This is a genomic window from Franconibacter sp. IITDAS19 (assembly GCF_023079515.1).
Classification (GTDB): Bacteria; Pseudomonadota; Gammaproteobacteria; order Enterobacterales; family Enterobacteriaceae; genus Franconibacter; species Franconibacter pulveris.
This window is the reverse complement of the sequence record NZ_JALJCP010000012.1, coordinates 1-83,460: the sequence shown is the minus strand read 5'-3', so window position 1 is coordinate 83,460 and position 83,460 is coordinate 1. Positions and strand designations below refer to the sequence as shown.

The window sequence follows — 83,460 nt, the reverse complement described above, 5'->3', positions numbered from 1 at the left end:
CCTATTTAGGGGCGTAGTTCAATTGGTAGAGCACCGGTCTCCAAAACCGGGTGTTGGGGGTTCGAGTCCCTCCGCCCCTGCCAGAAATAATCCTTAGCATTTGCTAAGGATTTTTTTTGTCTAAAATTCCTGCCTTATTTACCGCACTATTTACCGCACTATTTACCGCACTCACCCTGTTACTTCCCTGTAACGATAAGTCTCTTTAATGATTTTTAAGAAAGCACTGACATTCTCAGGATCTCTTTAATAGCGTTCTGCTTATCGCTGTTTTGCAGCCAGATAGCATAAAGCGGACGTGACAGAACGGGGCTATCCGTTACGGTATAGAGATTAGTTCTCTCCTTCGCCCATTGCACGGGTAACCAGGTACAACCTTTTAGCTCCGGTAATAATCGCTGTGCAATTTTTGCCGAACTGGTCGTTAGCATCGGTACATCATCGTGAGCGAGAAGCCCCGATTCGTGCTGCTGAAAATCGGGTCCCCATTCCAGGCGCAAATAGTTCAGCCCGACTTTGCTTGTTTCCGGGCTGGAGCAATAAAGCGCCAAAGAAAAACTGCCCAATAACTGGCTGGCGAACTCATCCATCTTGGGCGCTTCAGTAGTGATAAGCAGATCAAGCTGTCGCTCATGCAGTTGTTTTACTAATGATTGGCGCTGGGCTATGCGCGCTTCGAACTGCATACCGTCATGCTGATGATAAAGCCTCGCCAGCCACCCCGACAGCATGCATTCCCATAGCGAGGCGCTGGCCCCTATGGAGAACTCGTTATGCCGTGTCGTATGCGCTACCTCCTTTTTAGCGGCTTGCCATGTGCTCATCAGGCTTTCGGCATAAGGCAGCAATCGCTCGCCTGCGGTAGTTAATCGTATGTTATTGCGATGACGAGTGAAAAGGCTCACCCCTAACTGGTTCTCAAGCTGTCGAATACGAAAACTTACCGCTGACTGCGTCAGATAAAGCGCTTCGGCAGCGCGGCCAAAATGTCTCGTTCTGCTTACTTCAAGAAAGGTTTTCAGCAAGTCGGTATCCACAGCTTTCTCCGCAAAAATATTTATCAATATGATTTAAATGTTTTGTTTTACACTCTGTCAAGCGTAACTAATACTCCGCGCCATAAATAGCTCGGCCAAGAGAATTAGGAGCGTGTAGGATGGCGGAAAGCTTTACGACGACTAATCGATTTTTCGACAACAAATATTATCCGCGCGGGTTCTCTCGCCATGGTGATTTCACAATCAAAGAAGCACAACTGCTGGAACGCTTTGGTTACGCTTTCAACGAACTCGATCTTGGTAAGCGTGAGCCAACCACTGAAGAAGAAAAGCAGTTCGTAGAAGTATGCCGCGGTGAGCGCGAACCAGTAACGGAAGCTGAACGTGTATGGTCCAAATATATGGCGCGTATCAAGCGTCCTAAGCGCTTCCATACCCTCTCCGGCGGTAAGCCGCAGATGGAAGGAGCGGATGATTACGCGGAAAGCGATGATTAATAAAAATGGGGCGTTAGCCCCATTTTTATTGCCTGCGATGTGGCGTCAGTGAGCAGGTTACTGCATTGACAATTCGTTTCCGGCTATTACATAAGGTTATGTAAATAAGCCAGAAGACGATCGATGGCGCGATAATGGAGCGCCTCCTGAAGATGTTCCCGTCTGATCTGTTGGGTTTGCTCACAATCCGCTATCGTCCGCGCCACTTTCAGTAAGCGCTGCCACGCACGGACTGAAAGCCCCAGTTTTATCAACGCTTCCTCCAGCCACTGCGCGTCTGTTTTTGCCAGATGACAATGCTGGCGAATCTCATGGTTATCCAATAATGCATTAAGTTTGCCTTGTCGCTCCAGCTGCCGCTGACGCGTTGCTATTACTCGTTTCCTGACGCAGTCTGTGGTTTCCCCTTCGGTTAACGGCTGGCTGAGTGTGCCGGAAGGAAGAAGAGGAACTTCAAGCGAGATATCGAAACGGTCCAGGAAGGGGCCGGAAAGGCGTCCCAGGTAACGTAACACCTGATCGGGCGAACTGCGGTTATGCGGGCCTTTATAATGCCCCGTAGGGCTGGGATTCATCGCGGCAATAAGCTGGAAGCGGGCAGGGTAGCTAATCTTCGCTCGCGTACGGGAGATATGAATATGGCCCGATTCTATAGGCTCACGCAATGCATCCAGCACCCTCCTTTCAAACTCAGGTAGCTCATCGAGAAATAATACGCCGTTATGCGCGAGCGAAATTTCACCCGGCGCCGGAATAGCGCCGCCGCCTACCATCGCTGTTAGCGAGGCGCTGTGATGAGGCGCCCTGAATGGCCGTTGTCGCCAGTGCTTGTGCAGCGAGGCTGCGCCAACGAGGCTTAATATCGCCGCGCTCTCCAGCGCTTCCTCATCGCTAAGCGGCGGCAGCAAACCGTTAAGGCGGCTCGCCAGCATGGTTTTACCGGTTCCAGGCGGACCGAGAAAGAGTAAGTTATGTCCGCCAGCCGCGGTCAGTTCCAGAGCGCGTTTTGCCTGCTGCTGGCCAATAACCTCGCTGAGGTCGCCCTCAGCCTGGCACGTTTCGACAGGCGTGCTTACAGGCTGCGGTAGCGTTGCTTTACCCTCAAGCCAGGCGCAAACCTCCTGAAGATGCTGAGCGGCCAGACAACCCTGCTGGCTGATAAGCCCGACTTCAGGCGCGTTATCTTGTGCTACGACTATTTGTCGACCGCAGCGTAAGGCTTCCATTGCAGCGGAAATGGCTCCCGGTACGCCGCGCAGAGCGCCTGTCAGCGCCAGTTCGCCAACAAACTCGACGTCCCCCAGCCTGGAGGCATTGAGCTGCTCAGAAGCGGCGAGAAGGGCGATTGCGATAGGCAGATCGTAGCGGCCGCCCTCTTTAGGAAGATCGGCAGGCGCCAAATTGATAGTGATCTTCTTCGCCGGAAAGGTATAACCACTGTTGATGAGTGCGCTACGTACGCGATCCCGGGCCTCTTTCACCGTAGTCTCAGGCAGGCCGACAATGGTCAGGCCGGGTAGCCCCGCACTGATATGTACTTCAACCGTGACCAGCGGCGCGTTAACGCCTAGCGCGGCGCGCGTATGAATAACAGACAGCGACATAACCCCTCCTTTGCATCGCTATCCTGCGCCGCTTAAAGGTTCGCTACGAGGCGCTATTCCGGCTTTTTCGCGTCAGGTTCCAGACATTTTAATAATTTTGCAGTAGCAATTATTTCTGTGCGGCTTGTTTCGCAAAGTGAAAGGTAAAATACCGAGCAAGCTTAAAAAGCATTCATTAATCTTATACTTCGTGAAAAATTGTCATCTTTGGTTTCTCTTTGATAATTAATAGTTTTATTAAGAATAATTAACACGCTTGCTAAAATGGAAATAAAAATTTCTTGTCTTTGCTGTCACCTCTGTGATAACTCTTTAGGCATTCCTTCGAATCCGATGTAAGAACAGACAAAAATGAAAGCCCTTCTACGAGTGATTAGCCTTGTCGTGATTAGCGTGGTGGTGATTATTATCCCACCGTGCGGGGCTGCACTTGGACGAAGAAAGGCTTAAAAATCAAGCCTGAATCAACGAGAACCCCCGCACCGAAAGGTCCGGGGGTTTTTTTATGACCTAAAAATTTAAACGAGGAGCAGAAGATGAGTAGTAGCACAAAATTCTGTTCGCCGAGAAATAAGGCGGGGAACTGACTATGAATGGTGCACAGTGGGTGGTACATGCTTTGCGAGCGCAGGGTGTCGAGACAGTTTTCGGTTATCCGGGCGGGGCAATAATGCCGGTCTATGATGCATTGTACGACGGCGGCGTGGAACACCTACTGTGCCGGCATGAGCAGGGCGCGGCTATGGCGGCCATCGGCTATGCCCGTGCAACGGGCAAAACGGGCGTCTGCATTGCCACTTCTGGCCCTGGTGCGACTAACCTCATCACTGGCCTTGCTGATGCGCTGCTGGATTCTATCCCCGTCGTCGCCATCACCGGCCAGGTCGCTGCGCCGTTCATCGGCACCGATGCTTTTCAGGAGGTGGATGTCTTAGGTTTGTCGTTGGCCTGCACCAAGCACAGCTTCCTGGTTGAATCTCTCGACGAGTTGCCGCGTGTGCTCGCAGAAGCTTTTGCGGTGGCGAACTCGGGTCGCCCGGGGCCAGTACTGGTCGATATTCCAAAAGATATTCAACTGGCGAGCGGGGATTTGGAACCGTGGCTCTCCACCATCGAAAGTGATAATGCGCTGCCTTATGCCGAACTGGAGCAGGCCCGCCAGTTACTGGCTGGCGCGCAAAAACCGATGCTCTACGTTGGCGGCGGCGTCGGTATGGCGCAGGCAGTGCCCGCGCTGCGCGAATTTATGGCGGCGACGCGCATGCCGTCCGTCGTTACTCTCAAAGGCCTCGGCGCGGTAGACGCCGCCGACCCGTATTATCTCGGCATGCTGGGTATGCACGGCACCAAGGCCGCGAACCTGGCGGTGCAGGAGTGCGATTTGTTGATTGCTGTCGGCGCGCGTTTCGACGATCGCGTAACCGGCAAGCTCAATACCTTTGCGCCGCACGCCAGCGTTATTCATATGGATATCGACCCGGCGGAACTCAACAAGTTGCGCCAGGCGCATGTTGCGCTGCAGGGCGAGCTCAACGCGCTGCTTCCTGCTCTGCAGCAGCCGCTGGCTATCGATGATTGGCGTCAGGCGGTAGCGCGGCTGCGTGCGGAGCAGGGCTGGCGTTACGATCATCCGGGCGAAGCTATCTATGCGCCGCTGCTGTTAAAGCAACTCTCTGAGCGTAAGCCGTTCAATAGCGTAGTGACGACTGATGTTGGTCAGCATCAGATGTGGACGGCTCAGCATATGACCTTCAGCCGCCCTGAAAACTTCATCACCTCCAGCGGGCTGGGGACGATGGGCTTCGGCTTGCCCGCTGCGGTAGGCGCGCAGGTCGCGCGTCCGGAAGATACGGTTATCTGCATCAGCGGCGACGGCTCGTTCATGATGAACATCCAGGAATTAGGCACGGTGAAGCGAAAGCAACTGCCGCTGAAGATAGTGCTGCTGGATAACCAGCGTCTGGGCATGGTTCGTCAGTGGCAGCAACTCTTTTTCGCCGAGCGCTACAGCGAAACCACGCTTACCGATAACCCCGATTTTCTCATGCTGGCCAACGCCTTCGGCATTCCAGGCCAGCGTATTACCCGTAAAGACCAGGTGGAAGCAGCGCTGGAGACCATGCTGAACAGCGAAGGGCCATATCTGCTGCACGTCTCGATTGATGAACTCGAGAACGTCTGGCCTCTGGTGCCGCCCGGCGCCAGCAACTCACAAATGCTGGAGAAACTGTCATGATGCAACATCAACTGGCCGTGCAGGCTCGCTTTCGTCCGGAAACGCTGGAACGCGTATTGCGCGTGGTGCGCCACCGTGGTTTTCAGATCTGCGCCATGAATATGGAGACGGGCTCCAACGCCGAAAATATAAATATCGAACTGACCGTTGCCAGCCTTCGGCCTGTCGAATTACTGTTTACTCAATTAAGCAAGCTGGTTGACGTTGCCTGCGTCGAGATCCAGCAACCCACATCACAACAAATCCGCGCCTGAGCGCAAAAGGAAGAAAAATGACGACGAAAAAAGCTGATTACATTTGGTTCAACGGTGAGATGGTTCCGTGGGGCGAAGCAAAAGTTCACGTAATGTCTCATGCGTTGCACTACGGTACATCGGTGTTTGAAGGGATTCGTTGCTACGAGTCGCACAAAGGCCCGGTGGTTTTCCGCCACCGCGAACATATGCAGCGTCTGCGTGATTCCGCCAAAATTTACCGTTTCCCGGTTTCCCAGAGCGTGGATGAGCTGATGGAAGCGTGCCGTCAGGTCATTCGTAAAAACAACCTGACCAGCGCTTACATTCGCCCGCTGGTTTTCGTTGGTGATGTCGGCATGGGCGTCAACCCGCCTGCGGATTACACCACTGATGTGATCATCGCCGCGTTCCCGTGGGGCGCTTACCTGGGTGCAGAAGCGCTGGATCAAGGGATCGACGCGATGGTTTCCTCCTGGAACCGCGTGGCGCCGAACACCATTCCGACAGCCGCAAAAGCGGGCGGCAATTATCTTTCCTCCTTGCTGGTGGGCAGCGAGGCGCGCCGTCACGGTTATCAGGAAGGTATCGCGCTGGATGTGAATGGCTATATCTCTGAAGGCGCGGGCGAAAACCTGTTCGAAGTGAAAGACGGCATTCTGTTCACCCCGCCGTTCACCTCTTCCGCACTGCCGGGCATTACTCGCGACGCCATTATCAAGCTGGCGCAGGATCTCGGCATTGAAGTTCGCGAGCAGGTGCTCTCTCGCGAATCTCTCTATCTGGCGGACGAAGTGTTTATGTCTGGTACCGCGGCGGAAATCACGCCGGTGCGCAGCGTAGACGGCATTCAGGTGGGCGAAGGCCGCTGCGGCCCGGTCACCAAACGCATCCAGCAGGCTTTCTTCGGCCTGTTTACGGGTGAGACTGAAGATAAATGGGGCTGGTTGGATCAGGTTAACCCCTCAGCAAAATAACACACGCACGGGCGGCAGAGAGCCGCCCGGCTTATGTACAGACTGGAGTGAAAAAAGCATGCCTAAGTACCGTTCTGCCACTACGACTCACGGCCGCAACATGGCGGGCGCCCGCGCGCTGTGGCGCGCCACCGGGATGACCGACGCCGATTTCGGCAAACCCATTATCGCGGTGGTGAACTCCTTCACCCAGTTCGTGCCAGGGCACGTGCATCTGCGCGATCTGGGCAAACTGGTCGCGGAGCAAATTGAAGCCGCAGGCGGCGTGGCGAAAGAGTTCAACACCATCGCGGTGGATGACGGCATCGCCATGGGCCACGGCGGCATGCTTTATTCACTGCCGTCTCGCGAACTTATCGCTGATTCCGTGGAGTACATGGTGAACGCCCACTGCGCCGACGCCATGGTCTGTATCTCTAACTGCGATAAAATCACCCCCGGCATGCTGATGGCCTCGCTGCGCCTTAACATTCCGGTGATTTTTGTTTCGGGCGGCCCGATGGAAGCGGGTAAAACCAAGCTTTCCGATCAGATAATCAAGCTCGACCTGGTGGATGCGATGATTCAGGGCGCGAACCCGAACGTCAGCGACGAACAGAGCGATCAGGTAGAGCGTTCCGCCTGCCCGACCTGCGGTTCCTGCTCCGGTATGTTCACTGCCAACTCCATGAACTGCCTGACCGAAGCGCTGGGCCTGTCCCAGCCAGGCAATGGCTCGCTGCTGGCGACCCACGCCGACCGTAAAAAGCTCTTCATCAATGCCGGTAAGCGAATCGTTAGCCTGACCAAACGTTATTACGAGCAGGATGACGCCAGCGTGCTGCCGCGCAACATCGCCAGCAAAGCAGCGTTTGAAAACGCCATGACGCTGGATATCGCTATGGGCGGCTCCACCAATACCGTATTGCACCTGCTGGCCGCCGCGCAGGAAGCGGAAATCGATTTCACCATGAGCGACATCGACCGCCTTTCGCGTAAAGTGCCGCAGCTGTGCAAGGTGGCGCCGAGCACTCAGAAGTATCACATGGAGGATGTGCACCGTGCGGGCGGGGTTATCGGCATTCTCGGCGAACTGGATCGTGCAGGCCTGCTGAACCGCGAGGTCAACAACGTACTGGGGCTGACGCTGCCGCAGACGCTGGAGCAATATGACGTCATGCTGACGAAAGACGATGCAGTGCGCAGCATGTACACCGCCGGCCCGGCGGGTATCCGCACCACTAAAGCGTTTTCGCAATCCTGCCGCTGGGATTCGCTGGATACCGACCGTCAGGATGGCTGTATTCGCTCACTGGAACACGCCTATAGCCAGGACGGCGGTCTCGCCGTGCTTTATGGCAACTTCGCCGAAAACGGCTGCATCGTAAAAACCGCAGGCGTGGACGACAGCATTCTGACATTCCGCGGTCCGGCGAAAGTCTATGAAAGCCAGGACGATGCGGTAGAAGCGATTCTCGGCGGCAAAGTCGTCGAAGGCGACGTTGTGGTGATCCGCTATGAAGGGCCGAAAGGCGGGCCAGGCATGCAAGAGATGCTTTATCCCACCACCTTCCTGAAATCGATGGGCCTTGGCAAAGCGTGCGCCCTTATCACCGACGGCCGTTTCTCCGGCGGCACTTCCGGTCTTTCTATCGGCCACGTCTCTCCGGAAGCGGCGAGCGGCGGTAATATTGCGCTGATTGAAGATGGCGACATGATAACTATCGATATTCCGAACCGCGGCATTGCGCTTGAATTAAGCGAGCGGGAGCTGGCGGCGCGCCGTGAAGCGCAGGAAGCTCGCGGCGCTGATGCCTGGACTCCGCGTAACCGCGAACGTCAGGTTTCCTTCGCGCTGCGCGCTTACGCAAGTCTTGCGACCAGCGCCGATAAAGGCGCGGTGCGCGATAAGTCGAAGCTGGGAGGCTAAGATGGCCGAATCGCAACCGCTATCCGCCGCCCCGTGTGGGGCGGAATACTTGCGAGCCGTGCTGCGCTCGCCCGTGTATGAAGTCGCCCAGGTAACGCCGCTGCAAAAGATGGAGAAGCTCTCCTCGCGGCTTGATAACGTCATCCTGGTGAAGCGCGAAGACCGCCAGCCGGTGCACAGCTTCAAGCTGCGCGGCGCCTACGCCATGATTGCCGGTTTAACCGCCGAGCAAAAAGCGCGTGGCGTGATTACGGCTTCGGCAGGGAATCACGCCCAGGGCGTGGCGTTTTCTTCCGCCCGTCTCGGTATTAAATCGCTGATTGTCATGCCGGTGGCGACAGCGGATATCAAAGTGGATGCGGTGCGCGGCTTTGGCGGCGAAGTACTGCTGCATGGCGCAAACTTCGATGAGGCGAAAGCAAAGGCTATTGAGCTTTCTAAACAGCAGGGCTTTACCTGGGTGCCACCGTTTGACCATCCGGCAGTCATTGCCGGTCAGGGTACGCTGGCGCTGGAGCTGCTGCAGCAGGACGCGCATATCGATCGCGTATTCGTGCCGGTCGGCGGCGGCGGGCTGGCGGCAGGCGTGGCGGTGCTTATCAAACAACTGATGCCGCAGATCAAAGTGATCGCGGTAGAAGCCGAAGATTCCGCCTGCCTGAAGGCGGCGCTGGATGCGGGGCAGCCGGTGGATTTGCCCCGCGTCGGGCTTTTTGCCGAAGGGGTGGCGGTCAAACGCATTGGCGATGAAACCTTCCGCGTCTGTCAGGAATACCTGGACGACATCGTGACGGTGGACAGCGACGCTATCTGTGCGGCGATGAAAGATCTGTTTGAAGATGTAAGGGCCGTGGCGGAGCCTTCCGGCGCGCTGGCGCTGGCGGGCATGAAAAAGTACATCGCCCAGCATAACCTGCGCGGCGAGCGGCTGGCGCATGTGCTTTCCGGTGCGAACGTTAACTTCCACGGCTTGCGCTACGTCTCTGAGCGTTGCGAACTGGGTGAACAGCGCGAAGCGCTGCTGGCGGTGACTATTCCGGAAGAGAAGGGCAGCTTTCTGAAATTCTGTCAGCTGCTGGGAGGACGTGCGGTAACGGAGTTTAACTACCGCTTTGCGGACGCTAAAGACGCCTGCATATTTGTTGGCGTGCGCATCAGCCGCGGGCTGGAAGAGCGGCATGAAATTATCGCGCAACTCACCGAAGGCGGCTACAGCGTAGTGGATCTTTCAGACGACGAAATGGCGAAGCTGCATGTGCGCTATATGGTCGGCGGACGGCCTTCGCGTCCGCTGCATGAGCGGCTCTACAGCTTCGAGTTTCCCGAATCTCCCGGCGCGCTGCTTAAGTTTCTGCATACGCTCGGCACCCACTGGAATATCTCGCTGTTCCACTACCGCAGCCATGGAACGGACTATGGCCGGGTGCTGGCGGCGTTTGAACTGGGCGACAACGAGCCGGACTTCGAAACCCGACTCAATGAGCTTGGCTACGACTGCCATGACGAGAGCCATAACCCGGCGTTTCGTTTCTTCCTGGCGGGTTAACGATATCCCGGCAGTAATTTCCAGAAAGCATCCACGAGCGGCTCATGCAGCCGCTTTTTTTGCGCGCATACGCCCAACTCAAACGGCGTCTTCTCGTCGCTGCGCTCGAGGATCATGACGCGGTTACGCACCGGCTCAGGGCTGTTTTCCAGCACCACTTCCGGTATAAGCGCCACGCCGCAGCCGAGCGCCACCATCGACACCATCGCCTCATGCCCGCCTACTGTTGCGTAGATGGACGGGTTGCTGATTTTTTGGCGGCGGAACCATAGCTCAATGCGCCGGCGCACCGGGCCCTGATCGGGCAGGATAAACGGCACTTGCGTCCAGTCGGGAGCGGGTTGCGTTACCTGCGTGCGAACCGGGCAGGGAAGAGCAGGCGCTATCAGCACGACGGAAAGGTTTTCCAGGGTTGAGAACGCCACGGCGGCGGGCAACGCTTCGGGCTTACCGGCAATCGCCAGATCCGCTTCGCCGGAATTGACTTTTTCCACCGCATCCGCCGCGTCGCCGGTGGTGAGTTTGATCTCAACCGAAGGATGCTCGGCGCGAAAGCGGTCCAGAATCGGCGGCAGATGGCTGTAAGCGGCGGTCACCGAGCAGAACAGGTGCAGTTCGCCGGAAAGCGACGGCCCTTGCTGATCGATGGTATGGCGCAACTGCTGGTACTGCAACAGCGTATGTTGAGCGAACTGGCGCAGCTCTTCGCCCGCTTCTGTCAGCGTGACGGTGCGGTTGTCGCGCACGAAAAGGGGCTGGCCGAGGTCTTCTTCCAGCCGCTGGATCTGACGAGAAAGCGTCGACGGGCTGACATGCATGGCGCGCGCGCTGCGCCCGAAATGCCGGCTATCCGCCAGATGCAAAAAGGTTTTCAGGTCGCGTAAATCCACAGTCCGGGCTCCTCGGGTTTATGTTGCAAATATTGCAATGTGACGTTGTTAATATATCAATTTCAGCAACGCTTTTCCTGTCATATAGTGGGTGCATTCACGTAAGCTATGACACGGCTGACGTACTGAACAGAAAAGCACATCATCACACCGACGGAGTTACACAATGGCTAATTACTTCAATACTTTGAATCTGCGTCAGCAGCTGGCGCAACTGGGTAAATGTCGCTTTATGGCGCGCGACGAGTTCGCCGATGAAGCAAGCTACCTCAAAGGGAAGAAAGTGGTCATTGTCGGTTGCGGCGCGCAGGGCCTGAACCAGGGGCTAAATATGCGTGACTCCGGCCTCGATATCTCCTACGCCCTGCGCCCGGAAGCTATCGCGGAAAAACGCGCCTCCTGGCGTAAAGCCACTGAAAACGGCTTCAAAGTCGGCACCTATGAAGAACTGATCCCGCAGGCGGACCTGGTGGTTAACCTGACGCCGGACAAGCAGCACTCTGACGTCGTGCGCGCCGTACAGCCGCTGATGAAAGATGGCGCGGCGCTGGGCTACTCTCACGGTTTCAATATCGTAGAAGTTGGCGAGCAGATCCGTAAAGACATTACCGTCGTGATGGTGGCGCCAAAATGCCCGGGTACGGAAGTGCGTGAAGAGTATAAGCGCGGCTTCGGTGTGCCGACGCTTATCGCTGTTCACCCGGAGAACGACCCGAAAGGCGAAGGCATGGCGATCGCAAAAGCCTGGGCGGCAGCAACCGGCGGCCACCGTGCAGGCGTGCTGGAGTCCTCCTTCGTTGCAGAAGTAAAATCTGACCTGATGGGCGAGCAGACCATCCTGTGCGGCATGCTGCAGGCGGGTTCGCTGCTCTGCTTCGATAAGCTGGTGGAAGAGGGCACCGACCCGGCCTACGCAGAAAAACTGATCCAGTACGGCTGGGAAACCATTACCGAAGCGCTGAAGCAGGGCGGCATCACGCTGATGATGGACCGTCTCTCTAACCCGGCGAAACTGCGCGCCTACGCGCTTTCCGAACAGCTGAAAACCATCATGGCGCCGCTGTTCCAGAAACATATGGACGACATCATTTCCGGCGAGTTCTCTTCCGGCATGATGGCGGACTGGGCGAACGACGATAAGAAACTGCTGACCTGGCGTGAAGAAACTGGCCAGACCGCCTTTGAAAACGCGCCGCAGTTTGACGGCAAAATCAGCGAGCAAGAGTACTTCGATAAAGGCGTGCTGATGGTTGCAATGGTGAAAGCAGGCGTTGAGCTGGCGTTCGAAACCATGGTGGATTCCGGCATCATTGAAGAATCCGCTTACTACGAATCGCTGCACGAGCTGCCGCTGATTGCCAACACCATTGCCCGTAAGCGCCTGTATGAAATGAACGTGGTTATCTCCGATACGGCAGAATATGGCAACTATCTGTTCGCTAACGCTGCGGTGCCGCTGTTAAAAGAATTTATGACTACGCTGCAGCCGGGCGACCTTGGCAAAGCGGTAGAAGGCACTGCGGTTGATAACGCGCAACTGCGCGACGTAAACGAAGCTATCCGCAACCACGAGATCGAAAAAGTGGGCCAGAAACTGCGCGGTTATATGACCGATATGAAGCGTATTGCCGTCGCAGGCTGATTCCCCGTCGTCTTTTGACCCGCAGCGGCGTTGGCATCGTTCGCCCACCCCAGTCGCATAGTGAGTCTATGCTCCTGGGGATGCGCTCTCTTGCCGCCTTGCTGCAAGCCAAAATCCATAGGGGAATACCTACGCCGTCGTCTTTTGACCCGCAGCGGCGTTGGCATCGTTCGCCCACCCCAGTCGCATAGTGAGTCTATGCTCCTGGGGATGTGCTCTCTTGCCGCCTTGCTGCAAGTCAAAATCCATAGGGGAATACCTACGCCGTCGTCTTTTGACCCGCAGCGGCGTTGGCACCGTTCGCCAACCCCAGTCGCCAGAAAACGCCAGGCGCGCACGAAAGCAAAAAGGCCTTCTCTGAGAGAAGGCCTTTTTATTAGTTTCGGTACAGCACTTTAATGATGTGGTAGCCGAACTGGGTGTGCAGCGGGCCGGTCGGCTCCAGCACCGGGCAGGAGAAGACCACTTTATCGAACGCCGGAACCATCTGACCCTGACGGAATTCGCCCAGGTGTCCGCCCTTTTTACCGGACGGGCAAGTAGAGTGTTTCTTAGCCAGCTTTTCGAAATCGCCGCCGTTTTTGATTTGTTCCAGCAGATCCAGTGCCAATTTTTCTTCTTTAACAAGGATATGCATTGCTGCTGCGGTTTTTGCCATGATCGTGCCTTGAGTGGGATGAATAACGCTCGCTATACTACCACGCTCTTTTTCCCCTTCGTACTGCTGTACCTGCCGTGGGGATCTGCCTTCTCTTCTGACTTTCACTGAGTAACTTATGCGTTTAAACCCAGGCCAACAACAAGCCGTAGAATATGTAACCGGACCCTGCCTGGTGCTGGCGGGCGCGGGCTCGGGTAAAACACGCGTCATTACCAATAAAATCGCCCATCTTATCCGCGGCTGCGGCTATCAGGCGAAACACATCGCGGCGGTGACTTTTACCAACAAAGCGGCGCGAGAAATGAAAGAGCGCGTGGCGCAAACCCTCGGGCGCAAAGAGGCGCGCGGGCTGATGATTTCTACTTTCCACACGCTGGGGCTGGAGATCATCAAGCGGGAATATAACGCGCTGGGGATGAAAGCCAATTTCTCGTTGTTTGACGACACCGACCAGATGGCGCTCATCAAAGAGCTGACGGAAGGGCTGGTGGAGAATGATAAATCGCTGTTGCAACAGCTTATCTCCACCATCTCAAACTGGAAGAACGACCTGCTCAACCCGCTTCAGGCCGCGGCGCAGGCCAAAGGCGAGCGGGACCGTATTTTCGCCCACTGTTACGGCCTGTACGACGCGCATCTGAAAGCCTGTAACGTGCTCGATTTTGACGACCTGATTCTGCTGCCGACGCTGCTGCTTCAGCGCAACGAAGAGGTGCGCGAGCGCTGGCAAAACCGCATTCGCTACCTGCTGGTGGACGAGTACCAGGACACCAATACCAGCCAGTATGAGCTGGTAAAGCTGCTGGTGGGCGCGCGGGCGCGCTTCACCGTGGTGGGCGATGACGATCAGTCTATTTACTCCTGGCGAGGCGCGCGCCCGCAAAACCTGGTGCTGCTGAGTCAGGATTTTCCGGCGCTGCAGGTTATCAAGCTTGAGCAGAACTACCGCTCGTCCGGACGCATTCTGAAAGCGGCAAACATCCTTATCGCCAACAACCCGCACGTCTTCGAGAAAAAGCTCTTTTCCGAACTGGGATATGGTCCGGAACTGAAAGTGCTGACGGCCAATCACGAAGAGCATGAGGCGGAGCGCGTAACCGGCGAGCTTATCGCCCATCACTTTATTAATAAGACGCAGTATAAGGATTACGCCATTCTTTACCGCGGCAACCATCAGTCGCGCGTATTTGAAAAGCTGCTGATGCAGAACCGTATTCCTTACCGGATCTCTGGCGGAACCTCGTTTTTCTCCCGACCAGAAATCAAAGACTTGCTCGCTTACCTGCGCGTGCTGACTAACCCCGACGACGACAGCGCTTTTCTGCGCATTGTAAATACGCCCAAGCGCGAGATTGGCCCGGCGACGTTACAGAAACTGGGCGAATGGGCGATGAGCCGGAACAAAAGCTTGTTCACCGCCAGCTTCGACATGGGGCTGAGCCAGACGCTGACCGGACGCGGCTATGAGTCGTTGACGCGCTTTACCCACTGGCTTGGCGACGTGGCGCGTCTGAGCGAGAGGGAGCCGGTGGCTGCCGTGCGCGATCTTATCCACGGCATCGATTACGAAGCCTGGCTTTATGAAACGTCGCCCAGCCAGAAGGCCGCCGAAATGCGTATGAAAAACGTTAACCAGCTCTTTAGCTGGATGACGGAGATGCTGGAAGGCACGGAACTGGACGAGCCGATGACGCTGACTCAGGTCGTCACCCGTTTTACGCTGCGCGATATGATGGAGCGCGGTGAAAGCGAAGAAGAGCTCGATCAGGTTCAGTTAATGACCCTTCATGCTTCAAAAGGCCTGGAGTTCCCGTATGTTTTTCTGGTCGGCATGGAAGAGGGATTACTGCCGCACCAGAGCAGCATTGATGAAGACAATATCGACGAAGAGCGGCGTCTGGCTTACGTCGGCATCACGCGTGCGCAGAAAGAACTCATTTTTACGTTATGCAAAGAGCGTCGGCAGTATGGCGAACTGGTGCGCCCGGAGCCGAGCCGCTTTTTGCTGGAGCTGCCGCAGGACGACCTGGCCTGGGAAACCGAACGCAAAGTGGTCTCGGCCGAAGAGCGAATGCAAAAAGGGCAGGCGAACGTAGCGAATATTAAAGCGATGCTGGCGAAAGCGCGCGGCGGTTAAAGCGAAAAAGCCTCCCTCGGGAGGCTTTTATTTTATCTCCAGCGACCAGTGAACGTAGCTTTGCCACTGGCTCTCCTGTTCTATTAGCTCCGCGCCCAGCGGATGCGCCGCCAGCCAGCCTTCCGGTAAAGCCAGCGAAAGCGTTTCGCCCTGCGCTTTAACGTTAATCTCAGGCAGTAAATCATCACGACGGCGATTGGCGAAAATAATTGCCAGGCGCAGCAAACGACATAAGCGCTCCGCTACGCGGGGCGGTACGGCGTTTTGCTGATGCAGCGAGGAGAGATCCGCCGGGTTGGTCTGGTTAAGCAGCAGTGTTGACAGCAGTTTCTTTTGCGCGGGGGTAAAGCCGGGCAGATCCAGGTTGCTCACCAGATACGCGGCGTGCTGCGGCGCGCGTTTAAAATCGACGCTCAGGCCAATCTCGTGCAGCAGGCAGGCGCTGCGCAGCAGCTGGCGGCTAAGCGCGTCGAGATCCCATTCCCCGGCCAGCGTTTCGGCGAAACGGTCCGCCAGTTGAGCCACGCGCTCCGCCTGTTCGGTATCCACCATAAAACGGCGCTGAATGTTCTTCAGCGTGCGGCTGCGGATATCCTGATCGACGGCAAGATGCAGCATGCCGTAAACCAGGCCTTCACGCAGCGCGCCGCCCGCAAGCGTCATACATTCAATGTGGAGCTCGTTGAAAATGGCTAACAGAATGGCAAGGCCGCTTGGAAAAACCAGCGCGCGTTCAAGCGTCAGACCTTCAATCTCCAGCTCTTCCAGACGGCCGCAGGCGATAGCGCGCGCTTTTAACTGCTGCAGCTTGGCCAGGGTGATGCGCTCATCCATGCCCTGCGCCATCATAATTTCCTGCAGCGCCTGTACGGTGCCGGAGGCGCCGACGCAGATTTTCCAGCCGTGCTGGCGAAGGTCGTTAATCACAGGCTGTAAAACTTCACTGGCGGCCTGTTCGGCGGCGGCGAAGTTTTCTTTGGTAAGGCTACGGTCGGTAAAAAAGCGTTCAAGCCAGGTGACGCAGCCCATCGACAGACTGAAGAGTGAAGTGGCGTGGGCGCCGGTGCCGGTAACCAGTTCTGTGCTGGCGCCGCCGATGTCCACGACCAGACGCTGATCCGCGCCGCCAGTGGTATGCGCTACGCCCTGATAAATCAGCCGCGCTTCTTCTTCGCCCTTAATGACTTGCACCGGACAGCCCAGGATTTCCTGCGCGCGTGCAATAAATTCCTGGGAGTTACTAGCCAGCCGCAGCGTGGCGGTCGCCACTACGCGCACTTGCTCAGGGGGGATATCCTGCAGCCGCTCGGCAAAAAGGCGCAGACACTGCCAGCCGCGCTCCATCGCTTCAGCAGAAAGAAGATTGTCCGCGCTAAGGCCCGCCGCCAGGCGAACCTTACGCTTGATGCGAGACAGCGTTTGAATGCTTCCTGCCACCTCGCGCACCACCAGCATATGAAAGCTGTTCGAGCCTAAATCAATTGCCGCATAGAGGGAGGTGGAGCTGCGCATAACACGTTACCCTGTGCGACGACGGTTGCGCGGAGCGCCGCCTGTACGGCGCGGGCCGTTGCCGGAACGCGTGCGCGTCAGGCGCTTCGGCGGCGGCAGTTCGCTTAACAGCGCATCCGGGTTGTACTTGCTTACCGGGATGGTGTGGCCGATATAGCTTTCTATCGCCGGCAGGTTCAGCGCGTACTCTTCACAGGCGAGGCTGATTGAGTGGCCGCTGGCGCCTGCACGGCCAGTACGGCCAATACGGTGGACATAATCTTCGCAGTCATCCGGCAGATCGTAGTTAAAGACGTGCGTCACCGCCGGAATATGCAGGCCGCGCGCCGCCACGTCCGTTGCGACCAGAATATCAAGATCGCCGCGGGTAAACTCTTCAAGAATGCGCAGGCGCTTTTTCTGCGCCACGTCGCCTGTCAGCAGACCGACGCGATGACCATCCGCCGCCAGATGTCCCCAGATATCTTCGCAACGGTGTTTCGTGTTGGCGAAAACAATGGCGCGCTCCGGCCACTCTTCTTCAATAATGGTTTGCAGCAAACGCATTTTTTCTTCGTTAGAAGGGTAGAAGAGCTCTTCTTTAATACGGTGGCCTGTTTTTTGTTCCGGCTCCACTTCTACGTATTCCGCATTGTTCATTTGCTCGAAGGCGAGCTCGCGAACGCGGTAAGAGAGCGTAGCGGAAAAGAGCATGTTCAGGCGCTGCGTTGCAGGCGGCATGCGGCGGAACAGCCAACGGATATCTTTAATAAAGCCGAGATCGTACATGCGGTCGGCTTCGTCCAGCACTACGACCTGAATAGCGCCGAGGTTAATGTGGTTCTGTTTGGTGTAGTCGATGAGACGACCAGTGGTGCCGATAAGAATATCGACGCCGCTTTCCAGCACTTTCAGCTGTTTGTCGTAGCCGTCGCCGCCGTAAGCCAGGCCAAGCTTAATACCGGTCGCCTGCGCCAGCGGTTCGGCATCAGAATGAATCTGCACCGCCAGTTCGCGGGTCGGCGCCATAATCAGAGCGCGAGGCTGGTTCACCTGACGGTTTTCAGCGGCCGGATGTGAGAGTAGATAATGAAACGTTGACGTTAAAAACGCCATCGTTTTGCCGGTACCGGTTTGCGCCTGCCCTGCAACGTCACGTCCCGTCAGCGTTAACGGGAGTGCCAGTGCCTGAATAGGGGTGCAATTATGAAAGCCTTTCTTTTCAAGGGCTTCCACCACTTTAGGGTGCAGGGCGAAGTCGGAAAACTTCTGTTCTGTTAAATGTGTTTTGCTCATAGTGTGGTAGAATATCAGCTAACTATTGCTTTACGAAAGCGTATCCGGTGAAATAAAGTCAACCTTATGTTGGTTAATGCTACACCAACATGAAAGGCCTAATCTTCTGGAGTAAAACATGAGCGATAAAATTATTCACCTGACTGACGACAGTTTCGACACGGATGTACTTAAAGCGGACGGGTTGATCCTGGTTGATTTCTGGGCAGAATGGTGTGGTCCTTGCAAAATGATCGCCCCGATCCTTGATGAAATCGCTGATGAATATCAGGGCAAGCTGACGATTGCTAAGCTGAACATCGACCAGAACCCGGGCACTGCGCCGAAATACGGCATCCGTGGCATCCCGACCCTGCTGTTGTTCAAAAATGGTGAAGTAGCGGCGACCAAAGTGGGCGCGCTGTCTAAAGGCCAGTTAAAAGAGTTCCTGGACGCCAACCTGGCGTAAGAACTTTTGCGCCGGTGCGAACAGAATTCCGGAAATTGTCCGGACCGCTGGACGCCCGGCGTGAGTCATGCTAAGTTATTTTTCAGCTTCATTTAAACTTACCTTTTAGTTTGAATCTTGTAATACCCGACACTTCCCGCCATTCAATACCAGCACCAAAGCGGTACGCGAGAAGTGAATTGTTCCGGGGCTATCACTCAATCCGTCTCGTCGTTTCAGTTCTGCGTTCTTTCCTGTGACCAGACAGCGTACAGACATGAGTTGAAAGCCACTAACAGGCATGGATGATCCTGCCATTCCATTCACAAATACGTTCGAGATTTACCCCGAGTTTAAGAACCCACCATTATGAATCTTACCGAATTAAAGAATACGCCGGTTTCTGAGCTGATCACTCTCGGCGAAAATATGGGGCTGGAAAACCTGGCCCGTATGCGCAAACAGGACATTATTTTCGCCATCCTGAAACAGCACGCGAAGAGTGGCGAAGATATTTTTGGCGACGGTGTGCTGGAGATATTGCAGGATGGATTCGGTTTCCTCCGCTCCGCAGACAGCTCCTACCTCGCCGGTCCTGACGACATCTACGTATCTCCCAGCCAAATCCGCCGTTTCAACCTCCGCACAGGGGACACCATCTCCGGTAAGATTCGACCGCCAAAAGAAGGCGAGCGTTACTTTGCACTGCTGAAGGTGAACGAGGTTAACTTCGATAAGCCGGAAAACGCGCGCAACAAGATCCTGTTCGAAAACTTAACGCCGCTGCATGCGAACTCCCGTCTGCGTATGGAGCGCGGCAACGGCTCCACCGAAGATTTAACCGCTCGCGTGTTGGACCTTGCTTCTCCGATTGGCCGCGGTCAGCGTGGTCTGATTGTAGCGCCGCCGAAAGCGGGTAAAACCATGCTGCTGCAGAACATTGCGCAGAGCATCGCTTATAACCATCCGGATTGCGTGCTGATGGTGCTGCTTATCGACGAGCGCCCGGAAGAAGTGACCGAGATGCAGCGTCTGGTTAAAGGCGAAGTGGTTGCTTCCACCTTCGACGAGCCGGCATCCCGCCATGTTCAGGTCGCCGAAATGGTCATCGAGAAGGCCAAGCGTCTGGTAGAGCATAAAAAAGACGTTATCATTCTGCTGGACTCCATTACCCGTCTGGCGCGCGCCTACAACACCGTTGTGCCGGCATCCGGCAAAGTGTTGACCGGTGGTGTTGACGCGAACGCCCTGCATCGTCCGAAGCGTTTCTTCGGTGCCGCGCGTAACGTGGAAGAGGGCGGCAGCCTGACCATTATTGCGACTGCTCTGATTGATACTGGCTCCAAAATGGACGAAGTTATCTACGAAGAGTTTAAAGGCACCGGCAACATGGAATTGCACCTGTCCCGTAAGATTGCGGAAAAACGTGTATTCCCGGCCATTGATTACAACCGCTCCGGCACCCGTAAAGAAGAGTTGCTGACAACTCAAGAAGAGTTGCAGAAGATGTGGATCCTTCGCAAAATTATTCACCCGATGGGTGAAATCGACGCGATGGAATTCCTCATCAATAAGCTGGCGATGACTAAAACGAACGATGAGTTCTTTGATATGATGAAGCGCTCGTAATCGCTAAAAACTCGGGGAACGCCACGTTACGACGTGGCGTTTTCGTTCGTGCCGTGAGAGCATATCCGGCGTGATACGTTATGCATTTGGGCATTTATGCGCCTGTTCTTAGTCAGTCTGGGCTATGTTTATCTTAATGAATAATAAAGTCTGTTCAGGGATGAGTGGTGGTATATGTTTTTGATGATTAACCTCCGCGGTTATACTTCCTCCGGACTTAACGTTTGCAGAGAGCGCATACTGTGAATTTAGTAACCGCTGGTACTGAGCTGCTCAGTATTTTTTTGTTCACCTTTGTTTTTATTTTCTTCGCTCGAAAAGTCGCTAAACGCATCGGTTTGGTCGATAAGCCTAACTTTCGTAAGCGTCATCAGGGGTTAATTCCACTTGTGGGCGGGATTTCTGTCTACGCAGGGATCTGTTTTACATTTGGTATCGCAAATTACTATATTCCCCACGCATCTCTCTACCTTACCTGCGCCGGTATCCTCGTTCTCGTCGGGGCGCTGGACGATCGGTTTGATATCAGCGTAAAAATTCGCGCGACTATTCAGGCGATTATCGGCATTGTTATGATGGTCGTGGGCGGTCTTTACCTCAGCAGTCTTGGCTATATTTTTGGCTCATGGGAGATGGTGCTGGGTCCCTTTGGCTACTTCCTGACGCTGTTTGCTGTCTGGGCCGCCATTAACGCATTTAATATGGTGGACGGCATTGACGGGCTGCTTGGTGGCCTTTCCTGCGTGTCATTCGCCGCTATCGGCATCATTCTCTGGTTTGATGGACAGATAAGTCTCGCTATGTGGTGTTTTGCGATGATTGCCGCCATCCTGCCTTACATTCTGCTTAACCTGGGCGTACTGGGCCGTCGCTATAAAGTGTTTATGGGCGATGCAGGCAGTACGCTGATTGGTTTTACCGTTATCTGGATCCTGCTGGAAACCACCCAAGGTAAAACGCATCCCATTAGCCCGGTTACCGCCCTGTGGATTATCGCCATTCCATTAATGGATATGGTCGCCATTATGTATCGCCGTCTACGCAAAGGCATGAGCCCTTTTTCGCCGGACCGGCAGCATATTCATCATCTTATCATGCGCGCAGGTTTTACTTCCCGCCAGGCGTTCGTCTTGATTACGCTCGCTGCCGCGCTTTTGGCTGGCATTGGCGTAGCGGCAGAATATGCGCACTTCATACCTGAATGGGTAATGCTGTTGCTCTTTTTGCTGGCCTTTTTTCTTTATGGCTACTGTATTAAACGGGCATGGAAAGTGGCGCGCTTTATTAAACGAGTAAAGCGCCGCATGCGTCGGAGTAACAACAAACCCACCATTCAATAAAACAGAGCGGGGAAGCGATGAAACAACCATTGCCGGAGGCACAAGGCAGAGTTGCAGAGAACGAACTGGATATCCGTGGCCTGTTCCGTACGCTTTGGACTGGAAAAGCGTGGATTGTCGGTATTGCGTTGCTGTTTGCAATCGGTGCTTTTGTCTATACCCTCTTCGCCAGGCAAGAGTGGAGCGCGACGGCGATTACAGACAGGCCGACGGTGAATATGTTAGGCGGCTTCTATTCGCAGCAGCAGTTTCTGCGCAACCTGGATATCAAAACCGACAACGGGTCGGTCGCTCAGCCTTCTGTAATGGATGACGCTTACAAGGAGTTCATTATGCAACTCTCTTCGTGGGATACTCGCCGGGATTTCTGGTTGCAGACGGACTACTACAAACAGCGTAAAGTAGGAAACAGTAAAGCGGACGCGGCTCTGCTTGATGAGCTTATCGACAATATTCAGTTCACCGCCGGGGATATCACCCGCAATCTTAGTGACAATGTTCGGCTGACTGCGGAAACCGGACCGGATGCCAACAACCTGCTTCGCCAGTATGTCGCTTTCGCCAGCCAGCGGGCCGCCAGCCATCTTAATGATGAACTGAAAGGCGCCTGGGCTGCGCGGACAATACAGATGAAAGCGCAGGTTAAGCGCCAGGAAGCGGTAGCGAAAGCGATTTACGACCGTAAAGTCCATAACGTTGAGCAGGCGTTGCGGGTCGCGCAGCAGCACAATATTGCTCGCAGTGAAACGGAAGTGCCGCCGGATGAATTGCCCGATTCTGAACTTTTCATGCTCGGACGTCCGCTGTTGCAGGCAAGACTGGAAAACCTTCAGGCGGTCGGAGCGACCTATGATATCGACTACGATCAAAACCGGGCTATGCTGGCGACACTCAATGTTGGCCCCGTCCTCGATCCCCGTTTTCAAACCTATCGTTACCTGCGCACTCCGGAAGAACCCGTCAAGCGCGATAGCCCGCGTCGCGCATTTTTGATGATTATGTGGGGTACTGTGGGTGTGTTGATTGGCGCAGGCGTTGCACTGGCTCGTCGTCGTCCAGAGTAACAACGGCGCTTTAAGTGGAGGCGGTCTCGCCTCCACCGGTAAACTTAAGAGAAACGTTGTGAAAGTACTAACCGTTTTTGGCACGCGTCCGGAAGCAATTAAGATGGCGCCGCTGGTGCACGCGCTGGCAAAAGATCCTTTTTTTGAAGCAAGAGTCTGCGTCACTGCCCAGCATCGTGAAATGCTGGATCAGGTTCTGAATCTGTTTTCCATTGTGCCAGACTATGATTTAAATATTATGAAACCGGGCCAGGGACTTACGGAAATTACCTGCCGTATCCTTGAAGGCATGAAGCCCATTCTGGAATCTTTCCGGCCTGACGTGGTGCTGGTGCATGGCGACACGACGACAACAATGGCGGCGAGCATGGCTGCCTTTTACCAGCGCATTCCGGTGGGGCATGTGGAAGCTGGTTTGCGTACCGGGGATCTCTATTCGCCGTGGCCGGAAGAGGCAAACCGCACCCTGACAGGCCATTTGGCCATGTATCATTTTGCTCCGACACAAGACGCCCGCCAAAACCTGCTGCACGAACGTATACCGGAAAACCATATTTTTGTTACCGGCAATACCGTCGTCGATGCTTTAATTTCCGTACGCGATCGGGTGATGTCGGATGATAGCCTGCGCGTTTCGCTGGCTAAGCAATATTCATTTTTAGACAGTGATAAAAAATTAATTCTGGTAACCGGACACCGTCGAGAAAGCTTTGGCGAAGGATTTGAGCAAATCTGCAAGGCGCTGGCCGAAATCGCCGCGCGAAATCAGAATGTGCAAATTGTATATCCAGTACATATGAATCCAAACGTTCTGGAGCCGGTGAAACGTATCCTGGGCCATGTAGAAAACGTGGTGCTTATTGAACCGCAAGAATATCTCCCCTTTGTCTGGCTGATGAATCACGCCTGGCTGATTTTGACCGACTCCGGCGGCATTCAGGAAGAGGCGCCGTCGCTTGGCAAGCCGGTCCTGGTAATGCGCGATACGACGGAACGACCGGAGGCGGTGAGAGCCGGAACCGTTCGTTTGGTCGGCACTAATGCCGACCATATTGTCCACGAAGTCACAAAATTACTTCACAACGAGGATGAGTATCTGGCCATGAGCCATGCTCATAACCCTTACGGCGACGGGCAGGCCTGTGAGCGGATTCTGCACGCACTGAAAAATAATCGGATATCAGTATGAGTTTTAATACCATCTCGGTGATTGGTCTGGGATATATCGGTTTGCCAACTGCGGCGGCTTTTGCTTCACGACAAAAGCGGGTTATTGGTATTGATATCAACCAGCACGCCGTTAACACCATCAACCGCGGTGAAATTCATATCGTCGAACCTGAGTTAGATCAGGTCGTGAAAGCGGCGGTGCAGGCAGGCTATCTGCGCGCCACCACCCGTCCTGAAGAAGCGGATGCTTTCTTGATTGCCGTACCAACGCCGTTCAAAGGCGAACATGAGCCTGATATGACTTATGTGCAGGCGGCGGCGCAATCTATCGCGCCGGTATTAAAAAAAGGAGCGCTGGTCATTCTGGAATCTACCTCGCCAGTCGGCGCGACAGAACAGATGGCGCAGTGGCTTGCCGCGCTGCGCAGCGATCTGACCTTTCCGCAGCAGGCAGGCGAAAGCGCGGACGTTAATATCGCCTATTGTCCTGAGCGCGTGCTGCCGGGGCAGGTGATGGTCGAGCTGATTAAAAATGACCGCGTGATAGGTGGTATGACGCCAGCCTGTTCAGCGCGCGCCAGTGAACTCTATAAAATTTTCCTTGAAGGCGAGTGCGTACTAACTAACGCCCGCACGGCGGAGATGTGCAAGCTGACTGAAAATAGCTTTCGCGACGTCAATATCGCTTTTGCTAACGAACTTTCGCTCATTTGCGCCGAGCAAGACATTAACGTTTGGGAGCTTATCCGCCTCGCCAATCGTCATCCCCGCGTCAATATTCTGCAACCTGGCCCGGGCGTTGGCGGCCACTGCATTGCAGTGGACCCGTGGTTTATTGTGGCGCAAAACCCACAGCAGGCGCGGCTTATCCGTATCGCTCGCGAAGTGAACGACAGCAAACCGCACTGGGTTATTCATCAGGTGAAGGAACGTGTCGCCGACTGCCTCGCGGTAACCAACAAGCGCGCCTCTGAACTGAAAATCGCCTGCTTTGGCCTGGCGTTCAAGCCAAACATTGACGACTTGCGTGAAAGCCCGGCGATGGAGATAGCCCAGCTGATTGCCGACTGGCACAACGGTGAAACGTTGGTGGTGGAACCGAATATTCATCAACTGCCGAATAAGCTCTGCGGAAAATGCCAGCTGGTGGCGCTTGAAGAAGCGCTGCGCAGCGCGGACGTGCTGGTGATGCTGGTTGATCATAAAGAGTTCAGGGCTATCGCAGGCGAGACCATCACCCAGCAGTGGGTGATAGATACCAAAGGCGTATGGCGCTAATGTCACGCGCTTTTTTGCGGGCTCATTACCCTGAGAGCTTTTGAGGAAAAGTATGACGGTAAAAGCGACGCTGGCCCCACTTGACTGGGAAAGCCATTTTTTTGGTCTGCGTAGCGCGATTATGCGTTTCGCCGATGAAGCGCCGGTGGTGGATATTTCACAGCTGGACGCATGGCAGCGGGTGCAGGCGAAAGTTCCGGCGCAACGCGCGGATTTACTCGATGCGCTGCAACAGCTCGGTTTTCAGCTGGTTGAGGGCGAAGTGGATTTGGTTTTGCCCGTGGCCGCCGCGTCTTCATCAACGGCGTTGTCCGTGGCTCAGGAAGAAGATGTTCCGGCGCTGCGCGCCGCCGCCGCTGCCGTCTTTGCTCAAAGCCGCTTTCGCGCCCCCTGGTATCCGGCGGACGCAAGCGGTCAGTTCTATGCGCAGTGGGTGGAGAACGCCGTAAAAGGCGCTTTCGATCACGCCTGTCTGATAATGCAGGCGCCGGATGGTTCGTTGCGTGGCTTTGTTACGCTACGGCAGTTAAACGAACAGGAGGCGCGCATTGGTCTGCTGGCAGGGCGCAGTATCGGTGAGATATTAATGCAGGCGGCGCAAGAGTGGTGCGCAACGCGAGGGCTTTCCACGCTGCGTGTCGCAACGCAGGTTGGAAATATCGCCGCGCTTCGTCGCTATATTCAAAGCGGTGCGAACGTGGAAAGCACCGCTTACTGGCTCTACAGGTGAACAAATGATCCCATTTAATGCTCCGCCAGTGGTGGGTACGGAAATTGATTACATGCAGTCGGCGATGGGCAGCGGCAAGCTATGCGGCGATGGCGGCTTTACCCGTCGCTGCCAGCAGTGGCTGGAACAGCGCTTCGGCAGCAAAAAGGTGCTGTTGACGCCTTCCTGCACCGCCTCGCTGGAAATGGCCGCTATTTTGCTCGACATTCAGCCGGGCGATGAAGTGATCATGCCAAGCTACACCTTCGTTTCCACCGCCAACGCTTTTGTACTGCGTGGCGCGACCATTGTGTTTGTGGATATCCGTCCGGATACGATGAATATCGACGAGAGCCTGATTGAAGCGGCGATCACGGAAAAAACCCGGGCCATCGTGCCGGTGCATTACGCGGGGGTGGCGTGTGAAATGGACGCTATCATGGCTATCGCCAGGAAGCATAATCTGTATGTGGTGGAAGACGCCGCGCAGGGAGTGATGTCCACTTATAAAGGACGCGCGCTGGGGACCATCGGTCACGTCGGTTGCTTCAGCTTCCATGAGACGAAAAACTACACTGCAGGCGGCGAGGGCGGAGCGACGCTTATCAACGACCCGGCGTTAGTGGAGCGTGCGGAAATCATCCGCGAGAAAGGCACCAACCGCAGCCAGTTCTTCCGTGGACAGGTGGATAAATATACCTGGCGCGATATCGGCTCCAGCTATTTGATGTCCGACCTGCAGGCGGCTTATCTGTGGGCGCAGCTCGAAGCGGCGGACCGCATTAACCAGCAGCGTCTGACGCTGTGGCAAACCTACTATGATGCGCTGGCTCCGCTGGCGAGGGCCGGGCGTATTGAGCTGCCTTCGGTGCCGCAGGAGTGCAGCCATAACGCGCATATGTTTTACATTAAGCTGCGCGATATTGACGACCGCAGCCAGCTTATCGCTTACCTGAAAGAAGCGGAGATTCTGGCCGTATTCCATTACATTCCTCTGCATAGCAGCCCGGCAGGGGAAAAGTTTGGCTACTTCCAGGGTGAAGATCGTTATACCACGCAGGAAAGCGAACGCCTGGTTCGCTTGCCGCTTTTCTACAACCTGTCGCCTGTAAACCAGCGCACGGTTATCTCCTCTCTCCTGAGCTACTTCGGCTGAAATGTCTTTGGCTAAAGCTTCGGTGTGGACCGCCGCGTCCACACTGGTAAAAATCGGCGCAGGTTTACTGGTGGTGAAATTGCTGGCGGTGGCTTTTGGCCCGGCGGGCGTTGGCCAGGCGGGTAACTTCCGCCAGCTGGTAACGGTGCTGGGCGTGTTGGCTGGCGCCGGGATTTTTAATGGCGTCACTAAACTGGTCGCCCAGCATCGCGATGAACCTGCGGAACTACAAAAAGTCACCCGCACCGCCGCGGCGATGGTGCTCGGTTTTTCCACCTTGCTTGCGGTGCTCTTTTTAGCAGGTGCCCGGCCCATCAGCGTCGGCCTGTTCGGCCATGATAACTACCAGAACGTAGTGCGGCTGGTGGCGCTCGTCCAGATGGGGATCGCCTGGGCTAACCTGAGTCTGGCGATTATTAAGGGCTTCCGTGACGCTGCTGGCAATGCGCTGTCGCTGATCGTCGGCAGCCTTATCGGCGTTATCGCCTATTACGCCAGCTTCCGTTTCGGCGGCTATGAAGGCGCGCTGCTTGGCCTGGCGCTGGTGCCTGCGCTGGTGGTCATCCCCGCCGCATTCATGCTCAAGCAGCGCAGCCACCTGCCAGCGGGCTATCTGAAACCCGGCTGGGATAGCGGGCTGGCGGCGCATCTGGGGAAATTCACCCTGATGGCGCTTATCACCTCTGTGACGCTGCCAGTCGCCTACGTAATGATGCGAAACCTGCTGGCGTCCCATTACGGCTGGGAAGCAGTAGGGATCTGGCAAGGGGTAAGCAGTATTTCCGATGCCTATCTGCAGTTCATCACCGCTTCCTTTAGCGTGTACCTGCTGCCGACGCTGTCGCGCCTGACGGCAAAAGAAGAGATTACCCGCGAAATCGTACGATCGCTGAAATTCGTGTTGCCTGCGGTGGCGGCCGCGAGTTTTGCCGTCTGGCTGCTGCGCGATGTGGCGATCTGGTTGCTCTTTTCGCCGAAATTTACCGCCATGCGCGACCTGTTCGCCTGGCAACTGGTAGGTGACGTGTTGAAAGTGGGCGCTTACGTATTTGGCTATCTGGTCATCGCGAAAGCGTCGCTGCGTTTTTATATTTTGACGGAGATTAGCCAGTTTGCTTTATTAACCGGCTTTTCACACTGGCTTATCCCGGCGTACGGCGCAGCGGGTGCGGCTCAGGCCTATATGGCTACCTATATTGTCTATTTCGCCCTCTGTTGTGGCGTATTTTTACTGTGGCGTAGGCAGGCATGACAGCATTGATGCACATTCTGGGGTCCGATATTCCCCATCATAACCAGACGGTACTGCGATTTTTCAATGATGAGCTGGCGCCAGCGCATCCGCAGGCGCGTGACTTTATGGTCGTCTCCTCCGATGCGCAGCTGGCGCAGGCTTTTCCTTCACTCAGGGTCCGTCTGTTTCCTACTAAAAAAGCGCTGGCGAAAGCGGTCGTCGCCATGGCCCGCGCCGACCGGCAGCAACGATTCTTTTTTCACGGACAATTTAATGCCGCGCTTTGGATGGCGTTGCTGACCGGCGGGCTGAAGCCTTCACAGTTCAGCTGGCATATCTGGGGCGCCGATCTCTATGAAGTCTCCCGCAGCCTGAAGTTTCGCCTTTTTTACCGGTTGCGCCGGCTGGCGCAGGGGCGCGTCGGACGGGTGTTCGCCACGCGCGGCGATTTAAGCTGGTTTCAGCAGCGTCACCCGAATGTAGCGGGCGAGCTGCTTTATTTCCCGACGCGCATGGACCCGGCTCTTAACGGTATCGCTCCGCCGGTTCGTGCAGGCAAACTCACGGTGCTGGTCGGTAACTCAGGCGATCGCAGTAATGAACATGCCGCAGCGTTAAAAGCGGTGCACCAGCAGTTTGGCGATACCGTGCGCGTTATTGTCCCGATGGGATACCCGGCAAACAACGAGGCTTATATTGATGAAATAAGCCAGGCGGGCAGGGCGCTGTTTAGCGCTGAAAATCTGCAGGTGCTGCGCGATAAGATGGCGTTCGACGATTACCTCGCGCTGCTGCGTGAGTGCGACCTGGGTTATTTTATTTTTGCCCGCCAGCAGGGTATCGGTACGCTCTGCCTGCTGATCCAGGCAGGCGTTCCCTGCGTGCTCAGCCGGGACAACCCCTTCTGGCAGGATATGGTGGAACAAGATCTGCCAGTGCTCTTCACGGGTGATATGCTTAATGAAGCGGTGGTGCGCGAAGCGCAGCGTCAGTTACAGGCGGTAGATAAATCCCGTATCGCTTTTTTTAAACCTAACTATCTCGCGGGCTGGCATCAGGCGCTGCGTATCGCTTCAGGAGAAGTGGCATGAGCGTGTTGCAATTCAGCGGTCTGTTTATCGTCTGGCTCCTCGCCACGCTGTTTATTGGGACGTTGACCTGGTTTGAATTCCGCCGCGTGCGGTTTAACTTCAACGTTTTCTTTTCACTGCTTTTTCTGCTGACCTTTTTCTTCGGCTTCCCGTTGACCAGTTTACTGGTGTTTCGCTTTAACGTGGCGGTGGTGCCGCCGGAAATCTTGCTGCAGGCGCTGCTGGCGGCGGGATGCTTTTACGGGGTTTACTACGTTACCTATAAAACCCGGCTGCGCCCACGAGGCCAGACGACCACTGGACCCGGCCTCTTTACCATGAACCGGGTAGAAACCCATTTGATGTGGGTAATCCTGATGGCGGTGGCGTTGGTCAGCGTGGGCATTTTCTTCCTGCACAACGGTTTTCTGCTGTTTCGTTTACAGTCCTACAGCCAGATTTTTTCCAGCGAAGTATCGGGCGTGGCGCTTAAGCGCTTCTTCTATTTCTTCATTCCGGCCATGCTGGTGGTCTATTTCCTGCGCCAGGATAGCCGCGCGTGGCTCTTTTTTCTCGTCAGTACCGTCGCCTTTGGCCTGCTGACTTATATGATCGTGGGCGGAACGCGCGCCAATATCATTATCGCTTTCGCCATTTTTCTCTTCATCGGTATTATCCGGGGCTGGATTTCGCTCTGGATGCTGGCGGCGGCGGGCGTGTTTGGCATAGTCGGCATGTTCTGGCTGGCGCTAAAGCGCTATGGCCTGAACGTCAGCGGCGATGAAGCGTTTTACACCTTCCTCTATCTGACTCGCGACACGTTCTCGCCCTGGGAAAACTTCGCGCTATTGCTGCAAAACTACAGCCATATCGACTTTCAGGGGCTTGCTCCGATTGTGCGGGACTTCTATGTTTTTATTCCTTCCTGGCTTTGGCCGGATCGTCCGCATATTGTCCTGAATACGGCGAATTACTTTACCTGGGAAGTCCTCAACAACCATTCGGGGCTGGCCATTTCGCCCACGTTAATCGGCTCGCTGGTCATTATGGGCGGCGTTTGGTTTATTCCGCTTGGCGCGGTGGCCGTCGGGCTTATCATCAAATGGTTTGACTGGCTTTACGAGCGCGGCAATCGCGAGGCGAACCGCTACAAGGCGGCCGTCATCCATAGCTTTTGCTTCGGCGCCATCTTCAACATGATAGTGCTGGCGCGCGAAGGATTAGACGCGTTCGCTTCTCGTGTGGTGTTCTTCCTGGTGGTCTTCTCCGCCTGTTTGTTAATGGCAAAGCTGCTTTACTGGCTGCTTGAGAGCGCCGGGCTGGTTCATGGCCGACTGCGTCGTTCCGCAGGGCCGCTTTCGCCAACCTGAGCGTTAACTAAGGAATGTTATGACGGAAAAGAGTTCTGCTCCCATTTATACCCTGCGCGGTTTGCCCCTGCTGGGGTGGCGCGATATGCCGCACGCCCTCGACTATCTCTATGCTGACGGCGCGCTGAAAAAGGGGACGCTGGTGGCGATTAACGCGGAGAAAATGCTGGCGCTGGAGGCGGATGCGGAAGTACGCAACCTTATTGAGTCGGCGGAGTTTAAATATGCCGATGGCATTAGCGTGGTGCGCTCGGTGCGTAAGAAATATCCCGACGCGCAGGTTTCACGGGTGGCCGGGGCTGACCTCTGGGAAGCGTTAATGGCGCGCGCGGGCGAGGCGGGGACGCCGGTTTTTTTAGTCGGCGGCAAGCCTGACGTGCTGGCGCAGACTGAAACAAAGCTGCGCCAGCTCTGGAAGGTGAACATTGTCGGCAGCCAGGATGGCTATTTTACGCCGCAGGCCCGTCAGGCGCTGTTTGATCGCATCCGCGACAGTGGCGCGCAGATTGTTACTGTCGCCATGGGTTCGCCGCGCCAGGAGATTTTTATGCGAGACTGCCGGGTTGTGCATCCGGACGCCCTTTATATGGGGGTAGGCGGCACCTATGATGTTTTTACAGGCCACGTAAAGCGCGCCCCGAAAGGCTGGCAGAACCTTGGCCTGGAGTGGCTTTATCGTCTGCTTTCCCAGCCAAGCCGTCTTAAACGCCAGCTTCGGCTGCTGCGCTACCTTAGCTGGCACTACACCGGACGTCTTTAATATTTGCGCAGCGCGCCGACCGCGCTGCGTTTCCCTCACAATCCGCTGCTTTATTATCCAGAATCCGCATTTTTCTGAAGCATCGTTTGCCATTTCCTGAAAATTGTTAAAACATGCGCCCGCACGTGGCGTTCATGATTCATTATCGGTTTGATGAATCTGTCGCCAGCAGCGGCAACGGAGATGGCTACATCACAATAACCGGTCAACCCGGAACGGATGCAAACACAACTGAGGATTTATGGCAGAGAAAAAAGCGGAGCTACAGCGTGGGCTGGAAGCTCGACATATTGAACTTATCGCGCTTGGCGGCACGATTGGGGTCGGCCTGTTTATGGGCGCGGCGAGCACCCTGAAATGGGCGGGCCCGTCAGTGCTGCTGGCCTATATCATCGCCGGGCTGTTTGTCTTTTTCATCATGCGCTCGATGGGTGAGATGTTATTCCTTGAGCCGGTGGCGGGGTCGTTCGCGGTTTACGCGCACCGCTACATGAGCCCTTTCTTTGGCTATCTCACCGCCTGGTCTTACTGGTTTATGTGGATGGCGGTGGGAATATCGGAAATCACCGCCATCGGCGTGTATGTTCAGTACTGGTTCCCTGAACTGCCGCAGTGGCTGCCCGCCTTGCTGGCCGTAGGGCTGGTCGCGCTGGCGAACCTTGCCGCCGTTCGGCTGTATGGTGAAATTGAGTTCTGGTTTGCGATGATTAAAGTCACCACCATTATCGTGATGATTGTCGTCGGCCTGGGTGTGATTTTCTTCGGCTTTGGCAATAGCGGCCACGCGACTGGCTTCTCTAACCTCACGGCGCATGGCGGCTTCTTTGCCGGCGGCTGGAAAGGTTTCCTGACCGCGCTGTGTATCGTCGTGGCTTCTTACCAGGGCGTTGAGCTTATCGGTATTACCGCAGGCGAGGCGAAAAACCCGCAGGTCACGCTGCGCAGCGCGGTAGGTAAAGTGCTCTGGCGCATTCTGATTTTCTACGTAGGCGCGATTTTCGTTATCGTGACGATTTTCCCGTGGGATGAAATCGGCAGCAACGGTAGTCCTTTCGTGCTGACTTTCGCGAAGATAGGCATTACCGCGGCGGCGGGCATTATCAATTTTGTGGTGCTGACGGCGGCGCTTTCCGGCTGCAATAGCGGTATGTACAGCTGCGGACGCATGCTTTACGCGCTGGCGAAAAACCGTCAACTGCCGCAGGGGATGGCGAAAGTATCGAAAAGCGGCGTGCCGGTGGCTGGCGTGACGCTGTCTATCGTTATTCTGTTGATCGGTTCCTGCCTGAACTACATCATTCCTAACCCGCAGCGGGTTTTTGTGTACGTCTACAGCGCCAGCGTGCTGCCGGGCATGGTGCCATGGTTCGTTATTCTTATTAGCCAGTTGCGTTTTCGCCACGTGCATCGCCAGGCTATCGCTTCGCATCCGTTCCGCTCCGTGCTTTTCCCATGGGCGAACTACTTAACGATGGCGTTCCTGGCGTGCGTTCTTATCGGCATGGGCTTTAACGAAGATACGCGTATGTCGTTGTTTGTCGGAATGGTCTTTTTGGCGTTAGTTTCGCTGGTATATAAGGTATTCGGACTCAACAGACACGTGTCAGGACCGAAAGCGGACAGATAAGCAGCATGATGCGCAAAGCATAACCAAACGCGCATTTTCTTAAAAAAAGCACTAGACAGCAGGGCGCGAAGACCGTAGTATCCCCACCCGCAACGGCGCTACGCGCCCGTAGCTCAGCTGGATAGAGCGCTGCCCTCCGGAGGCAGAGGTCTCAGGTTCGAATCCTGTCGGGCGCGCCATTTAATAAGGCGCTTGAGCGACGCGAGTAGAACAGGCAGTAAAAGATTTACAGTGGTGGCTATAGCTCAGTTGGTAGAGCCCTGGATTGTGATTCCAGTTGTCGTGGGTTCGAGTCCCATTAGCCACCCCATTATTTTGTGGCATGCGAAGGTGGCGGAATTGGTAGACGCGCTAGCTTCAGGTGTTAGTGTCCTTACGGACGTGGGGGTTCAAGTCCCCCCCCTCGCACCACTCCTTAATTGAACTAAAAATTCAAAAAGCAGTACCTCGGCGAGTAGCGCAGCTTGGTAGCGCAACTGGTTTGGGACCAGTGGGTCGGAGGTTCGAATCCTCTCTCGCCGACCAATTTTGAACCCCGCTTCGGCGGGGTTTTTTGTTTTCTCTTTTCCCTGTACTACGCCTTACTCTCTCCACCACTGTCATTCTACTGTTACAGGCAGACGACACTGCGTCGAGCCTTGTCGCCACAAAGCGACACTCAACTCCATGTTTTGCTTATTATTTGTTTTGTATTGATTTTACCTGTCGTTAAAAAGCGACGGTATAAGCCCCTAAAGGCGCCGGGCGCGCAACAATTCAGGTAAATGAAGTTATATTTAACTTATTGATATAAAAATAATAATAGATATATCTCAACGTTTATAAATAACTGGCACGGCTTGTGCTATATTAACTGCGTAGATGCTCATTCCATCCCTTATGTTTGCCGCTGGCTTCATAAACCCAGGAATGACGCAGAGCCATTACGGTGCTTATCGTCCACAGACAGATGTCGCTCAGGCCTCATCAAACATCCTGGACACAACGTTGAGTGAAGCACCACAATTTGTTGTCAAACAGACCTGTTTTAACACCTGCCCCAGGGCAGGTGTTTTTTTATGGGCGGAAGAAAGAGTGGCGGGCGAATGGCTGTTCGCCCGCAAGGGGAAGGTTATGACGGCGGGTTGTTCTGCAACGTCAGCAGCAGTCCGTCGCGGCGCATGGCGGCGGCCTCTTCCGGTTTATGCAACCTGTCCAGCACATCAGCAAGCCAGGCGTAGTCAAACGCGTCCGGGCGCTGTTTCAGCGCAGCGCGAAAAGCGAGACTCGCCTCCTGCCACTCGCCGTGCTGCATTAGCAACTGGCCGAGCGTGCTCCACAGCAGCGGGCGGTCGCCATGCGTTTTGATCTGCTGGCGCAGCACTTTTTCCAGCTGTTCCGGATTGCCCGCCTTCAGGCGCGGCATCAGCATGACGAGGCGTTCATCATACTGGCGTTTCAGCCCATCCAGGATTATCTCTTGCGCGGTCTGATGGTCGTCGCACTCAATTAAATGTTCCGCCATCGCTACCTGTAATCCGGGCTGTTGACGTGTTTTGCGGCTCTGGTTGCGCCACCACTGTTTCAGCCCCTCGCTGCCCTGCTCGGCGCGCGCCTTGTCCATGAGCCCCATCCAGGCCTGTTGAGACAGCGCTTCGCGATGCGCTTCATCACCCACCTGCGCTTTTTGCATGGAAGGAATGATATCCAGCAGGGAAGCCCATGCTCCGGTGCGAATGTAGGCCTGTTCGGCCAGGCGCAGCACCTCCGGATGTCGCGGCGTGATCTCCAGCAGTTGATCGATGCCATGACGGGCGGCGTGGTTTTCGTTGCGCGCTAGCTGAATACGCGCGCGGGTGATCTCCACTGGCACCTGATCGTTATCGGCAAGCTCGGCGGCACGCTCAAGATGCTGGTTGGCTCGCGCTTCATCCCCGCGCTGCTGCGCGGCCTCGGCGGCCAGCAGGTAGTTCACCACCGGCTGTTCGGCGTGATCGGCATTTTTTGCCATCAGCTTTTCAACCTGCTGATAGTCGCCTTCCGCCAGCTTCAGCAATGCCTGTTTAGTCTGTTTACGGGCACGGCTGCGCTTGCGGCCCAGAAACCAGCCGCGTGTCCGGGCGCCGGTGCGAAAAAGACGGCGCAGCAGCCATTCAACGGCAAACAGCACCAGCAGAGAGAGAACAAGAATAATCACAAGCCCCGTGACGCTGGTTTCAATATTCCAGTTGTCCGTCTGGATCAGCACATAGCCCTGATGACCCGCGATAATGGGGCCAAGCACAATGCCTGCCATTAACAGCAGAAAGAGCAACAACACTTTAAACATTATTGTTCTCCCTGAGTGGCGGCAGGCGCGGCGGCTTGCGGCGCTGGCTGCGCGGCGCTGGCGTCAGCGGCAGGCTGCGCCAGTAAATTACGTACGCGAGTTTGCATCAGCTTTTCCAGAATAGGCTGGCTTTGCAGCGATTCCGGCGCCTCCATGGTGATGTTCTGCTGGCTCAGGTTATCCAGCGTATCGAGGAACGCTTTAGTACCCGCATCTTCGGTATCGTAGTAAGCGCGCACCCAGGTGGAAACGTTATCCAGCGACTGCTTGTACGTCTCTTCCTGATGGCGAGGGACCGCCTGGGAGGCGATCAGCAGGCGCGAACGAATGTTTTCGCGCAGGTAGATGTCCTGATTAGGCGCCAGCAGCGGCACGGCGGTATCATCGCGGCGGCGAACAGTAATAAAGCTGTCCATGAAGTTCTGCCAGCTTTTTACCAGGTTTTGCCGCCACTCGCTGAGCGAGCTGGAAAGCTCGGTGCCGTCGCTGTCCATCGGTGCGTCGTTGTCGTCATTATCCGCCAGGCGCAGGTTATCCACCTGATTCGAGAGCTGGTTCAGTTTGAGGATAATGCCGTCGTAATCGACCTGAGTAATCGCGGAAAGGCTGGCAATATCGGTGGTGATAGCGCGACGAGCGGTAATAAGGCTGGGGTCATTCATGTCCGCAAGGCTTGCATCCGCGCTTTTCAGCAGCGCAGCCGCCGTAGTGACGTCCTGATCGCTCCAGAGCTTACGCCCCGCCAGTTTCACCAGAAAATCCGCTTGCGCCAGCAGCCAGGTTTGCGCTTCGGTGCCGGAAATGGTCGCCACCTTTTGCTGCACTTCATCCAGCTGGCGCGCCATCGCCGCCTGTTGGTTCTTCGCCTCTTCCAGCGCGCCTGCCTGCTGCTTGATGATATTTTGCAGCTCGGCGTTCTGCGTCTGCTGCTGGTTTTGCAGCGAAGTGAGTTGTGCAGCAAGGGTATCGGTGCTGGCGCTTTGCGCCGAGGCCTGATGTTTGCCCCATGCCCACATGCCCGCGCCTGCCGCCAGCGCAATAGCGATAGCAATAGCGCTCAGGGCGAGAGCGGCTTTGCCGGTACGATCCTTCTTCTCTGCGTTTTCCGGTCGTGGCGTGGTTTCCACGGCCTCCCTGGTCTCTTCAACCACGTCGGAGGAATGTTGTTGTTCCGTCATTATGGCTTCCCGTTATGAGAGTTATTGCAACATGCGCAGCAGCGCATCGTTGTCGGCATTGTCGGCGACCAGAATATCTTGCCAGCCACGTTCCCGGGCGAGGGTCGCCAGACGCTCGCTGACGACGAGAAGTCGACAGCGCAGCAACCAGTTCGTGCGATACCATTCCGGGATAAGAGCATAGAGCTGATCGAGCATTTCGCCGCTGGTCACCACCAGGGTGTCTATACCGCGCGATTGCCAGCGCCAGGCTTCCTCTGTCCCGTCATAGATTTTCATACAACGTTGATAGCATTCACAAAACGTGACGTTCGCGCCCCGGGCTGTTAGCGTTTCGGCCAGCAGCTCGCGCCCGCCATTGCCGCGCAGGATCAGCGCCTGCTTGCCGGCAACGTTTTGTAATTCAGGTAATTGTAGCAAGACTTCACTGACTTCCCGATCGTGCGGATAGCTTACGTGCAAGCCGCTGGTTTGATGCAGCGCTAATGCCGTGGTTCTGCCGATGGCGAAAGCGTTGAGGGTCTGCGGCCAGGCTTTGCCGATGCGTTTCAGTTCCGCGCCGGCGAAATGGGCCGCATGCTGCGAAACAGCGAAGAGCAGGTCGTCAGGGGTGAGGGCGTCGAGCAGAGCCGGGAGGCGAGCAAGCTCGCGCCCCGGGGTAAATTCAATCAGCGGGAAACTCCAGGCCTCTCGCCCGAGCGCGCGCAGGCGGCTCACTAATGCTTCCCCGGCAGGGGACGGGCGGGTGACCAGGATCTTCATGCAGGCCCTTCTCCTTTATATACCTCGGCAAGAATGGCCCTCGCGCCGTTATTCAGCAGCTCTTCAGCCAGCGATACGCCTAAATCCGCTGCCTCTTCCGGCTTGCCGCGCCGTTCGCCGCGGACCATCTGCGAGCCGTCCGGCGCGCCAACCAGCGCCCGCAACCACAGTTCGCCATTCACCAGTTCCGCATAGCTGCCGATAGGCACCTGACAACCGCCTTCCAGCCGGGTATTCATCGCGCGCTCAGCGCGAACGCGAATGGCTGTTTCATCATGATTGAGCGGGGCGAGCAGTTCGCGAGTGCGGGTGTCGTCCAGGCGGCATTCAATACCGACGGCCCCCTGGCCGACGGCCGGCAGCGAAATTTCCGGCGGCAGCGAGCTGGTGATGCGCTCATCCAGCTGGAGACGTTTAAGCCCCGCAACGGCCAGAATAATCGCGTCATAGTCGCCGTTATCTAATTTGCTTAACCGCGTGCCGACATTGCCGCGAAGGGAGCGGATGACCAGGTCCGGGCGGCGCTCGGCAATCTGACACTGGCGGCGTAAGCTGGAGGTGCCTACCACGCTGCCTGCAGGCATCTCATCCAGACTTTTATAGCGGTTGGAAACAAACGCGTCGCGCGGATCTTCGCGCTCGCAAATGGTGGTGAGGCCCAGCCCCTCAGGAAATTCGACCGGCACATCTTTCATTGAGTGAACGGCGATATCGGCGCGTTTTTCCAGCAGCGCCATTTCAAGTTCTTTAACGAACAGCCCTTTGCCGCCCACCTTAGCCAGCGGCGTATCGAGGATAACGTCGCCGCGCGTCACCATCGGCACCAGCTCCACTTCAAGGCCGGGGTGGCACGCCTCAAGGCGCTGTTTCACGTACTGTGCCTGCCAGAGCGCAAGCGGGCTCTGACGAGTGGCAATTCTTAATACTTTGTCTACCATGCTTCATACCGTAAATATCGTCCGCTGAGCATCCTAACACTCTTAACAGAAGGCTGTCAGTCATAACGGGTCGGCGCCGCAGGCGGGAAGTGACTCGTATTATGGAACAGCAAGCGGGAGATCGGTGCTACAATTGTTAAGTAGCGCATCTTTCTTTACGGTCAATCTGCAAGGTGTTAGATTGATCACGTTTTGAACCGATTGTCAGTCCGCATCATCATAATCACAAGGGCGACAGCGGTAGCGGTGTTTTTTTCGAAATACTGAAACCATCAGGCGATACGTCTTGTACCTCTATATTGAGACTCTGAAACAGAGACTGGATGCCATCAATCAACTGCGTGTGGATCGCGCACTTGCTGCCATGGGGCCTGCGTTCCAACAGGTCTACAGTCTGCTGCCTACATTATTGCATTACCACCATCCGCTGATGCCGGGTTACCTTGACGGTAACGTTCCCCATGGCATTTGCTTCTTCACGCCTGATGAAACCCAGCGCCACTATTTAGACGAGCTTGAACTGCGCCACGGCATGCCGCCGCAAGAGACGGCCAAGGGCGAGCTTCCCATTACCGGCGTCTATACGATGGGCAGCACCTCTTCGGTTGGCCAGAGCTGTTCATCGGATCTGGATATCTGGGTGTGCCATCAGGCCTGGCTGGATAACGAAGAGCGCCAGCTGTTGCAGCGCAAATGCAGTCTGCTTGAGAGTTGGGCGGCGTCGCTGGGCGTTGAGGTAAGCTTTTTCCTGATTGATGAGAATCGCTTTCGCCATAACGAAAGCGGCAGCCTCGGCGGCGAAGATTGCGGCTCCACGCAGCATATCCTGCTGCTGGATGAGTTTTATCGCACCGCCGTACGCCTCGCTGGCAAGCGTATTCTGTGGAACATGGTGCCTGGCGACGAAGAAGAACATTACGACGATTACGTCATGCGTTTATACGCGCAAGGGGTGCTGACGCCCAACGAATGGCTGGATCTCGGCGGCCTCAGCTCGCTGTCGGCGGAAGAGTATTTTGGCGCCAGCCTCTGGCAGCTCTATAAAAGCATTGATTCCCCCTATAAAGCAGTGTTGAAAACCCTGCTGCTGGAAGCCTATTCCTGGGAATACCCGCATACTCGCCTGCTGGCGAAAGACATCAAACAGCGTCTGCACGATGGCGAAATCGTCTCTTTCGGGCTCGATTCTTACTGCATGATGCTGGAGCGCGTAACCCATTATCTGACGCAAATCGAAGATACGGCGCGTCTGGATCTGGTGCGCCGTTGTTTTTATCTCAAAGTGTGTGAAAAGCTGAGCCGCGAGCGCGCCTGCGTCGGCTGGCGTCGTGAAGTGCTAAGCCAGCTGGTGAAAGAGTGGGGCTGGGAAGATGACCGCCTTGCGATGCTGGATAACCGCGCTAACTGGAAAATCGATCAGGTGCGCGAGGCGCATAATGAACTGCTCGATGCGATGATGCAGAGCTACCGTAACCTGATTCGCTTCGCCCGCCGCAATAACCTGAGCGTCTCGGCAAGCCCGCAGGATATCGGCGTGCTGACGCGTAAACTCTACGCGGCATTTGAAGCGCTGCCAGGCAAAGTGACGCTGGTAAACCCGCAGATTTCGCCAGACCTCAGCGAACCGAATTTAACCTTTATCCACGTGCCGCCCGGCCGCGCCAACCGCTCCGGCTGGTATCTCTATAACCGCGCGCCGCACATGGACACCATCATCAGCCATCAGCCGCTGGAATATAACCGCTATCTGAATAAGCTGGTGGCCTGGGCCTATTTCAACGGCCTGCTGACTTCCCGCACGCGCCTGTTTATTAAAGGCAACGGTATTTGCGATTTGCCGAAGCTGCAGGAGATGGTGGCGGATGTCTCGCACCACTTTCCGTTGCGCTTGCCGGCGCCCACGCCGAAAGCGCTCTACAGCCCGTGCGAAATTCGTCATCTGGCGATTATCGTCAACCTGGAGTATGACCCGACGGCGGCGTTCCGCAATCAGGTGGTGCATTTCGACTTCCGCAAGCTGGATGTTTTCAGCTTCGGCGAACAGCAGCAGTGTCTGGTAGGCAGTGTCGATCTGCTTTATCGCAACTCGTGGAACGAAGTGCGCACGCTGCATTTCAACGGCGAACAGGCGATGATCGAAGCGCTGAAAACCATCCTTGGCAAAATGCACCAGGATGCCGCGCCGCCCGATAGCGTAGAAGTGTTCTGTTATAGCCAGCATCTGCGCGGTCTGATTCGCACCCGCGTGCAGCAGCTGGTTTCCGAGTGCATTGAGTTTCGTCTCTCCAGCACCCGTCTTGAGCCGGGTCGTTTCAAAGCGCTGCGCGTAGCCGGACAGACGTGGGGACTGTTCTTCGAACGCCTTAACGTCTCGGTGCAGAAGCTGGAAAACGCCATTGAGTTTTATGGCGCGATTTCGCACAACAAGCTGCACGGCCTTTCCGTTCAGGTGGAAACCAACCACGTACAGCTGCCGCCGGTGGTGGATGGCTTTGCCAGCGAAGGGATTATTCAGTTCTTCTTTGAAGAGACCAACGACGAGCGTGGCTTTAACATCTACATTCTGGATGAGAGCAACCGGGCGGAGGTTTATCACCACTGCGAAGGGAGCAAAGAGGAGTTGGTGCGAGACGTTAGCCGTTTCTACTCGTCATCGCACGACCGTTTCACCTACGGCTCAAGCTTTATCAACTTCAACCTGCCGCAGTTCTATCAGATTGTGAAAGTGGATGGCCGCCAGCAGGTGATCCCGTTCCGCAACCAGGCCATCAGCGCCGCGCTTCCCGCCAATCAGGACGATAGCGCCGCGCCGATGATGCAGCAGTATCAATCCTGATTAGCGAAAGTTAACCGGCTCGCCCGCCTGCTGGCTGCAGGCGGTTTCCAGCAGGCTCCAGAACAGTTCGCCGCTGCGGTCGCAAACCCATTCATCCCCTTTATAGTCAAAATGGTAGCCGCCCTGTTTCGTCGCAAGCCACACCTGATGCAGCGGCTCCTGGCGGTTAATGATAATTTTGCTGCCGTTCTCAAATGACAAAGTCAGCACGCCGCCGTTGATTTCACAATCGATATCGGTGTCGCCGTCATAGTCGTCGATACGCTCTTCAATGGTCTGCCACAGGTCATCGGCGAGGCGATGAAATTCGCTGTCGTTCATCTCATATTCCTTTTGTCCGTCATGGCGGCAGTATAAAAGCTATCACTTTGAATAGAAACCGCGCCGCGCGGCCGTTTCTTTCCCGCGACAGGTTTTCCATTACGCGGCGGCATGCAAACTATTGCTTTTCAGGGTTCACCTGCGATGATAGAAAGCAGAATAAATGAACCACAGGCAATCAATAAATGAAGACGATGTTCCGTTCGCTGGCGCTGCTGTTAACGTTGTTTAGCCTCTCAGGCTGCGGCCTTAAAGGCCCGCTTTACTTCCCGCCGCAGGACAATCAGGCGAAACCGGCTACCCCAGCGCAGCCGCAGACGCAGACGGTAACGCCGAACCGCAACGACCGTGGCGATAACGACGGCCCGACCCAGGTGATCTATTAGTAAACCGCGCCGCGTAACCGCGCAAACGGAGTAAAAAATGCAATTCTCTAAAATGCATGGCCTTGGTAACGACTTCATGGTCGTTGACGCGGTGACCCAAAACGTCTTTTTCTCACCTGAGCTGATCCGCCGCCTGGCGGACCGGCATCTGGGCGTCGGTTTCGATCAGCTGCTGATCGTCGAGCCGCCTTACGATCCGGATCTCGATTTTCACTACCGCATCTTTAATGCCGACGGCAGTGAAGTCTCGCAGTGCGGCAACGGCGCGCGCTGTTTTGCCCGCTTTGTTCGACTGAAAGGGCTGACCAACAAGCGGGACATTCGCGTCAGCACCGCCAATGGCCGCATGGTATTGAGCGTGGATGAAAACGACCTGGTGCGCGTTAACATGGGCGAGCCGGTATTCGACCCGGCGAAAGTGCCGTTTCGCGCCAACAAGGCAGAGAAAACCTATATCATGCGCGCCGCCGAGCAGACCATACTGTGCGGCGTAGTGTCGATGGGCAATCCACACTGCGTGATTCAGGTGGATGATGTGGCTACCGCGCCGGTGGAAACGCTGGGGCCGGTAATGGAGAGCCACGAGCGCTTTCCGGAGCGCGCCAACATCGGCTTTATGCAGGTGATGAATCAGGAACATATCCGGCTTCGCGTGTTCGAACGCGGGGCGGGAGAAACCCAGGCCTGCGGCAGCGGCGCCTGCGGTGCGGTGGCGGTAGGGATCCAGCAGGGGCTGCTGGCCGAGCAGGTGCGCGTGGACCTGCCCGGCGGTCGCCTGGATATCGCCTGGAAAGGGCCGGGTCATCCGCTTTATATGACCGGGCCTGCAACTCATGTCTATGACGGGTTCATACATCTATGACTAATGCCGGGGAACAGCAGGCAAGCCTCGTGGAGCTGGATGACGAGGCGGTATGCGACTACCTGCTGAACAATCCTGACTTTTTTATCCGCAACGCCGCCACGGTTGAGCGGATGCGCGTGCCGCATCCGGTTCGTGGCACTGTCTCGCTGGTCGAATGGCATATGGCGCGCTCCCGCAACCATATCAGCATGCTGCAAGAGAATATGTCGCAGCTGATGACACAGGCGAGCGTCAATGAAGATCTTTTCAACAGCTTGCTGAAGCTGCAACGCAGGCTGAGCGCGGCCGACAGCCTCCAGGATATGCTGACGCGCCTGCACAAGTGGGCGCGGGAAATGGGGCTTGCCGACGCCTGCGTGCGGCTCTTTCCGGACCGCTGGCGCATTGGCGCGCCTTCCGGTTTCACCCATCTCGCCCTGAGCCGTCAGGCTTTTGAGCCGGTGCGCATCCAGCGCCTGGGGCGCGACTATCACTACCTTGGGCAACTGAATGGCCCGGAGCTGTTGGTGGTGTTGCCGCAGGCGCGAGCGGTCGGCTCGGTCGCGATGTCGTTGATGGGGCGTGAGGACGATCTCGGCGTGGTGATTTTCAGCAGCCGGGATCCGCACCATTATCAGGAAGGGCAAGGCACGCAACTGCTGGACGAGCTCTCGCTGATGCTGCCCGATTTGCTGGAGCGCTGGATTGAACGCGTATGATCGATTCCCCTTTGCAGGAAGCGGCAGACCGCTTTCTTCGCTACCTGAAGGTTGAACGCCAGCTCAGCCCGCATACGCTGCTGAACTATGGCCGTCAGCTTGCCGCACTGATTCAGCTTGCCGGTGAAATGAAGCTGCAAAGCTGGCAGCAGTGCGACGCCGCCGCCGTGCGCTCCTTCGCCGTGCGCAGCCGCCGCGCCGGCCTGGAAGCGTCAAGCCTTGCTTTACGTCTCTCCGCGCTGCGCAGCTTTTTTGACTGGCTGGTCAGCCAGGGCGAGCTGCCCGCTAACCCGGCGAAAGGCATTTCTACCCCGAAAGCGCCGCGCCATCTGCCGAAAAATATTGATGTTGATGACGTTAACCGCTTGCTGGATATCGATATCAACGACCCGCTGGCGGTGCGCGATCGCGCTATGCTCGAGGTCATGTATGGCGCCGGGCTGCGTTTGTCGGAACTGGTGAATATCGACTGCAAACATCTCGACCTCGATAGCGGCGAGGTGTGGGTAACGGGCAAAGGGAGCAAAGAGCGTCGGCTGCCGATGGGGCGCAGCGCCGTGCAGTGGCTCGCGCACTGGCTTAACCTGCGCGAGCTGTTCGGCCCGGATGACGACGCGCTTTTTCTCTCAAAACTCGGTAAGCGTATTTCGGCGCGCAACGTTCAGAAACGCTTCGCCGAATGGGGAATTCGTCAGGGGCTGAACAGCCATGTGCATCCCCATAAGCTGCGTCACTCGTTCGCTACCCATATGCTTGAATCAAGCGGCGATTTGCGTGCGGTGCAGGAGCTGCTTGGCCACGCGAACCTCTCCACCACGCAAATCTATACTCATCTTGATTTTCAACATCTGGCCTCGGTCTATGACGCCGCGCATCCACGCGCCAAACGGGGGAAACCGTAATGCATTTTTATCGCCCTCTGGGCCCGATCGCCGCTCTGACGTTCGATCTTGACGATACGCTGTATGACAACCGCCCGGTAATCCGGCGCACCGAACAGGAAACGCTGGCGTTTATGCAGCGCTATCACCCTGGCCTGCGCGATTTTACCCTGGCTGATTTCCAGCGGGTGCGCACCGTACTGCGTGAAAAAGACCCGGAAATTTATCACGATGTGACCGAGTGGCGCCGACGCGCCGTTGAGCAAGTGATGCTGGAGGCAGGGCTGTCGGCGCACGAAGCCGCTGAAGGCGCGCGGGAAGCGATGCTTAATTTCGCCGCCTGGCGCAGCCGCATCGACGTGCCGCAGGAAACGCACGATGCCTTGAAAAAGCTGGCGCAGAAGTGGCCGCTGGTGGCTATCACCAATGGCAACGCCGAGCCGCATCTCTTCGGTCTTGGTGACTATTTTAAATTTGTGCTGCGCGCAGGTCCGCATGGTCGTTCTAAACCCTATAGCGACATGTATCACCTGGCGGCGCAAAAGCTTGGCGTTACGCCGCGTGAAATCCTGCACGTGGGGGATGACCTTACCACTGATATCGCCGGGGCGATTCGCTCAGGCGCGCAGGCGTGCTGGATAAACCTGCTGGATGGCGACCTGATGCAGGTAGAAGACAGCCGTTTGCTGCCGCATCTGGAGATTTCGCAGTTGGCATCCCTGACCTCGCTGATATAATCGTCACAACTCTGTATATAATTCCAGGTCTGTATCCCTGAATCTTTGACTCGGTTAGCTGTGCTGAGCGCGTCAAAGATTCAGGGCATACCCTGCTTATCCTTACCCGGCGGTGCCAATGGACGTTTCTTACCTGCTCGACAGCCTTAATGATAAACAGCGCGAAGCCGTAGCCGCGCCGCGCAGCAATATGCTGGTGCTGGCGGGCGCGGGCAGCGGCAAAACCCGGGTGCTGGTGCACCGTATCGCCTGGCTGCTGACGGTTGAGAACTGTTCGCCTTACTCCATTATGGCGGTGACCTTCACCAACAAAGCGGCGGCGGAAATGCGCCACCGCATCGGGCAACTGATGGGCACCAGCCAGGGGGGCATGTGGGTCGGCACCTTCCACGGTCTGGCGCACCGTCTGCTGCGCGCGCACCATATGGATGCCGGTCTGCCGCAGGATTTCCAGATCCTCGACAGCGAAGATCAGCTGCGCCTGCTCAAGCGCCTCATCAAAGCGATGAACCTGGATGACAAGCAGTGGCCGCCGCGCCAGGCGATGTGGTACATCAACGGCAAAAAAGACGACGGCCTGCGCCCGCATCACATCCAGAGTTATGGCAACCCGGTAGAGCAGACCTGGCAGAAGATTTATCAGGCTTATCAGGAAGCGTGCGACCGCGCGGGCCTGGTGGATTTTGCCGAGCTGCTGTTGCGCGCCCACGAGCTGTGGCTCAACAAACCGCATATCCTGAATCACTATCGCGAGCGCTTCACCAACATTCTGGTGGACGAATTCCAGGATACCAACAGCATTCAGTACGCCTGGATCCGCATGCTGGCGGGCGAGACTGGCAAAGTGATGATCGTCGGCGATGACGACCAGTCGATATATGGCTGGCGCGGCGCGCAGGTGGAAAACATCCAGCGCTTCCTGAACGATTTCCCGGGCGCGGAGACGATTCGCCTCGAGCAAAACTACCGCTCCACCAATAACATTCTGAATGCCGCCAACGCCCTGATTGCCAACAACGCCGGGCGCCTGGGGAAAGAGCTCTGGACCGACGGCAGCGATGGGGAGCCTATCTCCCTCTACTGCGCCTTTAATGAGCTCGACGAAGCGCGGTTTGTGGTTAACCGCATCAAAGTCTGGCAAGAGAACGGCGGCGCTTTGCAGGATTGCGCCATCCTCTATCGCAGCAACGCCCAGTCGCGCGTGCTGGAAGAGGCGTTATTGCAGGCCAGCATGCCGTACCGCATCTATGGCGGCATGCGATTCTTCGAGCGTCAGGAAATCAAAGACGCGCTCTCTTATCTGCGTTTGATGGTGAACCGTAACGACGACGCGGCGTTTGAACGCGTGGTCAATACACCGACCCGCGGCATTGGCGACCGCACCCTGGACGTGGTGCGTCAGGCGTCGCGCGACCGTCAGGTTACCCTCTGGCAGGCCAGTCGCGAACTGTTGCAGGAAAGGGCGCTAGCAGGCCGCGCCGCCAGCGCCTTGCAGCGTTTCCTTGAGCTTATCGACGCGCTGTCGCATGAAACCGCCGACATGCCGCTGCATGTACAGACCGACCGGGTAATTAAAGATTCCGGCCTCTGGCTGATGTACGAGCAGGAAAAAGGCGAAAAGGGCCAGACGCGTATTGAAAACTTAGAAGAGCTGGTAACGGCGACGCGCCAGTTCAGCTATCAGGATGAAGATGAAGACTTGATGCCGCTGCAGGCGTTTCTCTCTCACGCCGCGCTGGAAGCGGGCGAGGGGCAGGCGGATGCGTGGCAGGATGCGGTGCAGCTGATGACGCTGCACTCCGCGAAAGGACTGGAGTTTCCGCAGGTCTTTATTGTCGGCATGGAAGAGGGGATGTTCCCAAGCCAGATGGCGCTGGATGAGGGCGGGCGGCTGGAGGAAGAGCGCCGCCTCGCCTACGTGGGCGTCACGCGCGCGATGCAGAAACTCACCTTAACCTATGCCGAAACGCGCCGCCTCTATGGCAAAGAGGCTTACCATCGTCCTTCGCGCTTCATCGCCGAGCTGCCGGAAAACTGCGTGGAAGAGGTACGCCTGCGCGCCAGCATCAGCCGTCCGGTCAGTCACAAGCAGCTGGGCGCGCCGATAGCGGAAAACGACTCCGGCTACAAGCTCGGTCAGCGCGTGCGCCATCCGAAGTTCGGCGAAGGCACCATCGTTAATCTGGAAGGCAGCGGCGAACACAGCCGCCTGCAGGTGGCGTTCAATGGCCAGGGGATTAAATGGCTGGTAGCCGCTTACGCCCGGCTTGAGACGGTTTAACCCTGCTGACGATGCGTAACGGGCGCGCAGCGTCGCGCCCACGCCATTTTTTTGTCACACCTTATTGCCATAATGCTGGCAGAGCTCCCCGCTTCGGAATTATCTCTTTGAAAAAGGAGATTATTTCTTAGCGAAACGCGTACCTGGCTGCTAAAACTAAAGTATGGCGGCAGGCAAAACAGGCCTGCGGCGGGGAAGTTGACGAGGCGAGCGTCAGACGCCAGCGCCTGCGTCGTTATTACCGCCAATAAGTGAAGTGGTCTATCTTAAGTGCGCGTGTTGACGCCTAATTTTCGCTGGCGTAACATGCGCCCACGATTACGCTAAGAGGACATTCGCCTTGGACACACCCAGTAGATGCTGGCTCAAAAACCTGTCAAACAGGCACAACTCCTAAGGCTATCCTCTCACGCTGATGGCCTTAGTGGTTGTCGGCGACCGCATTTTACCCCGTCGCGCTGAGTCAGACTGTTTAAGGGTCTGAAACCCATATTGTTTCTGTGTGCCAACCGAACTGTCCGAGATTTTTTGTATTGGGAGTCCCGGTCATGCTGAGCGCATTTCAACTGGAAAATAACCGCCTGTCTCGCCTTGAAGTGGACGAGGCCGCCCCTCTGACGAATTCCATCTGGGTTGATCTGGTGGAGCCGGAAGAGAGCGAGCGACAGCGCGTGCAAACGGAACTTGGTCAGAGCCTGGCAACACGCCCGGAGCTGGAGGATATCGAAGCTTCCGCCCGCTTCTTTGAAGATGAAGACGGGCTGCACATTCACTCCTTTTTCTTCTATGAAGATGCGGAAGACCATGGCGGCAACTCCACTGTGGCGTTCACCATTCGTAACGGACGGCTCTTTACGCTGCGCGAGCGCGAGCTGCCGGCGTTTCGTCTCTATCGTATGCGCGCCCGTAATCAGTCGATGATGGACGGCAACGCCTATGAACTGCTGCTCGATCTGTTCGAAACCAAAATCGAACAGCTGGCGGATGAAATTGAGAACATCTATAGCGATCTGGAAGAGCTGAGCCGCGTGATTATGGAAGGGCAGCAGGGCGACGAATATGACGAGGCGCTCTCCACCCTGGCTGAATTAGAAGATACCGGCTGGAAAGTGCGCCTGTGCCTGATGGATACCCAGCGCGCGCTCAACTTCCTGGTGCGCAAGGCGCGTCTGCCGGGCGGGCAGCTGGAGCAGGCGCGGGAAATTCTGCGCGATATCGAATCCCTGCTGCCGCACAACGAATCGCTGTTCCAGAAGGTCAACTTTCTGATGCAGGCGGCGATGGGCTTTATCAACATCGAGCAGAACCGCATCATCAAAATCTTCTCGGTGGTTTCCGTGGTTTTCCTGCCGCCGACGCTGGTGGCCTCCAGTTACGGCATGAACTTCGAATTTATGCCCGAGCTGAAATGGAGCTTCGGTTACCCGGCAGCGATTATCTTTATGATCCTCGCAGGCCTGGCGCCCTACCTTTACTTCAAACGCCGCAACTGGCTGTAATAAAAAAAGGAACCTCAGGGTTCCTTTTTTATCATGGCTTACAGCGCGTCGACACCCGCCACGGCGGCTTCCCGCTGCCATTGCAGCATCACCTCGTAATCGTCGCGCCCGATTGGGCTGAAGCCCTGAATCAGCGCGGCGGCGCAGGTTGCATGCAGCGCCGGTTCGCTGACGAGCTGCTGTAGCGCGGCGCGTAACGCCGAAAGGGTGTCGGCTGGAGTATCACGCGAAGTGATAAGCGGCAGCCCCGGCGCAAGCGGCGTCTCTTCAATCAGCGTCAGCCCGGCCAGCAGCGCGGGCTGATACCGCTGCAGCAGCGCAAACGTCACGCAATCAATTGCCGTAATATCCGCCTGCTTTTGCTGTAACGCCTGTAGCGACTCCCGGTGGCCGCCGCTAAAGGTCACGTCGCGGAAAAAGCGCGACGGCGAACCCAGTTGCGAGACCATTTTGCGCAGCACGTTATAGCCGGAGTGGGAATCAATGGCGTTGCAGACCGCCGTTCTGTCCTGAAAATCCGCCAGCGTTTTGCCTTTATCGCCTGCCCGCGCGACTAAAAAGCTGCGGTAAAACGGCCCCTCGCAGCCCGGCGCGGAATAATGAAAGCAGCCAACGGTCTGCACGTCGGGCAACTGGGTGGTAAGCGGGTAGCCGCAGGTCTGGCTTAACAGCAGGTCATCATCACGCCAGTGCTCAGGCAGAGGCGAAGGGCGAACAAAAACGCACTCCGCCGTCACGCCATGGTTTATCAAAAGCGGACGCAGCGCGGCCCACAACGCATCGGTGGTGGGGGGGTGAACATCATACATTGGCAGCGCCACGCGTTTAGTCATCGTCTTTCGATACTCTGTCAGCCGCAAACGAGGTGGGATGTGCCGTCACGTCAACCGCCGCGAAAAGAAAGCGGCGCAGCCATTCACGGTATCCCTGCACCACGAACCCGCGGTTGCGCTGCTGGTATTCTTCCCGGTAAAGCGCATAAACTTTACGCAGCCCATACCAGGGCAGGCCGGGCAGATCGTGATGTACTGAATGATAGTTCAGATTTAAGAACAGCAATCGCCAGGGCCAGGCGGCCTCGTTGATGACCGAGCGGGCCAGCGGCTCGTCATCGGCACGGTGCTCCAGAAACGAACGCACTTTCGTGATGCCCAATGCCGGATAGCTGACGGCGAGCAGGAACCAGACGATGGAAAACCCGCACGCCTGAAGCCAGGCGAAGAGCAGGGCGAGCAGTGCGCCGTGGGTGAGCCACATCGCTATGTTACGGCCGTCACGCTTGCGGAACGCCTGCGTCATGGTCGCCAGCGTGCCGATAATATCGAGCAACGGCGCCAGCAGCACTCTTCCTGCAAAGGTATTACGCAGCACTATTACGCGCCGCTGCCAGCGTGGAAAACGCCGCCAGCGCTCGGCGGAAAAGTAGTACGTTTCCGGGTCTTCATCCGGCAGCGTAAGTTGGTGGTTGCGATGATGGGCCAGGTGCGAATCGCGATACAGCCCATAGGGGTACCAGACCGCCAGCGGCAGCGTGCCGAAGAGCTGGTTCAGCCATGGGTAACGCGTCGGGTGCCCATGAATCAGCTCGTGCTGCAGCGACATATACCAGGCGGTGAAAAGAATAAGCAGCAGCGTGGCGGGCCACAGGCCGAGCGTTTGCCAGCAGGCCAGCACGCCGAACCAGCCGCCGTAGATAGTGATAATCAGCAGCCAGGTCGGCAGCTCGCTGCGCCAGATCCACGAGCGGGCAAGCTGGCGGATCGCTTCGCGTTGCTGCTTATGCAAATAAGCGGCGGATTTCTGGCTCATGCTGAATGCCTCCGGGAATGACGCAATATTCCCGGAAGATGCGAGCGGGCGCCTGAAATAACAACCAATTAAAACGCGTTAGCTTTGCAGAAAAGCGGCAATAGCGGACCCGGCCTGCGAGCAAGCCGGGTGAAGAGGTTAGGCGTTGCGCGTACGGCGTTGGGTATAGACAGCGTCCATCACGAAGATGGCCAGCGCCAGCCAGATAAAGCCAAAGGTGACCATCTTATCCGGCCCCGGTACCTCGCCGTAGAAAAGCACGGCCAGCAAGAACATCAGCGTTGGGCCAATGTACTGGAAAAAGCCGAGCGTCGAGAGACGCAGGCGGGTGGCGGCTGCGGTAAAGCAAAGCAGAGGGATAGTCGTCACCACGCCCGCCGCCATCAGCAGCAGATTGAGCGTCCACGGGTTATTGCCCATATGGCTTGTCGCGCTGTTGGCGAAACCGAAAAGGTAAATCGCAGCGACCGGCAACAGCCATAGTGTCTCCATCAGCATGCCGGTCTGCGCGTCCACCGCGATTTTCTTTCGTACCAGGCCATAAAAGGCGAAGCTGAAAGCAAGACCAAGGGCGATGACCGGCAGCGAGCCGAAGGTCCACAGCTGCACCAGCACGCCGCACGCCGCCAGCAGCACCGCCAGCCACTGCATGCGGCGAAAGCGCTCACCGAGAAACACCATGCCCAGCAGAATATTGACCAGCGGGTTGATGAAGTAGCCGAGGCTCGCCTCCAGCAGATGGTGGTTATTCACCGACCAGATAAACAGCAGCCAGTTACCACCCACCAGCACGGCGCTCAGGGCGAGTGCAATCACTTTTTTCGGCGTGCTGAATAGCTTTTTCACGCTGCTCCACTGACGGCTTAAGGAGATCAGCGCCACCATGAAGAAAAAGGACCAGATGACGCGGTGAGTCAGGATTTCATCCGCAGGAACATAATAGATAAGCTTGAAATAGGCGGGCGCAATGCCCCAGATAAAATAAGCAGCCAGCGCGAAAAGCACACCCTGCCGCGTTTGTTTAGCATCCATCAGAAAAGCTCTTTGCAGAAAAGTGGGCGCAGTTTAGCAGTATCGTTCTCAGCCCACCATGTAAGTCGCGGTAGCGCTGGCGATGTAAACCTGCTCTTCGTTATGCAGTTCCACGCGTGCGACAGCCACTTTGTTTCCGGCGCGCAGCAAACTGCTGGTGGCGGTGAAGCGCTGCCCGCGGCCCGGGCGTAAGTAATCCACCCGTAGGTCGATAGTGCCCATGCGCGAAAGACGCTGGCGCAACTCTTCTTCGCTGATGGATTCATGCCGCGTCAATGTGCTGCCCACGCAGACCAGTCCCGCCGCCACGTCCAGCGCAGAAGCGATTACGCCGCCGTGCAGAATGCTTTGCGCCCAATTGCCAACCATCATCGGCTGGTTATTAAAAGCGAGCTGAGCGAAGGCTTTCTCATAGCGCTCCAGTTCAAGCCCCAGCGCGCGGTTAAAAGGCATGTGATAAACAAAAATTTCGCCGACCAGCTGTAAGGCGGCATCCGGTGTCAGCATTGTGGCGGACATGGTTCGTTTCCCGATCCAACGTTATGGTTATTCGAGTGTTGATTTTATGCTTCGTAATTGTGACGTTCAACTTTAAGACAGGGGGACTATCGGTAGAAAAATAAACCGCTAGAATGGCAGGCGGCAAAATAATTCATAACGACGATAGTCCAGGAGAACATGGCCCATGCGCAAGACTCTGGGTTTGTTGGCGGCAGCGAGCCTGCTGCCCTGCACAGCATTTAGCCAGGAAGCTACGATTAAAGAAGTCCATGACGCACCCGCCGTGCGCGGCAGCATCATTGCTAACCTGCTTCAGGAGCACGATAACCCTTTCACGCTTTATCCGTACGAGAGCAATTATCTGCTCTATACGGTAACGGACGATCTGAATAAAGAGGCGATCCAGTCCTATAACTGGTCTGATAATGCGCGTAAGGATGAGGTGAAATTCCAGATAAGCCTCGCCTTCCCGCTCTGGCGCGGTATTCTGGGCGATAACTCCGTGCTCGGCGCCTCTTACACTCAGCGCTCCTGGTGGCAGCTTTCCAATAGCGGCGAATCCTCTCCGTTTCGTGAAACGAACTATGAGCCGCAGCTGTTTCTTGGCTTTGCGACCGATTACAGCCTCGGCGGTTGGACGCTGCGCGACGTAGAGTTCGGCTATAACCATAACTCGAACGGCCGCTCTGACCCTACTTCCCGCAGCTGGAACCGCGCTTACGCCCGCCTGATGGCGCAAAACGGCAACTGGCTGGTGGAAGCAAAGCCCTGGTATGTGCTGGGCAATACCGACGATAACCCGGATATCACCAAATACATGGGCTATTACCAGCTCAAAGTGGGTTATCAGTGGGGCGAGGCTATCTGGAGCCTGAGGGGCCAATATAACTGGAACACAGGCTACGGCGGCGCCGAGCTGGGCTTTAGCTACCCGGTGACTAAGCATGTCCGCCTGTATACCCAGCTTTACAGCGGTTACGGCGAATCGTTAATCGATTACAACTTTAACCAGACGCGCTTTGGCTTTGGGGTTATGCTTAACGATCTTTTCTAAAGCATTGCAGTTTCCGACGCAGGCGCTGAAAATAGCGCCTGTTTTCTTTTCAGCAGGTGGAGTGAGCGTGGCGCAGGCGGAAGTTTATAATCAGGAATCGCTGGCGAAGCAGGTTTTACAAGAAACCTTCGGCTATCAGCAGTTTCGCCCGGGCCAGGAAACCATCATCAATACGGTGCTGGAAGGTCGCGATTGCCTGGTGGTGATGCCCACAGGCGGCGGTAAATCGCTGTGCTATCAGATCCCCGCGCTGGTGAAAGAGGGCCTGACCGTCGTCGTCTCTCCGCTTATCTCGCTGATGAAAGACCAGGTCGACCAGCTGCTCGCCAACGGCGTGGCGGCCGCCTGTCTTAACTCAACCCAAAGCCGCGATCAGCAGCTTGAGGTTATTGCTGGCTGTCGTACCGGCCAGGTTCGCCTGCTTTATATCGCGCCAGAGCGGCTGATGATGGATAACTTCATCGACCAGATTAGCCGCTGGCCGCTCTCTATGATTGCCGTGGACGAAGCGCACTGTATTTCCCAGTGGGGGCACGATTTCCGCCCGGAATATGCGGCGCTCGGCCAGTTGCGCCAGCATCTGCCGCAGGTGCCGTTTATCGCCCTGACCGCCACGGCTGACGACACCACGCGCCTTGATATCGTGCGTCTGCTCGGCCTGCAGGACCCGCTGATTCAAATCAGCAGCTTTGACCGGCCGAATATCCGTTACATGCTGATGGAGAAATTCAAGCCGCTCGACCAGCTTATGCGCTACGTGCAGGAGCAGCGAGGCAAGTCAGGCATTATCTACTGCAACAGCCGCGCAAAGGTGGAAGACACCGCTGCGCGCCTGCAAAGCAAAGGCATCAGCGCAGGGGCGTACCACGCCGGGCTGGAGCCGCAGGTTCGCGCCGAGGTGCAGGAGAAATTCCAGCGCGACGATTTGCAAATCGTGGTGGCGACGGTCGCGTTCGGTATGGGCATCAACAAGCCCAACGTGCGCTTTGTGGTGCACTTCGACATTCCGCGCAATATCGAGTCTTATTATCAGGAAACCGGGCGCGCCGGGCGCGACGGCCTGCCCGCCGAAGCGATGCTGTTTTACGACCCGGCGGACATGGCCTGGCTGCGCAAATGCCTTGAAGAAAAACAGCCCGGGCAGTTGCAGGATATTGAGCGCCATAAGCTCAACGCCATGGGCGCCTTCGCTGAAGCGCAAACCTGCCGCCGTCTGGTGCTGCTTAACTATTTCGGCGAAGGGCGCCAGCAGCCCTGCGGCAACTGCGATATCTGCCTCGACCCGCCGCGCCGTTACGACGGCCTGCTGGACGCGCAAAAGGCGCTCTCAACGATTGCGCGCGTTAACCAGCGCTTCGGTATGGGTTATGTGGTGGAAGTGCTGCGCGGGGCGAACAACCAGCGCATTCGCGAACTGGGGCACGACAAGCTGAAGGTGTACGGTATTGGCCGCGATCAGAGCCATGAGCACTGGGTCAGCGTTATCCGCCAGCTTATCCATCTCGGTGTAGTGACGCAAAACATCGCCGCGCACTCCGCGCTGCAACTTACTGAAGCGGCGCGTCCGTTTCTGCGCGGTGAAGCGCCGCTGATGCTGGCGGTGCCGCGCGTCGCCGCCCTTAAACCGCGCGTGGCGCAGAAATCTTACGGCGGCAACTATGACCGCAAGCTATTCGCTAAACTGCGCAAGCTGCGTAAAGCCATCGCCGATGAAGAGAATATTCCGCCTTACGTGGTGTTCAACGACGCCACGCTGATAGAAATGGCGGAGCAGATGCCGCTTAGCCCTGGCGAAATGCTGGGCATCAACGGTGTGGGCACCCGCAAGCTGGAGCGTTTTGGCCGCGAATTTATGGCGCTTATCCGCAGCCATGTCGACGGCGACGATGAGTAATCGTCAATAGCCACGCCTGCCTGAACGTGGCAGGATAATTCTTCTGCGAATTTTCTCACGAGTACTTTCTTATGCTGATGCTTTTTCTGACCGTGGCGCTGGTGCACCTGGTGGCGCTGATGAGCCCCGGTCCCGATTTCTTCTTTGTTTCGCAAACGGCGGTAAGCCGCTCCCGTAAGGAAGCGATGATGGGCGTGCTCGGCATTACTTTCGGCGTCATGATCTGGGCGGGCGTGGCGCTGCTCGGCCTGCACTTGATCCTCGAAAAAATGGCCTGGCTGCATACCGCGATCATGGTGGGCGGCGGGCTTTATCTCTGCTGGATGGGCTACCAGATGCTGCGCGGCGCGCTGAAGAAGGGCGAGCCTTCCACTGAGACGCCGGAAGTTGAGCTGGCGCGCGGCGGACGCAGTTTTGTGAAAGGCTTACTGACCAACCTGGCGAACCCGAAAGCGATTATTTACTTCGGCAGCGTCTTCTCGCTGTTTGTCGGCGACAGCGTGGGCTCGCATGAGCGGATGGGGATTTTCGTGCTGATAGCGCTGGAAACGTTCGCCTGGTTCGCGGTCGTGGCAAGCCTCTTCGCATTACCCGCCATGCGCCGCGGTTATCAACGACTGGCGAAGTGGATAGACGGCATGGCCGGCGCGCTCTTCGCCGGCTTCGGCATCCATCTGATTATCTCCCGCTAATTACGCCTGGCGCGCGGCGGCAAGCAGCGCGCCCACCAGCATAAACAGCGAGCCGAACAGGCGATTCAGGGCCTTCATCTGGCGAGGCCCTTTGATCCACAGCGCGATGCGCGTCGCAAGGGTCGCATAACCAATCATCACCACGATATCCACCACCACGGTCGTTACGCCGAGGATCAGATACTGCATCGCCTGCGGCTGATGCGGCGCGATAAACTGCGGAAAGAGCGCAGCGAGAAAAACGATGCTCTTCGGGTTGGTAAGATTCACAAAGACCGCGCGCTTAAACAGACGGCGGCGCGGCTGGCTTTGCGCGACGGCGTTTAAGTCGATGGCGCCGGCGGCGCGCCACTGCTGGATGCCAAGCCAGATAAGATAGGCCGCGCCCGCCCACTTTAAGATCTCAAAAGCCAGCAGCGAGCGGGAGAACAGCGCGCCTAAGCCTACGCCCACCAGCACGATATGAATCGCCAGGCCGAGCTGTAGCCCGGTGATGGACGCCGCCGCGCCGCGGTAGCCGTGGCTGATGGCGGTGCTCATGGTATTAATCGCCCCGGAACCCGGAGAAAGGCTTAAAATCAGCGTGGTAAGAAGATAGGTAAACCACCATTCGAAGGTCATGTGAAATTCCCTGGCTGCGCACTTTTATGCCACAATACGCTAATGTAGAGGGTTGTGCTACGAGTCACAAAAAAAGCATTTTTTGGCGTTCGCACAGGGCAGGCAACCGATGCATAAGCACAAAAACGGATGGTTCAGGCGGGAAAACGCCTTTGCGGCCTTCACGATGGGGCCGCTTACGGATTTCTGGCAGCAGCGCGAAGAAGATGAATTTATGGGCGTGGACGACGTGCCGGTGCGCTTCGTACGGTTTTGCGCCCCCGGCAATGACCGGGTCATCGTCGTCTGTCCGGGCCGCATCGAAAGCTATGTAAAGTATGCCGAACTGGCTTACGATCTCTTCTACTGCGGGTTCGATGTGTTAATCATCGACCACCGCGGGCAGGGGCGTTCCGGCCGACTGCTGGAAGATACGCACCGCGGCCATGTGGTGAATTTCAGCGATTATGTCGACGACCTGGAGCGGTTCTGGCAGCAGGAGGTGGCGAGCGGGCCGTGGCGTAAGCGCTACGTGCTGGCGCATTCGATGGGCGGCGCTATTACCACGCTGTTTTTACAGCGCCAGCCGCAGGCGTTTGACGCCGTGGCGCTCTGCGCGCCGATGTTCGGCATTACTATCCGCCTGCCGGACTGGATGCTGCGCTCGATACTGGACTGGGCCGAAGGCTACCCGAAACTGCGCGATGGCTACGCTATAGGCACCGGGCGCTGGCGCGCATTGCCCTTTAGTCTCAACGTGCTGACACATAGTCCGGAGCGTTATCGCCGTAACCTGCGTTTTTATGCCGACGACCCGGACTTACGGGTGGGCGGACCGACGTATCACTGGGTGCGGGAAGGCATCCTTGCAGGAGAACAGGTGCTGGCAGGGGCCACTGCCGTCACTACGCCGCTATTGTTACTCCAGGCGGAAGCGGAAAGAGTGGTGGATAACCGCGCTCACGATCGTTTCTGCGAACTTCGCGCTGCGGCGGGCCATCCCTGTTGGGGGGATAAACCTTACGTCATAAAAGGCGCGTACCATGAGATCCTGTTTGAAAAGGACAGCATGCGCGCCGAAGCCCTGACTGCCATCGTTGATTTTTTCGATGCGCATAACTGATTACCGCGGCCAGCCTTCTTGTCGCTTTACCTGAGGTTAAATTCATCCTATGTACCATGTTGTCGCGTCTGACTTAGACGGCACATTACTTTCTCCGGACCACACGCTTTCCCCTTACGCCAAAGAGACGCTCAGGCTGCTGACCGCCCGGGGCATACACTTCGTTTTCGCCACGGGCCGCCATCATGTTGATGTGGGACAAATCCGCGACGGGCTTGAGATCAAGGCGTATATGATCACCTCTAACGGCGCGCGAGTGCATGATACTGACGGCAATCTGGTCTTCGCCCATAACCTCGACGCAGATATCGCCGCCGATCTGTTTGGCGTGATGCACAACAACCCCGACATCATCACCAACGTCTACCGCGATGATGAGTGGTTTATGAACCGTCACCGACCGGACGAGATGAAGTATTTCAAAGAGGCGGTGTTTAATTATTCGCTGTATGAACCGGGCCTGCTGGAGCCGCAGGGGGTGAGCAAAGTCTTCTTCACCTGCGATGTGCATGAAAAGCTGCTGCCGCTGGAGCAGGCGATTAACGCCCGCTGGGGCGACCGCGTCAACGTCAGTTTCTCTACGCTGACCTGCCTGGAAGTAATGGCCGGCGGCGTATCGAAAGGGCATGCGCTGGAGGCGGTGTCGAAAGCGATGGGCTATGGCCTGAAAGCGTGCATCGCCTTCGGCGACGGCATGAACGACGCGGAAATGCTCTCTATGGCTGGCAAGGGCTGCATTATGGGCAACGCGCACCAGCGCCTGAAAGATCTGCTGCCCGAACTGGAAGTCATTGGCACTAACGGCGACAACGCAGTGCCGCGCTACCTGCGTAAGCTTTTCCTCGACTAACGGGCACGATAACGAGTGGTTGCATTGTGACCACTCGTCAACCAAATAGTGCAACTTTTCGCCAGCACCTCCGCTACAATTGCGCTCTCTTTTTTTGTGAGACGGGTGCTATGGCGTTACTGATTATCACCACCATTCTGTGGGCTTTCTCTTTTAGCCTGATTGGCGAATATCTGGCAGGACATGTCGACAGCACCTTTTCCGTGCTGATGCGCGTGGGGCTGGCGGCGCTGGTCTTTCTGCCGTTTCTGCGCACCCGCGGTCAGAGCATAAAAACGCTCAGCCTCTATATGCTGGTGGGCGCGTTGCAGCTTGGCGTGATGTATTTGTTCAGCTTTCGCGCTTACCTTTACCTCACCGTGTCGGAATTTCTGCTGTTTACGGTATTCACGCCGCTCTATATCACGATGATTTACGACTTACTGAGCAAGCGCCCGCTTCGCTGGGGTTACGCCCTGAGCGCATTGCTTGCGGTCGTGGGCGCCGCGATTATTCGCTACGACAAAGTCAGCGATCACTTCTGGACCGGGCTGCTGTTAGTGCAGCTGGCGAACATCAGCTTCGCCATCGGCATGGTGGGGTATAAGCGGTTGATGGAGACGCGTCCGATGCCGCAGCACACCGCCTTTTCCTGGTTCTATCTGGGGGCGTTTCTGGTGGCGGTCGTCGCCTGGTTTACCATAGGCAACCCGCAGAAGCTGCCCACCACAACGTTGCAATGGGGCATTCTGGTGTGGCTTGGCGTGGCGGCTTCAGGGTTGGGCTATTTTATGTGGAACTACGGCGCCACGCAGGTTGATGCGGGCACGCTCGGCATTATGAATAACGTTCACGTCCCGGCCGGGCTGCTGGTTAACCTCGCCATCTGGCAGGAGCAGCCCCACTGGCCGAGTTTTATTATTGGGGGTACGGTGATAATGGCCTCGCTGTGGGTCCATCGACGCTGGGTCGCTCCGCGCTCTTCACAAACGGCAGATGATCGCAGGCGTGCTGACGCGCCGAGCGAATAAACGCCTCCGTCACCGGCTGACGCTGTTCGCCGTCGCGCACTGCGGCGTACAGCCGGCTCCATAAGCCTTCGCCCAGGGTTTTGGTCACCACCAGGCCCTGGCGCTCAAAACTCTCTACCACCCAGTGCGGCAACGCGGCGATGCCCATGCGCGCCGACACCATCTGAATCAGCAGCAGCGTGTTATCCACGCTCTTGAGCGAAGGACTGACGCCTGCCGGTTGCAGAAAATGCCGCCACACGTCCAGACGACTGCGCTGCACCGGATAAATCAGCAGCGTCTCCCCGGAAAAATCCTCCGGCGCGATGCGGGTTTTGGCGGCAAGCGGGTGATCGGTCGCCAGCACCAGGCGCACTTCAAAATCAAACATCGGCGAATAGTGCAGACCGCTGCGCGGCAGAATGTCGGAAGTCAGCACCAGGTCCAGTTCGCCCTGTTGCAGCGCAGGCTGCGGGTCGAACGTCACGCCCGATTTAAAATCCATCTCCACCTGCGGCCACTGGCGGCGGAAATTCTCAAGCGCCGGGGTCAGCCACTGGATGCAGCTGTGGCACTCAATGGCGATGCGAAGCTTCGTCTGCTGAGGCTCGTTGCACGCCTGCAGCGCCCGGCCAATCTGCGGCAGAACCTGCTCGGCCAGCTGCAGCAGGATTTCGCCCTGCGGCGTAAAGCGCAGCGGCTGGCTTTTACGCACAAACAGCCGAAAACCGAGCCGCTGTTCAAGATCGCTGAACTGATGAGAGAGGGCGGATTGCGTCTGATGCAGCGAGGCCGCCGCCGCCGCCAGAGAGCCGCAGTTTCGCAGCGCCTGGAGCGTTCGCAGGTGTTTAATTTCGATCATGAAAGTCCTTCACTTCGCCATGAGGAATTTGCGCTTGAGGAATATACAGTACCTGCGGATTATGGATGTGTAAACATCTGGACGTCCAAACTCGTCATAATTCGACTTGCAGATGCGTTGGCTTTCCTCGCTCGCCCCAGTCACTTACTGGAGTAAGCTCCTGGGACTCGCTGCGTCGCCGCCTTTCTGCAAGCCGAATTATTTAGAGTTAGCCCCTTCGGGGGCGGATCCGAAATGCATACGGATTAAGAAGAACAGACGAACAGATTCATCTCCTGGCACGGGATTCATTCTTAAGAGAGGCAGAACATCATGACTATCCATAACCACACCCTCGGATTCCCTCGCGTCGGCCTGCGTCGCGAACTGAAAAAAGCGCAGGAAAGCTACTGGGCGGGCAATTCCAGCCGTGAAGAGTTACTGGCGGTGGGCCGCGAGCTGCGCGCACGCCACTGGGAACAACAAAAGGCGGCGGGCATTGATTTGCTGCCGGTAGGGGACTTCGCCTGGTACGACCATGTTCTGACCACCAGCCTGCTGCTTGGCAATGTGCCGGCTCGTCATCAGAACGCGGACGGCTCGGTGGATATCGACACCCTGTTTCGTATTGGCCGCGGCCGCGCGCCAACCGGCGAACCTGCCGCCGCCGCGGAAATGACCAAGTGGTTTAACACCAACTATCACTACATGGTGCCGGAGTTCACGAAAGGCCAGCAGTTTAAACTGACCTGGACGCAGCTGATTGAGGAAGTGGACGAAGCGCTGGCGTTGGGCCACCACGTGAAGCCTGTACTGCTCGGTCCGGTGACTTACCTGTGGCTGGGTAAAGTGAAAGGCGAACCGTTCGACCGCCTTTCGCTTCTGAACGACATCCTGCCGGTTTATCAGCAGGTGCTGGCGGAGCTGGCGAAACGCGGCATTCAGTGGGTGCAGATTGACGAGCCGGCGCTGGTGCTGGAGCTACCGCAGGCGTGGCTGGATGCGTTCAAACCGGCTTATGAAGCACTTGCCGGCCAAATCAAACTGCTGCTGACCACTTACTTTGAAGGCGTGTCGGAAAACCTGGACACTATTGCCGCGCTGCCGGTGCAGGGGCTGCACGTGGACCTGGTTCACGGCAAAGATGACGTTAACGAACTGCATCGCCGTCTGCCTGCCGAATGGCTGCTTTCCGCAGGCGTTGTGAATGGCCGCAACGTCTGGCGCGCGGATCTTGCAGAAAAATATGCGCAGCTTAAGGATCTGGCAGGCAAGCGCGAGCTGTGGATCGGATCGTCCTGTTCGTTGCTGCACAGCCCTATCGATCTGAGCGTGGAAACCCGTCTGGATGATGAGGTGAAAAGCTGGTTCGCCTTCGCGCTGCAAAAATGCCAGGAGCTGGCGCTGCTGCGCGACGCGCTGAACAATGGCGATACCGCGAAAATCGATCAGTGGAGCGCGCCGATTCAGGCCCGTCGCCACTCGGCGCGGGTGCATAACGCCGCCGTAGGCAAACGCCTTGCCGCCATCACCGCGCAGGATAGCCAGCGCGCCCATGCTTATCCGATTCGCGCCGAAGCCCAGCGCGCTCGCTTTAAGCTACCCGCCTGGCCGACCACCACCATTGGCTCCTTCCCGCAAACTACCGAAATCCGCGGCCTGCGCCTGGATTTCAAAAAGGGGAACCTGGATGCAAATCACTACCGCACCGGCATTGCAGAGCATATCAAGCAGGCGATTGTCGAGCAGGAGCGCCTGGGGCTGGATGTGCTGGTGCATGGCGAGGCTGAGCGTAACGACATGGTGGAATATTTCGGCGAGCATCTGGATGGCTTCGTCTTCACGCAAAACGGTTGGGTGCAGAGCTATGGCTCCCGCTGCGTGAAGCCGCCGGTAGTGATTGGCGATGTGAGCCGCCCGGAGCCGATTACCGTTGAGTGGGCGAAATACGCCCAGTCGCTGACCGACAAACCGGTAAAAGGCATGCTGACCGGGCCGGTGACGATCCTTTGCTGGTCTTTCCCGCGTGAAGATGTCTCCCGCGAAACCATCGCGAAGCAGATTGCGCTGGCGCTGCGCGACGAAGTGGCGGATCTGGAAGCGGCGGGCATCGGCATCATCCAGATTGACGAACCGGCGTTGCGCGAAGGGTTGCCGCTCAAGCGCAGCGACTGGCAGGCCTACCTGGCGTGGGCGGTGGAAGCGTTCCGCCTGAACGCTGCCGTGGCAAAAGATGAAACCCAGATCCACACCCATATGTGCTACTGCGAGTTCAACGACATCATGGACTCTATCGCCGCGCTGGATGCGGACGTTATCACCATTGAAACCTCGCGTTCGGATATGGAGCTGCTGGAGTCGTTTGAAGAGTTCGAATACCCGAACGAAATCGGGCCAGGCGTGTATGACATTCACTCACCGAACGTACCGAGCGTGGAATGGATTGAGGCGCTGCTGAAGAAAGCCGCCCAGCGCGTACCGCAGGATCGTCTGTGGGTTAACCCGGACTGCGGCCTGAAAACCCGCGGCTGGCCGGAAACCCGCGCAGCGCTCGCTAATATGGTGAAAGCGGCGCAAAACCTGCGTCAGGCGTAAGGTTTCGTCGGGGCCGGGGAGGGAGGTTGACCCGCCCTGCAAACTCGCGCGTCGTAGAGAGGTAAGGGAGTTGTCGCCTGCCCTGAGCGGCAGTCTGAAAATAAAATCGCCCGGCAAAACCGGGCGATTTTTTTATCCTTTTTTCGCGCCGTAGCGCGCAAACCACGCCAGCATTCGCTGCCAGCCATCTTTTGCCGACTCGGCATGGTAGCTCGGGCGATAATCGGCGTTAAACGCATGTCCCGCTTCCGGATACACCACGATTTCCGCAGTGGCGTTAGCCGCCCGCAGCGCCTGACGCATGGTTTCCACCGTGTCCAGCGGAATGCCGGTGTCCTGCGCGCCATACAGCCCTAAAACAGGCGCGTTCAAGTCTGTCGCCACATCCACCGGGTGTTTCGGCGAATTCAGCGTTTTATCGCCCAGCAGTTTGCCATACCAGGCGACGGCGGCTTTAAGCTGCGGATTATGCGCGGCGTAGAGCCAGCTAATGCGCCCGCCCCAGCAGAAGCCGGTGAGCAGCAGCCGATGCGCGTCGCCGCCGTTGCGCGCCGCCCAGTTGGCGGCGTGATCGAGATCCGCCAGCACCTGCGCGTCCGGCACTTTAGAAACCAGATTGCTGAGCAGAGAAGAGATATCGTTGTAATCGTTCGGATCGCCCTGGCGGAAATAGAGTTCTGGCGCCACGGCCAGATACCCCTCAAGCGCCAGACGACGGCAGATATCGCGGATATGTTCATGCACGCCAAAAATTTCCTGCACCACGATAACTACCGGCAGCGGGCCATCGGCGTTTTTCGGGCGGGCGTGATAAGCGGGCATATTATCGCCCTGTGAAGGAATGGAGGTTTCACCGGCCAGAATGGCGTCTTCCGGCGTCTGGACTACCGTTGAAGCAACGGGAGAAACGGACGGGGCGAAACCCGGTTTGTTGTCGGTTATTGTGTTACTGGTCATGGCATTCTCCGTACCCTTTTTAGCGCATCCGATAACTATAGCGTGCGATAGTAAATTCACCGTTGAACAAAAACGCGTTGTACGAAAGCGAAAGTTATCATTACAGGCAGCAAAGTGTGATTTGCATCACTAATTAATGGAAAAATAATGCAAACTGTTTATATCAAAGTGAATCCTGTCACGAAAAAGCGCGAGCGGCTTCTGTAAAGTACCGTTTTGCTTCTTCTGACCAACCGACCTACAGAGGAGTCTTTTATGTCCAGGTCTGACGTTTTTCATCTTGGCCTTACCAAAAATGATTTGCAGGGGGCCACGCTTGCTATCGTGCCCGGCGACCCGGAGCGCGTGGAAAAAATCGCTGCGCTGATGGAGAACCCGGTTAAGCTCGCCTCGCACCGTGAGTTCACTACCTGGCGCGCTGAGCTGGACGGCAAGCCCGTCATTGTTTGCTCCACCGGCATCGGCGGCCCGTCAACCTCAATCGCTGTGGAAGAACTGGCGCAGCTGGGCATTCGGACTTTCCTGCGCATCGGCACGACTGGCGCCATCCAGCCGCACATCAACGTAGGCGATGTGCTGGTCACGACGGCCTCCGTACGCCTGGACGGCGCGAGCCTGCATTTCGCGCCGATGGAATACCCGGCGGTGGCAGACTTCGCTTGTACCACAGCGTTAGTTGAAGCGGCAAAATCTGTTGGCGCGACGACGCATGTGGGCGTGACCGCCTCTTCTGATACCTTCTACCCGGGCCAGGAGCGTTACGACACCTTTTCCGGCCGGGTAGTCAGCCGCTTCAAAGGTTCTATGGAAGAGTGGCAGGCGATGGGCGTGATGAACTATGAGATGGAATCCGCCACGCTGCTGACCATGTGTTCAAGTCAGGGGCTGCGCGCAGGCATGGTGGCGGGCGTTATCGTCAACCGCACCCAGCAGGAAATCCCCAACGCGGAAACCATGAAGCAGACCGAAAGCCACGCCGTGAAAATCGTGGTCGAAGCGGCGCGCCGCTTGATCTAACCCTGCAAAGGCCGGCTCCCTCCGGCCTTTTTGCGTAATTCCTCGCAGGAATTACGCTCCTCACCGAAAAACGCTTCCCGTCTGGACATCTGTACAGCACAATCGCTGCTGGCATGCGTTGCAGTTCAGGCAGGAGGCGTTGTGGAAAGCTCATACATTTTGTTGGCGATAATCGCTCTGGCGGGCGTGCTGGTCGGGTGGCTGTTAGCAAGCCAGCGGGCGGCGCAGCTAAAGGCGGAGTTGCTGGCGGAACAGCGCGATATTTATGGCGAACTGAGCGCCGCCAAAGCCTCGCTTGAACAGAGCTTACACTGGCGTGACGAATGCGAACTTCTCAACAATGAACTGCGCAGCCTGCGGGAAATTAACAGCTCGCTGGAGTCTGACCTGCGCGAAGTCACTACCCGTCTTGAATCCACCCAACTGCACGCCGAAGAGAAGCTGCGCCAGATGATGAACAGCGAGCAGCGCCTGAGCGAGCAGTTTGAAAATCTCGCCAATCGGATTTTTGAGCAGAGCAACCGGCGGGTTGAAGAGCAGAACCGCCAGAGTCTGAACGGGTTGTTAACGCCGCTGCGCGAGCAGCTCGACGGTTTTCGCCGCCAGGTGCAGGATAGCTTCGGCCAGGAGGCGCGGGAGCGCCATACGCTGGCGCATGAAATCCGCAACCTGCAACAGCTGAACGCGCAAATGGCCCAGGAGGCGATTAACCTTACTCGTGCGCTAAAGGGCGACAACAAAGCCCAGGGCAACTGGGGCGAAGTGGTGCTGGCTCGGGTGCTGGAGGCTTCTGGCCTGCGCGAAGGGCACGAGTACGAAACGCAGGTCAATATCCAGCTTGCCGACCGCAGCCGCATGCAGCCGGATGTCATTGTGAGGCTGCCGCAAGGCAAAGATGTCGTCATCGACGCCAAAATGACGCTGGTGGCTTATGAGCGTTACTTCAACGCGGAAGATGACTATACCCGCGACCTGGCGCTTAACGAGCACATCGCCTCTATTCGCAACCATATCCGCATGCTGGGACGTAAGGATTACCAGCAACTGCCGGGGCTGCGCACGCTCGACTATGTGCTGATGTTTATTCCCGTCGAACCCGCCTTTTTACTGGCTATCGATCGGCAGCCGGAAATCATCAACGAGGCGCTGAAAAATAACATTATGCTCGTCAGCCCGACCACGCTGCTGGTGGCGCTGCGCACTATCTCTAACCTCTGGCGCTATGAGCATCAGAGCCGAAACGCTCAGCACATCGCCGAACGCGCCAGCCGGCTGTACGACAAAATGCGCCTGTTTGTGGATGACATGACCGCCATCGGTCAATGTATCGATAAGGCGGGCGACAGCTACCGGCAGGCGATGAAAAAGCTGGCTTCCGGGCGCGGCAACCTGCTGGTGCAGGCCGAAGCGTTTCGCGCGCTGGGCGTGGAAATTAAGCGCGAGATTAATCCGGATTTAGTGGAACAGGCCCGCCAGGAAGAGGAGGCGTGGCCGCTGCCGGATGGGCAGAATGCGTCAAAGGACGCTATAAATGACAATAGCTTAACTTCATACCGCGCCGCGGGCGAAGGCTAAGACGGCGCTACGCGATGGCCTTGAATCATAGGGCAATCGCGCCCAATCTGTTACACTTCACGAACATTTTCTTGATAAGCAGGCACTGAGATGGTTGAAGATTCACAAGAAACAACGCACTTTGGCTTCCAGACTGTAGCGAAAACGGAAAAAGCCGATAAAGTCGCGCAGGTGTTTCATTCTGTGGCCGCAAAATACGACATCATGAACGACCTGATGTCTTTTGGCATTCATCGTCTGTGGAAGCGCTTCACTATCGACTGCAGCGGCGTACGTCGTGGGCAAAGCGTGCTGGATCTCGCGGGCGGCACCGGCGACCTGACCGCTAAATTCTCCCGTCTGGTTGGCGAGAGCGGCCGGGTGGTGCTGGCGGATATCAACGACTCCATGCTGAAAATGGGCCGCGAAAAGCTGCGCAACACCGGCGTGGTCGGCAATGTCGAGTATGTGCAGGCGAACGCCGAAGCGCTGCCTTTTCCTGATAACGCTTTCGACTGCATCACCATCTCTTTTGGTTTGCGTAACGTTACCGACAAAGAAAAAGCGCTGCGCTCCATGTTCCGCGTGCTGAAGCCGGGCGGCCGCCTGCTGGTGCTGGAGTTCTCCAAGCCGACCATTGAGCCGCTCAGCAAAGCCTATGACGCTTACTCTTTCCACGTATTGCCGCGCGTAGGCGAGATGGTGGCAAATGATGCGGAGAGCTACCGTTATCTGGCCGAATCTATCCGCATGCATCCGGATCAGGATACGCTGAAAGCGATGATGGAAGACGCCGGTTTTGAAAGCGTGAACTATTACAACATGACCGGCGGCATCGTGGCGCTGCATCGCGGCTACAAGTTCTGACAGGAGGTGGCGGATGCCGTTCACACCCCTTATTACGGCAGGCATAGAGGGCGTGCTTAACACATTCCTCTATCGCGAGCCGGCGCTGAAAGGGCCGCGCCAGCGCTTACAGGGAAAAGTGTTGCGGGTAGTGCTAAAAGAGTTTTCCGCGCCGCTGGTGCTCTCTTTTAGTGAAAAGCAGTTGGATGTACTGAGCCAGTGGGAAGGCGAGGCGGACTGCTCGGTAATTACCCGGCTTTCAGTGCTGCCTAAATTGCAGGACAGACAGCAGCTCACCTCGCTTATTCGCAGCGGCGAACTGGAAGTGCAGGGCGACCTGCAGGTCGTGCAAAATTTTGTCGCGCTGCTGGATTTAGCAGAGTTTGATCCTGCGGAGGTGCTTGCACCCTATACGGGCGATATCGCCGCTGAAGGGATCAGCAAGGTAGTGCGCCGTGGCGGTTCATTGCTAAAGAAAAGCGTTATCCGCAACCAGCAGTACCTGGCTGAGGCCTTGACTGAAGAGTGGCGAGTGGCGCCGGGAAGGCTTGAAGTCGCCTGGTTTTCTGAGGAGATCTCGGCGATTGAGCGCTCTGTAGAAGCATTAACCAAACGGCTGAATAAACTGGAGGGCAAATGACGCCAGGTGAAATTCGGCGCCTTTATTTCATCATTCAGACCTTTCTAAGCTATGGGCTTGATGAGCTCATTCCCCGTATGCGTATCACGCTGCCGCTGCGCCTTTGGCGACGCGGGCTGTTCTGGATGCCTAACCGGCATAAAGATAAAGAACTGGGCGAGCGTCTGCGTCTGGCTTTACAGGAGCTTGGTCCGGTCTGGATTAAATTTGGTCAGATGTTGTCAACCCGCCGCGATCTTTTCCCGCCGCAGATAGCCGATCAACTGGCGCTGTTGCAGGACCGCGTGGCCCCGTTTGACGGCGTGCTGGCGAAACGGCAAATCGAAAAGGCGATGGGCGATATTCCTGTCGAAACCTGGTTTGACGACTTCGACATCAAACCGCTGGCCTCCGCCTCGATTGCGCAAGTGCATACCGCCCGGCTGAAAGAGAACGGGAAAGAGGTGGTCATCAAAGTTATCCGTCCGGATATCCTGCCGGTTATCCAGGCGGACATGAAGCTCATCTACCGGCTCGCCCGCTGGGTGCCGCGTCTGATGCCGGATGGCCGCCGTTTGCGCCCGCTGGAGGTGGTGCGCGAATATGAAAAAACGCTGATTGATGAGCTGGATCTGCTAAGAGAGGCGGCTAACGCCATTCAGCTGCGCCGTAACTTTGAAAATAGCAAAATGCTGTACGTGCCGGAGGTTTACTCCGACTATTGCAGTCAGAACATGCTGGTCATGGAGCGTATTTACGGCATTCCAGTTTCTGATGTGGCGGCGCTTGAGAAAAACGGCACCAACCTGAAACTGCTGGCTGAGCGCGGCGTGCGCGTCTTCTTCACCCAGGTATTTCGCGACAGCTTCTTCCATGGCGATATGCACCCTGGCAATATTTTCGTCAGCTACGACCACCCGGAAGACCCGCAATATATCGGTATCGACTGCGGCATTGTGGGCTCGCTTAACAAAGAAGATAAGCGTTATCTGGCGGAAAACTTTATCGCTTTCTTTAACCGTGACTACCGTAAAGTCGCGGAGCTACACGTTGATTCCGGCTGGGTGCCGCCCGATACCAACGTTGAAGAGTTCGAATTCGCCATCCGTACCGTCTGCGAGCCGATTTTTGAAAAGCCGCTGGCCGAAATCTCGTTCGGGCATGTCCTGCTGAACCTTTTTAACACGGCGCGCCGCTTCAATATGGAAGTGCAGCCGCAGTTAGTGTTGTTGCAAAAAACGCTGCTTTATATCGAAGGCGTAGGGCGTCAGCTTTATCCTCAGCTTGATTTATGGAAAACGGCGAAACCTTTTCTGGAAACCTGGATCAAAGATCAGGTGGGCTTCCCGGCGCTGGTGCGCGCGGTTAAAGAGAAATCCCCTTATTGGGTGGAAAAACTGCCCGATTTGCCGGAGCTGGTTTACAACAGCTTGCGTCAAGGCAAACAACTGCAACAAAGCGTTGATAAGATTGCCAATGAATTGCACGCTCATCGCGTTCGGCAGGGACAGTCGCGCTACCTTTTCGGGGTGGGCGCTACGCTGTTGCTGAGCGGCACGCTGCTGCTTATCAACCGGCCCGACTGGGAGTTTACGCCCGCCTGGCTGATGGCGGGAGGGCTTGTCGTCTGGCTTATCGGCTGGCGGCGATCGAGCTGAATTTATCGTCATGGAATGGCCGCGTGATTTATAATGCGGCCTGATACTTCTTCATTAGTAGCTGAGGTTTTTATGGGTGGCATCAGTATCTGGCAATTGTTAATTATTGCCGTTCTCGTCGTTTTGCTTTTCGGCACCAAAAAATTACGCTCTCTGGGGTCCGATCTGGGCGAATCGATCAAGGGCTTTAAAAAGTCCATGAGCGATGACGACAAAAAAGAGACCTCGCACCAGCAGGATGCTGATTTCACTGCGAAATCAATCGCTGATAAGCCTGATGAGGCTAAAAAAGACGAGGCGAAACGCCACGATAAAGAGCAGGTGTAATTCGTGTTTGATATTGGTTTTAGTGAACTGCTGCTGGTCTTCGTTATCGGTCTCATTGTACTGGGGCCGCAACGCTTGCCTGTCGCGGTGAAAACGGTGGTGGGCTGGATCCGGGCGCTGCGCTCGCTGGCCACTACCGTACAAAATGAGCTTTCTCAGGAGCTGAAGATTCAGGAATTGCAGGACAGCCTGAAGAAAGTGGAAAAGGCGAGCCTTAATAACCTGACGCCAGAGCTGAAGGAGTCGATGGATGAGCTGCGTCATGCAGCGGAAGCCATGAAGCGCTCTTATACCGCGAATGACCCGGAGAAGGCGAGTGACGAGGCCCACACCATTCACAATCCGCTGGTGAAGGACAACGAAGCGAGCCATGAAGGCGTTACGCCGGGCTCGGCGGAGCATCAGGCCGAAGCGCCAGCGCAAAAGCCAGCCGCAGCGCCTGAGCAATCTGCTCAGCCAGCGGCCAGCGCCGAGGCGTCGACCGCGAAACCGCAGCCCGCGCCGGAGGTCAAAAAGGCTGAGCCCGTAGTCTCCCGTAATCCGGAACCGGCTTCCCCAACGAGTGATAAACCCTGAACATGGCTGTTGAAGATACCCAACCCTTAATCAGTCATCTGATTGAACTGCGCAAGCGGCTGCTGAACTGCATTATTGCGGTACTGGTCATTTTCCTGGCGCTGGTCTATTTCGCGAACGATATTTACCAGCTGGTCGCCGCGCCGCTTATCTCTCAGATGCCGCTTGGCGCGACCATGATCGCCACCGATGTGGCCTCGCCGTTTTTTACCCCTATCAAGCTTACTATCATGGTGTCGGTCATCCTGTCGGCGCCGGTTATTCTCTACCAGGTATGGGCTTTTGTCGCACCGGCGCTGTACAAACATGAACGTCGGCTGGTCGTGCCGCTGCTGGTATCCAGCACGCTGCTCTTTTATATCGGCATGGCGTTTGCCTACTTTGTCGTTTTCCCGCTGGCGTTTGGCTTTTTAACCAAAACGGCGCCTGCGGGCGTGGTCGTATCAACAGACATCACCAGTTATCTTGATTTCGTGATGGCGCTGTTTATGGCCTTCGGCGTGTCGTTTGAGGTGCCGGTCGCCATTGTGCTGCTCTGCTGGCTTGGCGTAACCACACCGGAAGATCTCAAGGCGAAGCGGCCGTATGTGCTGGTCGGCGCTTTCGTCATCGGTATGCTACTGACGCCGCCGGATGTCTTTTCACAAACGCTGCTGGCGATTCCGATGTACTGCCTGTTTGAAGTCGGCGTCTTTTTCGCAAGATTCTATGTCGGCAAACGCCGACCCGATAATTCGGAAGAAGAATCGCAAGAGTAAGTGATAACCGCCCGTCAGGGCGGTTTTTATATGGGAAGCGCTATGTTTGATATTGGACTGAACATCACCAGCTCACAGTTCGCCAAAGACCGTGATGAAGTCATTTCGCGCGCGCATGCGGCCGGGGTGAACGGCCTGCTTTTTACCGGCACGAATCTGCATGAAAGCGCCCAGGCGCAGCAGCTGGCGCAGCGCTACGAGCGTTGCTGGTCCACCGCAGGGGTGCATCCTCACGACAGCAGTCAGTGGGATGACGCTTCTGCTCAGCAGTTGCGTGAGCTTGCCTGCCAGCCGGAAGTGGTGGCGATTGGCGAATGCGGGCTCGATTTTAACCGTAACTTTTCTACGCCCGAAGCGCAGGAGCGCGCGTTCAGCGCCCAACTGGCGATAGCCGCTGAGCTCGGCATGCCGGTTTTTATGCATTGCCGCGATGCGCATGCGCGTTTCCTCGCTTTGCTCGACCCGTGGCTTGATAAACTCCCCGGCGCGGTGCTGCACTGTTTTACCGGCACTGAAGAGGAAGCGAGAGATTGCCTGGCGCGCGGGCTCTATCTGGGGATTACCGGCTGGGTGTGCGATGAGCGCCGCGGCCTGGCATTGCGCGAGCTGCTGTCGATTATTCCTGCCGAAAAACTCCTGCTGGAAACGGATGCGCCTTATCTTTTGCCGCGCGATCTCTCACCTAAACCCGCTTCACGGCGTAACGAGCCTTGCTATCTGCCGCATATTCTTGAACGCGTCGCCGCCTGGCGTGGAGAGGATGCCCGCTGGCTGGAGCAGGTAACCGATGCAAATGCGGCGCGCCTGTTTTTTTCCCGTCCTGTTGCGGCATAACCGTACAGAAATATACACAGATGTCAGAATGGCGGTTTCTTCGCAGTGATATCCTTGGCGCCGGCAGTAACCTGGTTTGTTAAGGAAAAATCATGCAAAAGAAAATCACTGGAATGTTCATTCTCTGTCTGGCGCTGGCTGGTCAGGCGCAGGCTATCGATAAAACAGCTACTGGCGCGGTGCTGGGCGCCACGGCGGGCGCGGTTGCCGGCAAGAGCGTTAAAAGCACTGTTGGCGGCGCTGTGGTTGGCGCAGGCGCGGGCGCAATGCTTAAAAAAGGCGACAAAGGAAAAGCGGCGCGTAAGGGCGGCGCTGTTGGCGCGGTAGTGGGTGCGGGAGTCGCTGCGGCAACAGGAAAAAGCGTGTTGAAAGGCGCTGCGGTTGGCGCAGGCGCAGGCGGCGTGGTCGGCGAAGCGACCCATTAATAACCGGCATCGGCTCGCAATGCGCGGGCCGATGGGAATTAAATTTTACGGAAATCGGTGTTTTTTACGCTCTGTCGAACCTGCTTGTTTAGCAGATTAAGCAGCAGCATGGAGCGGGTCTCGCCATCCGGCTCGGTGAAAATCGCTTCCAGTCCCTCAAAAGCGCCTTCGGTAATCACCACTTTATCGCCTTCATAAGGCGTTTGCGGGTCAGTAACCTCTTCTGGCTGGCAGTTCTGCAGCTGTTCAATCACCTTCAGCGGCACCATGGCAGGTTGCGAACCAAAACGAACAAAATGGCTGACGCCGCGAGTCGCGCTGATAGTCGTGGTATGAATCTCTTCCGGATCAAATTCCACAAACATATAGTTCGGGAACAGAGGCTCACTGACTGCAGCGCGTTTTCCCCGCACGATTTTTTCAAGCGTAATCATGGGGGTCAGGCAATTGACCTGCTGGCGCTCAAGATGCTCTTGCGCACGCTGAAGCTGTCCTCGTTTGCAGTACAGTAGATACCAGGATCGCATGATAACTCTTCTTATTATTGCCTATTGCCGGGCGGGCAAGCATAACAAAACCACTCAGGGATCGCTAAGGTGATTATAACGGAAGCCATAATGGCATGCGGCCTGGATTCACGTTAATTTAACAAAACTACGGCGTGGCCGCCGCGAACGCCGTATAATGGAGAGCTTAACCCGAGGGCATGAATAACTGCATGAAATATCACGATCTACGCGACTTTCTTGCGCTGCTGGAGCAGCAGGGCGAACTTAAACGCATTTCGCTTCCCGTCGATCCCCACCTGGAGATGACTGAAATCGCCGACCGCACATTGCGCGCTGGCGGTCCCGCTTTGCTGTTCGAAAATCCGAAGGGTTACAGCATGCCGGTTCTGTGCAATCTCTTTGGCACGCCGAAGCGCGTAGCGATGGGCATGGGGCAGGAAGAGGTGTCGGCTTTGCGTGAAGTGGGCAAGCTGCTCGCTTTTTTGAAAGAGCCGGAGCCGCCGCGTGGATTTCGCGATCTGTTCGACAAGCTGCCGCAGTTTAAGCAGGTGCTTAACATGCCGACGAAACGGCTGCGCGGCGCGCCTTGCCAGCAGAAGGTGATTCAGGGCGATGATGTCGATCTGACGCGTATCCCCATCATGCAGTGCTGGCCCGAAGACGCAGCGCCGTTGATCACCTGGGGACTGACGGTTACGCGCGGCCCGCATAAAGAACGACAGAACCTCGGCATTTATCGTCAGCAGTTGATTGGTAAAAACAAGCTGATTATGCGCTGGCTCTCGCATCGCGGTGGCGCGCTTGATTTCCAGGAGTGGCAGGCGGCGCGCCCTGGCGAACGCTTCCCGGTTTCCGTGGCGCTGGGCGCCGATCCAGCGACCATCCTCGGCGCGGTGACGCCTGTGCCGGATACGCTTTCTGAATACGCTTTCGCCGGGCTGCTGCGCGGCACCAAAACCGAAGTGGTAAAATGTCTTTCTAACGATCTCGAAGTGCCTGCCAGCGCGGAAATCGTGCTGGAAGGCTATATTGAGGCGGGTGAAATGGCGCCGGAAGGACCCTATGGCGATCACACCGGTTATTACAATGAGATAGACAACTTCCCGGTCTTTACCGTCACGCACATTACGCAGCGCGAAGACGCTATTTATCACTCCACCTATACCGGCCGTCCGCCAGACGAACCGGCGGTGCTGGGCGTGGCGCTGAACGAAGTGTTCGTACCGATCCTGCAAAAGCAGTTCCCGGAAATTGTCGATTTTTATCTGCCGCCGGAAGGGTGCTCTTATCGCCTTGCGGTAGTCACCATTAAGAAGCAGTACGCCGGACACGCCAAACGCGTCATGATGGGTGTCTGGTCATTCCTGCGGCAGTTCATGTATACCAAGTTTGTTATCGTCTGCGATGACGACGTGAACGCGCGTGACTGGAACGATGTTATCTGGGCTATCACGACGCGTATGGATCCGGCGCGCGATACGGTAATGGTAGAAAACACGCCAATTGATTACCTGGATTTCGCATCGCCAGTTTCCGGCCTTGGCTCAAAAATGGGACTGGACGCCACCAATAAATGGCCCGGCGAGACTCAGCGCGAGTGGGGCCGTCCCATTAAAAAAGATCCTGCGGTCACGGCGCGGATAGACGCTATCTGGAACGAGCTGGCCATTTTCAATGACGGTAAGGGCGCCTGAAGCGCCGCCGTCGCGGTTTGCCTTATTGACCCGACAGAGGGAACGCATGACAATCTTAAGCTGTAAAGTGACCTCGGTAGAAGCTATCACGGATACCGTGTATCGCGTTCGTTTAGTGCCTGAAGCGCCGTTTTCTTTTCGCGCGGGCCAGTACCTGATGGTTGTGATGGACGAGCGGGATAAGCGTCCCTTCTCCATGGCCTCCACGCCCGATGAACACGCTTTTATTGAGCTGCATATCGGCGCCTCCGAGCTTAATCTCTACGCGATGGCGGTGATGGATCGCATCCTGAAAGAGCGTGAAATCGTAGTGGATATTCCTCACGGCGAAGCGTGGCTGCGCGACGAAGAAGATCGCCCCATGATCCTGATTGCCGGCGGCACCGGTTTCTCCTACGTGCGCTCAATTCTGCTGACCGCGCTGGCGCGCAACCCAAACCGCGATATCACGATTTACTGGGGCGGGCGCGAAGAGAAACACCTTTATGATTTGCCGGAGCTGGAAGCCCTGTCGGTGAACCATCCTAATCTTCGTGTGGAACCTGTAGTAGAACAGCCTGAAGAGGCGTGGCGCGGGCGCAGCGGCACTGTGCTGACGGCAGTTTTGCAGGATTTCGGTACACTGGCGGAACATGACATTTATATCGCTGGCCGCTTCGAAATGGCGAAAATCGCCCGCGATCTGTTCTGCAACGAGCGCAACGCGCGTGAAGATCGTCTGTTTGGCGACGCATTCGCGTTTATTTGATTACTTTTGCGCTTCACCCGGGCCCTCTCTTCTTGCGGGAGAGGGTCTGCCTCAGCGGATAAACGTAAACAGCGGCTTATCTTCTTCCAGCAAGCACAACAGCATGACGCTCGGTTTTGTCGCGCTCCTCAGCGTGGCGGTTAACTGCGTGGCAATGTGCTGACGGCCAATCTTACGGTCGTACCGCTCTACCTGAACGCTATCCGGGACAATTTTTAACGCATTAAGCGCCGTCAGCCCTTCTGGATTTTCTTTTAACTCTTTTTTTGCCTCGTCCAGACAGCGCTGCACCAGCGTCAGCTCGGTAGAGGTGGTTTGCGCATAAGCGGCAGGCGTCAAAAAACAGGCGAACAGAGCAAGATAAGAGAGGGTTTTCACAGTCGATACCTTTGTTAGTAACGGCGAGAAAATCAGCATAACAAGGAAAGTATAAAAGAAAAAACCCGCCCCTGACAGGCGGGAAGAACGGCAACTAAACTCAGAAAATGACTCAGACTCGCTCAAATACCGTGGCGATGCCCTGACCGAGACCAATGCACATGGTGGCGAGGCCAAACTGGGCGTCGCGTCGCTCCATCAGGTTAATCAGCGTGGTGCTAATGCGCGCGCCGGAGCAGCCGAGCGGGTGGCCCAGCGCGATGGCGCCGCCGTTGAGGTTTATCTTCTCGTCTATCTGCTCCATCAACCCCAGGTCCTTAATGCATGGCAGGATCTGCGCGGCGAACGCTTCGTTCATCTCGAAAAGGTCGATATCGCTGGCGGCAAGGCCCGCTTTCTTCAGCGCCAGCTTTGAAGCCGGAACCGGGCCGTAACCCATGATTGAAGGATCGCAGCCGACCACCGCCATAGCACGAATGCGCGCGCGCGGCGTCAGGCCCAGCTCCCGGGCGCGGGATTCGCTCATCACCAGCATAGCGGCGGCGCCGTCGGAAAGGGCGGAAGAGGTGCCCGCCGTCACGGTACCGTTCGCCGGGTCGAAGGCGGGTTTCAACGTCGCAAGGCCTTCCACGCTGGTTTCCGGACGGATGACTTCGTCATAGTCATAGCGCTTTAGCACGCCGTCGGCGTCATGGCCGCTGGTGGGGATGATTTCATTTCTAAAATGTCCCGCCTGGGTCGCCGCCCAGGCGCGCTGGTGCGAGCGGGCGGCAAACGCATCCTGCATTTCCCGGCTAATGCCATGCATGCGGGAGAGCATTTCCGCCGTCAGCCCCATCATGCCCGCCGCTTTCGCCACGTTGCGGCTTAAGCCGGGATGAAAATCAACGCCATGGCTCATCGGCACATGACCCATATGCTCCACGCCGCCGACAAGACAAGCCTCTGCATCGCCGGTCATTATCATGCGAGCCGCGTCGTGCAGCGCCTGCATAGACGAGCCGCACAGGCGGTTTACCGTAACGGCAGGCACCGAGTGCGGAATTTCCGCCAGCAGCGCCGCGTTGCGGGCGATGTTAAAACCTTGCTCCAGCGTCTGTTGCACGCAGCCCCAGTAAATATCATTAATGGCGTTGGCTTCCAGCTGCGGATTACGTGAAAGCAGGCTGCGCATCAGGTGCGCGGAAAGATCCTCTGCCCGCACGTGGCGAAAGGCGCCGCCTTTGGAACGGCCCATCGGGGTGCGGATAGCGTCAACAATTACAACCTTCTCCATACTTCGCTCCTTAAGCCGTTTTCAGTTCGCCAGCCGCCTGGGCGGGTTCAACCTGAGGGTAATAGGGCTCGTTGCGGCGCGCTTTTTCACGCAGCCCCGCCGGTACTTCATAAAGCGGCCCCAGCGCCTGATAGCGTTGCGCCATATCCAGATACTTCGCACTGCCCTGTGTATCAAGCCAACGGAACGCGCCGCCGTGGAACGGAGGGAAGCCCAGCCCGTAGACTAATGCCATATCCGCTTCCGCAGGGCCTGCGATAACGCCTTCTTCCAGACAGCGAACCACTTCATTAACCATCGGGATCATCATGCGGGCGATAATCTCTTCATCGCTGAAGTTGCGCTTCGGTTGGCTGACTTCAGCAAGCAGGCCGTCTGTTGCGTCATCCTGCTCTTTGCGCGGTTTGCCTTTGCTGTCTTCTTTATAGCTGTAAAAGCCTTTACCGTTTTTCTGGCCGTAGCGGCCGGCGTCGAACAGCGCGTCGATAGCGTCGCGGTAATCTTTCTGCATACGCTGCGGGAAACCGGCCGCCATAACGGCCTGCGCGTGGTGCGCGGTATCAATGCCGACCACATCCAGTAAATAAGCGGGGCCCATCGGCCAGCCGAACTGTTTTTCCATCACTTTATCTATCTGACGGAAATCCGCGCCGTCACGCAGCAGCTGGCTGAAACCGGCAAAGTAAGGGAACAGCACGCGGTTGACGAAAAAGCCGGGACAGTCGTTTACCACTACCGGAGTTTTCCCCATCTGGCTGGCCCAGGCCACCACTTTGGCGATGGTTTCTTCAGAGGTTTTTTCGCCGCGGATCACTTCCACCAGCGGCATGCGGTGCACCGGATTGAAGAAGTGCATGCCGCAGAAATTTTCCGGGCGTTTAAGCGCGCTTGCCAGTTCGGTGATAGGAATGGTCGAGGTGTTGGAAGCCAGCACCGTATCGGGGCGCACCTTCTCTTCGGTTTCCGCCAGCACCGCTTTTTTCACCTTCGGGTTTTCCACGACCGCTTCTACGACAACATCAACGCGATCGAACCCGGCGTAATCCAGCGTCGGATGAATAGTGGCGATAACGCCCGCCATCTTCAGCCCGTCGATTTTGCCGCGCTCAAGCTGTTTATTGAGCAGCTTGCTGGCTTCGCCGATGCCGAGCGCCAGCGATTTCTCATTAATATCTTTCATGATCGCCGGCACGCCTTTCCAGGCGGATTGATAAGCGATGCCGCCGCCCATTATGCCTGCGCCCAGTACGGCGGCCTGCTTCGGCGCTTCAACCGATTTCGTCAGTTTCTTCGCCTGGCCTTTTACGTACTGATCGTTTAAGAAAATGCCGACCAGCGCGCGCGCTTCGCTGGAATGCGCAAGCGGCACAAAACTTTGGTTTTCCAGCTCCAGCGCTTCGTCGCGCCCAAGGCCCGCCGCCGCTTCGATAGTCTTCACGGCGGTCATCGGCGCAGGATAGTGTTTACCGGCGGTTTGCATGACCACGCCTTTTGCAATGGTGAAGCTCATGGCGGCTTCAATCTTGCTGAGCTTCAGCGGCTCAAGCTTCGGCGCGCGTTTCGCTTTCCAGTCCAGGTCGCCTTTCATGGCCTGGCGCAACACGCTGAGCGCCCCTTCGCGTAATTTGTCAGCATTGACGACGGCGTCCACCAGGCCAAGCTTCAACGCCTCTTGCGCGCTGACATCTTTTCCGGCGGCGATAATTTCCAGCGCGCTATCGGCGCCCAGCAGACGCGGCAGGCGAACCGAGCCGCCAAAGCCCGGCATGATGCCAAGCTTCGTTTCCGGCAGGCCGATACGCAGGTCCGGCGTGGCGATACGGTAATCGGTCGCCAGCACGCATTCGCAGCCGCCCCCCAGCGCATAGCCGTTAATGGCGGAAAGGGTGGGGACCGGCAGATCCTCAAGACGGTTGAAAATGCGGTTGGCGAAACGCAGCCAGTCGCTTAACTGCGCCTGCGGCACGAGGAACAGGGAAAGAAATTCGTTAATATCCGCGCCAACGATAAAAGCCGCTTTCTCTGAGCGCAGCAGCAAACCTTTAAGATCGGATTGTTTTTCCAGCACATCTAATGCGTGGCCAAGGCTTGCAACGGTCGCGGTGTCGAGCTTGTTAACCGAGCCTGGGGCATCAAACACCAGTTCGGCGATGCCATCTTCCAGCCAGTTAAGGTACAGGGTGTCGCCTTTGTAGAGCATGTCAGTCTCCTGAATCCAGCAAGGTGATCTGGTCGTACCAGATGAAGCGGAGTGTGGAGTTGATGTTAATGAAATGCAAATTTCTCTTTAAATATTTGCAAACTTGATCACGGATGGGGGAAACCCGTTTGTGCAGATAAGTTGTGCTAAGATGCCGGGGTTTAGGACTAATAGGTGAAGGGTAAATTATGGATTCGTTGGCTGCTCTTTATAAAAATCATCTGGCTACGTTACAGGAACGTACCCGTAATGTGCTGTCGCGCTTTAATCTTGATGCGCTGCTCATCCATTCTGGTGAGCTGTTCAACGTCTTTCTTGATGACCATCCTTATCCGTTTAAAGTAAACCCGCAGTTTAAAGCCTGGGTGCCGGTGACCCAAGTGCCGAACTGCTGGTTGCTGGTGGATGGCGTCAACAAACCGAAGCTCTGGTTTTATCTGCCGGTCGATTACTGGCACAACGTAGAGCCGTTGCCGCAGTCATTCTGGACGGACGAGATAGAGATTATCGCACTGCCGAAAGCGGATGGCATCGGCAGCCAGCTTCCTGCCGCGCGCGGTAATATTGCTTATATCGGGCCGGCGCCGGAACGTGCGATACAGCTGAGCATCGCTGCCGATAAGATCAACCCGAAAGGGGTTATCGACTATCTGCACTACTATCGGGCTTATAAGACGGATTACGAACTGGCCTGTATGCGCGAAGCGCAGAAAACGGCAGTAATTGGCCATCGGGCTGCGCACGAAGCTTTCCTTTCCGGAATGAGCGAGTTTGATATTAATCTCGCTTACCTGACCGCCACCGGCCATCGCGATACCGACGTGCCTTACGGCAATATCGTGGCGCTCAATGAGCATGCCGCCGTGCTGCATTACACGAAGCTTGATCAGCAGGCGCCCGCAGAGATGCGCAGCTTCCTGCTGGATGCCGGGGCGGAATATAACGGCTATGCGGCAGATCTCACCCGTACCTGGGCCGCCAGCAGCGATAACGACTTTGCGCAGCTGATTAAAGACGTGAACGACGAGCAACTGGCGTTGATTGGCACGATGAAGGCGGGCGTGAACTACATCGATTATCACGTGCAGTTCCATCAGCGCATCGCGAAGCTGCTGCGTCGTCATCAGATTGTGAATGACATCAGCGAAGAGGCGATGGTGGAAACTAATATTACCGGGCCGTTTATGCCGCACGGAATCGGTCATCCGCTGGGCCTGCAGGTGCACGACGTGGCGGGATTCATGCAAGACGATACCGGCACGCACCTTCCTGCCCCGGAAAAATATCCTTATCTGCGCTGTACCCGTGTGCTGCAGCCGCGCATGGTGCTGACCATCGAGCCTGGCATTTACTTTATCGAGTCGCTGCTCGCGCCGTGGCGTGAAGGGCAGTACAGCAAACATTTCAACTGGCAGAAGATTGAAGCGCTTAAGCCGTTCGGCGGCATCCGCATTGAGGATAACGTGGTGATTCACGAGAACGGCACGGAAAACATGACGCGGGATCTCAAGCTCGCCTGATGGAAAGCTGGCTTATTCCGGCGCAGCCGGTCACCGTTACAGAAGAGATAAAGAAAAGCCGCTTTATTACGCTGCTCGCGCATACCGATGGCGTGGAAGCGGCGAAAGCGTTCGTCGGGCAAGTGAAGGCGGAGCATCCTGATGCCCGTCATCACTGTCAGGCCTGGGTGGCGGGCGCGCCGGATGATTCACAAAAGCTGGGCTTTTCCGATGACGGCGAACCCGCGGGAACGGCGGGTAAGCCGATGCTTGCTCAACTGCTCGGCAGTGGGGTAGGCGAAATTACCGCCGTGGTGGTGCGCTACTACGGCGGCATTAAGCTTGGGACGGGTGGGCTGGTGAAAGCCTATGGCGGCGGCGTGCAACTGGCGCTCAATCAGCTCGTCACGCTCCGCAAAGTGCCGTTAACTGAATATACTTTGCTGTGTGATTACGCACAGCTCACCGGTATCGACGCTCTGCTTAAGCAGCATGAGGGGCTGATAGTGCACAGCGATTACCAGGCGGGCGTGACGTTGCGCGTGGCGCTGCCTCATACGCAGGTGGCGTTGTTTTCTTCAAGGCTTGCGGATTTTAGTCGCGGCGCGTTGCATTTGTTACCGGTTGAATAATAATCCCCCCTCGTTTTTTTGATCCCTAAGGAAGCGGCTGATGCATTTTCGCGCCATAACCCGAATCGTTGGACTACTGGTTATTCTCTTTTCCGGGACCATGATTATCCCTGGACTGGTGGCCCTCATTTACCGGGACGGCGCGGGCCGTGCCTTTACGCAAACCTTCTTTGTCGCGCTGGCGATAGGCGCGGTGCTCTGGTGGCCAAACCGCCGGGAGAAAAAAGAGCTGAAATCCCGCGAGGGGTTTCTTATCGTCGTTCTCTTCTGGACGGTGTTGGGAAGCGTGGGGGCGTTGCCCTTTATCTTTTCTGAACGGCCGAACCTGACGGTTACCGACGCCTTCTTTGAATCCTTTTCCGGATTAACGACCACAGGCGCAACAACGCTGGTGGGGCTGGACTCGTTACCCCACGCTATTTTGTTTTATCGCCAGATGCTGCAGTGGTTCGGCGGTATGGGGATCATCGTCCTGGCGGTGGCGATTCTGCCTATTCTGGGCGTCGGGGGGATGCAGCTTTATCGCGCCGAAATGCCAGGACCGCTCAAGGACAATAAAATGCGCCCCCGCATCGCTGAAACGGCGAAAACGCTGTGGCTGATTTACGTTTTGCTTACCGTTGCCTGCGCGCTGGCGCTGTGGTTCGCCGGGATGTCCGCTTTTGACGCCATCGGCCATAGTTTTGCGACTATCGCTATCGGCGGTTTCTCTACGCACGATGCGAGCGTGGGCTATTTTGACAGCCCTACCATCAATACCATTATCGCTATCTTCCTGCTTATTTCCGGCTGTAACTACGGCCTGCACTTTTCGCTGCTGAGCGGACGTAACCTGAAGGTTTACTGGCGGGATCCGGAGTTTCGGATGTTTATTGGCGTACAGGTGACGCTGGTGGCGGTCTGTACGCTGGTGCTCTGGTTCCACGACGTTTATAACTCCGCCGTGATGACGTTAAACCAGGCGTTTTTTCAGGTGGTCTCAATGGCGACTACCGCAGGCTTTACCACAGACAGTATTGCGCGCTGGCCGCTTTTCTTACCTGTGCTGCTGCTTTGTTCCGCTTTTATCGGCGGCTGCGCCGGGTCGACTGGCGGTGGGCTTAAAGTGATTCGTATTCTGCTGCTCTTTAAGCAAGGGAACCGCGAACTGAAACGGCTGGTTCATCCCAACGCGGTTTACACCATTAAGCTTGGCAACCGCGCCTTGCCGGAACGCATACTCGAGGCGGTATGGGGGTTCTTCTCTGCCTATGCGTTGGTATTTATTATCAGCATGCTGGCGATTATCGCGACAGGGGTGGATGACTTTTCGGCTTTCGCCTCGGTCGTCGCAACGCTGAATAACCTGGGGCCGGGGCTTGGCGTGGTAGCGGATAACTTCGCCAGCATGAACCCGGTCGCGAAATGGGTCCTGATGGCGAACATGCTGTTTGGTCGTCTGGAAGTTTTTACTCTGCTGGTGCTGTTTACACCTACCTTCTGGCGCGAATAAATGGAGTCTGTATTGAAAACCCTTATTTTGTTTTCTACCCGAGATGGACAGACGCGTGAGATAGCGTCCTTTATCGCTTCGGAACTAAAAGAGCAGGGCGTGGACGCGGACGTTATGAATTTGCACCGTGCGGAAACTATCGACTGGTCGCTCTATAACAAAGTCGTCATTGGCGCTTCTATCCGCTACGGACACTTTCACGCGGCGCTGGACGCGTTTGTGAAAAAGCATCATGCGGAACTGAACGCTTTACCGGGCGCTTTCTTTTCCGTAAACCTTGTCGCGCGTAAGCCAGAGAAACGTACGCCGCAAACTAACAACTACACGCGTAAATTTCTTCTTCATTCTCTATGGCGTCCAGACCACTGTGCGGTGTTTGCAGGCGCTTTGCGTTATCCGCGTTATCGCTGGTATGACCGTTTCATGATTCGGTTGATTATGAAAATGACAGGCGGGGAAACGGATACCCGTAAAGAAGTGGTCTACACCGACTGGAAACAGGTCGCGGCTTTTGCCCGGGAAATCGCTCGTCTTTCGCACAATCCGCGCAATGGTTAGGCGAGTTGCCTGGGAAATGACCGAACGATAACTTTTTTGTATTTTTCTCTTGTCAGCGCCGAAACAGGCCCTATAATGCGCCTCCACTGACACGGCACAACGGCATACACGCCGGCCTGGCAGCAAGAATCAAAACGGAATTAAGCGAAATTAACGCTTGACTCTGAAGCGGGAAAGCGTAGTATACGCAACCCGCGCCGCTGAGAAAAAAGCGAAGCGGCACTGCTCTTTAACAATTTATCAGACAATCTGTGTGGGCACTCAGATGGACTGGATTCTTAA

Annotated in this window: 75 protein-coding genes and 5 tRNA genes; 58 read left to right on the top strand and 22 right to left on the bottom strand. The window is 56.5% G+C overall.

Annotated elements, in window-relative coordinates; all coding sequences use genetic code 11:
* Window positions 1-7 precede the first annotated feature (7 nt).
* Window positions 8-83 (top strand) — tRNA-Trp (locus MT962_RS21770).
* Window positions 84-215: 132 nt separating this feature from the next.
* Here the strand turns inward: MT962_RS21770 and hdfR are convergent.
* The gene (gene hdfR / locus MT962_RS21765; protein WP_024561593.1) at window positions 216-1,037 is read right to left on the bottom strand and encodes an HTH-type transcriptional regulator HdfR; all 822 of its coding nucleotides are present in this window, start codon (window positions 1,035-1,037) and stop codon (window positions 216-218) included.
* A 119-nt stretch (window positions 1,038-1,156) separates the two neighbouring features.
* Here hdfR and MT962_RS21760 point away from each other — a divergent pair, with 119 nt between their 5' ends.
* Complete coding sequence (locus tag MT962_RS21760; protein WP_024555816.1) at window positions 1,157-1,495, top strand: DUF413 domain-containing protein; 339 nt, start codon at window positions 1,157-1,159, stop codon at window positions 1,493-1,495.
* An 86-nt stretch (window positions 1,496-1,581) separates the two neighbouring features.
* Here the strand turns inward: MT962_RS21760 and MT962_RS21755 are convergent, their stop codons facing one another.
* The gene (locus MT962_RS21755; protein ID WP_188724478.1) at window positions 1,582-3,099 is read right to left on the bottom strand and encodes a YifB family Mg chelatase-like AAA ATPase; all 1,518 of its coding nucleotides are present in this window, start codon (window positions 3,097-3,099) and stop codon (window positions 1,582-1,584) included.
* A 351-nt stretch (window positions 3,100-3,450) separates the two neighbouring features.
* On the opposite strand from MT962_RS21755, the gene ilvL reads away from it, so the two are divergent.
* The 6 genes from ilvL (at window position 3,451) to ilvA (ending at window position 10,000) form a co-directional block, all read left to right on the top strand.
* On the top strand, window positions 3,451-3,549 hold the full coding sequence (ilvL, locus tag MT962_RS21750; protein WP_049293751.1) for an ilv operon leader peptide: 99 nt from the start codon (window positions 3,451-3,453) through the stop codon (window positions 3,547-3,549).
* Window positions 3,550-3,688: 139 nt separating this feature from the next.
* On the top strand, window positions 3,689-5,335 hold the full coding sequence (gene ilvG / locus MT962_RS21745; RefSeq protein ID WP_024555814.1) for an acetolactate synthase 2 catalytic subunit: 1,647 nt from the start codon (window positions 3,689-3,691) through the stop codon (window positions 5,333-5,335).
* Complete coding sequence (ilvM, locus tag MT962_RS21740; protein WP_024555813.1) at window positions 5,332-5,589, top strand: acetolactate synthase 2 small subunit; 258 nt, start codon at window positions 5,332-5,334, stop codon at window positions 5,587-5,589. The genes ilvG and ilvM overlap by 4 nt, the downstream gene beginning before the upstream one ends.
* A 17-nt stretch (window positions 5,590-5,606) precedes the next feature.
* Entirely contained in the window at window positions 5,607-6,545 is a 939-nt protein-coding gene (locus MT962_RS21735) for a branched-chain amino acid transaminase (RefSeq protein ID WP_024555812.1), read from the top strand.
* A gap of 58 nt (window positions 6,546-6,603) precedes the next feature.
* A complete protein-coding gene (ilvD, locus tag MT962_RS21730) occupies window positions 6,604-8,454 on the top strand; it encodes a dihydroxy-acid dehydratase (RefSeq protein WP_247366394.1) in 1,851 nt (616 codons plus the stop codon).
* A 1-nt stretch (window position 8,455) separates the two neighbouring features.
* A complete protein-coding gene (ilvA, locus tag MT962_RS21725) occupies window positions 8,456-10,000 on the top strand; it encodes a threonine ammonia-lyase, biosynthetic (RefSeq protein ID WP_024555810.1) in 1,545 nt (514 codons plus the stop codon).
* Here the strand turns inward: ilvA and ilvY are convergent.
* Window positions 9,997-10,890 (bottom strand): HTH-type transcriptional activator IlvY, encoded by an 894-nt coding sequence (ilvY, locus tag MT962_RS21720; protein WP_247366393.1) that lies wholly within the window; start codon window positions 10,888-10,890, stop codon window positions 9,997-9,999. The genes ilvA and ilvY overlap by 4 nt on opposite strands.
* 166 nt (window positions 10,891-11,056) lie before the next feature.
* Between ilvY and ilvC the strand changes: the two genes are divergently transcribed.
* Entirely contained in the window at window positions 11,057-12,532 is a 1,476-nt protein-coding gene (gene ilvC / locus MT962_RS21715) for a ketol-acid reductoisomerase (RefSeq protein WP_247366392.1), read from the top strand.
* Between the two features lie 376 nt (window positions 12,533-12,908).
* Here ilvC and ppiC read toward each other — a convergent pair whose 3' ends face one another.
* Window positions 12,909-13,190: a peptidylprolyl isomerase PpiC gene (ppiC, locus tag MT962_RS21710; RefSeq protein ID WP_024555327.1), complete on the bottom strand. Its 282-nt coding sequence runs from the start codon at window positions 13,188-13,190 to the stop codon at window positions 12,909-12,911.
* 118 nt (window positions 13,191-13,308) lie between these two features.
* Here ppiC and rep point away from each other — a divergent pair, with 118 nt between their 5' ends.
* A complete protein-coding gene (gene rep, locus MT962_RS21705) occupies window positions 13,309-15,330 on the top strand; it encodes a DNA helicase Rep (protein WP_024558977.1) in 2,022 nt (673 codons plus the stop codon).
* Window positions 15,331-15,357: 27 nt separating this feature from the next.
* Here the strand turns inward: rep and gppA are convergent, their stop codons facing one another.
* Together gppA and rhlB are read right to left on the bottom strand one after the other, a co-directional pair.
* Window positions 15,358-16,842, bottom strand: a complete 1,485-nt coding sequence (gene gppA / locus MT962_RS21700) for a guanosine-5'-triphosphate,3'-diphosphate diphosphatase (RefSeq protein ID WP_024558976.1) — start codon at window positions 16,840-16,842, stop codon at window positions 15,358-15,360.
* A gap of 6 nt (window positions 16,843-16,848) precedes the next feature.
* Window positions 16,849-18,117: an ATP-dependent RNA helicase RhlB gene (gene rhlB, locus MT962_RS21695; protein WP_024558975.1), complete on the bottom strand. Its 1,269-nt coding sequence runs from the start codon at window positions 18,115-18,117 to the stop codon at window positions 16,849-16,851.
* A gap of 118 nt (window positions 18,118-18,235) precedes the next feature.
* Between rhlB and trxA the strand changes: the two genes are divergently transcribed.
* The 17 genes from trxA (at window position 18,236) to MT962_RS21610 (ending at window position 33,476) form a co-directional block, all read left to right on the top strand.
* Window positions 18,236-18,565 (top strand): thioredoxin TrxA, encoded by a 330-nt coding sequence (gene trxA, locus MT962_RS21690; protein ID WP_002437994.1) that lies wholly within the window; start codon window positions 18,236-18,238, stop codon window positions 18,563-18,565.
* Window positions 18,566-18,913: 348 nt separating this feature from the next.
* Window positions 18,914-20,173, top strand: a complete 1,260-nt coding sequence (gene rho / locus MT962_RS21685; protein ID WP_004386383.1) for a transcription termination factor Rho — start codon at window positions 18,914-18,916, stop codon at window positions 20,171-20,173.
* A 242-nt stretch (window positions 20,174-20,415) separates the two neighbouring features.
* Window positions 20,416-21,513 (top strand): UDP-N-acetylglucosamine--undecaprenyl-phosphate N-acetylglucosaminephosphotransferase, encoded by a 1,098-nt coding sequence (gene wecA / locus MT962_RS21680; protein ID WP_024559851.1) that lies wholly within the window; start codon window positions 20,416-20,418, stop codon window positions 21,511-21,513.
* A 17-nt stretch (window positions 21,514-21,530) separates the two neighbouring features.
* Window positions 21,531-22,577 carry an ECA polysaccharide chain length modulation protein gene (gene wzzE, locus MT962_RS21675; RefSeq protein ID WP_024558973.1) on the top strand — a complete coding sequence of 349 codons (1,047 nt, stop codon included), beginning with the start codon at window positions 21,531-21,533 and terminating at the stop codon, window positions 22,575-22,577.
* A 58-nt stretch (window positions 22,578-22,635) separates the two neighbouring features.
* Entirely contained in the window at window positions 22,636-23,766 is a 1,131-nt protein-coding gene (wecB, locus tag MT962_RS21670) for a UDP-N-acetylglucosamine 2-epimerase (non-hydrolyzing) (protein ID WP_024558972.1), read from the top strand.
* Complete coding sequence (wecC, locus tag MT962_RS21665; protein ID WP_247366391.1) at window positions 23,763-25,025, top strand: UDP-N-acetyl-D-mannosamine dehydrogenase; 1,263 nt, start codon at window positions 23,763-23,765, stop codon at window positions 25,023-25,025. The genes wecB and wecC overlap by 4 nt, the downstream gene beginning before the upstream one ends.
* A 52-nt stretch (window positions 25,026-25,077) precedes the next feature.
* On the top strand, window positions 25,078-25,755 hold the full coding sequence (gene rffC, locus MT962_RS21660; RefSeq protein WP_247366390.1) for a dTDP-4-amino-4,6-dideoxy-D-galactose acyltransferase: 678 nt from the start codon (window positions 25,078-25,080) through the stop codon (window positions 25,753-25,755).
* Between the two features lie 4 nt (window positions 25,756-25,759).
* The gene (rffA, locus tag MT962_RS21655; protein ID WP_024558969.1) at window positions 25,760-26,890 is read left to right on the top strand and encodes a dTDP-4-amino-4,6-dideoxygalactose transaminase; all 1,131 of its coding nucleotides are present in this window, start codon (window positions 25,760-25,762) and stop codon (window positions 26,888-26,890) included.
* 1 nt (window position 26,891) lies between these two features.
* A complete protein-coding gene (wzxE, locus tag MT962_RS21650; protein ID WP_247366389.1) occupies window positions 26,892-28,142 on the top strand; it encodes a lipid III flippase WzxE in 1,251 nt (416 codons plus the stop codon).
* Entirely contained in the window at window positions 28,139-29,215 is a 1,077-nt protein-coding gene (locus MT962_RS21645; RefSeq protein WP_024559847.1) for a TDP-N-acetylfucosamine:lipid II N-acetylfucosaminyltransferase, read from the top strand. Before wzxE ends, MT962_RS21645 begins: the two co-directional genes overlap by 4 nt.
* On the top strand, window positions 29,212-30,564 hold the full coding sequence (gene wzyE, locus MT962_RS21640; protein WP_247366388.1) for an ECA oligosaccharide polymerase: 1,353 nt from the start codon (window positions 29,212-29,214) through the stop codon (window positions 30,562-30,564). Before MT962_RS21645 ends, wzyE begins: the two co-directional genes overlap by 4 nt.
* A 19-nt stretch (window positions 30,565-30,583) precedes the next feature.
* Window positions 30,584-31,324: a lipopolysaccharide N-acetylmannosaminouronosyltransferase gene (gene wecG, locus MT962_RS21635; protein ID WP_048888701.1), complete on the top strand. Its 741-nt coding sequence runs from the start codon at window positions 30,584-30,586 to the stop codon at window positions 31,322-31,324.
* A gap of 241 nt (window positions 31,325-31,565) precedes the next feature.
* Window positions 31,566-32,951 (top strand): amino acid permease, encoded by a 1,386-nt coding sequence (locus tag MT962_RS21630; RefSeq protein ID WP_024559844.1) that lies wholly within the window; start codon window positions 31,566-31,568, stop codon window positions 32,949-32,951.
* 102 nt (window positions 32,952-33,053) lie between these two features.
* Window positions 33,054-33,130, top strand: a tRNA-Arg gene (locus MT962_RS21625).
* Window positions 33,131-33,185: 55 nt separating this feature from the next.
* Window positions 33,186-33,261: transfer RNA gene (locus MT962_RS21620), tRNA-His, on the top strand.
* Between the two features lie 14 nt (window positions 33,262-33,275).
* Window positions 33,276-33,362: transfer RNA gene (locus MT962_RS21615), tRNA-Leu, on the top strand.
* Between the two features lie 37 nt (window positions 33,363-33,399).
* A tRNA-Pro gene (locus MT962_RS21610) sits at window positions 33,400-33,476 on the top strand.
* 586 nt (window positions 33,477-34,062) lie between these two features.
* Here the strand turns inward: MT962_RS21610 and hemY are convergent.
* From hemY to hemC, 4 genes are read right to left on the bottom strand one after another with little or no spacing between them, the layout of a single operon-like run.
* The gene (hemY, locus tag MT962_RS21605; RefSeq protein WP_247366387.1) at window positions 34,063-35,259 is read right to left on the bottom strand and encodes a protoheme IX biogenesis protein HemY; all 1,197 of its coding nucleotides are present in this window, start codon (window positions 35,257-35,259) and stop codon (window positions 34,063-34,065) included.
* Entirely contained in the window at window positions 35,259-36,437 is a 1,179-nt protein-coding gene (gene hemX, locus MT962_RS21600; RefSeq protein ID WP_024559842.1) for a uroporphyrinogen-III C-methyltransferase, read from the bottom strand. Before hemX ends, hemY begins: the two co-directional genes overlap by 1 nt.
* A 21-nt stretch (window positions 36,438-36,458) precedes the next feature.
* Window positions 36,459-37,199, bottom strand: coding sequence for a uroporphyrinogen-III synthase (gene hemD / locus MT962_RS21595; RefSeq protein WP_247366386.1), 741 nt, complete (start codon window positions 37,197-37,199; stop codon window positions 36,459-36,461).
* Window positions 37,196-38,137 carry a hydroxymethylbilane synthase gene (gene hemC, locus MT962_RS21590; RefSeq protein WP_024559840.1) on the bottom strand — a complete coding sequence of 314 codons (942 nt, stop codon included), beginning with the start codon at window positions 38,135-38,137 and terminating at the stop codon, window positions 37,196-37,198. Before hemC ends, hemD begins: the two co-directional genes overlap by 4 nt.
* A gap of 286 nt (window positions 38,138-38,423) precedes the next feature.
* Here hemC and cyaA point away from each other — a divergent pair, with 286 nt between their 5' ends.
* Complete coding sequence (gene cyaA / locus MT962_RS21585) at window positions 38,424-40,973, top strand: class I adenylate cyclase (RefSeq protein ID WP_024559839.1); 2,550 nt, start codon at window positions 38,424-38,426, stop codon at window positions 40,971-40,973.
* On the opposite strand, the gene cyaY is transcribed toward cyaA, so the two are convergent.
* Window positions 40,974-41,294 (bottom strand): iron donor protein CyaY, encoded by a 321-nt coding sequence (cyaY, locus tag MT962_RS21580; RefSeq protein WP_247366385.1) that lies wholly within the window; start codon window positions 41,292-41,294, stop codon window positions 40,974-40,976.
* Between the two features lie 185 nt (window positions 41,295-41,479).
* On the opposite strand from cyaY, the gene MT962_RS21575 reads away from it, so the two are divergent.
* The 7 genes from MT962_RS21575 to corA all read left to right on the top strand — a co-directional run bounded on the left by MT962_RS21575 (window position 41,480) and on the right by corA (window position 48,641).
* Window positions 41,480-41,680 (top strand): lipoprotein, encoded by a 201-nt coding sequence (locus tag MT962_RS21575; RefSeq protein ID WP_024558957.1) that lies wholly within the window; start codon window positions 41,480-41,482, stop codon window positions 41,678-41,680.
* A 37-nt stretch (window positions 41,681-41,717) separates the two neighbouring features.
* Window positions 41,718-42,542 carry a diaminopimelate epimerase gene (dapF, locus tag MT962_RS21570; protein ID WP_024558956.1) on the top strand — a complete coding sequence of 275 codons (825 nt, stop codon included), beginning with the start codon at window positions 41,718-41,720 and terminating at the stop codon, window positions 42,540-42,542.
* Window positions 42,539-43,243: a DUF484 domain-containing protein gene (locus MT962_RS21565; protein ID WP_024559836.1), complete on the top strand. Its 705-nt coding sequence runs from the start codon at window positions 42,539-42,541 to the stop codon at window positions 43,241-43,243. The genes dapF and MT962_RS21565 overlap by 4 nt, the downstream gene beginning before the upstream one ends.
* Window positions 43,240-44,145, top strand: coding sequence for a tyrosine recombinase XerC (gene xerC / locus MT962_RS21560; RefSeq protein ID WP_024558954.1), 906 nt, complete (start codon window positions 43,240-43,242; stop codon window positions 44,143-44,145). The genes MT962_RS21565 and xerC overlap by 4 nt, the downstream gene beginning before the upstream one ends.
* Window positions 44,145-44,861, top strand: a complete 717-nt coding sequence (yigB, locus tag MT962_RS21555) for a 5-amino-6-(5-phospho-D-ribitylamino)uracil phosphatase YigB (protein WP_024558953.1) — start codon at window positions 44,145-44,147, stop codon at window positions 44,859-44,861. Before xerC ends, yigB begins: the two co-directional genes overlap by 1 nt.
* Before the next feature lie 118 nt (window positions 44,862-44,979).
* The gene (gene uvrD / locus MT962_RS21550) at window positions 44,980-47,142 is read left to right on the top strand and encodes a DNA helicase II (protein WP_024558952.1); all 2,163 of its coding nucleotides are present in this window, start codon (window positions 44,980-44,982) and stop codon (window positions 47,140-47,142) included.
* A gap of 548 nt (window positions 47,143-47,690) precedes the next feature.
* Window positions 47,691-48,641 carry a magnesium/cobalt transporter CorA gene (corA, locus tag MT962_RS21545; RefSeq protein ID WP_024551643.1) on the top strand — a complete coding sequence of 317 codons (951 nt, stop codon included), beginning with the start codon at window positions 47,691-47,693 and terminating at the stop codon, window positions 48,639-48,641.
* Window positions 48,642-48,679: 38 nt separating this feature from the next.
* Here corA and MT962_RS21540 read toward each other — a convergent pair whose 3' ends face one another.
* The 4 genes from MT962_RS21540 to yigI all read right to left on the bottom strand — a co-directional run bounded on the left by MT962_RS21540 (window position 48,680) and on the right by yigI (window position 52,001).
* Window positions 48,680-49,474 carry a PhnD/SsuA/transferrin family substrate-binding protein gene (locus tag MT962_RS21540; RefSeq protein WP_247366384.1) on the bottom strand — a complete coding sequence of 265 codons (795 nt, stop codon included), beginning with the start codon at window positions 49,472-49,474 and terminating at the stop codon, window positions 48,680-48,682.
* Complete coding sequence (locus MT962_RS21535; protein ID WP_247366383.1) at window positions 49,467-50,450, bottom strand: fatty acid desaturase; 984 nt, start codon at window positions 50,448-50,450, stop codon at window positions 49,467-49,469. Before MT962_RS21535 ends, MT962_RS21540 begins: the two co-directional genes overlap by 8 nt.
* Before the next feature lie 138 nt (window positions 50,451-50,588).
* The gene (gene rarD / locus MT962_RS21530) at window positions 50,589-51,482 is read right to left on the bottom strand and encodes an EamA family transporter RarD (protein WP_024558949.1); all 894 of its coding nucleotides are present in this window, start codon (window positions 51,480-51,482) and stop codon (window positions 50,589-50,591) included.
* Window positions 51,483-51,530: 48 nt separating this feature from the next.
* Window positions 51,531-52,001, bottom strand: coding sequence for an acyl-CoA thioesterase YigI (yigI, locus tag MT962_RS21525; protein WP_024559832.1), 471 nt, complete (start codon window positions 51,999-52,001; stop codon window positions 51,531-51,533).
* Window positions 52,002-52,167: 166 nt separating this feature from the next.
* On the opposite strand from yigI, the gene pldA reads away from it, so the two are divergent.
* From pldA to rhtC, 3 genes are all read left to right on the top strand, one after another.
* A complete protein-coding gene (pldA, locus tag MT962_RS21520; RefSeq protein WP_024558947.1) occupies window positions 52,168-53,037 on the top strand; it encodes a phospholipase A in 870 nt (289 codons plus the stop codon).
* Window positions 53,038-53,104: 67 nt separating this feature from the next.
* Complete coding sequence (recQ, locus tag MT962_RS21515) at window positions 53,105-54,931, top strand: ATP-dependent DNA helicase RecQ (RefSeq protein ID WP_024558946.1); 1,827 nt, start codon at window positions 53,105-53,107, stop codon at window positions 54,929-54,931.
* A gap of 71 nt (window positions 54,932-55,002) precedes the next feature.
* The gene (rhtC, locus tag MT962_RS21510; protein WP_024558945.1) at window positions 55,003-55,623 is read left to right on the top strand and encodes a threonine export protein RhtC; all 621 of its coding nucleotides are present in this window, start codon (window positions 55,003-55,005) and stop codon (window positions 55,621-55,623) included.
* Here the strand turns inward: rhtC and rhtB are convergent, their stop codons facing one another.
* Window positions 55,624-56,244, bottom strand: coding sequence for a homoserine/homoserine lactone efflux protein (gene rhtB / locus MT962_RS21505; RefSeq protein ID WP_024558944.1), 621 nt, complete (start codon window positions 56,242-56,244; stop codon window positions 55,624-55,626).
* A 109-nt stretch (window positions 56,245-56,353) separates the two neighbouring features.
* On the opposite strand from rhtB, the gene pldB reads away from it, so the two are divergent.
* The 3 genes from pldB to MT962_RS21490 all read left to right on the top strand — a co-directional run bounded on the left by pldB (window position 56,354) and on the right by MT962_RS21490 (window position 59,206).
* A complete protein-coding gene (pldB, locus tag MT962_RS21500) occupies window positions 56,354-57,346 on the top strand; it encodes a lysophospholipase L2 (RefSeq protein ID WP_048888692.1) in 993 nt (330 codons plus the stop codon).
* A gap of 49 nt (window positions 57,347-57,395) precedes the next feature.
* Window positions 57,396-58,196, top strand: a complete 801-nt coding sequence (gene yigL, locus MT962_RS21495) for a sugar/pyridoxal phosphate phosphatase YigL (RefSeq protein WP_024558943.1) — start codon at window positions 57,396-57,398, stop codon at window positions 58,194-58,196.
* Between the two features lie 110 nt (window positions 58,197-58,306).
* Entirely contained in the window at window positions 58,307-59,206 is a 900-nt protein-coding gene (locus tag MT962_RS21490; protein ID WP_024559828.1) for a carboxylate/amino acid/amine transporter, read from the top strand.
* On the opposite strand, the gene metR is transcribed toward MT962_RS21490, so the two are convergent.
* On the bottom strand, window positions 59,094-60,047 hold the full coding sequence (gene metR, locus MT962_RS21485; RefSeq protein ID WP_024559827.1) for an HTH-type transcriptional regulator MetR: 954 nt from the start codon (window positions 60,045-60,047) through the stop codon (window positions 59,094-59,096). The genes MT962_RS21490 and metR overlap by 113 nt on opposite strands.
* 312 nt (window positions 60,048-60,359) lie before the next feature.
* Here metR and metE point away from each other — a divergent pair, with 312 nt between their 5' ends.
* Window positions 60,360-62,621: a 5-methyltetrahydropteroyltriglutamate--homocysteine S-methyltransferase gene (metE, locus tag MT962_RS21480; protein ID WP_024558940.1), complete on the top strand. Its 2,262-nt coding sequence runs from the start codon at window positions 60,360-60,362 to the stop codon at window positions 62,619-62,621.
* A gap of 132 nt (window positions 62,622-62,753) precedes the next feature.
* On the opposite strand, the gene MT962_RS21475 is transcribed toward metE, so the two are convergent.
* Window positions 62,754-63,578: a dienelactone hydrolase family protein gene (locus tag MT962_RS21475; protein WP_247366382.1), complete on the bottom strand. Its 825-nt coding sequence runs from the start codon at window positions 63,576-63,578 to the stop codon at window positions 62,754-62,756.
* 255 nt (window positions 63,579-63,833) lie between these two features.
* On the opposite strand from MT962_RS21475, the gene udp reads away from it, so the two are divergent.
* The 10 genes from udp to MT962_RS21425 all read left to right on the top strand — a co-directional run bounded on the left by udp (window position 63,834) and on the right by MT962_RS21425 (window position 72,192).
* A complete protein-coding gene (udp, locus tag MT962_RS21470) occupies window positions 63,834-64,595 on the top strand; it encodes a uridine phosphorylase (RefSeq protein WP_024558938.1) in 762 nt (253 codons plus the stop codon).
* 141 nt (window positions 64,596-64,736) lie between these two features.
* Window positions 64,737-66,170 (top strand): DNA recombination protein RmuC, encoded by a 1,434-nt coding sequence (rmuC, locus tag MT962_RS21465; protein WP_247366381.1) that lies wholly within the window; start codon window positions 64,737-64,739, stop codon window positions 66,168-66,170.
* A gap of 90 nt (window positions 66,171-66,260) precedes the next feature.
* Entirely contained in the window at window positions 66,261-67,016 is a 756-nt protein-coding gene (gene ubiE / locus MT962_RS21460) for a bifunctional demethylmenaquinone methyltransferase/2-methoxy-6-polyprenyl-1,4-benzoquinol methylase UbiE (RefSeq protein WP_247366380.1), read from the top strand.
* A 13-nt stretch (window positions 67,017-67,029) separates the two neighbouring features.
* Window positions 67,030-67,635 carry an SCP2 domain-containing protein gene (locus MT962_RS21455; RefSeq protein WP_024558482.1) on the top strand — a complete coding sequence of 202 codons (606 nt, stop codon included), beginning with the start codon at window positions 67,030-67,032 and terminating at the stop codon, window positions 67,633-67,635.
* Complete coding sequence (gene ubiB, locus MT962_RS21450) at window positions 67,632-69,272, top strand: ubiquinone biosynthesis regulatory protein kinase UbiB (RefSeq protein ID WP_024558483.1); 1,641 nt, start codon at window positions 67,632-67,634, stop codon at window positions 69,270-69,272. The genes MT962_RS21455 and ubiB overlap by 4 nt, the downstream gene beginning before the upstream one ends.
* Before the next feature lie 72 nt (window positions 69,273-69,344).
* Window positions 69,345-69,599, top strand: coding sequence for a Sec-independent protein translocase subunit TatA (gene tatA / locus MT962_RS21445; RefSeq protein WP_024558484.1), 255 nt, complete (start codon window positions 69,345-69,347; stop codon window positions 69,597-69,599).
* Window positions 69,600-69,602: 3 nt separating this feature from the next.
* Complete coding sequence (tatB, locus tag MT962_RS21440) at window positions 69,603-70,175, top strand: Sec-independent protein translocase protein TatB (RefSeq protein WP_024558485.1); 573 nt, start codon at window positions 69,603-69,605, stop codon at window positions 70,173-70,175.
* A gap of 2 nt (window positions 70,176-70,177) precedes the next feature.
* A complete protein-coding gene (tatC, locus tag MT962_RS21435; RefSeq protein ID WP_024558486.1) occupies window positions 70,178-70,933 on the top strand; it encodes a Sec-independent protein translocase subunit TatC in 756 nt (251 codons plus the stop codon).
* A gap of 42 nt (window positions 70,934-70,975) precedes the next feature.
* Window positions 70,976-71,767: a 3'-5' ssDNA/RNA exonuclease TatD gene (gene tatD, locus MT962_RS21430; RefSeq protein ID WP_247366379.1), complete on the top strand. Its 792-nt coding sequence runs from the start codon at window positions 70,976-70,978 to the stop codon at window positions 71,765-71,767.
* Window positions 71,768-71,859: 92 nt separating this feature from the next.
* On the top strand, window positions 71,860-72,192 hold the full coding sequence (locus tag MT962_RS21425) for a glycine zipper family protein (RefSeq protein ID WP_024558488.1): 333 nt from the start codon (window positions 71,860-71,862) through the stop codon (window positions 72,190-72,192).
* A 38-nt stretch (window positions 72,193-72,230) separates the two neighbouring features.
* On the opposite strand, the gene rfaH is transcribed toward MT962_RS21425, so the two are convergent.
* Window positions 72,231-72,719 (bottom strand): transcription/translation regulatory transformer protein RfaH, encoded by a 489-nt coding sequence (rfaH, locus tag MT962_RS21420; RefSeq protein WP_247366378.1) that lies wholly within the window; start codon window positions 72,717-72,719, stop codon window positions 72,231-72,233.
* A 179-nt stretch (window positions 72,720-72,898) separates the two neighbouring features.
* On the opposite strand from rfaH, the gene ubiD reads away from it, so the two are divergent.
* A complete protein-coding gene (gene ubiD, locus MT962_RS21415) occupies window positions 72,899-74,395 on the top strand; it encodes a 4-hydroxy-3-polyprenylbenzoate decarboxylase (protein ID WP_247366377.1) in 1,497 nt (498 codons plus the stop codon).
* Window positions 74,396-74,441: 46 nt separating this feature from the next.
* Window positions 74,442-75,143 carry an NAD(P)H-flavin reductase gene (gene fre, locus MT962_RS21410; protein ID WP_024558491.1) on the top strand — a complete coding sequence of 234 codons (702 nt, stop codon included), beginning with the start codon at window positions 74,442-74,444 and terminating at the stop codon, window positions 75,141-75,143.
* A gap of 51 nt (window positions 75,144-75,194) precedes the next feature.
* On the opposite strand, the gene MT962_RS21405 is transcribed toward fre, so the two are convergent.
* From MT962_RS21405 to fadB, 3 genes are all read right to left on the bottom strand, one after another.
* Window positions 75,195-75,521, bottom strand: coding sequence for a hypothetical protein (locus MT962_RS21405; RefSeq protein ID WP_247366376.1), 327 nt, complete (start codon window positions 75,519-75,521; stop codon window positions 75,195-75,197).
* A gap of 112 nt (window positions 75,522-75,633) precedes the next feature.
* On the bottom strand, window positions 75,634-76,797 hold the full coding sequence (gene fadA / locus MT962_RS21400; protein WP_247366375.1) for an acetyl-CoA C-acyltransferase FadA: 1,164 nt from the start codon (window positions 76,795-76,797) through the stop codon (window positions 75,634-75,636).
* A gap of 10 nt (window positions 76,798-76,807) precedes the next feature.
* Complete coding sequence (gene fadB, locus MT962_RS21395; RefSeq protein ID WP_024558493.1) at window positions 76,808-78,997, bottom strand: fatty acid oxidation complex subunit alpha FadB; 2,190 nt, start codon at window positions 78,995-78,997, stop codon at window positions 76,808-76,810.
* 188 nt (window positions 78,998-79,185) lie between these two features.
* On the opposite strand from fadB, the gene pepQ reads away from it, so the two are divergent.
* The 4 genes from pepQ to hemG are packed head-to-tail and all read left to right on the top strand — an operon-like array spanning window position 79,186 to window position 83,178.
* Window positions 79,186-80,517, top strand: coding sequence for a Xaa-Pro dipeptidase (gene pepQ, locus MT962_RS21390; RefSeq protein ID WP_024558494.1), 1,332 nt, complete (start codon window positions 79,186-79,188; stop codon window positions 80,515-80,517).
* Window positions 80,517-81,128: an IMPACT family protein gene (locus MT962_RS21385; RefSeq protein WP_024558495.1), complete on the top strand. Its 612-nt coding sequence runs from the start codon at window positions 80,517-80,519 to the stop codon at window positions 81,126-81,128. Before pepQ ends, MT962_RS21385 begins: the two co-directional genes overlap by 1 nt.
* A gap of 40 nt (window positions 81,129-81,168) precedes the next feature.
* Window positions 81,169-82,620, top strand: coding sequence for a Trk system potassium transporter TrkH (gene trkH / locus MT962_RS21380; protein ID WP_024561637.1), 1,452 nt, complete (start codon window positions 81,169-81,171; stop codon window positions 82,618-82,620).
* A gap of 12 nt (window positions 82,621-82,632) precedes the next feature.
* Window positions 82,633-83,178, top strand: coding sequence for a menaquinone-dependent protoporphyrinogen IX dehydrogenase (gene hemG / locus MT962_RS21375; protein ID WP_024558497.1), 546 nt, complete (start codon window positions 82,633-82,635; stop codon window positions 83,176-83,178).
* Window positions 83,179-83,460 lie beyond the last annotated feature (282 nt).

Bases quoted from the DNA above. Each gene is read 5' to 3' on its own strand.
- tatA (WP_024558484.1), top strand. From the start codon at position 69,345: ATGGGTGGCATCAGTATCTGGCAATTGTTAATTATTGCCGTTCTCGTC.
- MT962_RS21735 (WP_024555812.1), top strand. From the start codon at position 5,607: ATGACGACGAAAAAAGCTGATTACATTTGGTTCAACGGTGAGATGGTT.
- rho (WP_004386383.1), top strand. From the start codon at position 18,914: ATGAATCTTACCGAATTAAAGAATACGCCGGTTTCTGAGCTGATCACT.
- metE (WP_024558940.1), top strand. From the start codon at position 60,360: ATGACTATCCATAACCACACCCTCGGATTCCCTCGCGTCGGCCTGCGT.
- wecG (WP_048888701.1), top strand. From the start codon at position 30,584: ATGACGGAAAAGAGTTCTGCTCCCATTTATACCCTGCGCGGTTTGCCC.
- rep (WP_024558977.1), top strand. From the start codon at position 13,309: ATGCGTTTAAACCCAGGCCAACAACAAGCCGTAGAATATGTAACCGGA.
- rarD (WP_024558949.1), bottom strand. From the start codon at position 51,482: ATGGATGCTAAACAAACGCGGCAGGGTGTGCTTTTCGCGCTGGCTGCT.
- ilvG (WP_024555814.1), top strand. From the start codon at position 3,689: ATGAATGGTGCACAGTGGGTGGTACATGCTTTGCGAGCGCAGGGTGTC.
- ubiE (WP_247366380.1), top strand. From the start codon at position 66,261: ATGGTTGAAGATTCACAAGAAACAACGCACTTTGGCTTCCAGACTGTA.
- pepQ (WP_024558494.1), top strand. From the start codon at position 79,186: ATGGATTCGTTGGCTGCTCTTTATAAAAATCATCTGGCTACGTTACAG.
- yigI (WP_024559832.1), bottom strand. From the start codon at position 52,001: ATGTCCGCCACAATGCTGACACCGGATGCCGCCTTACAGCTGGTCGGC.
- corA (WP_024551643.1), top strand. From the start codon at position 47,691: ATGCTGAGCGCATTTCAACTGGAAAATAACCGCCTGTCTCGCCTTGAA.
- MT962_RS21755 (WP_188724478.1), bottom strand. From the start codon at position 3,099: ATGTCGCTGTCTGTTATTCATACGCGCGCCGCGCTAGGCGTTAACGCG.
- xerC (WP_024558954.1), top strand. From the start codon at position 43,240: ATGATCGATTCCCCTTTGCAGGAAGCGGCAGACCGCTTTCTTCGCTAC.
- wzzE (WP_024558973.1), top strand. From the start codon at position 21,531: ATGAAACAACCATTGCCGGAGGCACAAGGCAGAGTTGCAGAGAACGAA.
- MT962_RS21455 (WP_024558482.1), top strand. From the start codon at position 67,030: ATGCCGTTCACACCCCTTATTACGGCAGGCATAGAGGGCGTGCTTAAC.
- wzxE (WP_247366389.1), top strand. From the start codon at position 26,892: ATGTCTTTGGCTAAAGCTTCGGTGTGGACCGCCGCGTCCACACTGGTA.
- tatD (WP_247366379.1), top strand. From the start codon at position 70,976: ATGTTTGATATTGGACTGAACATCACCAGCTCACAGTTCGCCAAAGAC.
- ilvL (WP_049293751.1), top strand. From the start codon at position 3,451: ATGAAAGCCCTTCTACGAGTGATTAGCCTTGTCGTGATTAGCGTGGTG.
- rffA (WP_024558969.1), top strand. From the start codon at position 25,760: ATGATCCCATTTAATGCTCCGCCAGTGGTGGGTACGGAAATTGATTAC.
- hemY (WP_247366387.1), bottom strand. From the start codon at position 35,259: ATGTTTAAAGTGTTGTTGCTCTTTCTGCTGTTAATGGCAGGCATTGTG.
- uvrD (WP_024558952.1), top strand. From the start codon at position 44,980: ATGGACGTTTCTTACCTGCTCGACAGCCTTAATGATAAACAGCGCGAA.
- fre (WP_024558491.1), top strand. From the start codon at position 74,442: ATGACAATCTTAAGCTGTAAAGTGACCTCGGTAGAAGCTATCACGGAT.
- MT962_RS21760 (WP_024555816.1), top strand. From the start codon at position 1,157: ATGGCGGAAAGCTTTACGACGACTAATCGATTTTTCGACAACAAATAT.
- MT962_RS21490 (WP_024559828.1), top strand. From the start codon at position 58,307: ATGGCGTTACTGATTATCACCACCATTCTGTGGGCTTTCTCTTTTAGC.
- MT962_RS21565 (WP_024559836.1), top strand. From the start codon at position 42,539: ATGACTAATGCCGGGGAACAGCAGGCAAGCCTCGTGGAGCTGGATGAC.
- fadA (WP_247366375.1), bottom strand. From the start codon at position 76,797: ATGGAGAAGGTTGTAATTGTTGACGCTATCCGCACCCCGATGGGCCGT.
- rhtC (WP_024558945.1), top strand. From the start codon at position 55,003: ATGCTGATGCTTTTTCTGACCGTGGCGCTGGTGCACCTGGTGGCGCTG.
- rhlB (WP_024558975.1), bottom strand. From the start codon at position 18,117: ATGAGCAAAACACATTTAACAGAACAGAAGTTTTCCGACTTCGCCCTG.
- trxA (WP_002437994.1), top strand. From the start codon at position 18,236: ATGAGCGATAAAATTATTCACCTGACTGACGACAGTTTCGACACGGAT.
- hemX (WP_024559842.1), bottom strand. From the start codon at position 36,437: ATGACGGAACAACAACATTCCTCCGACGTGGTTGAAGAGACCAGGGAG.
- metR (WP_024559827.1), bottom strand. From the start codon at position 60,047: ATGATCGAAATTAAACACCTGCGAACGCTCCAGGCGCTGCGAAACTGC.
- ilvD (WP_247366394.1), top strand. From the start codon at position 6,604: ATGCCTAAGTACCGTTCTGCCACTACGACTCACGGCCGCAACATGGCG.
- pldB (WP_048888692.1), top strand. From the start codon at position 56,354: ATGCATAAGCACAAAAACGGATGGTTCAGGCGGGAAAACGCCTTTGCG.
- MT962_RS21475 (WP_247366382.1), bottom strand. From the start codon at position 63,578: ATGACCAGTAACACAATAACCGACAACAAACCGGGTTTCGCCCCGTCC.
- ilvC (WP_247366392.1), top strand. From the start codon at position 11,057: ATGGCTAATTACTTCAATACTTTGAATCTGCGTCAGCAGCTGGCGCAA.
- tatC (WP_024558486.1), top strand. From the start codon at position 70,178: ATGGCTGTTGAAGATACCCAACCCTTAATCAGTCATCTGATTGAACTG.
- cyaY (WP_247366385.1), bottom strand. From the start codon at position 41,294: ATGAACGACAGCGAATTTCATCGCCTCGCCGATGACCTGTGGCAGACC.
- ubiB (WP_024558483.1), top strand. From the start codon at position 67,632: ATGACGCCAGGTGAAATTCGGCGCCTTTATTTCATCATTCAGACCTTT.
- yigL (WP_024558943.1), top strand. From the start codon at position 57,396: ATGTACCATGTTGTCGCGTCTGACTTAGACGGCACATTACTTTCTCCG.
- hemD (WP_247366386.1), bottom strand. From the start codon at position 37,199: ATGAAGATCCTGGTCACCCGCCCGTCCCCTGCCGGGGAAGCATTAGTG.
- udp (WP_024558938.1), top strand. From the start codon at position 63,834: ATGTCCAGGTCTGACGTTTTTCATCTTGGCCTTACCAAAAATGATTTG.
- ilvM (WP_024555813.1), top strand. From the start codon at position 5,332: ATGATGCAACATCAACTGGCCGTGCAGGCTCGCTTTCGTCCGGAAACG.
- wzyE (WP_247366388.1), top strand. From the start codon at position 29,212: ATGAGCGTGTTGCAATTCAGCGGTCTGTTTATCGTCTGGCTCCTCGCC.
- yigB (WP_024558953.1), top strand. From the start codon at position 44,145: ATGCATTTTTATCGCCCTCTGGGCCCGATCGCCGCTCTGACGTTCGAT.
- fadB (WP_024558493.1), bottom strand. From the start codon at position 78,997: ATGCTCTACAAAGGCGACACCCTGTACCTTAACTGGCTGGAAGATGGC.
- hemC (WP_024559840.1), bottom strand. From the start codon at position 38,137: ATGGTAGACAAAGTATTAAGAATTGCCACTCGTCAGAGCCCGCTTGCG.
- ubiD (WP_247366377.1), top strand. From the start codon at position 72,899: ATGAATAACTGCATGAAATATCACGATCTACGCGACTTTCTTGCGCTG.
- MT962_RS21425 (WP_024558488.1), top strand. From the start codon at position 71,860: ATGCAAAAGAAAATCACTGGAATGTTCATTCTCTGTCTGGCGCTGGCT.
- ilvA (WP_024555810.1), top strand. From the start codon at position 8,456: ATGGCCGAATCGCAACCGCTATCCGCCGCCCCGTGTGGGGCGGAATAC.
- gppA (WP_024558976.1), bottom strand. From the start codon at position 16,842: ATGCGCAGCTCCACCTCCCTCTATGCGGCAATTGATTTAGGCTCGAAC.
- MT962_RS21645 (WP_024559847.1), top strand. From the start codon at position 28,139: ATGACAGCATTGATGCACATTCTGGGGTCCGATATTCCCCATCATAAC.
- trkH (WP_024561637.1), top strand. From the start codon at position 81,169: ATGCATTTTCGCGCCATAACCCGAATCGTTGGACTACTGGTTATTCTC.
- MT962_RS21535 (WP_247366383.1), bottom strand. From the start codon at position 50,450: ATGAGCCAGAAATCCGCCGCTTATTTGCATAAGCAGCAACGCGAAGCG.
- rhtB (WP_024558944.1), bottom strand. From the start codon at position 56,244: ATGACCTTCGAATGGTGGTTTACCTATCTTCTTACCACGCTGATTTTA.
- MT962_RS21630 (WP_024559844.1), top strand. From the start codon at position 31,566: ATGGCAGAGAAAAAAGCGGAGCTACAGCGTGGGCTGGAAGCTCGACAT.
- MT962_RS21575 (WP_024558957.1), top strand. From the start codon at position 41,480: ATGAAGACGATGTTCCGTTCGCTGGCGCTGCTGTTAACGTTGTTTAGC.
- rffC (WP_247366390.1), top strand. From the start codon at position 25,078: ATGACGGTAAAAGCGACGCTGGCCCCACTTGACTGGGAAAGCCATTTT.
- pldA (WP_024558947.1), top strand. From the start codon at position 52,168: ATGCGCAAGACTCTGGGTTTGTTGGCGGCAGCGAGCCTGCTGCCCTGC.
- MT962_RS21540 (WP_247366384.1), bottom strand. From the start codon at position 49,474: ATGACTAAACGCGTGGCGCTGCCAATGTATGATGTTCACCCCCCCACC.
- rfaH (WP_247366378.1), bottom strand. From the start codon at position 72,719: ATGCGATCCTGGTATCTACTGTACTGCAAACGAGGACAGCTTCAGCGT.
- MT962_RS21385 (WP_024558495.1), top strand. From the start codon at position 80,517: ATGGAAAGCTGGCTTATTCCGGCGCAGCCGGTCACCGTTACAGAAGAG.
- wecC (WP_247366391.1), top strand. From the start codon at position 23,763: ATGAGTTTTAATACCATCTCGGTGATTGGTCTGGGATATATCGGTTTG.
- dapF (WP_024558956.1), top strand. From the start codon at position 41,718: ATGCAATTCTCTAAAATGCATGGCCTTGGTAACGACTTCATGGTCGTT.
- ppiC (WP_024555327.1), bottom strand. From the start codon at position 13,190: ATGGCAAAAACCGCAGCAGCAATGCATATCCTTGTTAAAGAAGAAAAA.